General features: G+C 35.5%; 99 protein-coding genes and 3 tRNA genes (2 of these 102 running past the window's edge). 77 read left to right on the plus strand and 25 right to left on the minus strand.

The annotated features are described in order from the left end of the window. The 4 genes in view from ACECE_RS0201300 to ACECE_RS0201315 are tightly spaced (at most 2 nt apart) and all read left to right on the plus strand, a layout consistent with a single transcriptional unit that may run on beyond the window. A protein-coding gene (locus ACECE_RS0201300) for a metal ABC transporter substrate-binding protein (protein ID WP_010243467.1) crosses the window boundary here: on the plus strand, positions 1 to 808 show its 3' portion. 170 nt of this gene lie to the left of the window's left edge; 808 of the gene's 978 nt are visible here — the last part of the coding sequence; its start codon lies beyond the left edge, outside the window; it ends in the stop codon at positions 806 to 808. Continuing rightward, the gene (locus ACECE_RS0201305; RefSeq protein ID WP_010243469.1) at positions 808 to 1,515 is read left to right on the plus strand and encodes a metal ABC transporter ATP-binding protein; all 708 of its coding nucleotides are present in this window, start codon (positions 808 to 810) and stop codon (positions 1,513 to 1,515) included. Before ACECE_RS0201300 ends, ACECE_RS0201305 begins: the two co-directional genes overlap by 1 nt. Next, on the plus strand, positions 1,508 to 2,344 hold the full coding sequence (locus ACECE_RS0201310; RefSeq protein ID WP_010243471.1) for a metal ABC transporter permease: 837 nt from the start codon (positions 1,508 to 1,510) through the stop codon (positions 2,342 to 2,344). Before ACECE_RS0201305 ends, ACECE_RS0201310 begins: the two co-directional genes overlap by 8 nt. A 2-nt stretch (positions 2,345 to 2,346) precedes the next feature. Next, entirely contained in the window at positions 2,347 to 2,859 is a 513-nt protein-coding gene (locus tag ACECE_RS0201315) for a TIGR03943 family putative permease subunit (protein WP_010243474.1), read from the plus strand. Between the two features lie 178 nt (positions 2,860 to 3,037). On the opposite strand, the gene ACECE_RS0201320 is transcribed toward ACECE_RS0201315, so the two are convergent. The 3 genes from ACECE_RS0201320 to ACECE_RS0201330 form a co-directional block, all read right to left on the minus strand. Beyond that, positions 3,038 to 3,122, minus strand: a tRNA-Tyr gene (locus tag ACECE_RS0201320). 9 nt (positions 3,123 to 3,131) lie between these two features. After that, a tRNA-Phe gene (locus tag ACECE_RS0201325) sits at positions 3,132 to 3,207 on the minus strand. Positions 3,208 to 3,222: 15 nt separating this feature from the next. After that, a tRNA-Ile gene (locus tag ACECE_RS0201330) sits at positions 3,223 to 3,299 on the minus strand. A gap of 319 nt (positions 3,300 to 3,618) precedes the next feature. Here ACECE_RS0201330 and ACECE_RS0201335 point away from each other — a divergent pair. From ACECE_RS0201335 to ACECE_RS0201350, 4 genes are all read left to right on the plus strand, one after another. Then, positions 3,619 to 4,644 carry a M42 family metallopeptidase gene (locus ACECE_RS0201335; RefSeq protein ID WP_010243476.1) on the plus strand — a complete coding sequence of 342 codons (1,026 nt, stop codon included), beginning with the start codon at positions 3,619 to 3,621 and terminating at the stop codon, positions 4,642 to 4,644. Positions 4,645 to 4,711: 67 nt separating this feature from the next. Next, positions 4,712 to 5,755 (plus strand): M42 family metallopeptidase, encoded by a 1,044-nt coding sequence (locus ACECE_RS0201340; RefSeq protein WP_010243478.1) that lies wholly within the window; start codon positions 4,712 to 4,714, stop codon positions 5,753 to 5,755. A gap of 101 nt (positions 5,756 to 5,856) precedes the next feature. Beyond that, positions 5,857 to 6,834 carry a M42 family metallopeptidase gene (locus ACECE_RS0201345; protein ID WP_010243480.1) on the plus strand — a complete coding sequence of 326 codons (978 nt, stop codon included), beginning with the start codon at positions 5,857 to 5,859 and terminating at the stop codon, positions 6,832 to 6,834. A gap of 107 nt (positions 6,835 to 6,941) precedes the next feature. Further along, positions 6,942 to 7,940 carry a M15 family metallopeptidase gene (locus ACECE_RS0201350; protein WP_010243482.1) on the plus strand — a complete coding sequence of 333 codons (999 nt, stop codon included), beginning with the start codon at positions 6,942 to 6,944 and terminating at the stop codon, positions 7,938 to 7,940. 10 nt (positions 7,941 to 7,950) lie between these two features. Here the strand turns inward: ACECE_RS0201350 and ACECE_RS0201355 are convergent, their stop codons facing one another. Beyond that, positions 7,951 to 8,742: a YdcF family protein gene (locus tag ACECE_RS0201355; RefSeq protein ID WP_010243484.1), complete on the minus strand. Its 792-nt coding sequence runs from the start codon at positions 8,740 to 8,742 to the stop codon at positions 7,951 to 7,953. A gap of 213 nt (positions 8,743 to 8,955) precedes the next feature. Here ACECE_RS0201355 and ACECE_RS0201360 point away from each other — a divergent pair, with 213 nt between their 5' ends. The 3 genes from ACECE_RS0201360 (at position 8,956) to ACECE_RS0201370 (ending at position 15,157) form a co-directional block, all read left to right on the plus strand. Beyond that, the gene (locus ACECE_RS0201360) at positions 8,956 to 10,581 is read left to right on the plus strand and encodes an MBL fold metallo-hydrolase RNA specificity domain-containing protein (RefSeq protein ID WP_010243486.1); all 1,626 of its coding nucleotides are present in this window, start codon (positions 8,956 to 8,958) and stop codon (positions 10,579 to 10,581) included. Between the two features lie 37 nt (positions 10,582 to 10,618). Further along, the gene (locus ACECE_RS0201365; RefSeq protein ID WP_010243488.1) at positions 10,619 to 12,760 is read left to right on the plus strand and encodes a methyl-accepting chemotaxis protein; all 2,142 of its coding nucleotides are present in this window, start codon (positions 10,619 to 10,621) and stop codon (positions 12,758 to 12,760) included. Positions 12,761 to 13,048: 288 nt separating this feature from the next. Next, positions 13,049 to 15,157: a methyl-accepting chemotaxis protein gene (locus ACECE_RS0201370; RefSeq protein ID WP_010243490.1), complete on the plus strand. Its 2,109-nt coding sequence runs from the start codon at positions 13,049 to 13,051 to the stop codon at positions 15,155 to 15,157. A 498-nt stretch (positions 15,158 to 15,655) separates the two neighbouring features. Here ACECE_RS0201370 and ACECE_RS0201375 read toward each other — a convergent pair whose 3' ends face one another. Then, entirely contained in the window at positions 15,656 to 17,089 is a 1,434-nt protein-coding gene (locus tag ACECE_RS0201375; protein WP_010243494.1) for an ISNCY family transposase, read from the minus strand. A 162-nt stretch (positions 17,090 to 17,251) separates the two neighbouring features. On the opposite strand from ACECE_RS0201375, the gene iorA reads away from it, so the two are divergent. The 5 genes from iorA to ACECE_RS0201400 all read left to right on the plus strand — a co-directional run bounded on the left by iorA (position 17,252) and on the right by ACECE_RS0201400 (position 22,996). Next, complete coding sequence (gene iorA, locus ACECE_RS0201380) at positions 17,252 to 18,988, plus strand: indolepyruvate ferredoxin oxidoreductase subunit alpha (protein WP_010243497.1); 1,737 nt, start codon at positions 17,252 to 17,254, stop codon at positions 18,986 to 18,988. A gap of 3 nt (positions 18,989 to 18,991) precedes the next feature. After that, positions 18,992 to 19,561 (plus strand): indolepyruvate oxidoreductase subunit beta, encoded by a 570-nt coding sequence (locus tag ACECE_RS0201385; RefSeq protein ID WP_010243498.1) that lies wholly within the window; start codon positions 18,992 to 18,994, stop codon positions 19,559 to 19,561. 124 nt (positions 19,562 to 19,685) lie between these two features. Next, positions 19,686 to 20,990 (plus strand): phenylacetate--CoA ligase family protein, encoded by a 1,305-nt coding sequence (locus tag ACECE_RS0201390; RefSeq protein WP_010243499.1) that lies wholly within the window; start codon positions 19,686 to 19,688, stop codon positions 20,988 to 20,990. A 72-nt stretch (positions 20,991 to 21,062) separates the two neighbouring features. Beyond that, positions 21,063 to 21,494, plus strand: a complete 432-nt coding sequence (locus ACECE_RS0201395) for an ACT domain-containing protein (protein ID WP_010243500.1) — start codon at positions 21,063 to 21,065, stop codon at positions 21,492 to 21,494. A 209-nt stretch (positions 21,495 to 21,703) separates the two neighbouring features. Then, positions 21,704 to 22,996: a replication-associated recombination protein A gene (locus tag ACECE_RS0201400; protein WP_026073657.1), complete on the plus strand. Its 1,293-nt coding sequence runs from the start codon at positions 21,704 to 21,706 to the stop codon at positions 22,994 to 22,996. A gap of 147 nt (positions 22,997 to 23,143) precedes the next feature. Here the strand turns inward: ACECE_RS0201400 and ACECE_RS0201405 are convergent, their stop codons facing one another. Then, a complete protein-coding gene (locus ACECE_RS0201405; protein WP_010243502.1) occupies positions 23,144 to 23,434 on the minus strand; it encodes a hypothetical protein in 291 nt (96 codons plus the stop codon). A gap of 313 nt (positions 23,435 to 23,747) precedes the next feature. Here ACECE_RS0201405 and ACECE_RS0201410 point away from each other — a divergent pair, with 313 nt between their 5' ends. Beyond that, positions 23,748 to 24,608 carry a phosphoribosyltransferase gene (locus tag ACECE_RS0201410; RefSeq protein ID WP_010243503.1) on the plus strand — a complete coding sequence of 287 codons (861 nt, stop codon included), beginning with the start codon at positions 23,748 to 23,750 and terminating at the stop codon, positions 24,606 to 24,608. A 122-nt stretch (positions 24,609 to 24,730) separates the two neighbouring features. On the opposite strand, the gene ACECE_RS28920 is transcribed toward ACECE_RS0201410, so the two are convergent. Then, entirely contained in the window at positions 24,731 to 28,831 is a 4,101-nt protein-coding gene (locus ACECE_RS28920) for a S8 family peptidase (RefSeq protein ID WP_010243504.1), read from the minus strand. Positions 28,832 to 29,264: 433 nt separating this feature from the next. Between ACECE_RS28920 and ACECE_RS31595 the strand changes: the two genes are divergently transcribed. Continuing rightward, positions 29,265 to 31,283 (plus strand): dockerin type I domain-containing protein, encoded by a 2,019-nt coding sequence (locus tag ACECE_RS31595; protein WP_010243505.1) that lies wholly within the window; start codon positions 29,265 to 29,267, stop codon positions 31,281 to 31,283. A gap of 280 nt (positions 31,284 to 31,563) precedes the next feature. On the opposite strand, the gene ACECE_RS0201425 is transcribed toward ACECE_RS31595, so the two are convergent. Next, entirely contained in the window at positions 31,564 to 34,401 is a 2,838-nt protein-coding gene (locus ACECE_RS0201425) for a DUF4982 domain-containing protein (protein WP_010243506.1), read from the minus strand. Positions 34,402 to 34,668: 267 nt separating this feature from the next. Here ACECE_RS0201425 and ACECE_RS0201430 point away from each other — a divergent pair, with 267 nt between their 5' ends. From ACECE_RS0201430 to hfq, 10 genes are all read left to right on the plus strand, one after another. Continuing rightward, entirely contained in the window at positions 34,669 to 36,354 is a 1,686-nt protein-coding gene (locus ACECE_RS0201430; RefSeq protein WP_010243507.1) for a glycoside hydrolase, read from the plus strand. Beyond that, the gene (locus tag ACECE_RS32050) at positions 36,344 to 36,475 is read left to right on the plus strand and encodes a hypothetical protein (protein WP_268870997.1); all 132 of its coding nucleotides are present in this window, start codon (positions 36,344 to 36,346) and stop codon (positions 36,473 to 36,475) included. The genes ACECE_RS0201430 and ACECE_RS32050 overlap by 11 nt, the downstream gene beginning before the upstream one ends. Before the next feature lie 340 nt (positions 36,476 to 36,815). After that, a complete protein-coding gene (miaB, locus tag ACECE_RS0201440; RefSeq protein WP_010243508.1) occupies positions 36,816 to 38,249 on the plus strand; it encodes a tRNA (N6-isopentenyl adenosine(37)-C2)-methylthiotransferase MiaB in 1,434 nt (477 codons plus the stop codon). A gap of 51 nt (positions 38,250 to 38,300) precedes the next feature. Continuing rightward, on the plus strand, positions 38,301 to 39,662 hold the full coding sequence (locus ACECE_RS0201445; protein WP_010243509.1) for a stalk domain-containing protein: 1,362 nt from the start codon (positions 38,301 to 38,303) through the stop codon (positions 39,660 to 39,662). Positions 39,663 to 39,855: 193 nt separating this feature from the next. Continuing rightward, on the plus strand, positions 39,856 to 43,533 hold the full coding sequence (locus ACECE_RS0201450; protein ID WP_010243511.1) for a diguanylate cyclase: 3,678 nt from the start codon (positions 39,856 to 39,858) through the stop codon (positions 43,531 to 43,533). A gap of 246 nt (positions 43,534 to 43,779) precedes the next feature. Further along, complete coding sequence (locus tag ACECE_RS0201455) at positions 43,780 to 44,166, plus strand: YlbF family regulator (RefSeq protein WP_010243513.1); 387 nt, start codon at positions 43,780 to 43,782, stop codon at positions 44,164 to 44,166. A 74-nt stretch (positions 44,167 to 44,240) separates the two neighbouring features. Then, positions 44,241 to 46,859, plus strand: coding sequence for a DNA mismatch repair protein MutS (gene mutS, locus ACECE_RS0201460; protein ID WP_010243515.1), 2,619 nt, complete (start codon positions 44,241 to 44,243; stop codon positions 46,857 to 46,859). A 59-nt stretch (positions 46,860 to 46,918) separates the two neighbouring features. Beyond that, positions 46,919 to 49,096, plus strand: coding sequence for a DNA mismatch repair endonuclease MutL (gene mutL, locus ACECE_RS0201465; protein WP_010243517.1), 2,178 nt, complete (start codon positions 46,919 to 46,921; stop codon positions 49,094 to 49,096). A gap of 44 nt (positions 49,097 to 49,140) precedes the next feature. Continuing rightward, positions 49,141 to 50,082, plus strand: coding sequence for a tRNA (adenosine(37)-N6)-dimethylallyltransferase MiaA (miaA, locus tag ACECE_RS0201470; protein ID WP_010243519.1), 942 nt, complete (start codon positions 49,141 to 49,143; stop codon positions 50,080 to 50,082). 98 nt (positions 50,083 to 50,180) lie between these two features. Further along, the gene (gene hfq, locus ACECE_RS0201475) at positions 50,181 to 50,423 is read left to right on the plus strand and encodes an RNA chaperone Hfq (protein ID WP_010243520.1); all 243 of its coding nucleotides are present in this window, start codon (positions 50,181 to 50,183) and stop codon (positions 50,421 to 50,423) included. Between the two features lie 213 nt (positions 50,424 to 50,636). On the opposite strand, the gene lexA is transcribed toward hfq, so the two are convergent. Continuing rightward, the gene (lexA, locus tag ACECE_RS0201480) at positions 50,637 to 51,272 is read right to left on the minus strand and encodes a transcriptional repressor LexA (protein ID WP_010243521.1); all 636 of its coding nucleotides are present in this window, start codon (positions 51,270 to 51,272) and stop codon (positions 50,637 to 50,639) included. A 186-nt stretch (positions 51,273 to 51,458) separates the two neighbouring features. Here lexA and ACECE_RS0201485 point away from each other — a divergent pair, with 186 nt between their 5' ends. From ACECE_RS0201485 to ACECE_RS0201630, 29 genes are all read left to right on the plus strand, one after another. After that, positions 51,459 to 51,743 carry a LysM peptidoglycan-binding domain-containing protein gene (locus ACECE_RS0201485; RefSeq protein ID WP_010243522.1) on the plus strand — a complete coding sequence of 95 codons (285 nt, stop codon included), beginning with the start codon at positions 51,459 to 51,461 and terminating at the stop codon, positions 51,741 to 51,743. Positions 51,744 to 52,390: 647 nt separating this feature from the next. Beyond that, positions 52,391 to 53,809 carry a dockerin type I domain-containing protein gene (locus ACECE_RS32245; RefSeq protein ID WP_010243523.1) on the plus strand — a complete coding sequence of 473 codons (1,419 nt, stop codon included), beginning with the start codon at positions 52,391 to 52,393 and terminating at the stop codon, positions 53,807 to 53,809. Between the two features lie 57 nt (positions 53,810 to 53,866). Then, positions 53,867 to 54,853, plus strand: coding sequence for an SGNH/GDSL hydrolase family protein (locus ACECE_RS32250; protein WP_010243524.1), 987 nt, complete (start codon positions 53,867 to 53,869; stop codon positions 54,851 to 54,853). Between the two features lie 397 nt (positions 54,854 to 55,250). Continuing rightward, entirely contained in the window at positions 55,251 to 55,925 is a 675-nt protein-coding gene (locus ACECE_RS0201500) for a TadE/TadG family type IV pilus assembly protein (RefSeq protein WP_010243525.1), read from the plus strand. A gap of 58 nt (positions 55,926 to 55,983) precedes the next feature. Further along, positions 55,984 to 59,169: a DUF5702 domain-containing protein gene (locus ACECE_RS0201505; protein ID WP_010243526.1), complete on the plus strand. Its 3,186-nt coding sequence runs from the start codon at positions 55,984 to 55,986 to the stop codon at positions 59,167 to 59,169. A gap of 13 nt (positions 59,170 to 59,182) precedes the next feature. Next, on the plus strand, positions 59,183 to 60,409 hold the full coding sequence (locus ACECE_RS0201510) for a TadE/TadG family type IV pilus assembly protein (protein ID WP_010243528.1): 1,227 nt from the start codon (positions 59,183 to 59,185) through the stop codon (positions 60,407 to 60,409). Between the two features lie 57 nt (positions 60,410 to 60,466). After that, on the plus strand, positions 60,467 to 60,979 hold the full coding sequence (locus tag ACECE_RS0201515) for a hypothetical protein (protein WP_010243530.1): 513 nt from the start codon (positions 60,467 to 60,469) through the stop codon (positions 60,977 to 60,979). Between the two features lie 24 nt (positions 60,980 to 61,003). Continuing rightward, the gene (locus ACECE_RS0201520) at positions 61,004 to 61,525 is read left to right on the plus strand and encodes a PaaI family thioesterase (protein WP_010243532.1); all 522 of its coding nucleotides are present in this window, start codon (positions 61,004 to 61,006) and stop codon (positions 61,523 to 61,525) included. A 225-nt stretch (positions 61,526 to 61,750) separates the two neighbouring features. After that, entirely contained in the window at positions 61,751 to 62,332 is a 582-nt protein-coding gene (locus ACECE_RS0201525; protein WP_010243534.1) for an RNA polymerase sigma factor, read from the plus strand. 3 nt (positions 62,333 to 62,335) lie between these two features. Further along, positions 62,336 to 62,758 carry an anti-sigma factor family protein gene (locus ACECE_RS0201530; RefSeq protein WP_010243535.1) on the plus strand — a complete coding sequence of 141 codons (423 nt, stop codon included), beginning with the start codon at positions 62,336 to 62,338 and terminating at the stop codon, positions 62,756 to 62,758. Positions 62,759 to 62,761: 3 nt separating this feature from the next. Continuing rightward, complete coding sequence (locus tag ACECE_RS0201535; RefSeq protein WP_010243536.1) at positions 62,762 to 63,427, plus strand: DUF2953 domain-containing protein; 666 nt, start codon at positions 62,762 to 62,764, stop codon at positions 63,425 to 63,427. Beyond that, complete coding sequence (locus ACECE_RS0201540) at positions 63,417 to 63,812, plus strand: GerW family sporulation protein (RefSeq protein ID WP_010243537.1); 396 nt, start codon at positions 63,417 to 63,419, stop codon at positions 63,810 to 63,812. The genes ACECE_RS0201535 and ACECE_RS0201540 overlap by 11 nt, the downstream gene beginning before the upstream one ends. A gap of 137 nt (positions 63,813 to 63,949) precedes the next feature. Further along, positions 63,950 to 64,525: a TFIIB-type zinc ribbon-containing protein gene (locus tag ACECE_RS0201545; RefSeq protein WP_010243538.1), complete on the plus strand. Its 576-nt coding sequence runs from the start codon at positions 63,950 to 63,952 to the stop codon at positions 64,523 to 64,525. 48 nt (positions 64,526 to 64,573) lie between these two features. Then, complete coding sequence (locus ACECE_RS0201550) at positions 64,574 to 65,176, plus strand: LysE family translocator (RefSeq protein WP_010243539.1); 603 nt, start codon at positions 64,574 to 64,576, stop codon at positions 65,174 to 65,176. Positions 65,177 to 65,252: 76 nt separating this feature from the next. Then, positions 65,253 to 65,606 carry a YlxM family DNA-binding protein gene (gene ylxM / locus ACECE_RS0201555; protein ID WP_010243540.1) on the plus strand — a complete coding sequence of 118 codons (354 nt, stop codon included), beginning with the start codon at positions 65,253 to 65,255 and terminating at the stop codon, positions 65,604 to 65,606. Positions 65,607 to 65,630: 24 nt separating this feature from the next. Then, positions 65,631 to 66,983, plus strand: a complete 1,353-nt coding sequence (gene ffh / locus ACECE_RS0201560; RefSeq protein WP_010243542.1) for a signal recognition particle protein — start codon at positions 65,631 to 65,633, stop codon at positions 66,981 to 66,983. Between the two features lie 36 nt (positions 66,984 to 67,019). Next, positions 67,020 to 67,265 (plus strand): 30S ribosomal protein S16, encoded by a 246-nt coding sequence (rpsP, locus tag ACECE_RS0201565; protein WP_010243544.1) that lies wholly within the window; start codon positions 67,020 to 67,022, stop codon positions 67,263 to 67,265. A gap of 60 nt (positions 67,266 to 67,325) precedes the next feature. Further along, entirely contained in the window at positions 67,326 to 67,556 is a 231-nt protein-coding gene (locus tag ACECE_RS0201570) for a KH domain-containing protein (RefSeq protein ID WP_010243546.1), read from the plus strand. Between the two features lie 186 nt (positions 67,557 to 67,742). Then, positions 67,743 to 68,267: a ribosome maturation factor RimM gene (gene rimM, locus ACECE_RS0201575; protein ID WP_010243547.1), complete on the plus strand. Its 525-nt coding sequence runs from the start codon at positions 67,743 to 67,745 to the stop codon at positions 68,265 to 68,267. Next, positions 68,257 to 69,009 carry a tRNA (guanosine(37)-N1)-methyltransferase TrmD gene (gene trmD / locus ACECE_RS0201580; protein WP_010243548.1) on the plus strand — a complete coding sequence of 251 codons (753 nt, stop codon included), beginning with the start codon at positions 68,257 to 68,259 and terminating at the stop codon, positions 69,007 to 69,009. Before rimM ends, trmD begins: the two co-directional genes overlap by 11 nt. 155 nt (positions 69,010 to 69,164) lie before the next feature. Next, positions 69,165 to 69,698, plus strand: coding sequence for a peptidylprolyl isomerase (locus ACECE_RS0201585; protein ID WP_010243549.1), 534 nt, complete (start codon positions 69,165 to 69,167; stop codon positions 69,696 to 69,698). A 266-nt stretch (positions 69,699 to 69,964) separates the two neighbouring features. Further along, positions 69,965 to 72,565 carry an InlB B-repeat-containing protein gene (locus ACECE_RS0201590; RefSeq protein WP_010243550.1) on the plus strand — a complete coding sequence of 867 codons (2,601 nt, stop codon included), beginning with the start codon at positions 69,965 to 69,967 and terminating at the stop codon, positions 72,563 to 72,565. A 306-nt stretch (positions 72,566 to 72,871) separates the two neighbouring features. After that, positions 72,872 to 73,576 (plus strand): hypothetical protein, encoded by a 705-nt coding sequence (locus ACECE_RS0201600; protein ID WP_010243551.1) that lies wholly within the window; start codon positions 72,872 to 72,874, stop codon positions 73,574 to 73,576. Positions 73,577 to 73,595: 19 nt separating this feature from the next. After that, positions 73,596 to 73,862 carry a PqqD family protein gene (locus ACECE_RS0201605; RefSeq protein WP_026073658.1) on the plus strand — a complete coding sequence of 89 codons (267 nt, stop codon included), beginning with the start codon at positions 73,596 to 73,598 and terminating at the stop codon, positions 73,860 to 73,862. After that, on the plus strand, positions 73,859 to 74,320 hold the full coding sequence (locus ACECE_RS0201610; RefSeq protein WP_010243554.1) for a S24/S26 family peptidase: 462 nt from the start codon (positions 73,859 to 73,861) through the stop codon (positions 74,318 to 74,320). Before ACECE_RS0201605 ends, ACECE_RS0201610 begins: the two co-directional genes overlap by 4 nt. Next, positions 74,317 to 75,978, plus strand: a complete 1,662-nt coding sequence (locus ACECE_RS0201615) for an ABC transporter ATP-binding protein (protein ID WP_010243556.1) — start codon at positions 74,317 to 74,319, stop codon at positions 75,976 to 75,978. Before ACECE_RS0201610 ends, ACECE_RS0201615 begins: the two co-directional genes overlap by 4 nt. A gap of 3 nt (positions 75,979 to 75,981) precedes the next feature. Further along, on the plus strand, positions 75,982 to 77,181 hold the full coding sequence (locus tag ACECE_RS0201620; RefSeq protein WP_010243557.1) for a nucleotidyltransferase domain-containing protein: 1,200 nt from the start codon (positions 75,982 to 75,984) through the stop codon (positions 77,179 to 77,181). A gap of 319 nt (positions 77,182 to 77,500) precedes the next feature. Continuing rightward, positions 77,501 to 77,971: a MarR family winged helix-turn-helix transcriptional regulator gene (locus ACECE_RS0201625; protein WP_010243559.1), complete on the plus strand. Its 471-nt coding sequence runs from the start codon at positions 77,501 to 77,503 to the stop codon at positions 77,969 to 77,971. 11 nt (positions 77,972 to 77,982) lie between these two features. Next, on the plus strand, positions 77,983 to 80,670 hold the full coding sequence (locus ACECE_RS0201630) for a YhgE/Pip domain-containing protein (RefSeq protein ID WP_162862449.1): 2,688 nt from the start codon (positions 77,983 to 77,985) through the stop codon (positions 80,668 to 80,670). Positions 80,671 to 80,784: 114 nt separating this feature from the next. Here ACECE_RS0201630 and tnpC read toward each other — a convergent pair whose 3' ends face one another. The 3 genes from tnpC to tnpA form a co-directional block, all read right to left on the minus strand. Next, positions 80,785 to 82,083 carry an IS66 family transposase gene (gene tnpC / locus ACECE_RS26270; RefSeq protein ID WP_456048986.1) on the minus strand — a complete coding sequence of 433 codons (1,299 nt, stop codon included), beginning with the start codon at positions 82,081 to 82,083 and terminating at the stop codon, positions 80,785 to 80,787. Positions 82,084 to 82,547: 464 nt separating this feature from the next. Next, on the minus strand, positions 82,548 to 82,922 hold the full coding sequence (gene tnpB / locus ACECE_RS0201640) for an IS66 family insertion sequence element accessory protein TnpB (RefSeq protein WP_010243264.1): 375 nt from the start codon (positions 82,920 to 82,922) through the stop codon (positions 82,548 to 82,550). Beyond that, complete coding sequence (tnpA, locus tag ACECE_RS26275) at positions 82,916 to 83,236, minus strand: IS66 family insertion sequence element accessory protein TnpA (protein ID WP_010243567.1); 321 nt, start codon at positions 83,234 to 83,236, stop codon at positions 82,916 to 82,918. Before tnpA ends, tnpB begins: the two co-directional genes overlap by 7 nt. 238 nt (positions 83,237 to 83,474) lie before the next feature. Between tnpA and ACECE_RS0201650 the strand changes: the two genes are divergently transcribed. Continuing rightward, entirely contained in the window at positions 83,475 to 84,311 is an 837-nt protein-coding gene (locus tag ACECE_RS0201650; protein ID WP_010243569.1) for a polysaccharide deacetylase family protein, read from the plus strand. A 131-nt stretch (positions 84,312 to 84,442) separates the two neighbouring features. Next, positions 84,443 to 84,808, plus strand: a complete 366-nt coding sequence (locus ACECE_RS0201655; RefSeq protein WP_010243571.1) for a hypothetical protein — start codon at positions 84,443 to 84,445, stop codon at positions 84,806 to 84,808. 155 nt (positions 84,809 to 84,963) lie between these two features. Here ACECE_RS0201655 and ACECE_RS0201660 read toward each other — a convergent pair whose 3' ends face one another. The 5 genes from ACECE_RS0201660 to ACECE_RS0201680 all read right to left on the minus strand — a co-directional run bounded on the left by ACECE_RS0201660 (position 84,964) and on the right by ACECE_RS0201680 (position 89,147). Beyond that, complete coding sequence (locus tag ACECE_RS0201660; RefSeq protein WP_010243573.1) at positions 84,964 to 86,646, minus strand: AMP-binding protein; 1,683 nt, start codon at positions 86,644 to 86,646, stop codon at positions 84,964 to 84,966. Positions 86,647 to 86,660: 14 nt separating this feature from the next. Further along, a complete protein-coding gene (locus tag ACECE_RS0201665) occupies positions 86,661 to 87,209 on the minus strand; it encodes a helix-turn-helix domain-containing protein (RefSeq protein ID WP_010243575.1) in 549 nt (182 codons plus the stop codon). 150 nt (positions 87,210 to 87,359) lie between these two features. Then, the gene (locus ACECE_RS0201670) at positions 87,360 to 87,551 is read right to left on the minus strand and encodes a CooT family nickel-binding protein (protein ID WP_010243577.1); all 192 of its coding nucleotides are present in this window, start codon (positions 87,549 to 87,551) and stop codon (positions 87,360 to 87,362) included. 4 nt (positions 87,552 to 87,555) lie between these two features. After that, entirely contained in the window at positions 87,556 to 87,966 is a 411-nt protein-coding gene (locus ACECE_RS0201675; RefSeq protein ID WP_010243579.1) for a DUF3842 family protein, read from the minus strand. A 119-nt stretch (positions 87,967 to 88,085) separates the two neighbouring features. Further along, positions 88,086 to 89,147, minus strand: coding sequence for an energy-coupling factor ABC transporter permease (locus tag ACECE_RS0201680; protein ID WP_010243581.1), 1,062 nt, complete (start codon positions 89,145 to 89,147; stop codon positions 88,086 to 88,088). A gap of 310 nt (positions 89,148 to 89,457) precedes the next feature. On the opposite strand from ACECE_RS0201680, the gene ACECE_RS0201685 reads away from it, so the two are divergent. From ACECE_RS0201685 to ACECE_RS0201725, 9 genes are all read left to right on the plus strand, one after another. Then, positions 89,458 to 90,183 (plus strand): hypothetical protein, encoded by a 726-nt coding sequence (locus ACECE_RS0201685; protein ID WP_010243583.1) that lies wholly within the window; start codon positions 89,458 to 89,460, stop codon positions 90,181 to 90,183. A gap of 84 nt (positions 90,184 to 90,267) precedes the next feature. Continuing rightward, on the plus strand, positions 90,268 to 92,907 hold the full coding sequence (locus ACECE_RS0201690) for a CBS domain-containing protein (protein ID WP_010243585.1): 2,640 nt from the start codon (positions 90,268 to 90,270) through the stop codon (positions 92,905 to 92,907). Continuing rightward, the gene (locus tag ACECE_RS0201695) at positions 92,904 to 93,563 is read left to right on the plus strand and encodes a site-2 protease family protein (protein ID WP_010243587.1); all 660 of its coding nucleotides are present in this window, start codon (positions 92,904 to 92,906) and stop codon (positions 93,561 to 93,563) included. The genes ACECE_RS0201690 and ACECE_RS0201695 overlap by 4 nt, the downstream gene beginning before the upstream one ends. Before the next feature lie 101 nt (positions 93,564 to 93,664). Further along, positions 93,665 to 94,654, plus strand: a complete 990-nt coding sequence (gene trpS, locus ACECE_RS0201700) for a tryptophan--tRNA ligase (protein WP_026073659.1) — start codon at positions 93,665 to 93,667, stop codon at positions 94,652 to 94,654. A gap of 62 nt (positions 94,655 to 94,716) precedes the next feature. Then, entirely contained in the window at positions 94,717 to 95,505 is a 789-nt protein-coding gene (locus tag ACECE_RS0201705) for a segregation and condensation protein A (protein WP_010243589.1), read from the plus strand. Positions 95,506 to 95,592: 87 nt separating this feature from the next. Beyond that, the gene (gene scpB / locus ACECE_RS0201710) at positions 95,593 to 96,216 is read left to right on the plus strand and encodes an SMC-Scp complex subunit ScpB (protein ID WP_010243590.1); all 624 of its coding nucleotides are present in this window, start codon (positions 95,593 to 95,595) and stop codon (positions 96,214 to 96,216) included. Between the two features lie 95 nt (positions 96,217 to 96,311). Next, a complete protein-coding gene (locus ACECE_RS0201715; protein ID WP_010243591.1) occupies positions 96,312 to 96,977 on the plus strand; it encodes a DUF2953 domain-containing protein in 666 nt (221 codons plus the stop codon). A 50-nt stretch (positions 96,978 to 97,027) separates the two neighbouring features. Continuing rightward, entirely contained in the window at positions 97,028 to 97,513 is a 486-nt protein-coding gene (gene ytfJ / locus ACECE_RS0201720) for a GerW family sporulation protein (protein ID WP_010243592.1), read from the plus strand. A gap of 203 nt (positions 97,514 to 97,716) precedes the next feature. Then, positions 97,717 to 98,430, plus strand: a complete 714-nt coding sequence (locus tag ACECE_RS0201725; RefSeq protein WP_026073660.1) for a pseudouridine synthase — start codon at positions 97,717 to 97,719, stop codon at positions 98,428 to 98,430. A gap of 120 nt (positions 98,431 to 98,550) precedes the next feature. Here ACECE_RS0201725 and ACECE_RS29955 read toward each other — a convergent pair whose 3' ends face one another. Then, positions 98,551 to 98,727 (minus strand): DUF1540 domain-containing protein, encoded by a 177-nt coding sequence (locus ACECE_RS29955; RefSeq protein WP_162862450.1) that lies wholly within the window; start codon positions 98,725 to 98,727, stop codon positions 98,551 to 98,553. A 178-nt stretch (positions 98,728 to 98,905) separates the two neighbouring features. Between ACECE_RS29955 and speE the strand changes: the two genes are divergently transcribed. From speE to ACECE_RS0201745, 4 genes are read left to right on the plus strand one after another with little or no spacing between them, the layout of a single operon-like run. Beyond that, a complete protein-coding gene (gene speE / locus ACECE_RS0201735) occupies positions 98,906 to 99,733 on the plus strand; it encodes a polyamine aminopropyltransferase (protein ID WP_010243594.1) in 828 nt (275 codons plus the stop codon). A gap of 27 nt (positions 99,734 to 99,760) precedes the next feature. Further along, positions 99,761 to 100,630, plus strand: coding sequence for an agmatinase (gene speB, locus ACECE_RS0201740; RefSeq protein ID WP_010243595.1), 870 nt, complete (start codon positions 99,761 to 99,763; stop codon positions 100,628 to 100,630). Further along, on the plus strand, positions 100,623 to 100,775 hold the full coding sequence (locus ACECE_RS32500) for a hypothetical protein (protein WP_162862451.1): 153 nt from the start codon (positions 100,623 to 100,625) through the stop codon (positions 100,773 to 100,775). The genes speB and ACECE_RS32500 overlap by 8 nt, the downstream gene beginning before the upstream one ends. Positions 100,776 to 100,788: 13 nt before the next feature. Next, positions 100,789 to 101,358, plus strand: a complete 570-nt coding sequence (locus tag ACECE_RS0201745; protein WP_010243596.1) for a tRNA (mnm(5)s(2)U34)-methyltransferase — start codon at positions 100,789 to 100,791, stop codon at positions 101,356 to 101,358. 60 nt (positions 101,359 to 101,418) lie between these two features. Here the strand turns inward: ACECE_RS0201745 and ACECE_RS0201750 are convergent, their stop codons facing one another. Continuing rightward, positions 101,419 to 102,153 (minus strand): PilZ domain-containing protein, encoded by a 735-nt coding sequence (locus ACECE_RS0201750; RefSeq protein WP_010243598.1) that lies wholly within the window; start codon positions 102,151 to 102,153, stop codon positions 101,419 to 101,421. Between the two features lie 308 nt (positions 102,154 to 102,461). On the opposite strand from ACECE_RS0201750, the gene ACECE_RS0201755 reads away from it, so the two are divergent. From ACECE_RS0201755 to ACECE_RS0201770, 4 genes are read left to right on the plus strand one after another with little or no spacing between them, the layout of a single operon-like run. Further along, positions 102,462 to 104,012 carry an acyl-CoA carboxylase subunit beta gene (locus ACECE_RS0201755; RefSeq protein WP_010243600.1) on the plus strand — a complete coding sequence of 517 codons (1,551 nt, stop codon included), beginning with the start codon at positions 102,462 to 102,464 and terminating at the stop codon, positions 104,010 to 104,012. A gap of 14 nt (positions 104,013 to 104,026) precedes the next feature. Then, entirely contained in the window at positions 104,027 to 104,197 is a 171-nt protein-coding gene (locus tag ACECE_RS0201760) for a hypothetical protein (RefSeq protein WP_010243602.1), read from the plus strand. 13 nt (positions 104,198 to 104,210) lie between these two features. Further along, on the plus strand, positions 104,211 to 104,612 hold the full coding sequence (locus ACECE_RS0201765) for a biotin/lipoyl-containing protein (protein WP_010243604.1): 402 nt from the start codon (positions 104,211 to 104,213) through the stop codon (positions 104,610 to 104,612). 47 nt (positions 104,613 to 104,659) lie between these two features. Continuing rightward, complete coding sequence (locus ACECE_RS0201770; protein WP_010243606.1) at positions 104,660 to 106,057, plus strand: oxaloacetate decarboxylase subunit alpha; 1,398 nt, start codon at positions 104,660 to 104,662, stop codon at positions 106,055 to 106,057. Between the two features lie 152 nt (positions 106,058 to 106,209). On the opposite strand, the gene ACECE_RS0201775 is transcribed toward ACECE_RS0201770, so the two are convergent. From ACECE_RS0201775 to ACECE_RS0201805, 6 genes are all read right to left on the minus strand, one after another. Continuing rightward, positions 106,210 to 106,857, minus strand: a complete 648-nt coding sequence (locus ACECE_RS0201775; RefSeq protein WP_010243607.1) for a hypothetical protein — start codon at positions 106,855 to 106,857, stop codon at positions 106,210 to 106,212. A 113-nt stretch (positions 106,858 to 106,970) separates the two neighbouring features. After that, positions 106,971 to 107,735: a hypothetical protein gene (locus ACECE_RS0201780; protein ID WP_010243608.1), complete on the minus strand. Its 765-nt coding sequence runs from the start codon at positions 107,733 to 107,735 to the stop codon at positions 106,971 to 106,973. A 259-nt stretch (positions 107,736 to 107,994) separates the two neighbouring features. Then, complete coding sequence (locus tag ACECE_RS0201785; protein WP_010243609.1) at positions 107,995 to 109,275, minus strand: methyl-accepting chemotaxis protein; 1,281 nt, start codon at positions 109,273 to 109,275, stop codon at positions 107,995 to 107,997. Between the two features lie 32 nt (positions 109,276 to 109,307). Next, the gene (locus ACECE_RS0201790; RefSeq protein ID WP_010243610.1) at positions 109,308 to 109,517 is read right to left on the minus strand and encodes a hypothetical protein; all 210 of its coding nucleotides are present in this window, start codon (positions 109,515 to 109,517) and stop codon (positions 109,308 to 109,310) included. Positions 109,518 to 109,732: 215 nt separating this feature from the next. Continuing rightward, positions 109,733 to 111,526, minus strand: coding sequence for an ABC transporter ATP-binding protein (locus ACECE_RS0201800; protein WP_010243611.1), 1,794 nt, complete (start codon positions 111,524 to 111,526; stop codon positions 109,733 to 109,735). After that, positions 111,527 to 113,263 carry an ABC transporter ATP-binding protein gene (locus tag ACECE_RS0201805; RefSeq protein ID WP_010243612.1) on the minus strand — a complete coding sequence of 579 codons (1,737 nt, stop codon included), beginning with the start codon at positions 113,261 to 113,263 and terminating at the stop codon, positions 111,527 to 111,529. Positions 113,264 to 113,767: 504 nt separating this feature from the next. Here ACECE_RS0201805 and ACECE_RS26280 point away from each other — a divergent pair. Beyond that, positions 113,768 to 115,343 carry the beginning of a S8 family serine peptidase gene (locus tag ACECE_RS26280; protein ID WP_010243614.1) on the plus strand. Its footprint extends 12,863 nt past the window's final position, so only the first 1,576 of its 14,439 coding nucleotides appear in the window; the start codon lies at positions 113,768 to 113,770; the stop codon falls past the right edge of the window.

The raw sequence follows: 115,343 nt of genomic DNA on the forward strand, positions 1-115,343 counted from the left end.
AAACTTGTCCATGTTGGTAAGTCCTGGCACATCAGTACATTCGTTTGAGCCATCCCCTGCGGATATAATAAAAGTAAAAAATGCTGACGTATTTATCTATATAGGCGGTGAAAGTGATGCCTGGATAGATAATATTTTAAAATCAATAGATATATCAAAAAAGAAAATCATACGTTTGATAGATTATGTAAATACAGTAGAAGAACAAACTGTGGAAGGTATGGAACCTGAAAAGGATGAGTCTGAAAGTGAGGGACATGATAAAAAAGAAGAGCATGAATATGATGAACATATTTGGACGTCACCGAAGAATGCCATAAAATTGATTGGAGCGATTTCAGAATGTTTATGTGAAAAGGATAAAACAAACGCTGGATTTTACCGTCAAAATGCCCAAAATTATATTGATGGAATTAAAAAAGTTGATGAGGATATTGCTTCGATTGTAAAGAATTCATCAAATAAGCTAATTGTAGTTGCTGATAAATTTCCGTTTCGCTATTTTGTGGATGAATACGGTCTTAAATATTGTGCAGCATTCGGCGGATGCAGTGACCAAACAGATGCAAGTGCTTCAACTATCGCATATATGGTAGATACAGTGAAGAAAAACAAAATCCCTTATGTATACTATGTGGAACTCAGCAATCAGAATGTAGCCAAATCAATATGTGAACAAACAGACTCAAAAATGCTTCTTCTTCATTCTTGCCATAATGTTTCAAGAGAAGATTTTGATTCAGGAGTGACATACCTTTCTCTAATGAAACAAAATGCTGAGAATTTGAGAAAGGGGCTTGGTAAGTGATGAGTATCATTTCTTGTAAGGGAATATCAATTAAATATGATGGAGGTTTTGCTGTAAAGGATGTAAGCTTTGAATTAATGCAGGGAGACTATCTTTATATTGTTGGAGAAAACGGCTCGGGCAAAAGTACTTTAATGAAAGGCATTCTAGGTCTATTGAAACCTGCCAATGGTCAGATTATATTTAACGGATTAAAACAAAAGGAAATAGGCTATCTGCCTCAACAAACAGTTGTTCAAAAAGATTTTCCTGCAAGTGTATATGAGGTAGTACTTTCAGGTTGTTTAAATCGGCATGGATTTATGCCATTTTATTCAAAAAAAGATAGAGAAAATGCTAAAAATAATATAAAACATCTTGGGATTGAAGCATTTAAAAAGAAGTCTTACCGTGATTTATCTGGCGGGCAACAACAGCGCGTGCTTTTAGCACGCGCTCTGTGCGCTACCGATAAGCTGTTAATGTTGGATGAACCGGTTTCAGGTCTTGATCCCGTTGTGTCTTCGGAAATGTATTCCTTGCTTTATAAGTTAAATCATGAACACGGTATAACAATCATTATGATATCTCATGATATACAGAGTGCTGTCCAATACGGCAATAAGATTTTACACATGCAAACATCACCCTTGTTTTTTGGTTCCACAATGGAATATATGAATACCAATATAGGTATTAGAATGATGGGAGGTGTAGAAAATGCTTAATTTATTGCAAGAGCTTTTTTCTTATCCCTTTATTATAAGAGCTTTAGTGGTAGGTATTCTCGTTTCTTTATGTGCATCCTTGCTTGGAGTAAGTCTTGTTCTAAAGCGTTATTCTATGATTGGTGATGGACTCTCCCATGTTGGATTTGGAACTTTGGCAATAGCAATGTCATTGAATCTTGCACCTCTACAGGTTTCAATACCTTTGGTCATTCTTGCGGCATTTTTACTGCTTAGGTTAAGCGAAAATAGCAAAATTAAAGGTGATGCAGCCATAGCGCTTATTTCAAGCAGTTCTCTTGCAATAGGTGTTATTACCATATCATTAACCACAGGAATGAACGCTGATGTATGTAACTATATGTTCGGAAGTATACTTACAATGAGTAAAGGAGATCTTTACCTTAGCGTAACTGTATCAGTTGTAGTACTGATTTTATATGTACTTTTCTATAATAAAATATTTGCAGTTACATTTGATGAAAGCTTTGCAAAAGCCACTGGCACAAAAACAGGTTTATATAACATGCTTATTGCATTTCTTACTGCATTGATAATTGTAGTAGGAATGAGAATGATGGGAGCATTACTTATATCCAGCCTTATTATTTTCCCTTCTTTAACATCTATGAGGGTATTTAAAAGTTTTAAGAGCGTTGTAATCAGTTCAACTATACTATCGGTTACTTGTTTCTTTATTGGTTTAGTCGCTTCTTTTCAGTTTTCAACTCCTGCAGGTGCAAGCGTTGTAGTAGTAAACCTCGGAGCATTCTGTATGTTTTTTATTGCTGGACTGGTTCAAAAAAAGTTTAATATAAATGGAGGTTAATAATGAAAAAAATATTTATTTTTACGTTATTCATTTTAATTATATTTCTTGCCGGATGTAACAAGAAACCATTGTTAAGTGAACCTGGTACAACATCTATAGCCGAAGAGCAGACAGATAAATCAGCAGTGGTTTCAACACCAGAAGATCAAACAAATAGCAGTGGAAATATTGTTAAAATAAGTGAAAGGTTCTTTATTCAACAGTGCAATGATATATATACCAATCTCAATGATTATAAAGGTAAGACCATTCAGTTAGAGGGCATGTATGATTCATATACTGACGAGGAAACAGGTAAAACTCGTCATGCGGTGATTCGAAAAAGTCCTGGCTGCTGTGGAAATGATGGTGTTGTGGGATTTGAATTTTCCTATGACGGGCAAATGCCTAAGCTCAATGAATGGATTAAGGTAACTGGAACATTGGAGGTTGAAGAATCCGAAGATATCATATTACACCTTTCAAAACTTGAAGTTTTAGAAATACGTGGCAAAGAATTTGTGACAAATTAACTTAGAACAATAGAGAAAAGTGGTATTATGTAGGTTCATCTATACCTTTTTACTAAAACCTGCAAAATATAATTTAACATCAACATACACATTATGTAAATCTTTTCGTAATTCCAACAATTTAATCAACTAAATTGATAAAATTAAAAGAGCTAGACAGATTAGTCTAACTCTTTTTTGGTGGGAGGAGATGGATTCGAACCATCGAAGTCAGAGACAACAGATTTACAGTCTGCCCCCTTTGGCCGCTCGGGAACCCTCCCATATTTAATTGGTGCCCAGAGCCGGAATCGAACCAGCGACACGAGGATTTTCAGTCCTCTGCTCTACCGACTGAGCTATCTGGGCGTCTTACAAGTGTTTTGGTGGGCCTTCAGGGACTCGAACCCCGGACCAACCGGTTATGAGCCGGTTGCTCTAACCAACTGAGCTAAAGGCCCTTGCAAAGACGACAAGTGATAGTATAATGTAAAAGTTATGTTTAGTCAAGAGTATTTTTTAGAAAATTTAAAATAATTTTAGTTTTAGTCTACTGATTCAAGCCATTTATTTGCATATTTATAGAGCGGTATTATATAATTAAATAATACTTTTACAAGTACGTTGTTTCTGGAAGCCAATATATCTTGTTGTAATTAATACTAAGTTTTGGTAAGTTATATATTGTTGGATCAGGCTTTCAAAAAAGTTTGCTAAAAAGCATATTTTTTGAACAATACTATTAAGTAGAGAAATAAGTCAAAATTTACGAGGTGAAAAATGGACCATATAAGCGTTTTGAAAGACCTTAGCGCATTTACCGGTGTATCGGGCAGAGAGGAAGGCATATCTAAATATATTGCAGAGTTATTTAAGAACTACTGCGATAGTGTAGAGATAGATAAATTTTATAATGTCAGTGGTTATAAAAAAGGTTCAGCTGAAGCTGGGAAAAAGATTATGATCATGGCTCACCATGATGAGATCGGTCTGATGGTTAAAAGTATTGATGAAAATGGTTTTATAAAATTCACCAGTATCGGTGGAGTAGACAGTAAAATACTTCTTGCACAGGAGGTAGTGGTGCATGGAAGTGAGGACATTTATGGAGTTATTGGAGCAAAGCCGCCTCATCTTCTTAAACCGGAAGAGACAAAAAAGGCAGCAAAAATGGACGATCTGTATATTGACACAGGCTTTAACAAGGAGAGTATTTCAAAACTGGTTTCAATCGGAGATATTATAACTTTAAAAACATATCCATTTGAATTAAAGGGGAACAAGCTAAGTTCAAAATGCCTGGATAACAGGGCGGGAGTAGGTGTATTGCTTGATATTATGGATCGGCTTTCAAAGCTTAAGCATAATGATGATATAATTTTTGTTGCAACTTCACAGGAGGAATTAGGATTAAGCGGTGCAAAGATTGCTGCCTATAATATAAATCCTGATCTTGCAATTGTCATTGATGCTTGTCATGGGGAAATTCCGGATGCATCAAAGGATGAAACATATCCTTTGGGTAAGGGGCCGGCTATTGCAATTGGGCCAAATCTGCACAGACAAAATACAAAAAAAATAATTGATTTGGCAAAGGAAGAAAATATACCATACCAGATTGATGTGGAACCGGGAAACACAGGAACAGAAGCTTGGGCAACTCAGGTATCCAGGTCTGGAATTCCTACGTTACTGGTTTCCATTCCGTTAAAGTATATGCATACGACAATAGAGACCATACATATCAACGATATTAAAAATGCCGGGAAGCTGGTTTCAAGGTTTGTTTCAGATAGTGCTCTGTAATGCAATCAGTAATGATAAGAAGCACTGGATTTGTTTTTACTACTACTGTTGAAATGGAGGAAGTAAGGTGTATATAAAAGAACTTACGGAATTAAATGGGGTTTCGGGCAATGAGGATGAAGTCAGGGAATATATTAAACTGCATATAAAAGAATTTGCTGATGAGATTAATGTCGACTCAATGGGAAACGTGATTGCATTTAAGAAAGGAAAAAACAGCAAATACAAGGTGATGCTTTCTGCTCATATGGATGAAGTTGGGTTTATGGTTACGGGGTTTGGCGAGAATGGTGTGCTGAAATTTGCTACTGTTGGAGGAATTGATGAAAGAATACTTCCTGGGAAAAGGGTATTGGTCGGAGATAAAAATATACCGGGAGTAATAGGATCAAAACCTATTCACATGCAGGAGCGGGATGAAAGAAGCATTAATATAAAGCAAAAAAAGATGTATATAGATATTGGCACGGACAAAAAGGATGAATCCGAGAAGCTGGTTTCACTGGGTGATTATGTGTCATTTTACAGTCCGTTTACCGAATTCGGAGAAGGTCTTGTAAAGGCAAAAGCATTGGATGACAGGGTTGGATGTGCAATATTGCTTGAAGCACTTAAAGAAAGATATGAATTTGACCTGTATGCATGCTTTACAGTACAGGAAGAGGTGGGACTAAGAGGATCCCAGGTGGCAGCCTTCACTGTCAATCCTGACCTTGCACTTGTGGTAGAGGGGACTACATGTTCTGATGTACCCGGGGTGGACAAATACGAATATTCCACAATCCATGGGGATGGCGCGGCTCTTACTATAATGGACCGTACATCATACCCAAACAAGAACCTTGTTAATTATATTTATGAGCTTGCAAAGAAAAATCAAATACCTGTACAATTCAAGCAGACTACATCGGGTGGTAATGATGCGGGAAAAATACAGTTGAGTCAGGCAGGGGTGGTAACAGCGTCTATATCGGTTCCGTGCAGGTATATTCATTCACCTGTATCCGTTATGAGCAAAAAAGACTTTGAGAGCTGTAAGAATATTGTAATGGCAGTTTTAAGTGACCTGGGAAGGAATCAGGACTTGATTTCGTCTTTTGCTGTAAAATGAAATAGGTAAAATCCGGTGAAGCTAAATGCCCCAGAGATTTTGATTAAATACGAAAAGTTTTAATTAAAGATGAAGAGGATATAAAACAGGAGGAATCGTTTATGTTTGATTTGATAAAAAGGTTGACAGACTCTTTTGGCGTTTCAGGAAATGAAGAGGGAATAAGAGAGGCTATCATTAATGAGATTAAGAATGATATTCAGGTAATAAATGTGGATGCGCTGGGAAATCTCTTTGCAATTAAAAGAGGAAAAGGAAAAAAGATAATGGTTGCCGCACACATGGATGAGATAGGTGTTATGGCTACATATATAGATGAAAACGGTTTTATAAGGTTTTCAAATGTAGGCGGAGTTTCACAGTTTGTTTCGGTTGGTCAGAAGGTGAGATTTAAAAACGGGACGATAGGTGCGGTATTTTACGAAGATAAGCTGGAAGATATGAAAAGCCTCAAACTCTCAAAGATGTATATAGACATTGGCGCAAAGGATAAGAAGGAAGCTGAGAAATCTGTTAGAATCGGAGATGTTGCCTGCTTTGTAGGTGACGCTGTAAGGCAGGGAAATATGGTTATTTCAAAAGCTATAGACGACAGGAGCGGTTGTGCTGTTTTAATCAAGGCAATAAAGGATTTGCCTGAGACAGATAATGAAATATACTTTGTATTTACAGTGCAGGAGGAACTGGGATTAAGAGGTGCAAAGACTGCAGCATACCAATTAAACCCGGACTTTGCTATTGCACTTGATGTTACAGCTACCGGGGATACACCAGAGGCAAATCTTATGGAAGTAAAGTGCGGAAATGGTCCTGCGATAAAGATAAAGGACAGATCTGTTATATGCCATCCTGAAGTAAAAAAACTTTTGGAAGAGTCAGCTAATAGAATTAATGTTCCATATCAGTTTGAAGTTCTTGAATTTGGAGGCAGTGATCCTGGAGCTATACACATATCCGGAGGGGGAATTCCAACAGGTGCAATTTCAATTCCATGCAGATATCTTCATAGTCCTGTTGAAGCTGCAAGTTTGCAGGATATTGAAAATGCAGCAAAACTTTTAGTTGAAGCTATAAAATAGAATTAACCTGAATAAATATAATAATATAATATTCTTTTTGAAAGTGTTTACAATCAAGTGGGGATGAGCGTGGTTCCAAGATTTTGTTAAATATGGGGGTATATAGAGTGAGAAGACTTACCTTTATGATTTTTATATTGCTTATACTTTCAGGCTGTGTTAGCAATAACAGAACTAATGAAAGTGAGTTTAAGCCCATTGAAGATACCCGTGAAAATATACCTATAAGCTCTGGAGAAGAAAGTGAAGCAGGCCATGATATGCAAGTTCCCCAAATGGATACATATGAGATAACAATGAGAAGGGATTTGTTATGCCTAATGATGGCCTATCCGGAGTTTATTTCTGGTATTGAAAGAGGAAGCAACGATGAAGTATATGTAGTAATGAAATCAGGGCAAAAGATTTTGTACGATGACAAAAAGCAGAAAACGTACGATCAAAAGTTTGTTAATGCAGACTTGCAGGATACTATGGAACTGCTTTACCCACTGTCGGATATTTCGAAATTGATGGAAGAAAACTGTGACCCCGGCAGAATTAGGTCATATACATTTCTGAAGGAAGTATACGGCGGATCTAGACAACAAATAGAGAAAAGTTTAAAAGGTGTCAGAATAGGTGGGCAGGTATGTTCGTTTAACAGGAACAACGGTGCGGCTGAAGGACTTGAAAAGGCTGCTAAAGAAATTATCGTATTGGCGGAAGACAGAAACAATATATACTCAAGTGTTTTTCCTGTAAACGGAACCTACAACTACCGGGTTATTGCAGGTACAGGACAATTAAGTCCGCATGCTTTTGGGATAGCTATTGACTTTAAAAGTGATAAAAGGGATTACTGGAAATGGGCAAATAGGGAGCTTGGACAGCAGAGACTAAATGAGTACCCAAGAGAAGTTGTCAGCGCCATGGAAGAAAAAAATTTCATTTGGGGTGGTAAGTGGGCGCACTTTGACATATTGCATTTTGAGTACAGACCTGAACTCATTATTAAAGCCCGAAATTATGTTAAAGAGTTTGAAACGGGAGAAGCATGGTATTATGGTTTTCCTTTAGAGGGTGCCGATGTAAAAAGCTATATTGAAATTATAGATAAAATTTGACGGCACCCATTTATAATCTTAGCATTATGTCGACTATAAGAGATTTAAATACTGCAAAATATTCTCTGATTACGCAATTCGGAAAGACGCCTATCCATGTTTTTGAAGGTATTCCGTATGGCGTAAATCCGTTGAAGGATGCTAGGATTTTCGATCTTAGCATATGAAAATCACTTGTGATTACCATTACCTTATAATTACTTTTTCCGGTTTGTTTCTCAAGTATTTGTTTGGTGTATTTAAAATTTTCCATTGTGCTTGTTGCTTCTGATTCTACTATGATTTTATCTTCAGGGATATTGTTCTGAAGAAGGTAATTACACATGGCTTCACCTTCAGAAATAGTTTCGCCAAAGCCTTTTCCACCTGTTACAACTACTTTTAAATCAGGATGTTCTTTTAGAAACTCTATGCCTTTGTCCAATCTGAATTGTAAAGTCTTACTCAATTCACCTCCTTTTACTCCTCCGCCAAGAATAATTACATAATCAACATCAGTATAGTTGTCAGCCCTAACAGTAGCAAATATCAGCCCTTCGATCAAAATGAATGAAATTATAAATGCTGATATACCAATTTTTATTGATCTTCTTAAAAATATGTTTTGTATTTTGGATATACTGAATTTACCCTTTAATTTAAGCAAACTATAGATAGTAAGAACAGTGCCAGCCAATAGCGTAAAAATTAAACCAAAATTGATGACAGAGCCTATTGCTAATAATATAACAACATCAAGTACTCCAAAAATGCCTATAATCAGGCAAAGGTATGTTATTGCTTTATCGAAAAAATGCCTCATAAATACGACTCCCTTAAATATTTAAAGTTAAAAAACTCCTTATACATTATAACTCATATATGTCGTTATGAAAGTAAAATAAAGAATATTTAATAGAAATTTAATTATATTAAAATCTACTTAATAAATGAACAGGCTGGAGGAGATAAAAAAGGAATTATAATTTTTTTGTCGAATTAATTATTTAATTTAGAGAAATGTGGGGTGCTTAATATGAAAATAACATTTTTAGGGGCTGCAAAAACAGTCACAGGTTCATGTTACCTGGTTGAAACCCAAAGTACAAAATTTTTGGTTGACTGCGGCTTATTTCAAGGTCATGTAAAAGAAGATGCACTTAATGCCGAAGATTTTCCGATCAATCCGTCGGAATTGGATTATATATTCCTTACACATGCTCATATTGACCATAGTGGAAGAATTCCTAAAATATACATCGAAGGTTTTAAAGGAGAAATATATGCAACAAAGGCAACTGCTGAATTGTGTGCTATAATGCTTCCTGACTGCGGGCATATACAGGAATTTGAAAACGAATGGCAGAACAAAAAGAGATTGAGAGCAGGTAAGCCTCCAGTTGAGCCAATTTATACATACCAGGATGCTCTGGACTGTATTAGCCTTTTCAAAAAAGTAAACTATGGAGAAGCAATAAAGATAAACGATGAAATAAAAGTAAAGTTTAATGATGCAGGGCATATTTTAGGATCTGCTATTATTGAGTTCTGGATTCAGGAGAAGGGCAAGGAAACAAAAGTTGTATTTTCAGGTGACCTGGGCAACAAGGGTATGCCTATATTAAAAGATCCTTCCATTATCGAAGGTGCAGACTATCTGGTAATTGAGTCAACATATGGCAACAGATTACATAAAGATAATGGTAATAGATTTGAAGATTTTGTCGATATAATTAATGAAACTATAAATAATGGCGGAAATGTAGTAATTCCTTCCTTTTCTGTAGGCAGAACACAGGAAGTGATATATGAACTGAATAAAGAAAAAGAGAAATATGATGAAAAGTTAAAGAAATTGTTCAGCACTCCTGTTTTTGTAGACAGTCCATTGGCAATATCAGCCACGGAGGTATTTAGAAACAACCTTGATTGTTATGATGAGGAAGCACGTGAGTATATAGACAATGGAGACAACCCCTTGGACTTCCCGGGATTACAGTTTACAAGATCAGCTGAGGAATCGAGAGCTCTAAATGAGAGAACGGACAGTGCGATAATAATTTCAGCAAGCGGGATGTGTGAAGCCGGAAGGATTAAGCATCATCTCAAACATAATTTGTGGAGAAAGGAATCAACTATATTATTTGTAGGTTACCAAGCGCAGGGGACCCTTGGAAGGAAACTTGTGGATGGAGCAAAAAGGGTAAAAATCTTTGGTGAGGACATATCTGTTAATGCTCGCATAGAAATGCTTGAAGGATTCTCTGGACATGCCGATAAAAACGGATTGCTCGAATGGTTAGGCGGATTTAACAAGAAACCTTCTAAAGTTTTCATAGTACATGGTGAAGAAGAGTCAATGATTGAGTTCTCAAGTGAAATAAAAAATAAGTTTAACATAGAGACAATAATTCCTGAAAAAGGCGAGAGTTTTATAATAACTGCCGATAAGGTTCTTGAAGCCAGTGAAAAGGTTAAGTCAGCAATATCGTTTAAACGTCTTGCAGTTATTGATGTACTTGAAACCTTAAAGGAAGAAATTGATGAACTGTCAGAAGTTCTTATGAATGATTTGAAGAAGGAGAAGTCTGATGTTGAAGTAGATGAGATTAGAGCAAGGCTTAAGAATATAGAAAAATCCATAGTAGATACGTTAAGGTAGTTAATTGTGTATTAGCTCCAATAAAGGAGGAAATTGCATGCTGAAGAATATGAAGATAAGCTTTAAGATTACGGCTTTAACCGTTGTAATTATAGTGTCTTTATCAATTTCATTTTTTGTGGCTTTTAAAGTTATTCAATCTACTTTGTTGGAGCAGAACTCACAAGGAACTTATGAAGTAATAAATCAGACTGCTAATAATTTGGAGATTATACTAAAAAACGTTGACAACTTGGCAATGGAGATAAGCAGAGATGATGAAATTGGACAAAAAATGGCTGAATTGGATGCTGCAAAGGATGAAGCTGAGACTAGCAGGCATCAATCCGAAATAAAGGTTTTATTAAGCAATTATGTAGTTACAAACATAGACATTGACTGTGCTCTTATTGTTACACCTAAATATAATACGATTACTTCCGGACAGACAGCAGTGAGAGATAGTTTTGATATGGAAAAATCATCTACACTAAAAACTTATATAGATAGTGGTTCTAAATCTATGTGGTTTGATACCCATGCTCAGGATATAGATATTAATGGAAGTACAGTGCCTTTGGGTAGCAGGATAATAACACTCGGAAAAAGTGTTTATACAACAACAAGTTTAAAGAGTGTGGGAACATTGTTTCTGTTTATAAAAGAATCAACTATAGCTAATGTAGTTAAAGAAGTTAACCTCACTAATAAAGGTTTGTTTTACATTGTTGGTGATGATGGAAATCTGGTATACAATCAGAATAATTTAGAGCATGGGGGACTTTTATTAAAAGATATTAGTACACCTGAAAACAAGGCCTTTCGATATATATCTGAAAATGTATTTAACAATATTAAGCAGGAAGGTAAGGAAAATGATGAGAATGGGGAAAATCAGAATATATCTGATAAAAATATACTTACGGAATTGGTAAACGCTAAGAAATGTGTAATTACTCACGCAACAGTAGATAATATATCTAAAACACAGCTTGGGTGGACTTTTGTATCTGTAACAAATACCGAAGATATTTTTTCAAATATCAACAAAATTATACAGCAGATTGTAATTCTTAGTATAATATGCATGGTTATCGGATTATTGCTTGCATTTCTTATAACCAGAGACATTACAAAGGCATTTAAGAAATTAATGGGCAAAATGGATGAGGTTAAGAAGGGAAACCTGAATATTGAGTTTAAATTTGATAGGAAAGATGAAATAGGTTATTTGGAAAGAAGCTTTGAAAATATGGTTAAGAGTTTGAAAGAACTTGTTAACAAAGTCAGAAGTGCATCTTATATTTCTATTGACTCTTCACAGACACTTTCTGCTTCATGTGAAGAAAACTATGCCTCCATTGAAGAACTCAATTCTCTTTTACAAATGCTTACAGATGATTTTCATAAACAATCCGGTAATGTAGTTTTAGGAAAGAATGAAGTTGGTGTAATTAAAGAAAAAATTGGCAGGGCGAAAGGTAATATCGAAATTACGGATCAAATTATTATTAAATCAAAGCAGCTCAGTGATTTGAATAAAAACTCCGTATCCTTACTATATAATATGTCTGATAACATTAAAAAAGCCATGGACAATATAAGTATGGAGTTTAAAGAGCTTATTATTGCATCTTCTGAAATTGGTAAAATAACGCAGGCTATAACAAGAATTTCAGATCAGACAAAACTTTTGGCATTAAATGCTTCAATCGAATCTGCAAAAGCAGGAGTTTATGGCAAAAGCTTTGCTCTTGTAGCTGAAGAAATCAAGAAACTTTCAATACAGTCCAAGGAGTTTGTTTCTAGTATCGATTTAAAGGTAAAAAATATAGTAGGGAAAATCGAAAAAGCAGGAACTTCTGTAACATCATTAAATGGAGTTGTAAAGGAGAGCGAAAGTACTATTACAAGTGTGGTAGACAGTTTTGATAATAACCTTAGCTTCCTAAATAATATTGTCAGTCAAATAGAAAATATAAAAGAATCAATAAACTCTATTGAAACTTCAGGAAATGATATTATAACAATAATCGAGAGCATAAGTGGAAGTATAGAATTGGACATAGATTATATAGATAATATTAATACAACTACAAATGAGCAATTCAAAATGGTTGAACAACTGGTTGAAAAATCGGAAGAACTGCTTTATATTGCACATGACCTTGAAGATGTGGTAAACAGTTTTCACGTATAATTTATTCAGAAATCATTTATTAATAGACATAAAAGTTTAATTAAAGCAAAGAGATGCCTGACAATCATTCAAAAAGAAAACAGGCATTTTTGCTTTCTAAACACTATATTCATGGTGTGCTTTTGATATTACTGGCTGAAGTTTTTGGCTGCATAGATTTATATTAGGTGATTTATTCAATTCTGTTGATTCTGCTAATTCTGTTAATTATGTTAATTGACATGAGTATTTTGTCGATATAATTAGTGAAGTTCTGATTGTGAGAAATCTCTTCAAAGGAGGAACTACATGATAAAGAATTTTAAAATAAGTTTTAAGATTACTGCTTTAACTATTATAATTATAGTTTCCTTATCAATTGCATTTATAGTTGCCTTTAAAGTTATTCAAGATACATTGTTGGACGTAAACTCGAAAGGAACTTACGAAGTAGTCAATCAAACTACAAATAACCTTGAAAATGTACTTGAAGAAATAGAAGAACTTGCAGTAAAAATGAGCAAGGATGATGAAATAGCACAAAGAGCTGTGAAAATGGATGCTGCAAAAGATGTAGCAGAAGCAAATAGATATCAAGGTGAAATAAAACTTTTGTTAGATAATTATGTGAGTTCAAATATGGATATTGAGGCTGCTGTTGTCATTACACCAAAAAACAATACTGCTGCTTCAGGTCAGCAATCAGTGGCAAGCGAGCAAGTAGTGAAAGATATACCTACCATAAAAAACTTTCGGGATAGTAAGTCTAAATCTATGTGGCTTAGTACCTATTTTCAGGATATGGATCTGCCAGGAGGCAGGGCATCTGATAAGGTTATTACACTCATAAAGAGTATGTATTCATCAACAAGTTTAAACAGTATTGGAACATTGGTTTTATATATGAGAGAATCACTGATAGGTAATGAAATTAATGAAGTCAGTCTTACCAATAAAGGGGAATTTTATGTTGTAGGTGAAAGGGACAATCTTGCATATAATGTAAATGATATAGGTAATAATGCCAATATTTTAAAATTTATTAGTGAAGCTGAAACAAAAAAATTTAGATATGTTTCCGAAGATACACTTAACAAGATTAAGCAGGCAAACCAGGATGGTTCTGGTGAAAACGTATTTAGGGAAATAGTAAACGGTGAAGAGTGCGTGGTTACTTATTCAAAAATAGATAAAGTAGCAGGTACACCATTAGGATGGACAATTATATCAGTAACTAAGACTGCGGATATTTTTGAAAATATTAATAAAATAATGCGGCAGGTTATAATTCTATCTATAGTATGTATGATTATTGGGTTATTAGCAGCATTTTATATAAGCCGGGACATTACAAAGGCGTTTAAGAAATTAATGGGTAAAATGGATGAGGTTAAGAAGGGAAACCTGGATATTGAGTTCAAACTTGATAGAAAAGATGAGATTGGTTATCTGGAAAGAAGCTTTGAAAATATGGTTAGGAGCTTGAAAGAACTTATTAGCAAAATAAGAAGTGCATCTACTATTTCTATTGACTCTTCACAGACACTTTCTGCTTCATGTGAAGAAAACTATGCATCTATTGAAGAACTCAATTCCCTTTTACAAATACTAACAGAAGATTTCCATAAACAATCCGGTAATATAGTTTTAGGAAAGAATGAAGTTGGCGAAATTAAAGAAAAGATTGGCAGGACGAAAAGTAATATCGAAATTACCGACGAAATTATTATTAAATCAAGGCAGCTCAGCGATTTGAATAAAAACTCCGTATCCTTACTATACAATATGTCTGATAACATTAAAAAAGCCATGGACAATATAAGTATGGAGTTTAAAGAGCTTATTATTGCATCTTCTGAAATCGGTAAAATAACGCAGTCTATAACAAGAATTTCAGATCAGACAAAACTTTTAGCATTAAATGCCTCAATCGAATCTGCAAAAGCAGGAGTTTATGGCAAAAGCTTTGCTCTTGTAGCTGAAGAAATAAAGAAACTTTCTGTGCAATCCAAGGAGTTTGTTTCAAATATTGATATAAAGGTAAAAAATATAGTAGGAAAGATTGAAAAAGCAGGAACTTCTGTAACTTCGTTAAATGGAGTTGTAAAGGAGAGCGAAAGTACTATTACAAGTGTGGTAGACAGTTTTGATAATAACCTCAGCTTCCTAAATAATATTGTCAGTCAAATAGAAAATATAAAAGATTCAATAAACTCTATTGAAACTTCAGGAAATGATATTATAACAATAATAGAGAGCATAAGTGGAAGTATAGAATCGGACATAGATTATATAGATAATATTAATACTACTACAAGTGATCAGTTAAAAATGGTTGAACAATTAGTTAAAAAATCTGAAGAACTGAGCAGTATCGCCTATGATCTTGAAGGTGTAGTTAATAATTTCCAGATGTAAGATTTCTTTTTTCAAAACAGAAAATTTATACAAAAAAATGCCTGAAAATAGAAAGGGCATTTTTTTTAATGCCTAAGTTATATTTTTAGTATTCCTAAGGAATTTGCAAAATGTTTTTAAAAGCGATAAAATGAATAGGAACCTTGAAGCAATGAAAGCTAGGCCTATTAAGGTCAAGTAAGGCTGGAATGTGAAATTATAACCGAAGTTAAATTTTCAGCATTCCTGAGTATAATTAATAATTGACAATAGGTGCTTTATATTTGATAATATTAATAATGCATTGTTAAATACACTTATTGTTTATAAATATATAGGCATTTGCAAAATGACTTAAAAAATCAGATGTAAAAAGTTAGAAGAGATGTAAAATGGACTTTGATAACTTAAGAGGGATATATGTTAGTGATTTGACTGAAAAACCAGAACCTTGTTGATGAAATTACAGCACAAATAAGCTTATGTATAAGACATAAGTTTCAAGAGTAAGTTAGTAAATCAAGCGATTAAAGGTTTTAAACTACGTATATACTTGTGCTCATGAATTTTATCTGCAAGTATTACAGTAATTAGTTGTGTGATACCTGCGAGATATAAATCTGCTTTAATAGTTAGGTTGTCTCTTGTTTTAAGATTACCACAGGCCATAGGCTCCTTAAGGTATTGAATGTTTTTTTCTACTACAGTCCTAATTTTGTAGTCAGAAATCCATTCGTCAGAGCCTCTAATCACACCTGGATACATGCGTTTATCCATGGCAGGAGATGTGAAGGTTACACGACCGCAAGGCTTGCCATTACAGGGGTTATCACAAGAAGTAACCCATTTACCTTTAATTAGTTTTGCCTGTGGGCACCGCCATTTGAATCTTTCGATTCTTCCTTCTTCTCGGCTCCAGCCATTTGGTTTCATTGGTACAGAAGAATCTTTAGAGCAAAGTGGCCAACCATCATCATTGTATTTAATAGGCGGAAGATTAGGGTTTGAATTTCTGGAATTCAAAGGTATTAGAGCCCTTTGAAACTTGAGTTCATCTAAGAGCAATGTGTAGGTATCGCACGTATCAAAAATAGAATCACCAAGGAAAGTGCTTGGTTTAAAATCCGGGTGAAGAGTAAAGAAGTCTGCAAATACTGGTTTAAGGGATTTGGAATCACTAATAGATTTATCTTCGTCTGGAGAATCCGATTTTTTCTCAATGTGCATTTCAGGATGTTTCTTTTTGAAGTCACTATCCAAAAAGGCAATATGTCTTGGAATGCCGAGGCCGTTGGTGATAATGCCAAACTTGTAGACATAGCAGAAGTAGCCGTTTATGTAGAGTTGCTTGATTTCTTTGTTTGCAGAGGCTGAAGAAGGCATAAGGCTATAAGCCATTTTATATACATCGACATCAGGCTTGTCCTTGTAGAAAGCCTTGAGTTTTTTTATGATAGAATTTATGAACTTTGGGTTATTCTCAGTTACAAAGGTTTCAATACCTGAAGTATCATAAGCGATAGTGGATGCAAGAGTAGTGTTAATTTCCTGGCAAATAGGTTCTGTAATATCTACAAGGTGGTTAAAGAAGTTTTCCAGGTAAATAACGAAATCTTGTTTGAACCGTGTAAACTGAGAGTTATGAGGGACGTCTGGAAGGCCACAGAATTCACGGGCTTCATGGCATAAATTAAGAAAAATAATGAGTAGCGAAACTGTAGGAATGCCAAGAATTTTCTGCAGAACTAATGCTGAAAGCATTGAAGAGAGTGAATATTTACGGTCTCTCCCTAGAGTTTTGTGGTAAGACCAATAAAAATCCTGTGGTATAAGCGAAGATAAATCAAGATGTTGTGAGAGTAGCTTAAGAAATTTTGGCTTATTATTTTGAAAAACATCTTTACATTCTTCGAATGTGTCAGCAAAAGAAATTTGTTTATAAAGTTTTACCATTTGTTTTCCCCTTCTCTTGTTTAAAATTGGATTAGATACCTATATTTTACTAGAAGCAGAGGGGGAAAACAATAAAAATATCAATTTGAAATGCAGTAAATTCAAGCGTTATAGCATTTCGCAAATAACTAGTTTATAAATATAGTAATGGGGGATATGTTAATGAAGAAACTAATGCTTGGTAATGAGGCTGTCGCCAGAGGAGCTTTTGAAGCCGGTGTAACTGTTGCTGCTGCTTATCCTGGCACACCAAGTACGGAAATAACAGAGAATATAGCAAAATACGATGAAATTTATTCTGAATGGTCACCTAATGAAAAAGTTGCTCTTGAAGTGGCAGTTGGAGCATCTATTGCAGGTGCTAGATCAATATGTTCAATGAAGCATGTAGGACTTAATGTTGCAGCCGATCCTTTGTTTACGGTGTCTTATACGGGAGTCAATGGCGGACTTGTAATAATGGTTGCGGATGATCCAGGTATGCACAGTTCACAGAATGAACAGGACAGTAGGTTTTATGCCAGGGGATCAAAAGTTCCAATGCTTGAGCCTTCAGATAGTCAGGAGTGTAAGGATTTTGTAAAGAAAGCATTTGAAATAAGTGAAAAGTTTGACACTCCGGTTATTGTAAGATTATCTACAAGGGTAGCTCATTCTCAGAGTGTTGTTGAAATATGTGACAGGGGCGACTTCAAGCTCAAGGAATATGTAAAAAACCCTGGAAAATATGTCATGATGCCTGCAATGGCAAAGAAGAGACATGTTGAAGTTGAAAAGAGAATGGCTGAGTTAAGAGAGTTTTCAAATGATAGTGAAGTTAATAAAATTGAATGGGGAAATAAGGATATAGGAGTAATAACCAGTGGTATTGCATATCAGTATGCAAGAGAAGCTTTCGGAGATGTATCTTATCTAAAGCTTGGTATGGTTCATCCTCTTCCGGACAAATTAATTAAAGAATTTGCAAGCCAGGTTAATACGCTTTATGTAATTGAAGAGCTTGAGCCTTTTATAGAAGATTATGTTAAGACGCTTGGCATAAAACCAATAGGAAAAGATATTCTGCCCAAAATGGGTGAGTACAGTGCAAGTCTTTTAGGAGAAAAGGTATTTGGTAAAAAATTAGAACCAGTAGTTGTCAGTAATGAAGAAATACCTGTAAGACCTCCTGTTATGTGTCCTGGATGTCCTCACCGTGGAATGTATTATGTGCTGAAAAAGTTAAAACTGACAGTCAGTGGTGATATTGGTTGTTATACTCTTGGGGCTCTTCCACCAACGCAGAGCATGGATACATGTGTGTGTATGGGGGCCAGTATTGGTGCAGCACATGGTATGGCAAAGGCAAGAGGAGTTGAGTTTGGGAAGAAAACAGTTGCTATTTTAGGTGACTCTACATTTATCCACTCTGGTATAACAGGGCTGATTGATGTAGTATATAACAAGGGAAATTCCACAGTTATTATACTTGATAACTCAATTACAGGTATGACTGGTCATCAGCATAATCCTACAACAGGTTTTACAATCAAGGGAGAGCCGGCAAAGCAGGTAGACCTTGAAAAATTATGTAATGCAATAGGTATAGATAGAGTAAGGATTGCAGATCCGTTTAATATAAAAGAGTTTGAAAAGGTAGTTAAGGAAGAAGTAGAGGCTGAGGAACCGTCGGTTATTATATCGCAAAGACCGTGTGCGCTTCTAAAGCATGTTAAGTTTGAAGGAACACTCAGGATAAACAACGACAAGTGCAAAAAGTGTAAAGTTTGTATGTCAGTTGGATGCCCTGCTATAGTGGACAAAGGTGATCATATAGAGGTAAATGAGGCATTATGTGTGGGCTGTACTCTATGCACCAAGGTGTGTAATTTCGATGCTTTTGAAAAGGCTGGTGAATAAATTATGGAAAAGCTTAATATAATGATAGTAGGAGTAGGTGGACAGGGTACGCTATTGGCAAGCAGAGTTCTTGGAAACGTAGCAATGAAAATGAACCACGATGTTAAAGTTTCTGAAGTTCATGGTATGTCTCAGCGTGGAGGAAGTGTTGTTACCTATGTTAAGATGGGAAAAAAGGTGTATTCACCGATAATCGAGAAGGGTGAAGCTGACATTATTATAGCATTTGAGAGATTGGAAGCTCTAAGGTGGATAGATTATTTAAAACAGGATGGGACACTTATATTAAACGATCAGAGAATTGATCCCATGCCTGTAATAACAGGTAACGCAAAGTATCCTGAAAGTATAGTAGAAAAAATCAAATACAATTTCAAAAATGTTATGGCAATAGATGCTCTCGAAATTGCAAAGCAATGCGGAAATATTAAGGCTGTAAATACTGTTTTGCTTGGACTCTTAGCTAAGTCGACAGCAATAGATAAACAAATTTGGATTGAATCATTGAAGGAAAATGTTCCATCGAAAGCTGTAGAGGTCAATCTAAAAGCTTTTGAAGCGGGATATATGTAATTGAATGTGGCGTAAATATTAAAAAAACTTTTGGGGCTTAATGCCCCTAACATTTTGAAACGGGTATTTTTTCGCAGTTAAGGCTGCGTTGAGAAATTTTTAAAATAACAGGGGGTAGAGAAGTATGCAGTACTGGAATCCCACATTTGAATGTATGTCAAGGGAAGAAATGACGAAAGTTCAGACAGAGAGGCTTATTAATACCGTTAAAAGGGTTTATCACAATGTCCCTTTTTACAGGGAAAAGATGCAGAAGAAAGGTTTAGAGCCTGGAGATATAAAATCTATAGATGATCTGAAAAATTTACCTTTTACCTATAAGCAGGATTTAAGGGATAACTATCCTTACGGACTATTTGCTGCTCCTCTTAGTGAAATTGTGAGGATCCATGCATCATCAGGAACTACTGGCAAACAGACAGTTGTAGGTTACACAAGAAAAGATCTTGATACATGGGCTGAAGTAATGGCTAGAACTTTTACTTGTGCCGGAGCAAATAAGGAATCCATTATTCAGGTTGCATATGGATACGGACTGTTTACAGGAGGATTAGGTGCTCACTATGGAGCTGAAAGAGTTGGAGCATCTGTTATTCCTATATCGGGTGGTAACACAAAGAGACAGCTGCAGTTGATGAAGGATTTTGGCACAACTATTCTTGCATGTACTCCATCCTATGCTCTTTTTATGGCGGAAGAAATGGAAGAGATGGGTTTGAATAAGGAAGAATTAAAGTTAAAAGCTGGTGTATTTGGTGCAGAACCATGGACTGAGAACATGAGAAAAGAGATAGAAGACAGGCTTGGGATTATGGCAATAGATATTTATGGACTGAGTGAAATTATTGGACCCGGAGTTGCAACTGAATGCCACTTAAGGCGTGGAATGCATATAGCAGAGGACCATTTTATTCCTGAAATAATTGATCCTGTGACACAAGAAGTACTTCCTTATGGAACTAAGGGTGAACTTGTATTTACCACAGTGACAAAAGAAGGTTTACCGCTGATAAGATACAGAACTAGAGATATATCTACTCTGAACTATGAGAAATGTGAATGTGGCAGAACATCTGTAAGAATGTCCAAGGTGTCGGGCAGAACTGACGACATGCTTATAATAAGGGGAGTAAATGTATTCCCATCACAGATCGAAAGTGTACTTCTTGAAATAGCTGAAGTTGCACCGCATTATCTTCTTATAGTAGATAGAATTGAGAATCTTGATATTCTTGAAGTTTGGGTTGAAATGAATCAAAATATGTTCTCTGATGAAGTAAAAAGAGTAGAAGAAGTTGAACGCAAAATTAGAAAAGAATTAGATAGTGCAATTGGTATCAATGCAAAAGTAAAATTGGTAGAGCCAAAGACAATAGAAAGAAGTGAAGGAAAGGCAAAACGTGTTATTGATAAACGTAAACTGGTATAAGATTGCGTGTTTTTAAACTGATACTTATTATGAGTTTTAATTGGCAGTACCTAATAAAAGGAGGGGATAGTAATGCTTATAAAACAAATATCTGTATTCCTTGAAAACAAATCTGGAAGATTGGCTGAAGTAACACAGGTTTTAGGGCAAAACAATATTGACATCAGTGCATTGTCGATAGCTGATACAACTGATTTTGGTATTTTGAGGCTTATTGTCAATAACCCTGATAAGGCTGAAAAAGTACTAAAGGATAATGAGTTTACTGTAAGCTCCACAAATGTAATTGCTATAGCAGTGGAAGATAAGCCAGGAGGGCTCTCAAAAGCTTTAAGCCTATTAGATAAGCAGGCTATAGGAATAGAATACATGTATGCCTTTGTTGGGAAAACTTCTGATGAGGCTATGGTTATAATTAGGGTTGATGAGACAGACAAGGCAATAGATGCATTAGTTAAAAGCGGTATTAAGGTATTATCTTCGGAAAGTGTATATAAATTGTAAGATGAGAGTGCATTTTTAACACTCGAATATTTATATTTTGTGATGTAAAAGACTGTGTTAAAAAGCCTTGTGAAATTATTTTTTCATGAGGCTTTTTTGGAATTTGAGAAATTTGTAGAGCAAAAGTTCAATAATGAGATAGAGCTAAATGTCCTCCGAGATTATTGTGAGGATTTTACAAATATATTTTTGTGATAGGGAATGGTTTTATGGATATAAAGAAGGAGCCTTTGGCGTATAGAATGAGGCCGAAAACATTAGAAGAATTTTTTGGTCAGGAGGATATTGTTGGAAGCGGTAAGCTTTTATACAGGATGATTAAAGCTGACAGGATTACATCTGTTATCTTATATGGTCCTCCAGGCACGGGTAAAACATCTCTGGCAAGAATTATTGCAAATACAACGAAGGCTAATTTTGAAAAGTTAAACGCTGTTACAGCTGGAGTTTCAGATATAAAGAGGATTGTAGCAGATACAAGAAACCAGATTCTAAACCCAAGTCAGAAGACTGTACTTTTTGTTGATGAGATACACAGATTTAATAAAGCTCAACAGGATGCATTGTTGCCTTATGTGGAGGACGGTACAATAATTCTAGTTGGAGCTACAACAGAAAATCCTTACTTTGAGGTCAATAAGGCTCTTATATCCAGGTCTTCTGTATTTATGCTAAAACCTTTGGGAATGGGAGCAATAATTTCAATAGTCAAAAATGCACTTCATGACAAGGAAAGAGGCCTTGGTAGTTATGATATCAATATTGATGACGAAACTCTTAATTTTGTTGCCGAATTTTGCAACGGCGATGCCAGAATAGCTTTAAATGCAATTGAACTTGCAGTTTTGACTTCAACAATGGATAGGGACGGGAAAATATTTATTGACATAAAAACTGTTGAAGAATGTATGCAAAAGAGGGTATTGAAGTTTGATAAAACTGGGGAAGGGCATTATGATAATATAAGTGCATTTATTAAGTCAATGAGGGGAAGTGACCCGGATGCAGTGGTTCTTTACCTTGCCAGAGCACTTTATGCAGGGGAAGATCCTATGTTTTTGGCTAGAAGGATAATGATATGCGCTTCTGAAGATGTTGGTACTGCAAACCCTACTGCACTTCAGGTAGCTGTAGCTGCTGCGCAAGCTATACATATGGTAGGAATGCCAGAGGCGAGAATAATTCTTTCTCATGCTGCAATAACCGTAGCTACAAGTCCTAAATCAAATTCGTGCTATACTGCAATCAATAAAGCACTTAGTGATGTAGAAAGTAAAAACACAGGTGAAGTACCTATGCACCTTAGAAATGCAGTAACATCAGGAATGGGAAACTTAGGTTATGGGAAAGGATACAAGTATGCACATGATTTTCCGGGCAATATCGTAGAACAGGAATATCTTCCTAATGAAATGAAAGGTACAATTTACTATAATCCTACTTCAAACGGGTATGAGGTCAAAATAAAAGAGTGGCTTGATAAGAGAAGAAGTAAGTCATAAATTGTAAGTGTTGCTACGTTATGTAAATGTTTGTTAAATAAAAACTCCGGCACATCTCGGAGTTTTTGCTTCTTTTACTTCGTTCGATGGAGGCATAATAGAAAAAGCTATGGTATAATACCATAGCTTTAATAAACTATAAAATAGTTAATCAACTACAGAGATTTTATTGTCCTTAGCAAATTTGATAACTTCTCTCTTATATTGATCGAAGTAGTCCCAATCCATAATTTTAGTCAGTATTATAGATTGCTTGCTGTCTTTGAGTACGAATTCGATTTTCTCCGAAGTTTTCTTTGTAAAAAGCTTCTTTTCGGTATGATAGCCAAGTTTGATTTTCTCAATTTCGTTGTAGCATAAAACTTTTGGCTTACCGCTTTTATCAATGATAGTAAGTGAAGTCCATTCTCTGTCACAAGATACGAGCCTCGTTTTCATTTAAACCACTTCCTCTCCCGATCTAAAAACAAATAAAATAGTTCCAGTAGGTATTTATATATATATTTATGTAGGTGACTTATGTTGGAATAAATTGTATGAAAATTAGTACTTTCTATACATTATATCAAAACTATAAAATAGTTAAAGTGGTTTATGATGGTTTTTGAAAATAATTATTGCACTTTCTAAATAATCTAGTATATTATTAGTAATAGTAATATACTAATACCTTAATTATACCATAATAATGAATAGAAAGAAATAATAAATATATTATTAGTAATTACTTAAGAAAAGGGAGGAACTATTGATGAATATAAATTCAGATAATCTTGTTAAATGGCTTTTTGAAACTAACGCTATAAGGGTATGCCCGCAAAATAAGCCATTTTGGTACACGTCAGGCACTATTGGACCTTATTTTATTAATACTCATTTCCTTTATGGAAGTGAAGAGAAGGCCAACAAACTTTTAAAACTTATTGATGCAGAAAAAGAAAACATCTTCAGCTGTCCAATAAAAGTTCTTGATGAGACACTACAAAATTATGAAAGTGATAAAATATACAGGGCTTTAATTGACCAGATGACAGACTATATCAAATCTAATATAAATATAGATGAGGTGGATTTTATTTCGGGTGGAGAAAGAAGAGATTGGTTTTTTTCTCTTGTCATAGCGAAGCTGCTTAATAAGCCTCATATAACGATATATAAGGATATGACATCAGTGATTTCACAAGATGGAAAAGTGGAGGAAGTCAATAACCTTAATGGAAAAAATGTTCTTCATATTGCAGACCTTATAACAGAAGCTTCAAGTTATGAAAGGGCATGGATTCCTGCAATTTCTAATAAGGGCGGAAATATAAAATGGAGTGTAGTTGTGGTTGACAGAAAGCAGGGAGGAGAAAAAGTATTAAGCAACTATAATGTAAAGTCATTTGCTATGGTAGGGATAGATGTAAACCTGTTTACAAGGGTTTTACATATGGGCATGATAAGTGACAAGCAATTCGAGATGATTGATGAATACATGAAAAATCCAAAAGACTCAATGGCAAGGTTCTTGAAGGAAAATCCAGATTTCATTGAGCAGGCATTAAATTCTGATGATAAAACAAAAGAGCGGGCTAAGCTTATGTTGGAAAAAAACATATACGAGTTATAGGATAATGAGTGTAAGGAATAGTTGAAATATTTCTTCATAAATTGATAAAAAAGATCTCAATGAAAGTTGTCTTTCATTGAGATCTAATATTATACTTAAATAAATTTTAAAACTAAAACATTTTATTTAACTTTAAAAGAAGTTTCAGCAGACTGATTTCCATCAGCGTCTATATCTATAGTCATTTCCAACTTGTAATCTCCACTTTCTGCCCATTCAGGGTTAAGCTTAATTTGTGCTTGTGTATAGAAATTAGGAGATTTTTCAGAGTATATAACATCGCCGAATGAATCCGTGATAGACATTAATGGTGCTCTCAAATCGTAATATGGTACTTCTACATAATCACTTTTATCCAAATCATATACTTTAAGTTGACCATTGTCTTTTCTTAACGCTAAATGTCCTTTTGAAGCTTTAAGATTCTCGGAGAAGTATTCCCATAAACTGCTACCATAGATATTAACAACTCTGTTTCCATATTTGTCAGCTATAACATTTGTAGTCTTTAATGTTTCACCAGCTTTATAGATTGATTTACTTGGAGTTAGTGTTATACTGAAGTCTGTTCCAAAGTTCAAACAAGTAGTAGCACCTGAGAAATCCTTTTGTGTAGTCATCTGGTAGCTATATGTGTTTTCATACTCAGTTTTATCAATCATGGTATCTAAAGTGTATATGCCTTTTGATACTTTAACAGATCCACCCTTTGGCACAATGAGTGTTCCAGCAAAACCTGTTTTTGGATCACTGATAGTACCATAGATGTATGGCAATTCTGAATTTTTATCAAGACTTACTTCAGTAAGGTTAGCAGAATTAAATTCTATTGTCTGTGCAGTATTGGTTTTAAGGCCTACTGCTACATTTTTATTAAATAGAATACGTTCTGAGTAGTAAGTTTCTGGATTGAAGATATCTGTTCCAAAGTTGTATGTACCCTTTGTAAGATAAGCATCATTCATTACTACTCCTATATCCGCATAACCGATAAGATATTGATAAGCTTGTGTAGAAGTAGGTATTGTAAAATAGTAATAACATGGTTGATCAAGTACATTTCCTGTTTCATCTTTTGAAGCAAATTTAATATTTTGTAATGTACTTGCTGCTAAAGTATAATTTGCTGGAGATTTACCATCTTTGATATATACTACAGGTTTATTGTCAGCTGTACCTGATGTAACAATAAATTTATAATTTCCTTTAGGCAATGCAATAAACAGTTCACCGTTTAATAGTTCGCCGCCATTTGAACTGAAGGATTCGCCTGTTGTAGTATTAATTGCTTCTACAAAAGCATTAGTTGCTTTTATTTTACCAGGAAGTTCAAGAGTGAATTTAACTGCATTATTCTTGATTACTCTGTCTACACTAAAAGCTGTTTCTGCTTCAATCAAGTAAGGAAGTTCTACAGATAACTTCAACTTATAGCTTCCTGTAACTAAATTCTGAGGTAATGAGAAGTATAACCAATCAAGGTTGTATTGGCCTTCAGTTATTAATACATTGTTTTTACTGTCAAGGAGTTGCAAGGATGCAGGGGATTTATACTCAATTACTACTGGTTCTTCAGGGATTACAGGCTCTGAAGGATCTTCCATTGCTTTGAATGCAGTATCTGCAGCCTTAAATGCAACCTTGTTGGCACCAGTTTTATATTTGAGTATGTTTTTGCTGGTTAAATATGCAAATGGATCATCGTAAATATAATCCATATACATAAGTCTGTTGCCCTGGCTATCAGTCACAGAAGCGTTTATGTTAGGAGTTTCTCCAGGAACAAATTTAGTTTTGTCCAATCCGATTTTTCCAGTAAAGGTTCCTCCAACAGTAATTGTGTTTTCGCTGTTAGCTTCCAAGTCAACAGTATTGCCTTGGATACCCATATATGCCTTTTGTGCATCTTTTTGGCCATATATATCATAGCTATATGAGTAAGTACCAGGTGTTAAATACATATCAGGTACATTCTTAATATCTTCGAACATAAACCCATTAAGGAAATTTGAGTCCGTTTGACCAACTGAAATAATTGCTTCATTTGGCACAAAACCATGGATGTCTTTATAGGTTAAATCAACCTTTGAAAGGTCTTCAACATCACTATCCATAGGTACATAAAAGTTTCCAGAATCAATTTCAACATCTTTAGTACTAATCATGTATATAGGTTCTTCTGATGATATAGCTTGTTTTTCGTCATCAATGTTTAATCCAATTGCTTCAAAGGAATATGTTCCTGGATTGAGGTATGCATCAAATGAACCATCTGATGTAACCTGAGGGAAATAGAATGGAAAAGTTTGGTTTGAACCCGGCAATTTATAGTACGCATTACAATACTGGAAATCACTGCTTATTCCTGTATCAACAGTAACAGGAAGAAGATCCTTTCCATCTAATTCAACTATGCCTGGTGCAGTAGCTTCTCCTACAAGTGAAGCATATGCTAATTCTTCACCGCCATTATCAAAAGCGTAGTTTGCAATAATAACATAGTCGTTTCCATTTGGCGCAGATGCTCCTGGAATTACTGCAACCCCAGTTTTAGATGTCGATCCAGAATAAACATAGTTATAATAGGTTTCACCATTTTGAGTATATTTATTCCAAACTTCAATATAACCACCGCTAACAGGTACTCCGTCTTGTGTTAATTTTACTCTGAGACCTGTATAAACATTGTTTCTGATGTTAAAATTCATTTCTTTTGAATAGGTTTGATTTTCATTATCATATGCAGTTACTTTAAGTGTATGATTACCATCAGTAAAATTATATGTATCGAGTTCAAAGTTGGTAAACATATTGTTGGAATCATTGTATACAGAACTAACAACAGTATCATCAACGGATAACTCTGTAGTAACAACTTTTTCCGGATAGGTGAATCTTGTCTGTATTTCTAAAAGGTCGAATACAGTCGAATTATCGGAAAGATTCATTATATCCAATCTAGGAGTGATTTCAGTTGTGTTAAGTGCTTTGTTTAAATCTAGAAGACCGTAGCCAAACTTTTCGTCTTTTCCAGCTGCACCCAAATCTTGAGCAGAGTCAGTAAGATACTGTTCAACTTCGATAAGGGAAAGTGATGGATTTTTAGAAATCAAGAGAGCACAGGCAGAAGCTACGAATGGTGTAGCCATTGATGTTCCGTCATAGAATTCATATGTATTATTTGGCAGTGTACTTAGAACGTTTACACCCGGTGCAGCAAGTTCAACGGTAGAACCGTAATTTGAGAAGTATGCAGGATTGTTCTCGATATCTGTAGCAGCTACAGTTATTACCCCAGGTATAGATGCTGGAGAAAAGTCTGCTGCATCCATCGCACTATTTCCAGCAGCTGCAACAACTGCTACGTTTTTTGAAAAAGCGTAATTACATGCTTCAGTAAGAACCGGGCTATCACCATAACCACCAAGACTCATGTTGATTACTCTTGCGCCATTATCAGCAGCGTAATTAATTGCTTGTGCAATAGTAAAGTCATCCCCAGATCCAGCTTCTAAAACTCTCAAAGGCATTATCTTTACAGGTGCTTTTCCAGCGGTTCCTGCAACTCCAATTCCATTATCTGTAGAAGCTGCAATTATTCCTGCTACATGGCTAGCGTGTTCTTCATCTACTGGTCCTGGTGAAGGGTCGTTATCCATATCTACGAAATCATAACCTGCAGTTACTCTATCTTTTAGGTCTTCGTGCATCGAATCAAGTCCTGTATCAATAACCGCTACTACTACTTCATTTAAAGATGAAGTATCGCCAAGTGTAGCCCAAGCTTCCGGTGCATTAATATTTTTAAGACCCCATTGCTCTTCGTATCTTGGATCATTTGGAGCATCTTCAGGAAAATCCAACGCTTTTCTGATATAATTTGGAGCAACATATTCAACGCTGCTGTTTTGCTCAAAAGCTTCTATCTTTTCTGAAAGTTTACTTTCATCAACTTGTACAAGTGCCAAACCACTCTTGTCAGACTTTAAGATCTTACCATTATTTCTGATTATATTACTCTTATTTGCTTTAAGAGTAGCATTATTTTTATACTTTACAATCAGCTGTCCTGGTTTCCTGGGATTGGTTGAATTCATGCTAATTGCTTTATCGAATCTTTTGTTGTTATGCGCTGCTGTTGTACTATTAGCTAATACGTTAAAAGATAGAGCTGAAGTTAACACGCAGGCAATCGTTACTGCTGATATTGCTTTTTTTAACATAGTAATACCCCCTTGTAATTTGATAATGTTTTTTGTTGCAATAACCCGGAAAATAAAATCATATCGATGCCTCAAAAATGCTTGAAGCTTAGGTTTACAACAGTGTTTAGAACACTATTGAAACTAAATTGAAACAGACCACCCCCAGTGATGATATTTACAAATGCTACCAATAGTTCTAATTAATATTACAGCATTAAAATTAGTTTTTCAATAGATTTTTGTCAAAGTTTATAAATTTGTAATAATTAAAATCATAATATGTAGAATGTGGTAGTTTGGCTGGTTTTAGCTGTTTTGCGGAAAATTGAGTTTGTATTTAGAGTTATGGACAAATAAATTCAATATGGTAAAATTAAACTACATCTTAAAATAGAATAATAATGTATTATCAATATTTTATTAGTGGTTGGTTATAATCCGGAGGGGAGAAATGATTGTGAGAAGAGAATTTAAAGTTTGCAGTATTATTTGTCATTTAATATCTGTCGGATGTTTAATGATGGTATTAATGTTCGGTCAGACAGTGTATGCAGGGGATAATGTAGTTTGGGAAAAAAATATGGACATCAGCTTGAATAGGCTGACTGAAATTACATATGGCAAGGGTGTATATATTGTTGTGGATAGTGATGGAGGTATAAGAACATCTACAGATGCAATCAATTGGACAGCAAGAAATCCGGGTGTAAATGCAGGCCTTTACAGTATAGCATGCAATAAAGAGCTATTTGTAGCCGGAGGTATAAACGGTACAATAATTACATCAACAGATGGTATTGAGTGGAAAAGTATAGAACTTGGAGAGATAGAAAAGAAGTATACAATTAGTAAAATTATATGGGATGGAAAGCAGTTTGTAGCTATAGGGGGACAAAATGTATATGGAATTATTATGACTTCACCGGATGGAATTACATGGACAACAAGGATTTCTGAAACGGTGGAGGGATTTAACAGCATAATTTATAATGGAGATATTTATGCAGTTGTCGGTATTGGTGGTAATATTTATACATCAGCTGATGCGATTAGTTGGACAAAAGTACAGAGCGGACTGAATAAGGCTTTAAGTGATATTGCATGGAACGGCGAAAAGTTTGTAGCAGTAAATTTTAAGGGGAATATATTTACATCTGTTGACGGAACACAGTGGACTGTAAATTCAATTGAAAATGCGACTTTTCTTCGCATCATATGGGATGGAAAGCAATTTGTAACATCCTGTATAGATGGAGAGATGTATACATCAACTGATGGAGTGTCATGGACAAAGAATATGATAGGCGAGAATATAAGTTATTGTGATTTTATTTATCATGGTGGACGATATATAGGAATTGATGGTGAAAAAGTATTGAGTTCGGAAGATCTTTTGAACTGGACAATCAACTGCACATTTGGTATAGATGAGAACTTAAGCAGCATAGCGTATAATGGTAAGATATTCGTCATAGCTGGATATGGGAAAGTACTGACTTCCACTGATGGAGAAAATTGGACTTTCAGAGAGACGCTTAGGAAGGAGAGTCCTGTTGATATAGTTTGGGATGGAAAACGTTTTGTGGCTGTTGAAAGTTCTGGAGGTATTATGGTATCTTACGACGGGGAAAATTGGATAGCAGTGCAGTCACCGACATCGACATGTTTTTCAAAAATTGTGGCGAATGAAGAATTATTAATAGCGATTGATACTTCAAGATCAGTATATCGGTCTACAGATGGACTTGAATGGGAATTTGCAGGTAAGATAATTGAGGATAATGATGTTCGTATTAATGATATTTTTTGGGATGGAAGCCGTTTTGTTTTAGTGGGGGCTAAATGTAATTGGGAAGATTATTATTGGGGGTTAGATACTCCCAAAGGAGTATTTGCTACATCTTTAGATGGAACTGAATGGACATTAAATACTTTTGACGATATTCACGGATTTAGTAGTGTTGTATATAACGGAAAAAAATACATTGCTTCGAATGAAAACATTTATGAGCTTACAGATTTGAATACATTGACAATTTTTAAGTCTATAAACCTAAAATCTTACAGCGTATTACTATGGAATAATGATAGGTTATTTGGAATATCAAACGGAAGCGGAAAAGAATCGCTGTTTGCATCAGAAGATGGTAAAACATGGACACCTGTAGCTGCAAGTTATGGTACTCATTTATACGAGTTAGCATTTTATGGTGACAGGTATTTCGCTTTGGGGACTTCAGGAACACTGCTTACAGGAAAAATTGAAGAGTCTGAATACCTAGCGGGTGATATTAATAATGACAAAAATGTAAACAGTATAGATTTTGCATTGTTGAGAAAGTATTTACTGGGAAAGACTTATGAGGTAAATTTAAATAATGCAGATATTAATAAGGATGAAAAAGTAAATTCGTTGGATTTTGCAATCTTAAGAAAGATCTTGCTGGGATATGGAGATAATAAGCAATAGCAAAAGCCAATAGGCGTGGCGTGATAATTATGGATGATTCCGGAAATGGACTTAATGACTTTAATTTACTATTTATTAGATTAAATGAAAAACTGGTAGGGGAGAGCCTCCTACCAGTTTTTATGTGTATCAATTTCTTACTTATCATAAAGAATTCAACCTTTTTCCAAAGATAATCAATTTACTAAAAATTTTATTTGAAGTAAATTTGTAGTATGAATTTGTGAATCATACACTTGATACACTTCGTGCTAGCTGTGACATGTAGTATATAGATTAACTATCTGTCTAATGCAGGAGATATTCCGTCCACAACAGATATTGGCTTTGAAGATACACTGACAGTATCTGATGTCAGTCCGTTGCGTGTTGCTGTTAATGTAATTGTACCTGGTGTTAATGTTGAACGGATGAAAACACGGTTGATTCCGCATTCAGTTGATAAATAGGTTTTGTTTACTGAACCAACTGTATCAGCATTAACACCGCCACGCCAGATACCAGGGCCTGTCATTGTAAAGTCTATTCTACTCTCATCAGTTGGGCAGCGATTACCATTTGCATCTACAACTTCAACATCATACATTACAACGTCAGCACCATTTGCCTGCAAACCATTCGGACCAACTGTCGGTGTGAGTTTTATTTTTGCAGGTGCCCCGGCGGTTGACATTTCGTACTGTGCCACTTGTTTTCCGGAGTTATCGTAACCAACTGCTTTGATTGTCCCCGCTGCCCACTTAACATTAGGGAAACTGAATAGATATCTATCAGCAGGTTTGGATGATTTGCCTATCGAAGTTCCGTTTACAAACAACTCAACACTTGCAGTATTTGACACAACATACATGGTTTTTGTTGTTCCGGAAGGATAATTCCAGTGGCCTACTATATGGATATCCGGTTGTGGGTTTCCGCATACGCGGTGTGCATAGTATAATTGCTTAGGTAAACGTACAGAATCAACTTTTCCGCTTACATGGCATACCGTACTATCCTGCTGACGGCCGTGTGCATTGGAGTCAGCAAAGTATATGGAAGCATAACCTGAGAAACGTGAATGCTCAGAGTCCTTGTTTTTGATATTATAGGTATTAAGCCAGATATTGAGTCTGTTAACGGCGTTTGGAATAATAGTTTCCGAATCCCAGTTCCATGTATCGTTGGCACCCTTTTTAAATCCGTAATGTGGTGGAGAATACTTATCCCAAATGCCACGCAACGCCTCGTCACGAAAATCCTCACATTCGATAATCGGACCTTTATCACGGTAAGGAAGGGCATACCCACGATGTGTATCAGTATTGCTTGTATAATTAGGATGTGCGGGATCAAAGCCTACCATTGTACCAAACCAATCCGAATACTGGATTCCATCTTGGTCGGTCAAATTACGGACACCTATACCACGCCATCCTGAAGGATCCCACTGCTTTTTGATATCATACATTTCTTTCATTTGATCAGCCGGTATACCAAAGTTTCCGTTTTCCCACATAATAACACTTGGATTATTCCTTAAGTAGATCATGGAAGCACGCATTACATTCTTTCTTTGTTGCCATTGTACACCTATTACATTTTTTTCTTTATCACCAGCAGGAACAACATCAATAATTCCAGCCCTGTCATGTGCCTTCACATCTACATCTTGAGGTGAAATATGCATCCATCTGATGTAGTTGCTGTTGCTGCCTTTTATTAAATTAGCGTCATATTCATGCATCCAATCAGGTACAGCCTGACCAAGTGCTGCCCAGTCATTACTTGCACGCTGTGCATATCCTAAAAGGAACACAAACCTACCATTGATATACACGCCTCCAGTACCTGTACCACCTCTGAATTCAACCTTTCTGAAACCTGTTGTAGTTGTTCGGCTGTTTACCGCAACTCCATCTACAATCAGATTGGTTACTACATTATAAAGGTTTGGTGTTTGATCACTCCATAGCTTTGCGTTGGTCATTTGTCCCTTAGCCTTGATTATCGTGGTTTGGCCATTAGCTATTGTAGTTGCTGTACTTCTGAAGGTTGTGGCCACTGTACCGTTGGTATCCATTACCTTTGTTTCTAAAATGACAGACTTGGAACTATCGGATTCGTTACGGACTTCTGATTCAACATTGACCGTGAGATCTCCTTGTGAAGGTGAGAGGTTTGTAAAATCAGATGGATATATGTATATTCCGCTTGTTTTCAAGTTGTTATATAGCGGATAAGTTTGGTATAAATTACCTGGCATATGCAGCCATACATGTCCTATAAGTCCGCCGTAATTAGGATTGAAAGCTTTTCCCTGCCATTGAAAACCAACTCCGGTACTAGACTCTACATAATTATTACTATTGTCTACTCTTACAGCCAAAACGTTCTCAGTATCCCCGAAATTCACTTTACCGGTAAGATCTATACCACATGCTGTAACGCCATCATCATAAACGCCAACTTCTTTTCCGTTTATATAGAAACGTGCTCCTTGTCTTATCCTCTCGAATTCTATAATTATCTTGTTTGACGAGTATTTTGATGGTATTTTGAAATGCTTTCTATACCAAGCGGGTCCGGTATACGAACCTGTATTACCACTTGAGTGACTAATGAGCTTGGTATAAGAATCTACGTCATTATATGTATGCGGAGTACTTACGGTTGACCAACTATTGTCTGCAAATGATGCTGCCTGGGCACCTGACACATCCTGCCTTATGAACTTCCATCCCGGATCCAGACTGTAAGTCGACGCAGACATATCTGTTGCTGGATTAGTAACAGACGGATTAGTTGCTGTTGGAGTTGCTATAGGCATTTTATCCGCAGGGAATTCGGTAATAATCCCCAAAAGGAAACTTCTCATTAATGCAAAATCAATTGCATTAACTTGTTCATCAGCATTAACATCTGCTGCTACCGAGCCGTTTGAAACAGGAAATTCCGGAATAATCCCCAAAAGAAAACTCCTCATTAGTGCGAAATCAATTGAATTGAAACTGCCATCTCCATTGAGATCACCATACTTCAATGAAGTTGTTTGGTTGCTTTTGGCTGAATAGCTAAAATTTGAAGAGAGGTTTAGTATAATGCAAAATGCAACCAAGAAGCCAAAAACTCTTTTCATAGTCAATATTCCCCCTTTTTAAAATTTTTGAATAATATAGGCTATATATATTACCTTCAATGTATTTACTTTAGGGGTAGACATTCATGAATTTTTTATACCGATTGCAAATTTTAAAATATAAAAACAACTGAGATACCCCAAAAACTATTTTAATTAGTGTATTAATATTATGTATTCATTTTATAAGTTTGGGGGGATAGATTTAAAAAGCATAAATGTCAGTATTTAAAGTATTATAAATTAATTTTTAAAGGGGAAATATTTATGAATAGTTTAAGAAAGTTTTCATTATTAGTTGCTGCTCTTTTTCTATCAGCATTAATTTTTCAAAATTCAGTAAAAACTTATGCTGCAAAAACTGTTACTATTGACCCTAATGCAACTTACCAAACTATGGAGGGTTGGGGCTCAAGCATATGCTGGTGGGGAAATCAGATTGGCAGTTGGTCTGCCGATAATAGGAACAAATTGATTGAGAAGATTGTCAGTCCGACTGATGGGCTTGGATATAATGTATTCAGGTACAATATTGGAGGCGGTGAAAATCCCGGACACAATCACATGAGGGCTTATGGCGAAATGGAAGGATATCAGGATGCAAATGGTAGTTGGAACTGGAATGCTGATGCTACTCAACGATCTGTACTTAGTAGGTTAGTAGAAAGAGGAAAATATTATGGATCGGATATGATACTTGAAGCATTTTCTAATTCTCCTCCATACTGGATGACGAAAAGTGGTTGTGCTTCCGGGAATACTGATGGTTCAAATAACCTGAAAGATGATTATTATGATGATTTTGCCAATTACCTAACTGAGGTTGTAAAACACTTCAGGGATACATGGGGTATTACGTTTAGAACACTGGAACCTGTAAATGAGCCCAATGTATCTTGGTGGAAAGCTAATGGCGGACAGGAGGGCTGCTCCTTTTCATATGCTAATCAACAGAAAATTATAAAAGAAGTTGGTGCAAAATTGAAAGCAAAAGGGTTGAGCGGTACAACAGTTAGTGCTGCCGATGAAAACAGTATTGACACGGGTTTATCAGGGCTTCAGACTTTTGATGCAACTACTTTGTCATATATGTCCCAGGCAAATGTACATTCTTATAACGGTTCTAAAAGAACCCAATATAGAGATCTGGCAAAATCCAAAGGACTTAGAATCTGGCAGTCTGAATCCGGTCCATTGAGTTTCGACGGAAATATGGCTGATTCATGTATCATGCTGTCAAAACGTATTGTTACAGACTTGAAAGAATTGGAATGCGTAGCATGGTTGGACTGGCAGATAATAGATGGAGGCAATTGGGGAAGCCTGTATGTAGATAATTCTGCCCAAACGTTTACTCTTACAGAAAAGTTCTATATGCATTCAAATTATAGCAGGTTTATCAGACCGGGTTATAAAATTATAGGTACCAATAATGAAAAAACGATTGCGGCAATAAGCCCGGATAAAAAGAAACTTGTTATTGTAGCTACTAACGATAATAAATCCTCAAGTGACAGCTTTGCATTTGATCTTTCCAGGTTTGGGGGTGTAAACAGTTCAGTTGAAGTCTACAGAACATCTTCGAGCCTTAGTTTGGCAAAAAGTAATATAACAGCGTCGAATAAGACTATTTCAGATACTTTGCCGGCTTATTCAATAAATACATATGTTATATCACTTGATGATGGTACTGTGCCTAAGCCAACTTTCACACCGAACTCAACACCTAATTATAAATACGGTGATTTAAATGGGGATGGAGCGGTAAATTCCATAGACTTTGCAATATTAAGACAATACCTTCTGGGAATTATTACAGCGTTTCCAGTTTTAAATGGTTCTATAGTTGCGGATGTTAATCTGGATGGAGCTGTAAATTCTATAGACTTTGCAGTATTCAGGCAATATCTGTTAGGTATGATTCCGGAACTTCCTTTTAAAAATGGCAGATGAAAAGGTAACACTGTGTAAAGCAGTAAAAATTGCACAGCTTATATATGAAGATACAGAATTGGTTGAATTTTATCTGGGAGACGGGATGAAAGCGGCTCCAGTTCCAGATATAACTTATTGATAATAAGCATATTTATAAAACAATACCGAAAACATAGAAGAATTGGAATGTTAATTTGTAAAATCTCGGAGATATTTAGTAATAAATGTTTCTGGGATTTTTATTTAGCCTCTTGGAGTGAAATGAAAAAGGCAAAAACGGAGTGACTCGATGTCCCGAAGTTTTTATTTGAGAAACTTGCATGTAAATTTCCTTAAATTAGTTGGTTCTAAATCATCTTTAATCTGCAGTAGGTATTTAACCTTATAATTTTGTGTTATAATATGGACATAATAAGCAATATCAGAAGTTATATTTTCAGTATTTCAAACTATGTTAACACAAATACGGAGGAATTGAATTGAGTAAAGTAGAAAGAAAAAATATACAGGTTTCTCAGGAAGAGATAGCAAGGCAGCATCAGTTTATAGAAGAGATAAAGCAACTAAACTATCAGAAAGAGATGCAGACAGAACGGAAAAAACGCTTCTATCTTGCGACTTTTGGTTGTCAGATGAATGAGCATGACTCTGAAAAATTGGCAGGTATGCTTGGTGAGATGGGATATTCCGAATGTGAGGATATGGATGAAAGTGACCTGATAATTTTTAATACATGCTGTGTAAGAGAAAATGCCGAGCTAAAGGTTTATGGGCATTTGGGGGCTATGAAGCATTTGAAAGAAAAGAATCCAGATATGATAATTGCCATGTGTGGCTGTATGATGCAGCAGCCTGAGGTGGTTGAACATATAAAAAAAGTTTATAGACAAGTAGATCTGATATTTGGTACACATAATTTGTACAAGTTCCCGGAACTACTGTTCAGCGCTATCAATTCCAATAAAACTGTTATTGATATTATGGATTCCATTGGCTTAATAGCTGAAGAAATGCCGATAGAGAGAAAGGATGAAGTAAAAGCCTGGGTCACAGTAATGTACGGCTGCAATAATTTCTGTTCCTATTGTATAGTACCCTATGTAAGGGGAAGAGAGAGAAGCAGGTATATTGAGAATATTGTCGATGAGGTAAGGATGTTAGGACGTCAGGGGTTAAAGGAGATAACACTACTTGGGCAGAATGTCAACTCCTACGGCAAAGACCTTGGCAATGATACAACCTTTGCAAAATTGCTTGGTGAACTCAATGAAGTTGAAGGTATTGAGAGAATCAGATTCATGACTTCGCACCCGAAGGATTTGTCCGATGAACTGATTTTTGCAATGAGAGACTTAAATAAGGTTTGTGAGCATCTGCATTTGCCTTTTCAATCTGGAAGTACCAGAATACTAAAAGAAATGAATAGAAAATATTCAAAAGAAGATTATCTTAACTTACTTGAAAAAGTAAAGATAAATATTCCGGGCATTTCTTTAACTTCAGATATAATTGTGGGCTTTCCCGGTGAGACTGAGGAGGATTTTCAGGATACGTTGGACGTGGTGGAAAAAGGGCGTTTTGACCAGATATATTCATTCTTGTACTCAAAAAGGACAGGTACACCAGCAGCAAAAAGTGTGGATCAGGTACCTGAGGAAGTTAAGAAAGAAAGGTTTCAGAGACTAATGGAGGTTCAAAACAGGATAAGTAACGAGATAAATCATGAATATTTGGACAAGGAGATAGAAGTTCTTGTTGAGGGAGAAAGCAAAACTAACGATAAAATATATACAGGGAGAACTCGAGAAAATAAGATAGTCAACTTTGATGGAAACAGTGAAATGATTGGAAAACTTGTTAGGGTAAAAATAGATACTGTTAAGACTTGGTCTTTGGAAGGAAAAGTACTTTGACTTTCAAGGCTGTAGAGAACTGAAATAAACAATCATTGGGGTGAAATGTTTATGAAAAGAATAATATTTGTGTTCTTGCTGACAGTTTTGGTTCTTTGTAATATTTTGCCTGTAAGTGTTCTTAGTTCAAACAATAATGGCAGTATCCTTGTTTTGGTTGATGGAAAGAGCGTTAACTTTGATGTTGAGCCCATGATAATCAATGGCCGTGTAATCGTTCCGTTAAGGGCTATATTTGAAGCTCTCGGTGCAGATGTGGAGTGGGATGATAAGACAAAAACTGTAATTGCTACACAAGAGGCTAAAGTTATTTCTCTAAAGGTAGGAAGTACAACGGCATATATAAATAATGAGAGCATGGAACTTGATGTACCTGCAGTCGTTTATAACGGCAGGACGTTGGTCCCTGTGAGGTTTATTTCTGAAAGCTTTGGATATGATGTAGAATGGAAGGATTCATCGAGAACTGTTACAATTAACTGCACTTCCCAAAATACCATACCAAATTCTACTGTTGCTCCAACTTTGACAAACACTCCAACTTCGATCAAACTTGCAAGTAGCTTTAATGGAAATGTAAATGAGTTAATGGGACTGTCATGTAATGATATAACCGGCATATTTGGACAGCCTGACCGGATTGATTTGAGCAAATATGGGTTCGACTGGTATATATATAACAGCGATTATAACAAATACATTCAAATTGGTGTAAGAGATGAAGTTGTCGTTGGAGTATATACAAATTCTACATATTTTAGTGCATGGGGAAGTATAAAGGTTCTAGCCGATAAAAATTCTGTGAATAGTATATTGGGAACACCTTTAACTTATATCAAAAAAGGCAACGTACGTTATATAACTGACGATTCTGGTGAAGAGGAGATTTTTGAAGTCGATGAAGAGTACTTTGCCACTATATTCTATGATACACAAAATAGCAATAAGGTGTCAGCAGTATTACTTGTTGACAGGAAAGAAGAAATGGCTTTAAACGGGTACTATGGTATACCGAGCGAAAAGCTGAGGCAAAGCTATGAAAGGGAAATATTTGACCTAGCCAATTCAGTTAGGACAAGGCTTGGAAAGAAAATTTTCAAGTGGGATGATAAGGCTGCAAGTGTAGCAAGAATGCATAGTGAAGATATGGCGTTAAATAATTATTTTTCTCATACAAACCTTGAAGGTAAAAGCCCATTTGATAGGATGGATGATGCTGGACTCAACTATTATATTGCTTCAGAAAATATAGCAATGGGACAAATGAGCGGCATATATGCCCATGAATCATGGATGAATTCATCAGGGCACAGATCCAATATTTTAGGGGATTGTGAAAAGCTTGGTGTAGGTGTTTATATTGGGAGTGGAAATAATATATTTTACACACAGAACTTTTATTCCGGATATTAAGGGCTTGTTTTATGGATTGGCATTTTGATTTTGAAAACTTATCAGGCTTTTATGTTGAAAAGATCATAAATACTTAATATATTTATTCCGATATATATTGAGTAGTATGATCTTTTTGCTATTTAATAATCTGGCATTGTATAGTTTCAGCATTTCTTGATTTTTCAAAATACTTTGATTGGATGGATTATATATGCGGGAAAAAAGATTTAGGTTAGGCTTTTTTGCAGTTGTAGCTGATCGGTTTCAGTCTGATTTACTCTCAGGCGTAGTTAATGCAGCGATAAAGCATGATGTTGATATAATACGTTTTTCTCAGGAATGGGAGTATTCTTTTTATAAATTGGAAAATTCATTCGAAATATTTACATACATTGCTAATAAATACGACCTTGATGGCATTTTGTGTTTAGGCTGGATTGTAAACCCTGAAAAGTTAAGGTCAGTAATGGTGAAAAATAAAGAAATACCAATAATTGATCTTGGTTCAGCAAATAAAGATTTTACTTGTGTTTTTCAGAACGGAGAAATATATATTAAAGAACTGACTGAACATCTGGTGGATTATCATAAATATAAGAATATTGTTTATATTTGTCCTATTTCAGATGATACAAGGGTTGATGTTTTTATTGATGAAATGAAACGCCGTGGACTTTATAATAGCGATTATATAATAACTAGAGAAGATATTAACTTAAATACATGGGATATACAAGATAGGGTTTTGAAAATTGAAGATATCATTTTCAATCAAAAAAATCTAAAGATCGATGCTATTATATCACTGTATTCAGATGAAGCAATATTATTGCATGAAATGCTTATGAAGAGAAAAATCCGTGTTCCTGAGGATATTGCACTCGTTGCATGGGAAGAGAGTGATACTTGTAGAAATCATATGCCTCCGATAACAACAGTATATTTCCCGTTTTATGAAATGGGGTATATCGGTTGTGAGGTTTTAGTGAATTTATTAAACGGTAATGAGGTTGAACATTATAATTCACTTCAAAGTAAAATATTTTATAGAAGGTCTTGCGGATGTAATTATTCGGCTTTTAAAAAGATAACGGATGATGTTGTTGAAGTAAAAAACAGTTTACTATTAATTAACGATGAAATCCGGCATGAAATTATTAGTTTACTCAGTTCAGAATTAATAATTTTGAAAGGAAACGAACTCTTTGAACAGTTTGAAAAATCCATAAAACTGAATAATTCGGATTACTTTTGCATTTGGTTTGAAGGATATATTAAGGATGGATGTTTTTCAGTTGAACAATTAGAAATGATTCAGGAAGATATAATGACGTTGAGAAGGCACACTATGCCATATCTAATCAGCGATAATAAATTGAATCTTATATCTGGCAATATGTGGGCAAAGATTCAGATAATTATTAATAGTTGGATTGAAAGAACAGTGAAGCTGCAGGAAAAAAATCAAAATGCGTTTGTTGCCGAGTGGGTAAGAGATATTGGTTTTGAACTGATTACATCCTTTAATCTTGAGAAAGTTGTAAAAATATTGGATGACAATCTTGGAAAATTAAAAATAACAAATTGCTTTATGTACAGATTAAAAAAGATGAGTGAGGAAGAATATTGTCAAACATCTTTATACCAATTTGTTGATGGAAAACCAAATTTAATTGTTCATAATACTGAATATGATTTTTGTGCTGAGGATTTTGAAAAAGAAGAACAAATTAAGTATGATATAGAAAAAATGTTTGAAGGAAATAGACATACATATCTTTGTCATATATTGCATGTAAGGAATGAATTAATAGGATGCGCCTTTTATGAATACGGGGTTAAAGATGATAGGATTTATTCATCTTTAACAGTACAATTGTCTGCTGCACTAAAAAGTGCAGATGTGCTTGAAAAACTTGAAATGTCAAATGAAGAGTTGTCAAAATTAGATACTTTAAAAAATGATTTTATCGCCAATGTTACGCATGATTTCAGGTCACCGTTGATGATTATTTTAAATAATGCCGATATTGCATTAAAATATGACAGTGTTGATGAAGCTACTAAAAAAAGATATTCAGTTATATATGAATCTGCTCTCATGTTAAGGGCAACAACTGATAGAATGCTCGATCTTGTAAAATTAGATGCACAAGGATTGAAGATTAATGCAAAGAAAACAAAGATAACTAATTTTATAGAAAATATATCTGATTTTTATAAATCTGCATTATTAATTTCAAATATAAGTATCGTGAAAAAAATTAATATCAAAAATGAATTCATTTATACTGATTTAGTCGTATTAGAAGAAGTGTTGAATAATATTATTTCAAATGCAATTAAATTTGTAGATCCATTAAAGGGGGAAATTTACATAGAATTAGAGGAGAGTGAAAATTCTGTCAGAATTATTATTGGTGACAATGGTATTGGAATACCAAAAGACAAACTCGAAGTAATATTTGGCAGGTTTGAACAGATAGAAGCAGGGATGAACAGTAGATATAAAGGAACCGGTATAGGTCTTGCATTTTCAAAGCAGCTAATACAATATCTTAAGGGGAAAATTTGGGCAGAATCAAATGGAGTTGGTTATGGATCAAGGTTTATAATTGAATTGCCTAAAGGCGAAGATGTATTCTATGCTGATGGATCGGACAATTGCAGCAATTATGAACTAAGCACATTTGATTTTAAAAATTTACTTCAAATTGAACTAAAAAATAAGAGTGTAGATAATGAAATTGAAGTACATTTTAAAGAACTAAATAAGGATAATGAATTTGATTATAAAAAAGCAATTATTTTAGTAGTTGATGATAACAAACAAATTAGGGAAATTGTATGTGAATATTTAAATAATAATGGATATAGTAATTGGATAACAGCTGGAGATGGAGTACAGGGAATTGAGGCTGCCTATCATTATCGCCCGGACCTGATATTGTGTGATTATAATATGCCAAATATGAGAGGAGACCAGTTACAAGATGAACTGTTAAGTAACCCGGATTTTTCAAGAACCCCCTTTGTTTTTCTTACAGCTTTAGCAGATCGGAAAGTAATATTGGATAGAAAGAGAAAGGGTGCTCTGGACTATTTAAATAAACCAGTTAATGAAGCTGATCTGATTCTTTCAATTGATATACACTTGCGACAATATATGGAACTAAAATCGACATTATATTTGGCAACTACTGATGAATTAACAGGAATCAATAACAAGAGAAATTTGAATAGATTATTTATATCTCAATTTTCTACCAGGAAATTAAGAGAGATATCAATTATATTTTTTGATTTGGATTTCTTTAAATCAGTAAATGATACATATGGACATCAAGCTGGTGATTGTGTATTAAGAGAAATGGGAAAAATATTAAGAGATACACTCAGACCATATGATATTTTTGGACGTTATGGTGGTGAAGAGTTTTTGATAGCTTTACCCGAAACATCTGAAGAAAATGCAATTGCTGTAGCAAAAAAACTTAAGAAAAAGATTGAAGAGTGTGAAATCATATATAATGACATTACAATTAAAATTACTGCGAGCTTTGGTATTGTTTCCTTAATCAAAAATGAACAGTATGTTTGTAAAGAAATTTGTGCTGCTAATTTAAAGAGTATATTTGAGGTTGATCCTAAAGAAGTGAAGAATTGGGATCACGTAGAAGAAAAAAAATTGCAGATTCCTGCTCTTCTGATATCAATGGCAGATATGGCATTGTATGAAGCTAAAAGTACAAGATGTAATAAGTGCGGATATTCATCAGTAAAAAAATCTGATTTCCATAATAATACATGCGTGCAATGTGGAAGTGATGAGTTGGAATATGGAAGAAACACATATGTTGTATTTGATGACTCTTTAGTTAAAGGTTAATTATATGATATTAAAAAATAAGATTTTTCTTTTTAGATATTGGACAAAAATTAATTAGGTTTGTAATCTATATCTTAAATAAATACCGTGAATTAAGGGTACGAGATATGGCGATACTGATTATATTATTTTCAAAGTGCAAATCTTGTGATACAATAGATTATTATTGAGGATAATTTTTTAGAGAGATTTATAAAATTCTTATTTTAATATCGGGAGTAAAATAAGAACTCAAGGAGGGAAAGTATGGATATTATATCAAAGGCTAAGGAACTTGGAAACTTAATAGGTTCTTCAGAAGAAATGACAAGTTATAAAAGATGGGAAGAAAATTTGGCAAGAGACCACAAAGCAAGAGTAATACTAAAGGAGTACCAGGAAGTACAGAGTGAAATGGTAATGGCGGTTCATGGAAACTCCGAAAAAGATATACTCGATGGGCTAAAACAGAAACTTTTAGAAAAGTATGATGAAGTAAATGAGTGTGATATAGCAAGAAACTATATTGAAGCAAAAGAAAAACTTGATATACTTATTAAAAAGGTAAATGACGTTCTTGTATACTCCATAACAGGAGAACAGTCATGTTCTTCACATAGCTGCAGTTCATGCGGCGGAGGGTGCAGCAAGTAAGGAATAAGTGAAATAGTAGCGGAAGTTATATTTTCATCATTCCCAATAATCAAAGTACGTGAGGTATGATAAAAATGGCAACATTGACACCTATGATGCAGCAGTATCTGGATATTAAGGGGCAGTATAAGGACTGTATCCTTTTTTTCAGACTGGGAGACTTTTATGAAATGTTTTTCAGCGACGCAGAGACTGCTTCGAAAGAGCTTGAAATAACGTTAACAGGTAAAGATTGTGGTTTGGATGAAAGGGCACCTATGTGTGGAGTGCCTTTTCATTCTGCCGATTCCTATATATGCAGGCTAATTAATAAAGGATACAAGGTGGCAATTTGTGAGCAGATTGAAGATCCTGCAATGGCCAAAGGTATTGTTAAGAGAGATGTTATAAGGGTTGTAACACCAGGTACTGTTACCGATTCAGCTATGCTAGATGACAAAAAAAACAACTATCTTATGTCTTTATACAAGCATAAAACCTATTTTGGCATAGCTTTTGTAGATATTACTACAGGGGATTTTACGTCAACATCTATTGCACTTGGAAATACAGAAAGCAAGCTTATGGATGAAATTGCCAGGTTTGCACCATCTGAGATGGTAGTAAACAGTGAGTTCCTGTCGGATGAAAATTTGGTTAAGACTTTAAAAAAGAGATTTAATCTATATATTTCAACTATTGAAGATAAATATTTTGAGATAGGATATTCTAAGGAAAAGCTAAAATCTTATTTTAGCGATCATGAGATATGCGAAAATGAGTTTGATATTTATATAAATGCATCAGGGGCTTTGTTAGAATACATTGAACAAACCCAGAAGGTCAACCTTGACCATATACAAAGCTTTAACAAATACAGAATTGAAGAGTATATGGTTTTAGATGTTGCTACAAGAAGAAATCTTGAGCTTACAGAGACCATGAGAGAGAAGAACAGAAAGGGCTCGCTTCTTTGGGTTTTAGACAGGACTATGACCTCCATGGGAGGAAGAACTTTAAGAAAATGGATAGAGCAGCCGCTTATAAATATTTATGATATAAGGGACAGGCATCTTGCTGTAAACGAGTTTAAGGACAAGTTTATGGTCAGAATGGAAGTTAGGGAACTGCTCAAAAGAGTTTATGATATGGAAAGGCTCATGGGCAAGATTGTATTGGGCAGCGCAAATTGCCGTGATCTAGTTTCTTTAAAAAACTCCATAGGTCAGATACCTTACATTAAAGAGCTTTTAAAAGATTTAAACGAAAGTCTCAACAAGGAAAGCAACAGAAATATCGATGCTCTTGCAGATATTTTCGAAATTATTGATAAAGCGATATGTGATGAGCCGCCTGTTTCTGTAAAAGAAGGCGGAATTATAAAAGAAGGCTATAATGAAGAGGTGGACAAGCTAAAAAGGGCATCAGTAGATGGTAAGACCTGGCTTGTTGAACTTGAAAATTCCGAGAGGGAAAAGACCGGTATTAAGAATCTTAAAGTAGGTTTTAACAAAGTATTTGGATACTACCTTGAGGTGACTAAATCTTATTTTTCTCTTGTACCTCCGAATTATATCAGAAAGCAGACTCTTGCTAATTGCGAAAGATTTATAACCGAGGAACTTAAAGTGATTGAAGATACGGTTCTAGGTGCAGAAGACAAACTGGTTGAGCTTGAATACCAGATATTTGTCGAAGTCAGAAACAAGGTTGCAGGAGAGATAACCAGAATAAAAAGAACTGCAAAGGCATTGGCACAGGTGGATGTTATCTGTTCATTAGCAGAGGTGGCAGACCGTGAGTCTTACACCATGCCGGAGATAAATAACGAGGATGTAATTCACATAACTGACGGAAGGCATCCTGTAGTTGAGAAGATGATCGACCAGGGCGAATTCGTACCAAATGATACTTACCTCAACATGAGTGAGGATCAGATTGCAATAATAACCGGACCTAATATGGCAGGAAAGTCTACTTATATGCGTCAGGTGGCATTGATTGTGCTGATGGCTCAAATAGGAAGCTTTGTGCCTGCCAAAAGTGCTGTTATAGGTATTGCCGACAGGATATTTACAAGGGTTGGAGCATCGGATGACCTTGCTGCCGGGCAAAGTACATTCATGGTTGAGATGAGCGAAGTGGCAAATATTCTTAGCAATGCAACATCGAGAAGTATTTTGATACTCGATGAGATTGGAAGAGGTACAAGCACTTATGACGGCCTTAGTATTGCGTGGTCAGTAATTGAACACATAAGCGACAGAAAAAGGATAGGAGCAAGAACGCTCTTTGCTACTCACTATCATGAACTTACAGAACTTGAGGGAAGTATAGATGGAGTTAAGAACTACTGTATTTCGGTTGAAGAAAAAGGCGAGGATATCATCTTCCTGAGAAAGATAATCAGGGGAGGGGCCGATAATAGCTACGGTATACAGGTTGCACGTCTTGCAGGAGTACCGGTGCCTGTTATAAATAGGGCAAAGGAAATATTAAAGGAACTTGAAGATGCAGATATAAATAAGATGGAAGTGCGCTTAAAAAGAGCAAAGAAGCCTATTGAAGGTCAGATAGATGTTTTCTCCTTCAACACACAACAGATAAACAGTGATGAAGTGTTAAATGAGTTAAAAAACATTGATGTAAGTACTCTTACACCGCTTGATGCTTTAAATGTGTTATATAACCTGCAAAAGAAGGCAAATAGTTAAGTAATAACCTAAAGTATTAACTTGGACTTTTCACATAATTGGATTGGATGGTTTTTGATATGGGCAAAATCGTTATACTTGATGAAAATACATCAAATCAAATAGCGGCAGGGGAAGTTGTCGAAAGACCGGCATCGGTTGTAAAGGAACTTGTGGAAAATTCCATTGATGCGGGTAGTTCGAATATTTCCATTGAGATAAATAACGGAGGAGTTTCGCTTATAAAGGTTGTAGACAACGGGAACGGTATTGATGAAGATGACGTTGAAATTGCTTTTGAAAGGCATTCTACAAGCAAAATAAGAAGGGCAGACGACTTGGAGTCAATTTCTACTTTGGGTTTTAGGGGAGAAGCACTTGCAAGTATAGCGTCAGTTTCACTAGTAGAGCTCACTTCAAGGATAAAGGATAGGCAATACGGAAAATATATAAAGATACAGGGCGGAATAATAAAAGAAGTAAGGCAAACAGGGTGTCCTGTTGGAACTACGTTTATAGTTCGGGACCTATTTTATAATACCCCTGCAAGATTTAAATTTCTTAAGAAAGATACCACTGAAGCCGGCTATATATCAGATATGGTAAACCGTATAGCTTTAGGCAATCAACAGATATCAATGAAGCTCATTAATAACAGGAACAGTGTTATACACACTCCAGGAAATAATGATCTTTTAAGTGCTATTTTCAGTATATATGGTAAAGAGACTGCAAAAGAAGTGCTTGAAGTCAAGTATCAGGATGAGAAAATTGAAATTTACGGTTATGTAGGGAAGCCTGAAATTGCAAGAGCGAATAGAAATTATCAATCAATCTATATAAACGGAAGGTATGTAAAAAATAAGACGATATCCTCTGCAATTGATGAGGCGTATAAGACCTACCTTCTAAAAAACAAGTTTGCTTTTGTTGTGCTGCACATAAGGATTAATCCGTTATTTGTTGATGTGAATGTACACCCAACCAAGATGGAAGTCCGTTTTTCAGATGAACCGGCAATATTTAAGGCTGTGTACCATGCTGTGAACAATGCTCTCCTTAGCAAATCACTTATTAGAAATGTTGAGATGAAAGAAAATCCAAAAAATTTCTTTAAGTTCGAAGAAAACAATTTTTCTGCAAAAGGCTTTGTACAGGAGGGTTTGAATGTAAAGCCCGTTCTTTACGAAGATGGATTTACGAAAGCTGTACCACAAAGCGAAGTCAAATTTCCAATCAATGATTTGGAAAATAAAAATATAGATACTAATTTTTCTTCTGCAACGGCCGATAATAAAGGAGTAGCGTTTAGTCAAGATATAAAAGTTAAGACTAATGAAGAGTTAAATAAGGAAGCTGAGAATGATATTAATGAAGCAGCTAAGAACGTGGTTAATCATGAAACTAAGAATATAGTAAGGGAAGAGATTAATCAGGTACATGTTAAGCCCAATAACGAAGTAATTAATACGAAAGCTTTTGTTAATGCAGTTGAAGAAGGGGATACAAAGGCAATAAAAGAAGAAAATAAAGAAGGGTTTATTGAAGAACGCAAAGAAAGAGTTTTAGAGGAAGCGATTGAAGAACCGAAAATAGAAAGCCAAGAAGAAAAGCCAGACGAAGATGAAAAAAGAGAACCGATAAATGCTGATGATAGGGCAAAGGAAGCAAACCAACTGCAGGCTGCCAAAATCATTGGTCAGGCTTTTTCAACATATATACTGCTGCAAGACGGTGACAACCTGATTCTTATAGATCAACATGCAGCTCATGAGAGGATTATGTTTGAAGCCTTAAAGAAAAAGTATAAAAGAAATGAAAGTTTGGCTCAATATTTGCTTTCATCAGTTGTAATTGAACTTACCAATCAAGAAGTAAAAATAATTGAAGAAAACAGGGAAAAATTAAATAGACTAGGGTTTGCATTCGAAAATTTCGGAAATAATTCAATTATACTCAGGTCAATACCTGTAGCATTAGCGGACAATGCCAGTGTAAAAGAGACGTTTTTGGATATACTGGATTTTTTGATGTCAGATAAAAGAAAAGAGAATATTTTAATTGAAGAAGAAGCATTATACAGGGTAGCATGTAAGTCTGCCGTCAAAGCAAACAAAAGACTTGATGATATTGAAATTAAAAAAATAATTAAAGACTTAAGTAATATTGAAAATCCGTACACCTGCCCGCATGGTAGGCCTACGCTAATTAAAATAACCAAATACGAGTTTGAGAAGATGTTTAAGAGAATTGTTTGATTTATATGAATAATTAAGGAATAGCTTCATTTAGGAGGGTAAAATTGAATAATGTAATTGTCATTATGGGGCCGACAGCTTCTGGGAAGACTAAATTGTCAATAGAACTTGCAAAAGATATTAACGGTGAAATAGTGTCAGCGGATTCCATGCAGATTTACAAATATATGGATGTGGGCACTGCAAAGCCGGATGAAGAAGAAAAACAGGGAATTAGGCATTATCTTATAGATGAAGTAACTCCTGATGAAGAGTTTAGTGTTGCAAGGTTTCAACAACTTGCTATACAATATATTGATGATATATTAAACAGTGGTAAGATACCTATTGTTTCAGGTGGGACAGGATTATATATTGATTCTCTTATATATAACATTGAGTTTGGTGATACTATTTGTGACTGGGAGCTTCGGGAAAATTTAAAAAGGGAAGCTTTAGAAAAGGGCAACGAGTATTTACATAACAAGCTTAAAGAAATTGATCCCGAGGCTGCAAAAAAGATTCATATGAATAATGTTAAAAGGGTAATACGGGCTATTGAGGTATATACTTATACTCAGAAACCCATATCCTTGCATCAGGAGGAATCTAGAAAGAATCCTCCGAAATATAATTTTATAACCTTTGGCTTAACTATGAACAGAGAGAAGCTATATGACAGGATAAACCAAAGGGTAGATCTGATGATGGAAAAGGGGTTGGTTGAAGAAGTCACAAAACTCATAGAAATGGGGTACGACAAAAGTACCATTGCGATGCAAGGTCTAGGTTATAAGGAGATTTTATCTTATTTAAGAGGGGAGATAACATTAGATGAAGCGGTTTATGTGTTGAAAAGAGATACAAGACATTACGCTAAGAGACAGCTTACCTGGTTTAACAGGATGAAAGATGTTAACTGGATCAATATGGATCAATTTGGTAGTATGTACGAAATATTAAAAAATATTAAAGATGTTATTGCAACGTCTGGAATTATCTTGTAGAATATAAGTTAAAGTAATTAAAATACCGATTTTGTATTTAAGAGTTGTTTATATAAAATGAAAGAGAGAAAAATATGTCTATTAGAGGAGGATTACCCGTGAACAAGAATAATATCAACTTGCAGGATGTTTTTCTAAATCAAGTTAGAAAAGAGCATATCGCTGTTACAATTTATCTTACAAACGGATTTCAGTTAAAGGGAATGGTAAAAGGTTTTGATAATTTTACTGTAGTATTAGATAGTGAAGGAAGACAGCAATTGATTTATAAGCATGCTATATCAACTATAAGTCCTATGAAAATAGTAAATTTGATTTTTAATGATCCAAGAAATGAGTAATTTGGAATGACTGTAAGTTAGGATTAATCTACATATTTCAGCTGTAGTGCATTAAGCCTAACAGTTAGTATTAAGTATATTATTGTATAATCAAGAATAAGCTATGGTTAAATAACCATAGCTTATTTAGCTTTTTAAGAACTTAAGCTCCAATAAGTTTCGTTAATCATTTTTGGATTAATGAAACTTATTGGAGCTTAATATACACATTTTTTATAGTCTTCTGAAAACTCCAATTACCTTTCCTAAAATAGAAAGATTATCTCTTACTATTATAGGCTCAAGATACTTGTTTTCCGGCTGAAGCCTGACATAACCGTTTTCTTTGTAAAATGTTTTTACGGTAGCTTCATCACCTATAAGTGCAACGACGATATCGCCGTTTGTAGCTGTGGACTGCTGTTTTACGAGTATAAAGTCTTTGTCAAAGATTCCGGCCTCAATCATACTTTCTCCCTGAACTCTTAACATGAAGGCAGTTGAACCCTGAACAAAATCTAAAGGCAGAGGGAATGTATCTTCTATGTTTTCCACTGCAAGAATAGGCTGGCCTGCTGTGACTTTTCCAATGATAGGTACATCAACCATTTCTCTTCTGGAATAAACTTCTTTCGATTTTTTTTCATCGGCATCATTTCTTACAATTTTAAGAGCTCTAGGTTTTGTGGCATCTTTTTGGATAAGGCCTTCTTTTTCTAATTTTTCAAGATAGCTGTGAACTGTAGAAGTAGACTTAAATCCAACTGCTGCGCATATTTCACGTACAGAAGGAGGGTATCCTTTTAGTTTGACCTGTTCGTTTAAAAAGTCGAGAATTTTTTGCTGCTTCTCATCATTCTTTTTCTGCATTTATTTCACCTCATATAAGTATTTGGCGTGATGCCAACAAAAATCAATTTAACCTAAGAGTATTATAACACTATATATTCAAGAAATCAAACTTATGTTCGATATTTTTTTGTAACTATATTGACAACGAACAGTTGTTCTAATATAATACTATTAAAGAACATAAGTTCGTTTGGAGGGTTGGATATGAAAAAGAGGTATGTACTTAAAAATAAAGCAAGATTCTACATATTTATTACAGGTTTAGTCATGAGTATGCTTTTAGTATTTTCTGCTACAAAAGCTTACGGATATAAGGAGCCTGAGTTTGAAGTAATAACCATAAAAAGTGGAGATACTTTGTGGGATATAGCGAAAAAGTATAATAAAAAAGGTGACATAAGAGAATATATTTATGATCTTAAAAAGATAAACGATCTTAATGATTGTAGCATTATGACAGGCAGTGAGCTAAAAGTTATAGTTGAGTAATTATATTGCATCCCTAAAGCCTCAGACATACGAGATTTGGAAGAAGAAAAGTTTTAAGAATGATATCAGCAAACGTGAAAATATGAAATATAATGTAGAAAAAGATTAATATACTTGCCATAATGGAAAACAATTAAAAATGAAAAAGAGAGATAATATTTAAAATAATACGCAAGTTTTAGGAACTATTTTATCTTTTTATAAGTAAAGGGAGTATCGCTCACTACTTTTAAGTAGTTTTGCGACACTCCCTTTTATTTAAGTAATTTGCAAAGCAAATGTCCTAAAACTAAGCAGATTAAATGGCCCCGAGATTTTATTATGCTTTCATAGTTTAAAAAACATCAACTTTCTAAAATTATAGTTCTTTCCTTAATCCCAACAAATATTCTACTCAACATAATTATATATATGGTATTAATGTTATTTCTATATAACAAGTTTTTTTAATAACTTTGCAGATTTGTACCCCACAAACAATTTTTATGAGACGCATATACTGGTTAATATGATTAATCTGAATAATCCACATTATAAATTTTAGAATTTATAACTTATTTAAGTGAATTTAAGATTTTATACATCTATGCTAAAAAACTGAAAGACTAACGAAAAAAATATATATTTATTAATAGGAGGAAAATGAAATGCGAAAAAAGAATCTAAAAAAAATTCTAAAAACATTAACTGCTGTATTTGCTATTTCACTTATTCTTAGTAATACAGCAAAAGTATATGTCAATGGAGCAACAACTAATTACAAATTTGATTTTGGTGGTGGCTCTGTCGAATCCGGTTATACTGGTGTTAGTGCATCTACAGCTTACAACAAAACTCTAGGCTATGGTTTCAATACACCATCAAACATGAAAAATGTCACAGCATCCGGTAGTGGTGCATTAAGTGATGCCGTTCAATTCGTTAAATATGGGATAAAAAGTACTAACACCTTTAATGTTGATCTTCCCAACGGCTTATACGAAGTTAAAGTAACCTTGGGAAACACCTCAAGAGCAAGTGTAGCAGCAGAAGGTGTATTTCAGATAATTAACATGACCGGAAATAATGCTGTAGACAAATTTCAAATTCCTATAACAGACGGACAGTTAAATATACTTGTAACTGAGGGTAAGGCAGGAACAGCATTTACACTTAGTGCACTTGAAATAACAAAGCTTTCTGATAATCCTGTTACAAACAAAACTCTATGGATTGGTGGAGACTCTACAACTTGCAATTACTATCCATTAGATACAAGTACGCAAGCCGGATGGGGACAGTTAATGCCAAAGTATGTTGATAAAAACGTTTACCAAGTACGCAATATGGCAGCAAGCGGTCAGTGTGCAAGAGGTTTTCGTGACGATGGACAATTTGAAGCAATAATGAAATATATCAAACCCGGTGATATATTCATACTGGAGTTCGGTATCAATGATACTGCTGCAAAAAACAATACAACAGAAGCACAATATAAAGAAATAATGACTGATATGGTCAAGCAGGTCAAAGCTATAGGAGCAACAATGGTTTTGCTTACTCCACAGGGAAGATCAACGGACTTTAGCGGAGATGTACATTCTTCTGTCAACAGATGGTATAGAAAAACTACAATCGCGGTTGCAAATGAACAGAGCGTTAGGCTGTGTGATTTGAATGTCTTAAGCTCAAAATATTTTACATCTATAGGAAGAGAAGCAACCCTTGCACTTTTTATGTCGGGAGATGCTGTACATCCTAACCGTTCTGGTGCTACAGAACTTGCAAAACTTGTGTACAATGACCTAAAAGATCTCTTCACTTCTACAGCCACCCCCACAGTTAAGCCAACTGTTACTCCTGTTGTTACATCCACCCCAGGTGTTATTTATGGTGACGTTAATGAGAGTGGCAATGTAGATTCTATAGATTTTGCATTAGTTAGAAAGTACATTTTGGGCATGGATAATTCTATCTCTATTATAAATGGAGATGTCAATGGAGACGGTAGTATAAACTCAATAGATTTTGCACTTATAAGGCAATTTATCCTTGGAATTATATCAAAGTTTCCAATAGGCAATTAAACAAATATACGTTTATATATTATATTAACAAATTTACATTCATAAGGGGGAATAGATATGATAAAAAAACAATCTTTGGCAATCATGTTTACACTGATATTAATGTTGAGCTGTTTACTTTCAACCGTAAACGGACTCGCATACGTTACTGGTGATGTCAATGGTGATGGCAGTTTTAATTCTTTGGACTTCGGTCAATTTAAAATGTATTTGCTAGGTTCATCATTACCTTATCCTGATGCTGGAGATGTAAACAGTGATGGAGTAAAAAACTCTATTGACTTTGGTTATATGCGACAGTATCTTCTCGGTATTATACCTTCTTTTCCGGTTAATCAAACACCAACACCTGCTACAACACCAACACCTGTTACATCAGCTTACCCAACTTCTGCAGGTGTACCTACAGTATATTTAGCTAGTGATTCCACTGTCCAGACTTACAACTCTTCGTATTACCCGCAAGCAGGTTGGGGACAAATGATAAGCAATTATTTTACTTCAGATGTTAAGTTTGTCAATAAAGCCATTGGTGGTAGAAGTTCTAAGAGTTTTGTAGTTGAGGGGAGGCTGGATGAAATCCTCAAAGTAATTAAAAAAGGTGATTATTTATTTGTTCAATTCGGCCATAACGATGCAACTGTCAGCAAACCTGAACGCTATGCTGCTCCATATACTACTTATAAGGAATATCTGGCAAAGTATATTGACGGGGCACGTGAAAAAGGTGCTATACCTGTATTAATTACACCTGTTGCACGTCTTAACTATAAAAACAGTACATATAAAAATGATTTCCCTGATTATTGTACAGCTATGAAGCAGGTAGCTGATGAAAAGGATTGTGCGATCATAGATCTTATGACAAAGACTTTAGACTATTATGCAACGCTTGACTATAATACAGTCTACAAGTTTTATATGGTATCTTCAAATGGAACAGACTATACGCACTTCACTGAAACAGGTGCTAAAGAAGTTGCAAAAATAGTATCTCAAGGTGTCAAAGAGATTAATGTACCTATTTCAAAATACGTTAAATAAAATCCAATTAGTAAATTTAATAAGCAAATATCATTACTAAATTCAATAAAAGATCAGGGTCATGCGGTATGCATCCTGATCTTTTATTAAATGTTGAAAGGAAATTTAAAATCTCGGTATCAATGCTCCCGAGGTTTTTATTTTTTGTATACAAAAATTATTAAAAAATATCGAACTATTGGAAAAAGTATGATATAATTTTATATAGTGACACAAATGTTGTGTTGTTTTTCTAAAAAAAGCTTCTTTATTATAATCATACGTTTATATCTTAAGTTTCAGTTTGCAAGGTTTATAAAAGCCTTTTCAAGAAATAATAGTTCATAGTTTTAAAAATTAAGTTATTATTTATTGCAGCTGCTGTGTTTTGCGATATTTTTCGTGAGGTTGTGATAGAATGTGTAATTTAAGAACTAACAAAGGTAGTATGACGGTAGAAGCATCTTTGATTTTTCCACTCATTTTTCTAATTATAATCGGATTGATCTATATAACTATTTTTCTCTATGAGCAGGCTTATGTTAAGTCTCTGGCAGATCGTGCTGCGGAACGGGGAGCTGCTATCTGGAAGAACCCTAAAAGTGACATGTATATAGGGCTGGTTAAACTTGAAGATTTTGAGGAAAATGATCCATATTGGAGACTTGATGATGATAATAAAGGTCCTAAGGAGGATAAGATTGAGACATATATAGAAAATTCGCTTAAAAAATATAGTATTCTTTACAATAGAGATGCAAAAGGTTATATGAATGGTGCTGATATAACAGTTAGGGCAGAAGTTAAAAATTACGTAGTATATAAGAAGCTGTCGGTGATTGTTAAAAAGAAATTTGACCTTCCTATAGGAAATGCCCTTAGTATTTTTGGCATAGATAATACTGTTGAAATATCTGCAAAGTCTGAGGCATTAATAAATGAACCTGCGGAGTTTATAAGGAGCACTGATTTTGCTATTGATGTTGGAAAGCGTGTGGATGATGCAACCGGTAATCGTTTTGAAAAAATCAAGGATAAAGTAATAAGCTTCCGTAGAGGCATAGAGGATAAATTTTCCTCTGACTCAAAATGAGGATAATAATAATATAGAATACTGTATTAACCCATTAAGCAAAAATAGAGGTGCCTTTATGAATTTATTTAAGAAGAATGAAGGAGCTATAACTGTATATTTAGCAATTATACTTTCAGTAATGCTGATTTTGACAGGAGTACTGGTAGATGGCGCCAGAGCGAGAACTGCAGAGGCACAGGTTCAAAGTACTACTGAAGCAGCAGCAAATTCACTGCTTGCCAATTATAACAATATACTAAAAGAATGGTTTGGTTTGATGTCTTTATCAGAAAATAATTCTGATGTGCTGGAAGAGGAACTTATGTATTATTTGAATAGAAACCTTATGACTGAGCTTGGTGCGGAAAAGGCAAACTTAAGTGATGAGTCGTGGAATTATGTAAAGAAATTTCTGGGTTCAGATAATAAATATAATGATGTTAATTTTATTGATATGTATGATTATCGGATTGAGGAAGTAAGCGCATGTCCTATGTATAACTTGTCTGAAAGTGCAGTTTTAAGGTCTCAGATAGTGGAATATATGAAATATAGGGCTCCCGAAGCGTTAGGAGAAGAATTTTTAGAGAAGATTAATGTTTTGAAGAGTTTTAAAAAACAGTCGGAAGCATTATCTTCAAAGCTTGAGATCGACCGTAGCTTAAACGAAATTAAGAAAGAGCTGGAAAAGCTGTCTAACGATATTGAAAAAGTAAACTTGTATGATGCAAAAGTGCTTGAGGACAAGCTTAAAAAAGTATGTGAAAAAACTACTGAAAAAGTACTTTTGGAAAAAGAATGTGAGTATTTAAAGGAACAGAAAAAGAATGCAGAAGAAGAATTGAATAATTACAAAAAGTCTGAAAGCTACAAAAAGGAGTTAAAAAGCCTATCTGATCAACTTGCTGCTGCGGCTGATCAAAGTGAAAGGGAGGCTATTTTAGCAGAAATTGGAAATCTGTGCAAATCCTATGAGGACGTAATAAAAACTGCTAAGGAAGCCTATGATAGGGCATGTGATAATTATTCATCCTGTGAAGATGAAGCAAAAGAATTGATAAAAGATTTAAATAAATACATTGATGAGTATTATGGCTATAGCGAAACTGCACTAGCTCATGCAAATAAGGTTATGGGGTTGTCTACTGACATTCTAAAACAGATTGAAGATATGGAATTACAGCTCAAAGGAGATACAAGTGACTTTGCAGAGAAAATGAAGCAGGAAATTTCAAAAATAAAAAAACAGGTATCAAAAGAAAGTATGGAAGATCTTATAGAGAAATTTAAAACTAACTTAAATTGTCTAGGGGATAAAGCAGATGAGAAAAAAGGAATATTAGGGAAAGGTTTAAAATATCGTTTAGCTGCTGTTAAGCTAAAAGAAATCGATAAAGATACCGGGAAGCTTACAGGTTTTAGTAAAGACGACAAAACAAAGATATCTGATTATATACTCAAAGATATTGTAAACATAAATGATTTACTTAAGAATTACGTTCAAAAGTATAAAAAGATAAGCTCCAGCGAGTTTAAAATAGAAAAAACAGTAAAAAGTAGTAAGAAAATTGAGGATCCTCGTAAAGCTTCAAATGATTTGGTTAAGAGTTCGGATAATCCGTTAAAAGAACTTGAAGCTTCAAAGGAACATGAGGATTTTGATGAAAAATTAAAAGGTTTACCATCTGGTGGAGCAAAAATAAGCAGTGAGGGTATTTTGAAGGCGTTTCTCGGTAATGACTATGACTTTGTTGCAGGTGCAATAAAGAGTAAGGAAAAATCAAATGAAGATGAATTGAAGAAGTCTGACGCTGGTAATGTTGTTAACTCCATGAATTTTACCGATGAGGATAATAAATCTCCTAGTGAAGGCTTTGGGCTGATTTCAGAACTTATAGGCGTTCTTGAACAGGGACTTGAAGGCTTGAGGGATGAAATGTATGTAGGTGAGTATGCTTTAGGAACGTTTAATAATTACTTATCCACTAAGACGCTTAAGTCTACAGAGGGCAATACAATAAACCAGGTTGACTTGAGGGGAAGAGAAAGAGGAGAACGCAAACCGTATTTATATTTTGAAAACGAGATTGAGTATATATTAGGTGGCACATCTGATGATAATTTGAATGTATATAACGTGATGGCTAAAATCCTGCTTATCAGGTTTGTTTTAAATACAATATATATTTATACAGATGGTGAAAAGTCAAAGGAAGCTTATTTGGCAGCAACGGCTATTGCAGGCTGGACAGGATTTGGAGTTCCAATTGTTCAGACACTTATAATGTTGAGTTGGTCAATGGCTGAATCTGTACTAGATGTGAAATTCCTGATGAGCGGAAAGTCTGTAGCGATATTTAAGACAAGTGATACCTGGGTTTTAGGTGCTGCAGGGGGACTATCAAAAATTAAGGACGAGATACAGGACACTGTGGTAGGCGGTGTTAAAAAATACGCCCAAAAAGCTGTTGACTATGGAACAGACAAGGCTGAGGATATTGCAGATGCTGCAACCCAAAATGTTTACGACACTATAAACACAAAAGTTGAGAATGTAGTTGAAAAGTTTTTTGCACCGGTAGAGGAAGCATTAAACGGTACGGACAAAGCTATAAGGAATAACTATGCAGAAATCACCGGCAGCCTTGAAAATGAATTGGCAGGTCTTGAAAATGAAGATATGAGCTATGTGGTTAAAGAAATATACAAGCTTGCAGAAGAAGAATACAGAAAAGTAAAAGTTGATATGGAAAATCAATTGACCAGGCCCATTGACGAAGCAAAGGAAAGAATTGAGAAAACAAAGCAAACAATAAAAAGTAATATTGCTACAAAGCTTACGGATTTGAAAAAAAGTATAAAAGGTAAAATATCTGAGGCTGCTAAAAGTGGTAAAGAAGGAATAAACAAATATATTGATTCCTTTGGCAGCAAATCCGCAGGAACAGCTGGTAACAGTTATAAAAATATTAAAGCCAGTATCCTATCGTTAAATTATGAAGGATACCTTAGAGTGCTTCTAATGATGATGCTTAGCAGGGAGGAGAAAATTACCCGGATTCAAGACCTTATTCAACTTCAGATGACAAAAATGACGGGAAACAATGACTTCAAACTTTCGGATTGCAATACCTATGTAGGAGTAAAGGTAAATGTTTCTATGAAATACTTTTTTATGACACAGCCATTTGTTAAAAATGAACTGAAAACAGAAGATTATAAAAGGCATATATTAAGTGTGAAAATACTTAAGGGATATTAAGGTGAGGTTTCGCATGGTTAATAAGATGTTTAAACGGACAAAAGAATGTAATGGGTCACTGACTGTTGAAGCAGCTGTAATAATGCCGTTTTTTATATGCTTTATTTTGAGCTTTGCCTTTTTCATTAAAATAGTTTACACACAAAGCGTTGTTCAACATGCCATAAATGAGACTGCAAATGAGCTTTCTGTGTATAGTTATCTATACTCGGTATCAGGAGCTCAAAAGTCTCATGATGATGCAAAATCTTATCTGGAGGAAAATAGCAAGAGTGCGCAGAGTCAAATTAACGATACTATTGATGCAATTGGTTCTCTGGAGGATACGAAGGATAGTTTGGAGGGTACGTCAGATGATGTGCAAAACGGGAATATAGAAGAGTTATCGGGTGATATAAAAGAGATTAAAGAGCTTTCGCAAAAAAATATTGCTGACGCTAAGAAGTTAAAAGAGATGCTTCAAAACGCAATAAAAAATCCCAAGCAGGAAATAATCAGTTTTGCCTCCCTTTTGGCTCAAGGTGCTTTTGAAGATGTAAAGGGTGCATTAGTGTCACCGGTTATAAAAATTATGTGCAGGAAGCACTTTGCGACAGATAGCCTTGGCGCAGACAGTCGGCTTAAAAGTCTTGGCATTGTGGAAGGATTGGATGGCCTTGATTTTAGTGAGACGAAAATACTTTATGATAATGAAAATATTGATATAATTGTAAGATACAAAATTGAGACAAGCTTGCCTATCAATTTTTTGCCAGATCTTTATTTTATACAAAGGGCTAACGTACATGCATGGCTTGATGGGGACGGTAAAACGCCTGGTGATAGCGAAAAAGACAAGGATACTTCCAATGTATGGGAGATGTCGGTTCGTGACAGGACAAAGAAAATTTTTGAGTTAGAAGGGAAAGACACACCTGATGAGGTTTCCATAATAAAGTACAATGCTGGAGATATAATTGACGTGACGAGTATTAACTTAAGCGAGAAAAGCTATATTGAAACCGCTGGAGTAAAATCCAGAATAAATGCAAGCATAAAGAAACTCAAAGAGTTTAATAGCAATAAATATGGCGAGATAAAGTCGCGAACGTTAATTGTAATTCTTCCTGAAAAGTCCCTCGAAACAAGGGAGGATGTTAAAAAGCTTCTATCAGATGATTGCATTAAATATGCCAAAGAAATGGGCGTAATTCTAAAATATAAGGAAGCCTATGGAACATTGCCAAAAACTAGTGTATAATGTCTGTGAGCTTTGTTAGAAAAGCGAACAAAATAATATTTGATGGAGGATTAATGTATGAAGAGCTTTAAAAATGTATTATCAAAAGCAATTTTTATGTTGCTTTTAGCAGGAATAATAATGTTTAGCGTTACCGGATGTTCCAACGGAAATGGTAAAAAGAGTGAAACGGATAGTAAAGCATCCAGTCAACCGACCAGTCAGGTTAGCAGTAAACCTGATAATGTAGCAGGTGGAAAAGATAGTTATACATTAAAAGATGTGGATACCGAGAGTGCATTGAAACTTGCATCAGGCCTATTGCTTGGGCTTGCAGATGCCAGCATTATTCCAACCGAGCAGCCAACGGTTGTTGTTGTAAAGCCTGGAGAAAAGAGTTGTACTATCGGATCATGTGATATTCTGCAAAAAGTAAAATTAACTGAAGTACCAGCAATTAAAGTCTTAGATTCAAAAAATGCTGCATGGCGTATAACATTTACCTTTAAGCCTGAAATTACAATTGAAGTTATTGATGATGCTGTTAATCCTCAGAAGGCGATAAAATTATATCCGGATGAAAAACAGTAAAATATACTACCGAGGTAGGAGAGAATGAAATATAAGGTTACTAAAAAGCAGCAGAACAGCAGACTGTGTCTGGTTTGCGGATTAAAGAATGATTTTGGGTTAAAAACGTCTTTCTATGAACTTGAAAATGGCGAATTGGTTGCAGTGTTTAAAACACTTGAAGAACATCAGAGTTACCCCGGAAGGCTTCATGGCGGAATTGCAGGAGCTGTTCTTGACGAGACAATAGGCAGAGCTATAATGATAAATCAGGAGAATATATGGGGTGTGACTGTTGAACTAAATGTAAAGTATAAAAAACCAATTCCTCTAAATGAAGAATTGCGGGCAGTAGGAAGAATTATAAAGGACTCAAAAAGGATATTTGAGGGTACAGGTGAAATATTGCTTCCTACTGGAGAAGTTGCTGCTATAGCACATGGAACATATATGAAAATGCCAATTGAAAAAATAGCAGATTTTAATGAAGACCACGAAGAGTGGAAGACTCTATTAACTGATAGTGATCCTGAAGAAATAGAATTACCGGATAACATTGGGAAATAGTGATTTGTTAAAGTATTTGATAAGATACTATATAAGAGAGATAGAGTTTCTAAAAATTAAAGGTTTTATTAATATTATAAATCTCAAAAGGTCCATATTTAAGTATGTGGATCTTCTTTTATTAAATTTCTTCAAAAAAATTTTAAAAAACCAAAACTTTTTTGATTTTAAGGTGTATATATAAATAAATGCAGCTTAAGTTTTATATGAAGGGCGGTTAACCTATTGGATGTCCCGGATCAAAAAATAATAAAATTATGTAAAAAGAATAAGCGGGAAGGGTTCGATCTTCTATTTAAAAAATATGAGAGATACATATATACCATTTGCTACAGCTACACTTACTCACAACAAGACGCCCTTGACCTGGTTCAGGAGATTTTCCTCAGGATTTACAGGAATTTTGAACGGGTTGATGAGAAAAAGCCGATTTCACCCTGGATAAAGAGAATTGCAGTGAATGTCTGCATTAACTTTAAGAGGGATAACAAAAACAAGGTATCGGAATTATCAATTCATTCAAGTACTGATGAGGGTGAGAACACTCTTGAAGAGACGGTTTCTGACGGTTGCTTCACAGAAGATGAAGTTGTTTACCTTGATACAAAGAAGGTTTTGGAAGAGTCAATCATGGAACTTCCAAAAGAGGTCAAAATGGCTGTTTTACTACGGCATATCAAAGGGCTTAGCTATAACGAGATTTCAGAACTTATGGAATGCCCTGTAGGTACGATTAAGACTTACATATTCAGAGGTAAAAAACTATTGAAGGATAGTCTTGTAAGAAAAGGCGTATGGGAGGTGTAGAAGATGGAATGCAAATTTGACATCGATTTGATTCAAGAGTATGTAGAAGGAACCATTGAACCGCTTGAAAAGATATTTGTTGAGGAACACCTTAAAGTTTGCAGAAAATGCAGGAAAGAACTAAATCAATTCAAGCTTCTCCAATATGAACTCGAAAATCTGGAGGAACCTGAAGAAGTTCCTGTAGAACTGGAAAATGTGAGAGATATGGTATTGGACAATATTTTTGATGCTCCAAGCCAATACAGTGTAAAGGATTTTATAAAACAACGAAAAAATTCTATGGTTTTGGCATCAGAGTTTGTAGATTATCTTCCCGGTAAAAGTATTGTTGAAAAGGGACTTAAGGCTACCAGTTCAATAATTGGGACAGCATCTAAGAAAGGTGCTAAATATGGACTTAAACTAATTCAAGCGAGGACATAGAAGATGATAATACTTGAAATTCTGGGATATATGTTGATAGCGTTATTTGTTTTACTGGCATTAATTTTAATTTTGCCCATTGAGTTTAAAGTTTATGGGCAAAAGTATGAAAAGATCTTTTTTAAAGCGAGCCTTATATGGTTTATGGGTGCTCTTGGGTTTCATTTTATGAAAGAATACTCGCAAGAGGCTGCAATATATGTTCGTATATTTGGTTTTAAAAAGAAAATTGATGGCAGTAAATTTGCTAAGAAGGACAATAAAAAGGAAAAGAAAGATGAAAAGAAAAAAGAAAAGAAAAAAGAAAAAGGTAAATCAAGAAATTACCTGGAATCAAATTTTATAAGATGTGCACTGGAATGTCTGAAAAAGGTGTTAAATCACATTAAACCTAAAAAGTTTGTAATTGAAGGTAAGGTTGGATTTGAAGATCCTTATGTTACAGGTTTGCTGTGTACAGTTCTAAACCTACTATATGCTGAGCTTAAAAAGGCGAATATCAATGTAAGAACTGTATTTGATGATGAAATTTATGAAGGAAAGTGCCTAATTCAGGGAAGGGTGGTATTGGCTTATCTGGCTTACATAGCTCTAAGGCTATACTTCTCAAGACCTGTTAGTATAAATAAAAAACAAAAATTCAAGGAGGTTAAATCATATGGCAACTGATGCAAAATTTAATGTAGATGAAAGTGTTGGTGTATTATTTGAAAAGTTGGAAAAATTCCTGACTTCTAAAACAGTTATAGGTGAGCCTATTAAAATTGGAGAGGCGACATTAATACCATTTATTACTACCAGCTTTGGACTTGGAGCAGGTGGCGGCGATGGAACTGATTCGAAAGGTGCCGTTGGAGTTGGTGGAGGTTCAGGTATTGGAGCAAAGATTGCACCAACCGCTGTACTTGTTATAAAGGGAGATCAGATTGAAATGATTCCTATTAAGAAAACAGCAGGTTTTGAAAAGTTGATTGACATGGTACCTGATATAGTATCAAAGGTTAATTGCTGCAAGAAAGATGACGAAAAGGGAAAAGAAAAAGACGAGGAATAATTTTAGGAATTGCTATTGAAAGGGCCACAATGTAGTGAGGTTGTGGCTCTTTGCTTTTATGTAAAATACAATGGAAGGAGTAGAGGGGATATGATATAATATGGAAAAGCTTTAGGAATAATAGGGGAGGATTTTATATGAAATGTCCAGTGTGCAGAACTATCAGTCTTGATGAAAAAACAAATGAAAGCGGGTTGAAAGTATACTCATGTAGTGAGTGTAAGGGGATTTGGGTGAGGTTCGACGATTATGTCAATTGGAAGAGTAAAGAAGAAAACGAGCATTTATTTGAGGCGGGTGTATCAAATGTAGCTGGTAATGAAGCAAATGATTATATGCCTGAGTATGACTCCAAGAAAGCGAATTTATGTCCCGATTGTGGTAGAATACTTATAAAATACAGGGTTTCTAGCGATATTATTTTCAATGTTGACCATTGCGGCTGCTGCAATGGAGTATGGCTGGATAAGAATGAATGGGCTGTTTTGGTGGAAAATAAACTCCACAAGAAAATGAATGATTTCTTTACAGCTCCATGGCAAAACAGATTAAAGGAAGAAATGACTAAAAGCAGATTTGCTGAGTTATATAAGAAAAAGTTTGGGGAAGAAAGTTACAATAAGTTGAAAGAAATTAAAGAATGGATGAATGAAAGTGAGCTGAAAAACGAAATGTTGGCATATTTGACAGATGATGATCCATACAAAATATAGTTACGATGTTTTTGTTTAGTAAAATTAGTACATAATTTGGAGATAAATATGATATTAAAGGGTTTCAAATTTGGAATGCTATTGCAGCTTGCTATAGGGCCTGTTTGCTTTTATATTTTTGATACTGGAAGCAAGAAGGGTTTTTTAGCTGCGGAGTCAAGTGTGTTGGCAGTAGCAATTGTAGATGCTTTTTTTATTTTGTTAGCAATATTGGGGATTACTGCTTTTTTAAAGAATGACAAAATAAATAGTTTGTTCAAAATTTTGGGTAGTGCAATTTTGGCGTTTTTTGGCATAAAAACTATTATGGGAAGCATTTCTGTTTCGCCAGGCAACTATGTTGGAACACTTTACAACCCCTTTGTAGTCGGCTTGATGCTTACAATTTCAAATCCTTTAACAATTTTGTTTTGGGCAGGTGTTTTTACTTCAAAAATAACTGAAGACAAATTCGAAAAGAAAAGTCTGTTTTTGTTTGGATTAGGCGCAGTACTTTCTACAATAGTGTTTTTATCAGGTGTTGGGGCAATAGGCAGCATTGCAGCCAGTTTTTTGCCACCTGTAATAATAAGTATACTAAATGCAATTGTAGGAATAGTGTTTTTGTATTTTGCAATAAAACTGTTGGTAAAGAAAAAAGAACAATCATAAATTAAAAAAAGCCTTGACTTATATATTAATTTAGAATAAAATTGGGTGTAAAGTAATTTGCTTTACAGGTGCAAATATGGATAATATATATGAGATATCCCTTTTGTTGGATTTTTATGGGCAGTTGCTCTCAAAGAAGCAGTATGAAATATTGGATTTACATTTTAATAATGATTATTCTCTTGGAGAGATTGCAGAACACTTCAACATAAGCAGACAGGGCATTTTTGATAATATAAAAAGAGGAAAAGCGGCCCTTATGGATATGGAAGAAAAGCTGGGTCTTGTCAGTAAGTTTACACAGCAGAAAGCAAAGGCTGAAAACATACTGGAGTATTTGAAAAATATAAATAGACAAAATATGAATAAAGTTGATATAGAGTATTTAAAAAAGATAGAAGATGGTATAATTGAAATAATCGAGAGTTGATATAAAAGATGAGGTGTCTAAAATATGGTGTTTGAAGGGCTTTCAAATAAGCTTCAAGAAACCATTAAGAAGCTTAAAGGAAAAGGCAGAGTTAATGAAAAAGACGTTAAGGAAATGATGCGTGAAATAAAGCTTGCCCTTTTAGAAGCTGACGTAAACTTTAAGGTTGTTAAAGACTTTATAGCCAAGGTTTCTGAAAGAGCAGTAGGGCAGGATGTTTTAGAAAGCCTTACTCCGGGACAGCAGATTATAAAAATTGTGCATGAAGAACTCATTAATCTGATGGGGCCTGGGCAAAGCAAAGTAGTATTCGCACCAAAACCTCCGACTGTTTATATGATGGTAGGTCTTCAGGGATCCGGTAAGACTACGACTTCCGGTAAACTTGCAAATCTTCTTAGGAAGCAGGGTAAAAACCCACTTTTGGTTGCATGTGACGTTTATAGGCCTGCAGCTATCAAACAGTTGCAAGTTGTTGGAGGACAGCTAGGTGTTGACGTGTTTTCGATGGGAGACCAGACAAATCCTGTTGATATCGCAAAAGCAGCGGTAGAGCATGCGAAAATAAAACAGTACGATTTGGTTATAATTGATACAGCAGGTCGATTACACATAGATGAAAAGTTGATGGACGAGTTAAAGAACATCAAGGATACTGTAAGACCCCATGAAATATTGCTGGTAGTTGATTCAATGACAGGTCAGGATGCAGTGAATGTATCTGAAACCTTCAATGAGAAGCTTGGGGTTGATGGTGTTATTCTGACCAAGCTTGATGGAGATACAAGAGGTGGAGCGGCATTATCAGTTAAAACTGTCACAGGAAAGCCTATAAAGTTTATAGGTATGGGTGAAAAACTCAGTGATTTAGAACCGTTCTTCCCTGATAGAATGGCATCAAGGATTCTTGGAATGGGTGACGTTTTAAGCTTAATTGAAAAGGCGCAGGAAGCTTTTGATGAAAAAGCAGCACTGGAAATGGAAAGGAAAATGCGTACACAACAGTTTACGCTTGAAGATTTTCTTGACCAGATGCAGCAGATTAAGAAGATGGGGCCTTTAAACAAGATTGTGGGTATGTTGCCGGGAGTTAATGCCGATGCTCTTAAAGAAATTAACTCAGCAGACAGCGATAAGGAGCTTGGCCGATTTGAAGCTATAATAAGGTCAATGACGAAAAAGGAAAGAAATGATCCTTCGATAATAAACGGCAGCAGGAGAAAAAGAATTGCAGCCGGTAGTGGTACTACAGTACAGGATGTTAACAAGGTTTTAAAGAGCTTTGAAGAGATGAGAAAAATGATGAAGATGATGTCAGATATGGGTAAACACGGTAAGAAAGGATTTGGAAATAAATTCAAATTACCGTTTAGATAATAAAGAAGTAAAATAATGTCAGGAGGTGAAAAATAAATGGCAGTTAAAATAAGATTAAAAAGAATGGGTGCTAAGAAAAGCCCGTTTTATAGAGTAGTTGTTGCTGATTCAAGATATCCTCGTGATGGAAGATTCATTGAAGAGATTGGTACTTATAATCCGCTCACTGATCCAAGTTCGATAAATATCGATTCTGAAAAGGCACAAAAATGGCTTAAGAATGGTGCTCAGCCTACAGATACTGTAAAAACCTTATTAAAGAAGGTTGGAGCTATCCAGTAAAAACTGTTTTTTATTTTGAAATGACAAAATAAAGGGTAAAATAGCGGGAGGTATGATATTATGAAAGAACTTCTCGAAACAATTGCCAAAGCCTTGGTTGATTACCCGGACGATGTTTTTGTAAATGAAGTTGAAGGCGAAAAGTCAATGATTCTTGAGCTGAAAGTTTCAAAGGACGATATGGGTAAGGTTATTGGAAAACAAGGTAGAATTGCAAAGGCTATAAGGACAGTTGTGAAGGCAGCAGCAATAAAAGAAAATAAAAGAGTATCTGTAGAAATACTACAATAGTAAATGTGGGCAGGAGATATACTCTTGTCCACATTTTTATTCCGCCTCTTTCTAAATGAAGTGAAAAAGGCAAAAACATAGGAACTCGATGCTCTGGAGTTTTATTAAAGAATTTTCGAATTGATTTGTGGGAATAAGTGAAATAATATAAGTAAGACTAATTTACTTAAATGGCGGTGTTAAATAATGTTACAGTATTTTGAAATCGGCAAAGTTGTAAATACGCATGGCGTAAAAGGTGAAATTAAAGTAGTACCTTTAACTGATGATCCAAACAGATTTAATAAATTAAAGTCTGCATTCATAGCTTCAGAAATATCTGAAAATATGCAAAAATATAATTTTGAAGGCATTAAGTTTCATAAAAACTTTGTCTTACTTAAGCTAAAAGGCATCGACGATCCAAATGAAGCAGAAAAGCTTAAGGACAAGTTTATAATAATAGACAGGGAAGATGCTGTAAAATTACCTGAAGGCTCTTTCTTTGTATGTGATTTGATTAATTGTGAAGTATATGATGAAAAGGAAAATAAACTTGGAGTTTTAATTGATATACTTCAAACTGGAAGTAATGATGTTTACGTTGTTCGTGATGAAAATAAGAAGGAAATCCTTGTACCTGCTTTGAAATCAGTAGTTAAGGAAGTTTCCATTGAAGATAAAAAAATTATAGTTGAGTTACCACAAGGGTTGATTGACGATGAAGTTTGATATTTTAACACTATTTCCCGAAGTAATTGATGCTGTATTAAAAGAGAGTATTATTGGAAGAGCTCAGGAAAACGGCATAATTGAGATTAATGCTGTTAATATAAGAGATTATTCTAAGAATAAGCACAAGAAGGCTGATGATTACCCCTACGGAGGCGGAGGGGGCATGATAATGACTGCTCAGCCTATTTATGATGCTTATCTTTCAGTTGTAAAAGATGTCGAACACAAACCAAAAGTTATATACTTAAGCCCTCAAGGCAGAGTCCTGACTCAAGAAGTTGTAAAGGAACTGTCAAAGGAAAATCATATTGTTTTATTGTGCGGGCATTATGAGGGAATTGATGAAAGAATAATTGAAGAAATTGTTGATGAGGAAATATCCATTGGTGATTATGTACTTACGGGTGGGGAACTGCCTGCAATGGTACTTATAGATTCTGTAAGCAGATTGATACCCGGGGTATTGTCAAGTGAAGATTCATATTCCCAGGAATCACATTATGAAGGACTGTTGGAGTATCCGCAGTACACAAGACCTGTGGAGTTTAATAACCGTGAGGTACCTGATATACTACTGTCAGGACATCATGCCAACATAACCAGATGGAGAAGAAAAGAGGCCATTAAGCGTACATATTTAAAGAGACCGGATTTGTTTGCAAGGTTTGAATCCGGAAAAGATGATAAAAAGCTTATAGGTGAGGTGTTAAAAGAGCTGGAAGATAAGAAAAAGAACTAAGATGCAGGAATGTAATTCTTAAGGCAGCGCAAATTCTGGATTGCATAGTGGAAAGAGAATTGAAGAATGTGTAATGATTGAGAGTTTACGTGGTATAATATTAACATTATGCCTACGATAATGAATAATTTTTTAGAAATAAGGAGGATACATAAATGGAAAACACAGAAGTTAAAAATCCGGTAGTTACAATCGAGATGGAGAATGGAGGAACAATTAAGGCTGAGTTGTACCCGGACATAGCTCCTAACACTGTTAAAAGCTTTATTTCCCTAATTAATAAAGGTTTTTACAATGGAATTATATTTCACAGGGTTATACCTGGTTTTATGATACAGGGTGGTGACCCTGAAGGAATTGGTATAGGTGGTCCCGGATATTCAATCAGAGGTGAATTCAACTCCAATGGTTTCAAAAATGACCTTAAACATAGCAGGGGAGTTCTGTCTATGGCAAGATCACGTGAGAGAAATTCTGCAGGATCTCAGTTTTTTATTATGGTAAAGGATTCTTCGCACTTAGATGGAGAGTACGCAGCATTTGGGAAGGTTATTGAGGGAATGGAAGTGGCTGATAAGATAGTTGCAGCAAAAAGAGACAGATCTGATAAACCTTTGGAGCCACAAAAAATGAAAAATGTAACCGTTGAGCTCTTCGGAAAAGAATACGGTGAGCCGGAAGTTATGTAATATTAAAAGGAAGTTGCACAAGAATGCAGCTTCTTTTTTTAATTCGATTTTGGGAAATATAATATACTGTATTTATAATAGAATTAAAGAATTTTGCTGTAAAGGTTGGTGACTTTCTTTGTTGGGGGAAAATATTACGGTTTTTAGATAAAAAAATAATAAAAATGAAAATAACATGTACAAAATATTGTAAATTTATTATATAATATAAAATGGAAAAATGATGAGATTGGTTGTGAAAATTTACCAATGGGAGGGATGTACAGGTGAGGACAAATGTAAGAAAACTAATGGTATATGTAATGCTAGTGGTTTTGATGGCAGGAATTATGTCGCAGAGTATTTTTGCAGCAACACAATTTGATTCCAATACTGGGATAAACGGTTTGGATGCAGCGGGTAATAGTAGCGTAACAACTAATGATGGGTGGGAAGCTATTGGAAGTGAAGGTTTTTCACAAGGTGCGGCTGACTACACATCAATTGCATTAGACACTAACAATACTCCGTATGTTGCATATGTGGATGCTAGAAATGGTGGTAAAGTTACAGTTAAGAAGTATACGGATAATGTATGGCAAACTGTTGGTACTGAAGGTTTTTCAGAGAAAAAGGCAATAGACACATCAATTGCTATAGATAAAAATAATATACCTTATGTTGTGTATATTGAGGGACCAAACGGTAAAATTGTTGTAAAAAAGTTCGTAGATAATAAATGGACGACTTTAGCATTTTGTGTTGGTTTTGGTGATGATGTATCTATGGCTATAGATAGTAAAGGTACGCCTTATGTTGCATATACTTATTCTACAAAAAACAGTTTACTTTCTTGTGAGTATAGAAACGGTGTGATAGTAAGTAAGTATGTAAAGGATAAATGGAAAATTGAATTAAATCGTGGTTCTTCTGAAAAGAAAGATTATTTTAGCTGTCCAGCTTTGACTTTTGATACTTATAATACTCCTTATGTAGCATATAGCAATAATGGGCTTAATGTAATGAAAGTTTCAACTTTCGGAAATGGTTATAATGAGGGTTTGAAAAAAGGCATTACGAAATTTATAACAATGGCAACAGACAATAAACGAAATTTGTATGTTGCATGTCAGGGAGTCAGCGGAAAAGCTGTAGTAAGGAAGTATACAAATGGAGCTGGAATAGAATTGAGTGATAGCTGGGAAATTTCAGAAGGTAAGGCCGAGTATACCTCAATAGCTATAGATAGCAATGGTATACCTTATGTTGCGTTTACAGATAAAAAAGATGGCTGTAAGGGTGTAGTAAAGAAGTATGAAGCTGGCGAATGGCTTGCATTGGGAAATGAAGGATTCTCAAAGGGCGAAGCGAAATTTTCATCAATTGCCCTGGATGGAAACGGCGTACCTTATGTTGCTTATCAGGATGGTAGTATCAGCAAAAAGGCTACAGTTAGCACATTTGCCAAGGAATTTGAAGTAACTTTCGATTCAAATGAGGGGACAGCTGTAGACGCCCAATATATTGTTTATAATGGTAAAGCTCAGATACCAACACCGCCTCAAAAAGAAGGGTATATATTTGAAAACTGGTACTCGGATGAGGCTTTGACAGAAGTATTTGATTTTAATACACCAATAACCACTGACATAACTCTTTATGCAAAATGGACACTAATAACAGGATTGAAAGTAGAAGTTATAGCTGAAAATGGAACGATACAGGGTATACAGGAAAGCTACTCATATGGAGAAACTGCTGAATTAACAGCTATACCTGCTGAGAATTATAAGTTTGATGGCTGGTATGATGCATCCGGCAATAAAGTAAGCAGTGATGTTGTGTTAAGTTTCACAGTAACTGATAATATTACATATACTGCAAAATTTGTTGCGCTTCCAACAGCTGAGCTAACAATATCAATTGAGGGTAATGGAAGTGTTGAGGGTTGGGATAGCGGCAGCAAAAAGAGCTTTGTACTAGGACGTACAATTCCTTTAAAAGCAATCGCCAATGAAGGTTCGTCATTTCTATATTGGAAGGATAGCAGTCGTGTATTATCAACAGCCTCAGAGTTTAATTATGAGATAGGCTGCAATGAAACTTTAACAGCAGTATTTTTTGAAAATGAAAAAATTATTGTAACTTTCAAAAACAGCAATGGAGAAATCATTAAAACTGTTTATTTAACAGATGGTGATGATGTTATTTTCCCTGAAGCACCAGCAATGCTTGGATACAAGTTTATTGGCTGGGATAAAACTGCTGATGAAATTAAGGCGGCTACAGAGGATATAGAAGTTACAGCATTATTTGAAAAGATTGAAGAGACAGTAACTGTAGCAGTTTATGGTGGAACTGGTTCCGGAGAATTTAATATAAAGGATTATGTTACTGTAGTAGCTAATGATCCTGAGCCTGGTCAAAAGTTTTCACATTGGATGGATGAGCAGGGGAACACTCTTTGTTATGAAACAGAGTACAGTTTCTATGCCTTAAGAGATGTAGTACTTACAGCTGTATTTGTGCCTGATACCGATGCAATAGAAGAAAAAGCGAGTATAGCTATAACAAGTGTAACAAAGACCGATGATAAAATATCTTTTGTTGCGGAAAGAATAGTTCCTGAGGGGAATACAATAATTTCCCATGGTATAATTGTTACTAATAATTCATCAACAGGTGCATCGGAAGCAGATTTTATAATCGGAGGAACAGATGTCTTGAAGGCAACTGCTAAAACAAAGGGATTGATTGGAAATTTCATCTTAAACAAAATAGCTGCTTTAAATGAAACCTGGTATGCTAGAGGGTTTGTAATATATGAGGACAGCGAAGAAAATGTATTTACAATATACAGCAGTATAGTACAAGAGACTATGAATTAAGGAGGGAGAAAAATGAAAAACAAAAAGCACTATGAGGCACCGGAGATCGAAATCCAGCAGTTTGAGGTAGAAGATATTATTGCTTCAAGTGGATTAATACCTGATTCAGATGAAATTACTATGTAGTTTAAGGCATAAAAAGCATTGGGGCTTTTTAAAGCCTGCTTGCTTTTATAAGATTTTATTGTGTGAAATTGGTCTGTCTAAAATCAAGAGAGCATTCAGCTCTCTTGATTTTAGTGCGTTTTTTAAACACTCTCTACAATGGGTCAGGAGGATCTTTTCAAAAAAATCAAGAGGTTATTTATGAATACATACAAAATAGCAGAACTTAAGCTAAACATGAAAGTAAAGGGTAAACTGCTAAAAAGACAGTCTGATGAATATCTTTCAGATAAAAGTACTTCAGCAGATATTACAATAGATATATGTGAGGATTTTTTTAAAGCAAAGCAAAGGGAAATGCCGCATCTATCAATTGACGAGTGCGAATATATTTGGACTGGCAGTGAGTTTTATCATAAACTTTTAGATTTTAACGGTTTTATGCTTCACGCATCTGCTGTAGCAATCGAAAATAAAGCCTATCTGTTTTCAGCTAAAAGCGGAACCGGAAAATCCACGCATACGGAACTATGGCAAAAGTACTTCGGGGAGGACAAAGCAGTTATTATCAATGATGATAAACCTGCAATAAGATTTATAGACAATAAGTTTTATGTTTATGGTACTCCCTGGAGCGGGAAAACGGATAAAAATCTTAATATCAAAGTACCCTTAAAAAGTATTATCTTTATTGAGAGAGCAGAAACAAACTGGATTAACCAAATTGATAGCAGACAGGCAATAAAACTGATTTTAGATCAGACGCTGCGTCCAAAGCAAATAGAAAAAATGGACAAACTATTTAGTTTGCTTGATAAATTATTGAAAACAGTACCTATTTACAAAATGGGTTGCAATATAAGTGAGGATGCAGTAAAGTTTGCATATGATGCAATCGGGAAATAAAAAGATAAGGAGAAAACTTATGAAAATATCGAAAGAATTTGCCCTGAGAGAAATCGCAGGAAATTATATTGTAATACCTTTTGGTGAAAAAACAGTAAATTTTAAATCAATGATTACGTTGAATGAAACCGGTGCTTTCCTATGGAAACAGCTTGAAGAGGAAAAAACTTTTAATGAACTTCAAGATGCAATGCTTGAGGAATATGATGTTGACAGTGAAACAGCAAATTTGGATATTGGAAAGTTTGTTGAGAAACTTAAATCAGCGGGTATTCTGCAACTATGAACATTAAGAAAGTGAGTACAACGCTAGATGAGGTATCACCTATTATTCTGGCAACGCTCGATGAAAATATTGACGTAAAACTGACAGTCACAGGCAGCAGTATGTATCCATTATTGATAAACAAAAGAGATAGCGTAATACTAACAAAGTGTGATGAAGTAAGCTTGAAAAAAGGTGATATTCCACTATATAAACGTAATAACGGCAAGTATGTTTTGCATAGAATTGTCAGGGTCAATGAAAATAGCTATGATTTATGTGGTGATAATCAATACATAATCGAGAGGAACTTGCCTAAGAAAAATATTATTGCAGTAGTAAAGGCTTTTGAACGCAATGGAAAGTTTTATAGCTGTGATAATATTTTATATAATTTATATTGGCGTATCAGAATATTTACAATTCCTTTTCGTAGGTTATTGCAAAGAAGCAGGGGCAGGATAAGGAGAATAAAATGAGAAAGAAACTTGATTCCTGGCTGTGGATATACGGGTATTCCAAAAAACATATCTTAAAAGTGGTTTCGTTAACATTTATTAGTGCACTGATCGCACTGACCTTTATTGGATTGGCATTACTGTCTAAAGAGGTTATTGATATTGCCACAGGAAAGCAAAAAGGAGAAATCTTATTTTATTTTGTTTTATTTATTGTGCTAATTGCTTTTCAGGCAGGTTTAAATATTGTGAGCAGTAATATTCGTGTGAGAGCAAGTGGCAAAATTGAAATGAATATAAAAGAAGGCGTATTCAATTCACTGGTAGAGAAAGAATTGACAGAGCTGAATAAATACCATTCCGGTGAATATATTAATAGATTAACAAGCGATATTGGAATTGTTGTAGAGGGTGTTGTGTCAATATTGCCACAGGCCGTTTCTATGGTAGTAAAGCTTGTTGCTGGGCTTGCAGTTCTCGTTTTTATAGATCCTGTGTATACATTACTATTAATTGTTTGCGGTATTATAGTTTTTGTAATCAGCTGGTTTTACCGGAAAAAGTTTAAAGCTTTACATAAAGAGGTACAACAAACCGATGGAAAAACACGCTCTTTTATGCAGGAATGTGTTGAAAACCTTGTAGTTATTAAGTCATTTACCTCTGAAAAGCCAATAATGAGCAGGCTAAAAGCTTTGCAAAACGATAATTACAGATCAAAAATCAAGCGCAATACAGTCACTAATTTGGCAAGCACAGGGGTTTATGTGCTGTTTACAAGCAGTTATTATTTTACTTTGGTGTGGGGTGTTATGCAGGTTGGGGCCGGTACAATGACCTTTGGTTCATTAACTGCATTTTTGCAGGTATTTGAGCAGGTAAAAACACCTTTTAAAAATATTTCGGGAATTATTCCGCAATATTTTTCCATGATAGCCTCAGTGGAACGTTTGCAGGAGATAGAAAATCTTAAGAACGAAGTGAGCACTAAGAATGCTGAGGATATAAAAGATATCTATGAAAAAATGGAATTTATTAAATTTGATAAAATAAGTTTTACATATAGCGAAGAGCCGATTTTAGTGGATGCTTCTGCAATTATTCAGAAAGGTGAATTGCTTGCAGTTGTAGGCAGTTCGGGTGCAGGAAAAAGTACGCTTATAAAGTTGCTTTTAGGCCTGATAGCAGTAAACGACGGCCAAATTTATTTGAAGACAAAGGAAACAAAATATAATATTGATGCAGGCTTGAGAAAATTGTTTTCATATGTACCACAGGGAAACATGATCCTGTCAGGAACAATAAGGGAAAACATAACTTTTTTCAATGATGGGATTAGTGAACAAGAGGTTATCAACGCTGCGCAAACAGCATGTGTTATGGAGTTTGTTTCCGAACTGCCAGAGGGTCTGGATACATTAATAGGTGAACGGGGAATTGGACTTTCGGAAGGGCAGATTCAACGTATAGCTATCGCAAGGGCGCTTACTTCCAAAGCGCCTATATTATTGCTGGATGAGGCAACATCAGCACTTGACAGCGTTACAGAAAGAGAATTATTAAGTAATTTAAGAAATATTAAAAACAAAACATGCATCTTTATATCACACAGAGAGGCGACAATAGCGGATTGTGACAGGGTAATAAAAATTGAAAACTGCAAGATGTGCGGAGGATAAAACATGGACAAAAATAGCCAATATTTTATAGCATTATTAAATGCTTTTTTAAAGGATACGATGCCAGCAAAACCGATTGATGTTGACTGGGGTAAAGTGTATGATTTGGCGAGCATGCATTCTTTGAGCGGTGCGGTTTATTTACCTATTCAAAAGTTGGAGAACACTGACAAGCCTGAACTGTCAATATTGAATAAATTCAAATCGGACTTTTTTTATGCAACGCTTAGATATGAGGAACAAGAAAAGGTCTATCAAAAAATAGCAAAAAAGCTTAGTGATGATAGGATTGAGCACTTATTCTTTAAAGGTGTTGTAATAAGGGAATACTATCCTGTAAAACAGATGCGTACACTTGGTGATATTGATTTTCTTTTGCATAAAAAGGATCAGGAGGCTTTTAAGAAATTTATGACCCGAATGGGCTTTAAAAACACATCATCAGAGCAACACGAAAAGTATGAAAAGGGAAAGATAATTATAGAAGCCCATGATAAATTAATAAGTAATAAAATTAATTCAAAGGTTGACTATTCTGCGTACTTCGAAAATGCCTGGGATTATGCAATTGCTAAAGAGAATGGATATACCTATGAGTTGAATATGGAATACCATTTGGTGTTTTTGTTAACTCACTTGGCAAAACACTTTTATGAACTTGGTGCTGGAGTGAGAATGATTCTTGATATTGCAGTGATTTTACAAAAATTCGGTGATGTGCTGAATTTTTCTTTCATTTGGAAGGAGTTAAAGGAAATTAAACTGGATATATTTGCGCAAAATGTATTTGTATTATGTGACAGATGGTTTCAGGTTAAAAATACTGGTACAGCACTAGAGGTGGATGAGTTTGCCTTTAACGTTATGACAAATTATATTTTGGATGGAGGAACATTTGGGTTTTGCAATAATCAAGCTATTAGAATAATAAAAAGGGAATATGTAAAAGTGGATAACCACAAGCTCCCCAAATTCAGGACTTTTTGGCGTAAAATATTTTTGGATTTTGATGAGATGAGTTCAAAATATCCTATTCTTGGGAAGTTGCCTTTTCTGTTACCGTTTGCAAGCGTTCATAGATGGTTTAAGTGTATTATAAAAAAACGCAGCAGAACAATAAAAATATTAAAGACACTTCTTACATTTACATGGTTGGATGAGGTGGAGAAATCTACTGATATGATGAAAAAAATAGGTCTTTAATTATTATAAATAATGGAGAGTACTAGGCTAAGTTTAGTCGGCCGATTAACTAGGTAGCTTTTATCAGGGAAATTACTAAAATTCGATATTCGTAAACGAGAATTAAGAAGATAAACAGATTAAAAGGATAAAAATTAAAGCATTATTAAAATAAATTTAGTTACTTATATAAAATAAAAATTTATAGTCCTATACAAAACTATTTTGGTATTAACAATTTGTTTGAAAAGGAGTATATTTGAAAATAAGATATCTTGATTATCAAGATATCTTATTTTCAAATATACTTAGAATCAAGACAAGATAAGGAGGTGAAAATTTGCAGGATGACATTAAGGCTGAAGTCCTTTTGGTAGGCCACTATTTTAAAGAGCTGATAGATAAGTATAATAGGATGCAAACGAAAAAAAGGTTATATAAGGACATAAAAGACCTGACGATTATTGATATCAAGACTATCATAGTCATTGGCAAGGATATGAGAAGCATGTCAGAGGTAGCGTCAAGTCTGGATGTAACATCAGGTACATCGACAGTTGCAATTGACAGGCTTATTGCCAAGGGTTATGTAGAAAGAATAAGAGATCTTGAGGATAGGCGTCAGGTGTTTGTAAAGCTATCAGCAGATGGAGTGAAGGTTTACGAAACAGCGGAAGAAGTTAAAAACGAAGTTATTGAAAGGGTATTTGGAGTGCTTTCTCCTGAAGAAAGAAAAGTGACAATTGATATATTTAAGAAAATTAATAATCAATTTAGCGAACTATTTCCAGAGGAAAATTGCAAAAAGTAAAGGTGATCGATATGGATAAAACTAAATATAAGGAGCTTGCCGAATCTCGTAAAACCAAGTCAAGATTTGCAATGTTCAAGATTATCAAAGATGACTTGAAATTCTTCAAGAATAATACATTAAAGATGGTAGGAATTATTGTAATATGCTTTATACCTTTATTGTATAGCTGTTTATATCTGGATGCCTTTTGGAACCCATATGGAAATTTGGATAAGTTACCAATTGCTGTAGTCAATATGGATAAGGGCAGTTTAAAGGATGGAGATTCCGTTAACTTTGGAAATGAAGTAATTGAAAGTTTGAAGGATAACAAAAGCCTTAAATGGGTATTTACAAATTATGATGATGCCCAGTATGGTGTAAAAAAAGATAAGTACTATTCAATGGTAGTAATACCTGAAAACTTTTCAAAGACTGTCACTGATTCAGTTAATGGTAATATGAAACAGGCATCAATTACTTATATACCAAATGAAAAGAAAAACTATCTGGCATCTCAGATATCTTCAAGGGTTATGCTAGAGCTTAAAGAAAAGGTTGCAAGCAGTATTTCCGATAACGGTACAAAAGTTTTAGTTGAAAGCTTGTATGATGCAAAAGACGGATTTAAGAAAGCATATGATGGGAGTGCCGAATTAAATGATGGTGCAGGCAAGCTATATGACGGCGCCAAGAAATTAGACAGCACTATGGATGAACTTATTAGTGGAGCTGATTTGTTGAAGGATGGTTCCGGCAAGCTGTTAGATGGATTGAAAGAATTTCAGAATCAATCTAATGATGGCAAGAGTAAGCTCATATCCGGTGCAAAGGATTTGTCAACAGGTACAGGCAAAGCTTATGATGGAATAAAGGTATACGATGAGAAAATTTCAAAAGGTGAGAACGAGTTAGCCGATGGCGCAAAAAAATTGTCAGATGGTCTTGATACATTTGCAAACGGTCTTGACGAATATGACAGTAAAATAAAAGACGGAACAATACAATTGACAGATGCAACAGGCCAGTTATCGGATGGGTTAACAAAATTAACAGATGGGATTAGTCAGTTTCAAAGTGGACTTGTGACATACGATAATAAGATTTCAGCAGCAGAAAGTCAAATAGCGCAAGGGGCTGATACGCTTTGCCTCAATTTAAGCAAGTTAAATTCAAAGCTGTCATCAAGTGTTAATAAAGATGATGTTACAGCCCTTGTAGCAGGGACACAGAAAGCTTCTAGCGCTGTTAAAACTGCAAATAGTACAATTGCAGATATGAATGCTCTCAAGCAGAAAATTCTCACTGACACTAATTTGGGTCAGAGTGATAAGACTGCTATACTCACAGCGCTTGGAACAATTCAAGCTTTAAACAGTGAAACCAGTGGCTTACCTAAAATTGCAGAAGGTACCTCAAAGTTGGCTTCAATTACTGATGTGGTGGATGCAGTAGGGTCTCTTAGTAGTGGTGCAGCACAATTGTCCAGCGGTATATCAAATGCGAATAAACAAAGCTCAGCAGGACGGCAGAGTTTGATTACAGAAGGAATAAAACCTCTTTCTGATGGGGCAAATGATATTAAGAACGGTGCAGACCAATTAGATAAGGGTATGAATGAATTTCAGGTACAGAGTGAAACAGGACGCAATGCACTTATAAACGGAACAAGAAATTTAAATGAAGGTAGCAAAGAACTGTATAATGGGATTTCACAATTTAAGGCTCAAGGCAGTCAGGCACGTAAAACAATATTGGATGGTGTAGATAAATTATACTTGGGGACGGGTACATTCTTAAATGGTTTATGTGAATTTGACACCAAAACTGCAGATGGTGTTAAAAAGCTTGCAGATGGTGCAAACAGCATTTATGACGGCGAATGTAAAGCTGCTGATGGTGTTAGAAGAATTAAGAATGAGGGTACTACAGAGCTCAAGGATGGAACAAGTAAACTATATGAAGGTACAACTACCCTTAGCAATGGGCTTAAGGATGGATATGAAGAAATGGACAGCGGGCTTAAGACAACTCCAGAAGAAATGGCTGGTTTCCTTTCTGACCCGGTAGCACTTGAAAGAAAGCCTATGTATGAGTTGCCTAATTATGGAACTGGTTTTACTCCGTACTTTTTACCGCTTTCATTGTGGGTAGGAGCGCTTCTGATGTTTTTGATGGTACCAATGGAAGTAAATAAGAAATATAAGAACTCACCAGTATCAATTGTATTCGGAAAGTATGGACTGATGTTGACTGTTGGAACACTGCAGGCTATTATTTCATGCCTTGTAGTACTTTTCGGATTGAAGCTGCAGGTGCAAAGTATACCGTTATTTATAGGGTTTAATATACTAACTTCCGCAGCATTTATCGCGATTATTCAGTGCCTGGTCTATATATTCGGTGAAGATGTTGGAAGATTCTTTGGCTTGGTATTGCTGATGCTTCAGTTGACATCTTGCGGCGGAACATTTCCAATGGAACTGGTACCGAAATTCTTTAATTCATTACATGCATGGCTGCCAATGACTTATGCAATATCCGGTTTAAGAGAGATTATATCGGGGGCAGACTACAGTGTATTGAACAAAGATATTATGATATTAAGTGCACTTATGGTTGTTTTCTTAGTAATATCGATATGGCTGAAATCTAGAGTTGAGAAAATTAAAAATAAGATTTTAAGATTTAGGGTTGCCAGTGAAGATGTTGCATAAGTAAAAAAGTACAAATAGGTGGACGGCTTGATTAAACTTCAAGTCGTCTTTTTTGTAAGTGCTTCAAAAGATGACGTCTAGCTATATCACGATCATTGCGATAAGCTAATGGTGTCATTTTTTGAAGCACTTTTTATGTTTATGATTCAGCCTGCATTCTTCCGGTAAATCCTTTGACCAAGGCAGGTACTTGTCCAGAAGTTCTGGGTGGTTTTTAAAATCTGTATTAGGCATTGCTTCAAGGATATATTTTAGATACTCATACACATCCAAAATATTTGCTTTAGCAGATTCCACCAATGTATAAAGGATCGCATTAGCAGTTGCTCCCTTTGGAGTGTCAGCAAAAAGCCAGGCTCTTCTTGCTACGGCATATGGTTTGATATTTGCCTCGCAAAGATTGTTGGAGATGGGAAGCCTTCCGTCTTCTAGAAATGTTTCAAGATACTTTTTTTGATTCTTAGCATAATTTAGAGCTTTTGTCAGGTTCTCATTTGTAGTAGAAATTGCAGAGGTCTCTTCAACCCATGACCAAAAGGCATCAAGAATGGCACGTGACGCCTCCTGACGCTTCTCTTTCTTTTCGTCATATGACAGTTCCTTTATCTCATCTTCCAGTTTGAAGAGAAGATTGATGAATTCCCTTCCTTCAGCTCCTTTGGAACCCGAGATCTCTTTTCCTTTATTGTCCAGCGGAATACTTTCTATGAAATAGCGTCGACAATGAGCCCAACAAAGATTTCTTTTAATGTTCTCCGCTTTCTCATAAGCACTATACGCATCCGTGGTTAGATATCCATGAAACCCTTGTAATAGTTGCTTTGCAACATCACCGCTTCGGCTTCTGGAATAGTGGAAGAAAGCTGCCTTGATCTCTTCACAAGCTGCACTTCGCATGACCCACATGAAAGAATCACTGCTAGCTTGTTTGCCTTCTTCCTTATTACACTGGATTCTTGTTTCATCCATGTGAAGGACTTCGCATTTTAAAAGCTCCTCATGAATCCGGTTGTAAATCGGAGCCAGCCATTCTTCACTACACCGAATCGTCCAGTTTGCCATATTAGATCTTGGTAGCACCATACCTATACGGTACCAATCGTTCTCTTGACGGTTGAAAGGAATCCCCATTGCAAACTTCTGATACATGACTTGTGCCACAAGGGATGCAGTTGCTATGGAGTGTGGCAGAACTGAAGTTGGAACCGCAGCTTTCTGGAAATGGTCTTTGGGATTTTCGCTACCTTCATTTCCACAGTTGGTACACTTAGCAACTTCCTGGAGAACCTGTACTACTTTCAGTTTTGACGGAATAAATTCCACTTCTGTGCGTACAAGCTTTTTACCAATGACTTTCAGTTCTGCTCCGCACTCGGAACAGTTTTCTTCCGGAGGAATGATATATTCCTCCACCTCTTTCGGAATATTTACAAGCATTTCAACTCTGACACCAGGCTGTCTGGCAGTTCTTTGGTGGCTTGGAACGGTTATTTTTTTCTGTTCCTTAAATAATTCCGCTGCCAGTTCCTGCGTTGTTTCAAACAGATTTATTTGTTCGCCTGTCTGTCTGGTAATCTCAGAAGGGCTACCAAATAGTTCTTGCGAGCGTGCAGGAGAGCCTGAATCATGTTCTCAAGCTGGATATTTGTTTTTGAATGATCTTATCTTTTGCTTCAAGTTCCTGCTTTTGTTTTTCAACTAAAGCCCGAAGCATTTCCAGTTCTTCATGTTCTGTCAATGGTATACACGTCCTTTTTTATCTGGTTTAAGTATACCACTTTTTAATGCCTTTTTCTATATTTTAGGAGATATTAATGGGCAAAAAAATGCTGATTTTATGCGGGTTTTTAGCCGTTTTTTCGGCATATTCACCAACCCTAATAACAGGTTTTTTCGGCACTCATTTCAACAGAATAATGTGCCTTTTTCTGTTCTATATTAAGTCCCTGAAAGAGCCATTCCATCTGCTGTAATGTAATCTCTTTTACTTCCGACGGGCTCTTGGGCCATTGAAACTTCATTCCTTCCAAAAGCTTCTTGCTGGCAAGGATAAACCCATTTTTATCATATCTCAAAACTTTAATAGCTGTTTTTCTTTTATTGCAGAAGATGAAAGCGCAGCTGTCTGAAAATGGATCGAGTTTAAACTGTAGATTCACAATCGCCACCAATCCATCAATCTGCTTCCGAAAATCTGTGGAATTACAGGCTATGTAGATATGTTCAGCTCCCTGGGTAAATCCGCCTAACATATTGAACGCAGTGCTTTTAACACTGTTGCTAGCAACTGAAGATCAGTCTTTTCGTGTATATCCAATACAAAATTGTCATACCGTATTGTGATGGAAGCAGAACCCGGATGCCTTATCACTTCTTCTGGAATTTTCATTTCTGCCCAGCATATATCTGTTGCTGAGTTCTTTTGCTTATTGAGTCTTGTAAGCCAATATTTGTAGGTTGACAATTTTATATTATTTTTTTCACACCATTGCCTAGCAGATAAGCCACTGGCTTTACAATCTAAAATTGTCTGCTTCCATATTGTCTCGGATTTTCTTTGTGCCATTTTAAAATGCCTCCTGACTTCATGAGTTTTATATCAGAAAGCATAACAGAAGTAGTTGTTAATTACACTACGGTATGTTTTGAAGCACTTACGTCTTTTTTAATGTTTTAAGATCTATAGATCCAGTATTTATATTGCAATGGAAAAAGAATAATTAGTTTGGTATAATGATTTTGGTGTTATTTGGGTCAAATAAGGCTAGAATGTGAAATATAATTTAAATAGGAGCTAAGGAACTATGGCAAGCATGTTTTTAAGATTTCCAGGAGGAAGAAAAAAATCACTTACATTAAGTTATGATGATGGTGTTGAGCAGGATATGCAGCTTGTTGAAATTATGAATAAGCATGGATTGAAAGGAACATTTAATATAAACAGTGGTTTATATGCTGCCGAAGGTACGGTTTATCCAGGAGGGCAGTCTCACCGCAGAATGACAGAAAAGCAAGTCACAGAAACTTTTAAGAATTCGGGACATGAGGTTGCGGTACACTCATTAACACATCCATTTCTTGAACAATTGCCTATAAACATGGTTGTAAATGAAATAATAAAAGACAGAGAGAATCTCGAAAAGCAATTTGGTACAATTGTTCGTGGAATGGCATATCCTTATGGCACAATGAATGATAGTGTTATTGCAGCGCTAAAGTTTTGTGGTATTGTGTACTCAAGAACTGTTTTTTCAACAAATGATTTTAGAATTCCTAATGATTGGATGCAGTTAACTGCAACATGCCATCACAATTCACCTGAACTTCAAAAACTTGCAAAAAAGTTCGCAGAAGATAACGTAACAAGGACACCATATCTGTTCTACTTATGGGGGCACAGCTATGAACTTGAAGACAACAGCAATTGGAATGTTATTGAGGATTTTGCAAGGTATGTAGGCAATAGAGATGATATTTGGTATGCAACCAACATAGAAATTTATGATTATATAGAGGCATATAATAGATTAGTATTTAGTGTTGATGGCAAACGAGTTAAAAATCCATCCAATATGAAAATCTGGTTTGAGTATTCTGGTAAGATTATTGAAATAGAAGCAGGTGCAATGATGGAAATTTAAGATAATGCCCATGCTTGGCAGATTATATGGATGCTTTGTTAATGAAAAGATATAAGTTGTAATGGGTTTAGTTATGGCAAACTTCAATTATAAATGATCATTGGACAATTTTTAATGCTGGAGGTAGAAATATGCTGAAAAGAAAATGGTTTAAGTTTCTATTAGTGAGTTTTATCTGTTTGACAATTATTAAATTATTTACTGCAAAAGTCGGTTTATTGGGAGATCCCACAGAGCAACTAGTTATCAAACCGTACCCAACAATATTTAATGAGTATTATATGAAAGGCGAGGAGAATGAGGCTAATATTTTGAAATACAAGGGAACCTGGTATTTTGAAGGAAAGTATTACACCATTACTGGAGATGAAGCGGGTTTCAACGGAGAAAAAGTATATGATTTTATGATGCATGTCTGGTGGATGTTAGGGGCAGGAATTATTTTGGTAATGGTGAGCGATAATATAAACAAGAGAAGACAGTATAAATTAGCCTGATCTATGACTACTGCTGGATATAACAATTGAAAATTAAATGAAAAGAGAATACATCGGTTTTTTCAACAAGTTAAGAGAGCATTCTTATGTCCTTAACTTGTTGATTTTTATAAACCAATTTGGCGTAATGGCTAAAATATGCCATTTGCAACGAATTATTCCGTTTTGTTGAATTTATCTGAATCCTCACGGCGAATCTGTGCACGTTTGATTTTACCGCTTATGGTCTTAGGAAGTTCATCTACAAATTCCAGGACTCTAGGATACTTATAAGGAGCAGTAACATGTTTAACATAATCCTGAATTTCTTTCTTTAAAGCATCGGATGCAGTATATCCTTTTGCAAGTACAACTGTAGCCTTAATGACTGTTCCGCGAACCTCATCAGGAACTCCGGTTACAGCGCATTCTACAACTGCAGGATGCTCAATAAGTGCACTTTCTACCTCAAAAGGACTGATTCTATAGCCTGAAGCTTTGATAACATCATCATTTCTTCCCACAAACCACAAGAATCCGTGCTCATCCCGGTATACCATATCACCGGTGTGATATATATCGTTGTACCAAACCCTGTCTGTTGACTCTTTATCTCTGTAGTATCCGCAAAAGAGTCCGGCAGGTTTGTTTGAATCAGCTTCTCTTATAACCAGTTCACCTTCTACACCGGCAGAACATGAGCAATCATTTTCATCAACTACATCAATCTTAAAGGCCGGATTTGGTTTTCCCATAGCACCGGGATAAATATCAAGCCATTCAAAGTTTGCAACAAGTACGGTTGTTTCCGTTTGGCCGAACCCATTTAAAATGCTCAGGCCGGTCTTACTCTGAAATTTCTTGAAGACTTCGGGGTTAAGCGGTTCGCCGGCAGTTGAACAATGTACAAGGGAAGAAAGGTCATATTTTTCAATTTCGTGCTGAAGAATAAACCTATATATGGTTGGTGGTGCGCAAAATGTAGAAATTTTATATTTCTCTATTTTTTCAAGAAGGGTGCTAGGTTCAAACTTGTCCATATCATATACAAAGTGAACAGCTCCACAGATCCACTGCCCGTAAATTTTTCCCCAGCCAAATTTAGCCCAGCCGGAATCGGAAACCGTCAGGTGAAGTCCTCCGTCAACCACACGCTGCCAGTACTTTGCTGTTACGATGTGGCCAAGGGGATATGTAAAACTGTGAATAGCCATCTTGGGCATGCTGGTAGTTCCCGAAGTAAAGTAAATAATCATGGGATCATCATTTGTAGTATCGGCATTGCCGGTTGGTCTTGTCCATTCTTCACTTGAAAGCTCTATGCTTTTATCAAAATCTGTCCAGCCTTCTTTTTGCCCTCCGACCAGGAACAGCATTTCAACTGTAGGAGATTTTTCTCTTGCTGCTTCTACCTGATGGATTACTTCCGGCAGGTTAAATGCAATAACAGCCTTGATTGAAGCGGCGTTACACCTATAAGCAATGTCTTTTTCCGTCAGCTGATGTGTAGATGGAATATAAGTTGCTCCAATTTTCGCCAATGCAAGAATCACAAAATAGAATTCGAAACGTCTCCTAAGAATAAGCATCACTCGGTCTCCTTTACGAATTCCGGCGCTGCTCAACATATTTGCTGTTTTATCGGACCATCTTTTCATTTCACTAAAAGTAAAGGTCCGTTCATTTTCATTGTCATCACACCACACTAGTGCTGGTCTTGAAGGTTCAAGACGTGCATATTCATCTACGATATCGTAGGCAAAATTGAAGTTTTCAGGTACAATGATTTTATAATTTTCACAAAAGTCCTCGTAGGACTCAAACTCCGATTTAGCAATATACTTATAATCCAGAGTCATTCTTTTCACACCCTTTACAAAAGTATAACTGTAAGAAATTTAGCCGGTTTATTATCGATAGAAAGCATTCTATGTGGAATCATAGAATTGAAATATAGTGTGTCTCCCGGTTCTAATATGTATTCTTCCGTGCCAATAATTACTTTCATCTTACCTTCAAGACAGTAATTAAACTCTTGCCCTTTATGAGAAACCAACTCAGGATCCTTTTCGGCTTCCAAAGTAACAAGTAATGGTTCGATCTTTCTGTTTGCATACTTATATGCCAGACTTTGAAAATCATACTGATCGTACCGTTCGACTTTTAAACCTTCGCCTTTTTTTAAATAACATACATCGTGGAGCTTTGGAGAAACCCCGGTTAGAACCTCAGTTAAGTCTACACAGTAAAAGTCTGCAATTTCATATAAAATGCTTATTGGAATATCATCTTCACCATTCTCATATTTTTGAAAATCCGCAAAAGATAACCCTAATTTTTGAGCAGCTTCCTTTTCAGATATCCCTGAAAGCAATCTTAAACCTTTGATTCTAGCTGCAATATCCCTTACTTTTTCATTCATAGGAGCACGTTCCTTTCTGACGAAATATGAAAATCAGCACTAAAATCCATTTAGGAATGCTGAAATTACTGCTGAAGTTATATTTCAGCAATTCATTAACTTAAACGTTGTTTGAATTATATCATATTTAAAAAAAATTTCGAAGAAAATTTAAAATTCTTCGATAATAATTTTATGATCGACAAGAGCCATCTCTTTAATTTTCCCTTTTATAGTTTTTCTTTCACAGAATACATTTTCGAGTTCAATTATGCCGTCTCTGGGTAGGATCTTGTCTACAGACTCTAGAACAAGCTCTTCATCGCCATCTTTATTAATTATATATACATTTGCTTCACACATATTATCACCCCATATATTCTTTTAATAATATTATAGCACTATCAACCTGATGCGGAAATGGCTCATTTTTAACACCTGCAATTTGAATATTGCATTTATTCATTGGTATCAGTATTTTTTTTGCAGGACTTTCTGCAATTGCTTTAGCTATTGCTGGAGTTAGTTCCCCGAGCATTGAATTTGCAGCAATTATGCCTATCGGACCCATAATCACATCTACTCTTGTTGAATTATAAATTATTGCATTTTCTCCGGATGCACCTTCATTAGCACCTGCTTTAAGCATTAGAGCTGTAGCTAAGGCATTGGTTCCAAGTGCAAGTATTTCCAAATTATGCCCGTACTCTAACCTCAATTTTTCTACTATAGTTTTTCCCATACCTCCGCCTTGACCATCTATAACTGCAATGCGCATATTTAGCCCCCTAACCAAATCATTATATTACTTATTATATTATATTCCATTCGATTTTTGCAAAAAATTTGGAGATACAAAAAAGTATCTCCAAAATTCTAAACTGTCCCTTACTTATGTTAAGCAGATGCTCGATTTTTCCGTCTTTTTATAAAAATAATGATTATTCCGGTCGATGCTATTAGTGCTAGTGTCAATATGCCTCCAACAATACCAGAAACGCTGGTTCCTGCATTCATGGCAGGCCATGCCTCTTCATTTGATCCAATGGTCTTTTCGGATGTTTCTTCTGACTTTTCATCCGTTTTAAATCCGTAATCAGGTAAAAATGCTGTTTTTTCCTGTATTTCAGATATTATTTTATGAATTTTATCGGATGATTCAAGTTCCTCTGTACCGACAGTCTTTTCTATAGACCATTCCAAACCATCGGGATTTGCTGAAGCAAACCAGGAAAGAGCTCCACCAACTATAATAACAGCAGCTGCAAGTCCTATCAAAAGCTTTTTAGTGGATATGTTTCCATGTGATTTACCAATAGCAGCATTTTCGATAATTTCAGGTCTTGCTTTCCATACAAACGTCACAACTGTTGCTGTCGCAAATCCTTCAACCACTCCTATTGCAAGATGGATAGGCTGCATCATCAGTAGAAATGCTCCAAAATGCAATTCAGTCTTTCCGGATAAAAGAGTTTCAAGTACAACGCTAAAAGATCCAATTTGAAGTCCAACTATTGCAGATACCATAGATGCTGCAAAAATTTTCTTTGAATTAGTGGTTTTTCTTGTAAAACATTTATATATTAATGGATACGCAATAAAGCACGTATAGAAGCCTAGATTAAACAAGTTACAACCATAAGCGAGTAAACCTCCATCTCCAAAAAACAGTGCCTGAATTAATAGAACAGATGCCATTGTCAGAAATCCTGCATGCGAACCAAGCAATATTGCAAGAAGCAAACCTCCGCCAAGATGTCCGCTCGAACCTGTTCCAGGTATGGTAAAGTTAATCATTTGAGACACAAAAACAAAAGCTCCCATTACCCCCATTAAAGGAATTTTCTTTTCATCAAGGTCATAACGGATCTTCTTAATTGAGTAAGCTGCAACTCCAACAGCAGCGGCCAGCATAGTTCCACCAACAACAGGTGATATCAAGGCATCGGCCATATGCATTAAAATCATCTCCTTAGAAAATAATAAACCCAAAAAAGAGCTCCTTCTAAAGCCGCTTTTCTGGGTTCGTCCCAAAGTTTAATTATAAAACAATAATATTAATATAAAAGCCTTCATAGCTTTAATTTCTAAAGGTCAATATATCACAGCATGCTTGTTAAGTCAATAGAAGTAATGACACAATTTGACACAATTAAACCTACCGATGACAAATGATTATAAGGGAAATATGTGACAATCTGGAATGGATTTTGTTCAACTCTATTGGATGATATGATACAATTAATATTATTTTAACGAGGTGATACATATGAATAAACTTAATAAAATGATATCGGTTAATATTATAACAGTTTTATTTATACTTTTATTTTCCTGTGTTTGTTTTGGCAATTCTGCAGGACCTCCATCAATATTGATAATAGTGTCAAATGCACCGGATAACTTTGAAATAGGCATTGGTTCAGGAACCGGATATTCTAAAGCTAAAATTGTAGATAAGGGTGTTGAATCATATTACATATTTTATCCAAGAGAACTGAGCACTATAGCTAATCATACATTAAAAATTAAAAATGATGATGAGACTTTTGAAATACCTATAGATAAACCGCTTAAGTCTTATAACAATGTCTTTACACTTGACTTGAAAAATAAGACCCTTTATCCAGGAAAACTATTATCGAGATCAATCTTATTAGTGGGATTACGTATAATGTTAACACTCATAATAGAGGGAATTATATTTTATTTAATGGGCTTCAGGCGTAAAAAGTCATGGGTTGCTTTTTTGGTAATAAATATTGTCACGCAAGGGGCTTTGAATATTTTGCTTAATTGTTTTTCTCCATTAGCCAGTTATACAATAATGCTTTCACTTATACTTGGCGAATTTTTGGTGTTTTTTTCTGAATCAATAGCATTCCCGATTTTTGTGAAAGAACACTCACAATTGAGAAAAGTTGCATTTGTTTGGTTTGCAAATAGTATTAGTCTGGTAGCAGGCGGATATATTATATTGAACCTGCCTGTGTAAAGAGTACTTTGAATAGAGTACATTTTCACAAAGTGATATAATAGTGTATTATTAAGCAATGATTATAACTGTGGAGAGAAATTAATGGAGATAATTATAGGACATAACAATACTGATTTTGACTGTCTTGCATCAATGATTGCGGCTAGAAAGTTGTATCCTGAGGCGCAATTGGTTCTTCCGGGTAATATCGGCAGAGAGGTACGAGAATTTATAAATATGTACATGGATGTTTTCAACTTTATTGAGTCGGGTGATGTTGAATGTGAAAAGCTCACCAGGATAATAATTGTTGACACCCATTCGACAGCTAGAATTGGTAAGTTTAAAGAATACGTTGCAAAACCGGGGATTGAAGTTATTATTTACGATCACCACATATTGTGTGAGGATGAAATTTCTTCTGCAGCCATGAAAATTGAAGAGGTTGGGGCAAATACAACTATTCTTATAGAAGAGCTGATGGAAAAAGGAATTGATATATCTCCTGTAGAGGCGACAATTCTTGCACTGGGAATTTATGTGGATACAAATTCACTGATCTTTTCTGGTACTACTTCAAGGGATGCGCATGCTCTTGGATATTTACTTGAAAAGGAGGCCAATCTTTCGGTTATTGAGAGTCTGATTATAAACCGCCTGTCGACAGGGCAGCGGGAATTGTCGCAACTGCTTAATAAGAATATTGTAATTGATTGTGTTAATGGATTTGAAGTCGGGTTTTCGTTGGTTGAGATGGAGGAATATGTTGATGATGCCGCATATCTTACCAGAAAGATATTGGAGGAACGGGATTTGGATGCCCTGTTTTCCATTATGAGGATGGGGCACAAAACTTATATAATCGGAAGAAGCATCACAGAAGAGATTGATTTGAGCATAATAATGAAATTAATCGGAGGCGGCGGTCACAAAGGTGCAGGTTCGGCAAAATCTGACGAAAGGGATCTGCAAAAAATAAGCTCAAATATAAAGGCAGTGCTTAGGGAAAATGTAAGACCAATTATTATGGCCAAGGATATAATGAGTTCGCCTGTAAAAACCGTGCCGGAAGATACAACTATAGATGAGGCTTACGATATTATGATAAAGTTTGGACACTCCGGGATGCCTGTAGTTAGCGGGAATAAGATTGCAGGAATTATTTCAAGGCGGGATATAGACAAGGCAAGGGTTCACGGATATGGACAATCTCCAGTTAAAGGGTATATGTCAAAAAAGGTAGTTACCATAGACTTTAAAGAGCCGATAAAAGAGGTACGGGAATTGTTTGCAGAACATGACATTGGAAGGCTTCCTGTTCTAAAAGATAATGAAATGATAGGTATAGTAACGCGTACCGATGTAATAAGAACCCTTTACGGAGGAAAGTATCAAAAGAGACATAAACCGGGAAGCGAAGGAAGCGAGATAGGAAAGGAATATACCAGTGAAAATCTTTCTTACAAGTTAGATGAACTGCCGCCGAATGTAAGGGAAGTTTTGGCACTTGCAGGCAAAGTTGCCGATTTGGAGGGCTTCAGCATTTATGTGGTCGGGGGCTTTGTAAGAGATCTGATACTTGGTGTTGAAAACCTTGATATAGATATTGTTGTTGAAGGTGATGCAATAGCTTTTGCCAGAAAGTTTGCAGAGACTTCAAAAGCAGTTCTGACAGAGTATGAAAAGTTTCAGACTGCTTACGCAGTACTTGCTGAAGATTTAAAAATTGATATAGTAACTGCCAGAAAGGAATATTATGAATTCCCGGGAGCGCTTCCTAGCGTAGAAAGAGGATCTATAAAAGACGATCTTTTCAGAAGGGATTTTACCATCAACTGTATTGCTATGAAGTTAAATGGCAGAGAGTTCGGAAAGATTGTTGACTTTTATGGGGGCAGAAGGGATCTATACGATGGCATTATAAGAATATTGTACAATTTCAGTTTTATTGAAGATCCGACTAGAATTCTAAGGGCTGTCAGGTTTGAACAGAGATATGGTTTTAAGATGGATGAAAAAACTGAAGAATTTGCAATAGATGCTATAAACTCTGATGTTTTGGACAAGTTAAGCAGAGAGCGAATTAATTCTGAATTCTTTTATATGCTCAAGGAAAAAAATACGGTTATAATGCTTGAGAGGATGCAGGAACTGGGATTGCTCGAAAAAATTTATCCGGAAATAATGCTCTCTGATAGGCTTAAAATGCTAATGGAAAAATCGGATAAGCATTATGATGAGTTTTATAACAGCTTGATTAATAAGAAAAATATTGATAAAATTCTTGTATATCTTTTAGTGTTGTATTCAGATGTTTGTATGGAAAATGTTCCGGTTTTGTCAGACAGATTCAGACTTTCAAAAGAATATAGGGATGAAATACTTCGGTTCGCAAAGGTAAGAGACTTGAAGCTTCATGAAATTTTAAACGGAGGGGAGCCTTCAAATTATGAGATTTACTGCATGTTTAAGGGGTTAGCATTAGAAAGCCTATATATGCTAAGTCTTATGTTTGATGATATGTTAAAAGGTGCTGTTCTTTTGTATGCCAATAATTTAAGTAATATAAAGACTAAAATAACAGGAAGAGATTTACAGGAACTTGGAATAAGTCCCGGTCCACAGATTAAAAAAATTCTGGAAATAGTGCTTAAAGAGAAAATTAATGGTAAAATATTTACTCGTAGTGAAGAAATAGATTATGTTAAGATAAATCTTTTAGATGAGGAGAAAGAGAAATGATAAATTACTTGCCAGGCCAACCTTTGATGCTTGTGATATCAATTTTAATGTTTGTAATGTCCATTACGTTACATGAGTTTTCGCATGGCTTTTCAGCATACCTTTTAGGAGATCCGACTGCCAAAAATCAGGGCAGGCTCACGCTAAACCCAATAAAACACATGGACCCTTTAGGTACAATAATGATCCTATTTACATCTTTTGGTTGGGCTAAACCTGTGCAAGTAAATGCCACAAACTTCGAAGACCGTAAAAAGGGAATGATGATAACAAGTCTTGCAGGACCTTTATCCAATCTGCTTTTGAGCTTTGTTTTCGCATTTCCATATGTTTATTTTGCAACAAAAGGTTATTATAACAGCAATGTTGTAATGAATATTTTGTATAAAGTTTTCCAGGTTGGATTTAGTATGAATATCACTCTTGGGATATTTAATATGCTTCCTGTATCACCTCTTGACGGTTCTAAGATACTTTACGGTTTTTTACCTTCAAGGCATTATTATAAGATGTTGGAATATGAAAATTATATAACAATAGGCTTTGTAATTCTTATGTTTACCGGTATACTTGGAAGAATTCTAAATTTAATTATTTCTCCGGTTGCAACTGGTATATTATATTTAGTTTCAACTATTCTTGGGTTATTTATGTAAGCTTTTGGGTATTTTCAAAATTAATTAGACTTTATAATAAAAAAAAGATATAATCTATAAATGCACTAAGTGATTATCAACAACAGGAGAGTGAATTAGTGGTGAAAAAAGGTACAATATTAAGTGGCATGAGACCTACAGGAGCATTACATTTGGGGAATTATTTCGGTGCTCTGGAGAATTGGGTGAAATTACAGGACGATTATGATTGCTTCTTTTTTGTTGCTGATTGGCATGCCTTGACTACTGGATATGAGGATACTTCGGAAATTAAGAATAATATAAATGATTTGGTTGTAGATTGGATAAGTGCAGGACTTGACCCGGAGAAGTGTACAATATTTTTGCAGTCAAAGGTAAAGGAGCACGCGGAGCTTCACTTGCTGTTTTCAATGACTACTCCGCTTTCATGGCTTTTACGCTGCCCAACGTATAAGGACCAGTTAAATCAGCTAAAGGACAAGAATATTACAACTTATGGCTTTTTGGGTTATCCAAACTTGCAGGCAGCGGATATCCTTGTCTACAAAGCAGGGTTTGTGCCGGTTGGTGAGGATCAATTGCCGCATCTTGAATTAACAAGAGAGATTGCAAGGCGTTTCAATTTCTTTTATGGAGAGGTTTTCCCAGAGCCACAGCCAATATTGACCAAGGCGAAGGTACTGCCTGGCACAGATGGAAGAAAGATGAGCAAGAGCTATGGAAACACGATAGCACTTTCAGATAGTCCTGAGGTTGTAAGGAAAAAGGTAAGTACAATGGTTACCGACCCTGCAAGAATTAAAAAGGACGATCCCGGGCACCCTGAAGTTTGTACTGTGTTTTCGTTCCACAAGGTCTTCAATGAAGGTGAAATACCTGTGATTGAAGAACAGTGCAGAGGCGGAAAAATCGGTTGCGTTCAGTGCAAGAGGAATCTTGCCGATAAAATGGCTTCGTACCTTGAGCCTATATATGAAAGAAGACAGAAGATACTTGAAAGACCTGAGATTGTAAAGGAAGTACTTCACGAAGGAAACAAAAGAGCAGAGGCAGCTGCAAAGAAAACAATGGAAGATGTAAGAAGCGCAATGAAGATTGACTTTATGTAATAAAATCTTCATAGGAGTTTTATTGTGGTTTCTACTATCCTTTTAGAGTGGTGGTGGATTTTTTGGAAAGTGTATTATCAAAAGCATGTACAATAAAAATTCAAAATTTCGAAGGACCGTTTGATTTGCTATTCCACCTGATTGAAAAGAATCAGGTGGATATATATGATATCCCAATTAATGATATAACAGATCAATACATGGACTATCTTTTTCAGATGCAGGAAATGGATTTGGAAGTAGCAAGTGAGTTCCTACTTATGGCAGCTACACTTCTTCATATTAAATCAAAACTTCTGCTGCCAAGTATCAAGCAAAACAAGGAAGATGAGGTTGACCCAAGAGAAGAACTTATTTTAAAACTTGTTGAGTACAAAAAGTACAAACAGTTTTCTGAAGTATTAAAGGTAAGGGAAAAAGAATGGGAAAAGGTATGTTACAGGCAGCCCGAGGAAATCGACATAAAAAAATCGGATGAGCCTATAGAACTTTCCTATGATGAGCTTAAAAGAGTATATGTGAATCTCATTGAGCGCAATGAGAGAAAAATGAACAGGAATACTGGAAAGATGACCCAAATACTTCAGATTGAGAAAGTATCTCTTAAAAGTAAGATAAGGGAAGTAATAAGAACTCTTATAAATAAGACATGCTTTAGGTTTTCCGACCTGTTTTCAATGGCTACCAAGTCCAAGCTTGAAGTTGTAACTGGCTTTTTGGCAATACTGGAACTGGCAAAGCTCAAAAAGGTTTCAATTATACAAAATTCTCAGTTTGCTGAGATTGTGGTACAAAGAACGGATGAAAACCTTGAGGATTTTGATGAGGAAAAGATTGCTGCTGAAAGTTAATTTGTAAATTACTGGTGCTATGCAAAAGTCATAGCTGAAAGGTTTTAAAAGTAAAAAAGCACTGTTGTATGTGGAGGAAAAGCTCACATGGATTTAAAAAAACTTGAAGGAATAATAGAGGGTCTTCTTTTTGCATCCGGCGACAGAATATCTTTGGAAAAAATATGTGAGATAGCAGGCGTTGATAAAAAAGCTGCCAAGCTTGTAATTAATAACATGGTCGTTAATTATAACAATAACCCCTCAAGGGGTATTGCCATCAGGGAGATAAGCAATGGCTATCAGTTGTGTTCAAAGCCTGAATTATACGATTATGTGAAAGTTTTATTTGAGCCAAAACAAAAGAGCGGCCTCTCTCAGGCAGCATTTGAGACATTATCGATTATAGCTTATAACAGACCTATTACAAAAGCTAAGATAGAGCAGATTAGAGGAGTTAATTCCGATAGTGCTGTCACAAAACTTATAGAAAAGAACCTTGTTAAGGAAGCCGGAAGGTTGGATGCGCCCGGTAAACCTATATTATACGAGACAACTGAAGAATTTTTCAGGAGCTTTGGTTACAAATCAGACAGTGATCTGCCGATATTTGAAATGAATGAGATTCCTGAGATGATAGAATTTGGTGAGGACGGAAATAACGAGACAACTGATACAACTAACACAACTGACACAACTGACACAAGTACAGATGAAAGTCAAAGTGAATAACACAGTTAATATTTAGTATTACATGTAAAAAATACACACTAGTGTGTATTTTTTTTGTTTATTAGGAAAAAATATCTAATAAGAGGTGTGGTATTGTGTTATTTGCTATCATAACGGTTATATTGGTCTTAGTATTTTTAATAATTTGTTTTATAAAGGTTAATGTAGTTATAGAGTATAACAGGCAAGGCGTTAACGACAATTTTGTGGTGTCTTTTTTTGTACTGAAGGGACTTATTAAGTATAAATTTGAAATTCCAAAAGTTGGTGCAGGCAAAAAAGGTATCTGGTTTAGAAAAGTAAAAGAAAAAGGAAAAAAGGAAAAGGATGTATCAAAGAAAACGGGGAAAATGGGGTATCGCCAAATAAGACGGAAGTTTGAAGAATTCCGGAATTTCAATAAAAAATATGATGTATTGCTGGGAAAGGTATATAAATACTTAAGATGCAGACTGAACATTAACAAAATTGACATTAATATTACTATTGGTGCAGATAATGCCCATCATACGGCAGTCTTATTGGGATTATGCTGGTCTGCTGTAGGGTTATTGGTTTCCTTTCTACATAACAAATTAAACCTTATGGAAAAGACGGTAAATATAAAACCTGATTATATGGGAAAAAAGCTAAAAGTTGATTTATTTTGTATATTGAGTGTGAGAATTGGACATATTATAATCGTTGGTTTAATAGCATTAACCCACATTATAGGAAGTAAATTTGGCTTTGCAGAAGTGAGAAGAAGTGTAGCAGGGTGATAAGATATTTTTTCATAAGAAATTCTAAATAAATATAGGTGGTGGTAATTTTGGCAGAACATCCTATTGAGGGACTGATGACAACAGCAATGGAAAGCATCAAGGATATGGTTGATGTAAATACCATAGTAGGCGATGCTGTGCAGGCTCCGGACGGTACAATAATAATTCCTATTTCAAAGGTTAGCTTTGGGTTTGCTGCAGGCGGAGGAGAGTATAGTTCGTGCTGCAAAGTGATTACGGAAAGTGATGATGGCAAGGAAAAAGAAGTCCAAACTGAAGGCAACGGTAAACATCCTTTCGCTGGTGGTAGTGGTGCAGGGGTAAGTATAAATCCTGTAGCGTTTATGGTAGTAGGACAGGGACAAATAAAACTGTTGCCTGTAAATGTAAACTCATCGGTTGAAAAGATACTTGACCTTATTCCTGAATTAATGGAAAAGGCAAACGATACGTTTAAAAAGAAGATAAAAGTAAAAAAGGATTTTAAGGCAGGAGACAAAAGCGGCAAATGCGAAAGTGATGAAGAAGAGTAAATAAGCAAGTTAAAGGTCAGGCAGGCTGTTCGCATACGCTACACTGCTAGCCTATGCAGCTGAGGTAGGAAACTAAAAATCCTGCCTTTTAATTTTGTCAATTTTTATTGCTTAAGAAAATTTACGCGTTATTCGTAGAAATTTATAACGATATAAAGTATAATAGTCAAGTTAAGTAATGATAGAGGCTGGGGCTAAAATTTATGGAAATGACAAGATTGCAGAAGTATATAGCGGATTGCGGTGTTGCTTCAAGGCGAAAGGCAGAGGAATTAATACAGCAGGGAAGCGTAAAGGTAAACGGCATTGTTGTAAGTGAGATGGGTATTAAGGTAAGCAGCAGTGACCGCGTTGAGGTGAATGGCAGTGTGATAAAGCCTGAAAGCAAAAAGGTATACATATTGTTAAACAAACCTTCAGGGTATGTGACTACTGTAAAAGACCAGTTTAGGAGGCCAACCGTAATTGATCTTTTAAAGGGTGTAGACGAAAGGGTTTTTCCGGTTGGAAGGCTTGATTATGAGACTACAGGGCTTTTGGTTCTTACAAACGATGGTGATTTTACTCATAAAATGACTCACCCAAGACACGAAATAGAGAAGACATATCAGGCAACTATTGCAGGGACGCCAACAAAGGACGAGATCCATAGTTTTGAAAGCGGACTGGAAATTGAAGACTATGTTACTTCTCCTGCGAAGTTAAAGATAATAAGTACTAAAGAACGTACATGTGTTATTGAGGTAACAATACACGAAGGAAGAAACAGGCAGGTTAGAAAAATGTGTGAGGCTATAGGACATCCTGTGTTGGCGCTAAAAAGGATTTCGTTAGGGAAAGTTACATTAGGCAATTTGCCTGAGGGAAGCTGGCGCGAATTAACCCGTGATGAAGTGAATTCACTTAGGAATAGCTAAAATATTATTTCGGATTGTGAAGTTATATTTTTTGTATTCCTTGTTAAGCCTCAATAAAATGATTCGATAAATTAGGAAGGATCAGGGGGAGTATCCCCTGATCCAGTAACTAAAGCGTTCTTACTTCTTCTCCTTGCCGGAGCTGTAACTTGCACAAAGAGTCTCATCGTATGGGGCACCACTGTCTGACTTAGCTGCTGCACTTACCTGTACTGCATCTAGAGTACATAAGTTTTGACTGGTCTCATTAAACGTACAACTGCCTACTGAGCACATGATTCTTTGACAATCAGCCATATAGCAACCCCTCCAAAGTTTATTTTTGTGCAAGGTTATTATATGCATTATGAGTGCTTATATATCAAGCAAATTTTTCTTTGACAAATCAATATTTCCAATTTACAATATAAGTTATTGCAATTGATGGACACTAATATTTAACGATATAAATCAAATATTTTAAGGAGTGACTATAATGGATTTATGGTATACTGAATTTCAGACACCTAACGTTGGCATTACATGTAAAACAAAAAAGACTTACCATACTGAAAAGACTGAGTTTCAGGATCTTGCACTGATAGAAACAGAACAGTTCGGAAGAATGCTTGTTTTAGACGGAACAGTACAGACAACTATCGGAGACGAGTTTGTATATCATGAAATGATTACCCATGTACCGCTTTTTACACACAAAAACCCTAAAAAGGTGCTTGTAATCGGTGGTGGAGACGGTGGCGCAATAAGAGAAATAATTAAGCACCCTTCTGTTGAAAAGGCAGTACTTTGTGAAATAGACGGCCGTGTAATTGAAGTTTCAAAGGAATACCTTCCTGAAATAAGCTGTGCTCTGAGTGACAAAAGGGTAGAAGTATTGGTTGCCGACGGTATAAAATATGTTCAGGATAACAAAAATGAGTTTGACGTTATAATGGTTGACTCAACAGATCCTGTAGGACCTGCTGTAGGACTGTTTGCTGTTGATTTTTACAAGGCGATATATGATGCACTTAAAGAAGACGGAATATTTGTTGCTCAAACTGAATCACCATTTTTCCACAAGGATCTGATTAAAAACGTATACAAGGATATAAGCTCATTATTCCCAATAACAAAGCTTTATACTTGTGCAATACCTACATATCCAAGTGGATTCTGGAGCTTTACAATGGGTTCAAAGAAATATGACCCGCTTGAAACTGATATAACAAAGATACCTGAGTTGGATACAAAGTATTACTGCCCTGAGTTGCATAAAGCAGTGTTTGCTTTGCCGAAGTTTGCAAGAGATCTGGTGAAATAATAAGCCCTGAAAGAGGTATAGATAGATATGAGTTTGAAAAATGGAAATTTGACATTATCGACAAGGTTTATGGGCAGCACGGAAAGCTATGAGGAAGCAGATGTTGTTATGGTCGGAGTTCCCATGGATTTTACGTGCAGCTTCAGACCGGGCACAAGATTTGGTCCTCAGAAGATCAGGGAAGTGTCTATAGGTATTGAAGAGTACAGTATTTATATGGATAAGAGCCTTGAAGACTTTGGATATTTTGATTCGGGAGATTTGGATCTTCCCATTGGAAATGTTGAAAAAAGTCTTGATATGATAGGTCAGGCAGCAAAAGAGATTATAGAGGATAACAAATTACCGCTGTTTATAGGTGGTGAGCACCTTATAAGCGTGCCTGTTATAAAAGAGGTATACAAAAAATACGGGGACGAGCTTATAGTAATCCACTTTGATGCCCACGCGGATTTAAGGGAAGGATATCTTGGATGTCCTAATTCTCATGCTTCTGCGATAAGAAGGCTGGTTGATTTCATGCCTGGCAAAAACATTTACCAATTTGGTATAAGGTCCGGCACTAAGGAAGAATTTGAATATGCCAGGGCAAATACCAATATGTATACAATTGAAGTGCTTGAGCCGCTTAAGAAGTTAGTTGATAAATTTAAAGGCAAGCCTGTTTATTTTACTCTTGATATTGATGTTGTAGATCCTGCATATGCCAACGGAACAGGTACTCCTGAACCGGGCGGTATATCCTCAAAGGAACTTTTGCAGTCGCTAAACGTTATCAAGGACTTAAATATTGTAGGTTTTGACCTTGTTGAAGTTTCACCTCACTATGATCAGTCGGACAGGACTGCACTTCTGGCTGCAAAGGTGATAAGGGATATGATTGTGATAGTTGGATAATTTATTAGGAAGGTTAAGCTATTATGGCTTAACCTTTAGGTTTTTGCCTCTTTCGAACGAAGTGAAAGAGGCAAATTTATTTGAGGAGCTTGCAAAGCAAATGCCGAAAATACATTGGGACTTAGAGTCTAGGGATTTTGACTAGTTAGGAGAACGGAATGCCGAAAATAGGGAATTCTTTAACACAATCACATAAGTATATTGAGCATTTTGTTGAGGAAGGAGATACAGTAATTGACGCTACAGCAGGCAACGGCAGTGATACAGTGTTTCTTGCAAAGCTTGTTGGAGAAAGCGGGCATGTATATTCTTTTGATGTACAGCAAATTGCACTTGATAGAACAGCTGAAAAGCTGGATAGTTTGGACTTGAGAGATAGGGTAGACCTCATAAATGATGGGCATGAAAACCTTGATAATTACGTAAAAAGCAAGGTAAAAGCAGTGATGTTCAATCTTGGCTATTTGCCTCGCGGAGACCATAATATCGGAACCAGGGCCAAAACTACGATCACAGCAATTCAAAAGAGTATGGAACTGCTTGTAGTCGGCGGCATAATCAGTATTGTGGTGTACCACGGTGGTGACAGTGGATTTGATGAGAAAATTCAAGTTATAGAGTATCTGGGAAAATTAGAGCCGAAGAAGTATGTAGTAATGAAGACGGAGTTTATAAATCAGGAAAACTGCCCACCTATATTGGTGTGTATTGAGAAGATTTCTGAATAGGAAATATTATTTGGCTTGAGCACTGTTTTTTTTATTGAACTACAAGAATTTTGCTTCGACTTAACCTACTGTCGAAGCAAAAACATAAAATACAATAAAAAAGATAAGTAAAGCTGTAATTGTATATACCGTGTATTTAAGTCTGTTAAAGATTTTCCATTCGTGCTCGATATGTTTTTTTTGATTTATCAGATATGCTATAAGTTCATTTAGCGTAATATTGTTGGAATTATCTATGTTGGACATTTGAAGTCCATAGGAGTATGCGTGGTTTTTTAGGTCTTTTCTCCTTACTACATTTGCTTGAAAATTCAGTTCCACTTCCGATGAAATAAATGACTTTATCGTTACAACTGAGTTTTCTTCTATAGGCTCATTTGAAAATATCATACATCCGTTGAGGCTTATGTCCATTAGCTTTCCTGCAAATTGATCACCGGTTTGTGTAACAAGCAGACATTCATAATTAACATTAAAACGTTCATATTTTCTATTGTTTGCAAAGTTTAGTACTTTGTCTATTTGGATGGTAATAGCTTGCTTTCTTATAGATATTACTTTGCTTAAAACACTTCCGCAAAAAAGGATCTCATTATTCTGATCCATGGATTTTATGGTAATCTTACTACCTTCAACGAGGTATTCCTTAAAGTATCTTGCAGGCAAAAAAATCTCAGCCACCCTCTTATCGAGATTTACATAAGTAATTATTCCGTGAATCCATTTTTGATCGTCATTAATTGAGACTCTGCAAAATATGGTATTGCTTTTAGGATCAGTTGAGTGTTTAGCCAATTAAACCACATCCTTTTTAAATGGAATTTGGTTATTATAAAGATCGGCAAAATCTCTCGAAAACTAGATAGGAATTTTTAAAAGTAAATTTTTAAAAGGTATTTTGGGAATAATAGTATATTGCTATACACTTTAATAAAAGTTGTTAATTTCTGTATCAACTTTTAAGGAAAATATTGCATTATGTTAAAAAGTGAGGTATAATTAGTACCAGGTAATAATATCATATAATAAAGAATTGTATTGAATAATCAGAAGTTTATAAAATTGCAATATTCAACAAATAAGCTTAAAGAGGTGGGAAACAGATGGAGAGAGTTGACAAATTAAGTCTTCTCCACGCAAAAAAAGCTGAAGTTGAGCAAGGTGGAGGAGCCGACAAGATCGCAAAGCAGCATGAAGCTGGTAAAATGACTGCAAGGGAAAGAATCAACGAGTTATTTGATGAAAATAGCTTTGTAGAAGTTGATGCTTTTGTCGAGACAAGAAGTATAGACTTTGATATGCAAAAGAAAAAGATACCGGGTGATGGTGTCGTGACTGGATACGGATCAGTTAACGGACGTCTGGTATTTGTTTCATCACAAGACTTCACTGTAATAGGTGGTTCTCTGGGTGAAATGCATGCAAAGAAGATCACAAAAGTAATGGACATGGCTATGAAGATGGGTGCACCGTTTATTAGCATCAATGACTCAGGCGGAGCAAGAATTGAAGAGGGTATTGACTCTCTTTGCGGATTCGGGGAAATTTTCTACAGAAATACCCTGGCATCAGGTGTAATTCCTCAAATTTCAGTAATAATGGGCCCATGTGCCGGAGGCGCTGTTTATTCTCCAGCTATTACTGATTTTATTTTTATGGTTGAAAAAACAAGCCAGATGTTTATTACTGGTCCTCAGGTTATTAAGACTGTAACAGGGGAAGACGTTTCCTTTGAAAAACTCGGTGGAGCAGGAACTCATAACGCTGTCAGTGGTGTTGCTCATTTCCAGAGTGCAAGCGAGAAGGATTGTATTGAAGATATCAAGAGACTTATAGGATTCCTTCCTGAAAATAACCTTACAGATGTTCCTGTATATGCAAGTCAGGATGAACTCAACAGAATATGCGACAGCTTGAATGAAATTATTCCTGAAGGTTCAAACAAGCCATATGACATGATGGACGTTATTACTACTATTGTAGATAATGGCGAATTCCTTGAAATTCAAAAGCATTTTGCACAGAATATAATTATCGGCTTTGGAAGAATGAACGGAGGCACTATTGGAATAGTTGCCAACCAGCCTAAATACGCTGCCGGAGTTTTGGATGTTAACGCATCTGACAAAGCTGCAAGATTTATACGTTTTTGCGATGCCTTCAACATTCCATTGGTTTCCTTTACTGATGTACCGGGTTATCTGCCTGGAGTAGGTCAGGAACACAACGGTGTTATAAGGCATGGTGCAAAGCTTCTTTATGCTTTCTCTGAAGCAACAGTGCCAAAAATTAATGTAATAGTAAGAAAAGCTTATGGTGGTGCTTATATTGCCATGAATAGCAAACACCTAGGTGCAGATCAGGTATTTGCATGGCCTACAGCAGAAATCGCTGTTATGGGACCGGATGGTGCTGCAAATATCATCTTCAGAAAAGAAATTTCCAAGGCTGAGGATCCTGTTCAGACAAGAAATGATTTAATTCAAGAGTACAGGGACAAATTCTCAAATCCTTATGTAGCAGCAGCAAGAGGTTATGTTGATGATGTTATCGAGCCTGCTTCAACAAGGATCAGAATAATAAGTGCTCTCGAAATGCTTGCAAGCAAAAGGGAAAACAGACCTGCCAAAAAGCATGGAAATATTCCTTTATAATTGGAGGTTTATATATGGAAGAAATCATAAATGATGAAATAGTTTCTGCTATAATGGCAGCAATAGCGTTGATGGAATCAAAGCCCGGATACAGTCTGGTTGTTAAATCGTTTAGAAGAGTGCCTCAGATAGCTCCGGTATGGTCAGCAACGGGAAGATATGAACGTTTGAACAGTAAAATCTAAAGGAGGATTAAACATGAAAAAGTTTTTAATAAAGGTTAACGGAAATCAATATGAAGTTGAAGTTGAAGAAGTAAGAGATGGAAGTGTAGCTGCCGAACCTGCTGCATACAGTGCTCCGGCACCTAAAGCGGCTCCAGCACCTGCAGCTCCTGCAGCAGCGCCTTCTCCAGCACCTAAAAAGGATAATGCAGTTCCAGCAGGTGCAGCTACAATTACAGCTCCAATGCCTGGTACAATTCTTGGTGTGAAAGTAAATAGCGGGGATGCTGTTAAGAAGGGACAGGTATTGTTGATTCTTGAAGCTATGAAGATGGAAAATGAAATAGTAGCTCCAAACGACGGAACAGTAGCTTCTGTTAATGTATCAAAGGGTTCTTCCGTAAATGCTGGAGATGTTTTATTGTCACTAAAATAATTAGTGCAGCAAATGTAGTAATAATAGCTTAAAGGAGGTAAAGAAAAGTGGCTAAAGTTAAAATTACCGAAACCGTTCTTAGGGACGCGCATCAATCACTAATAGCGACAAGAATGAAAATTGATGATATGATCCCTATTTTAGAGAAGTTGGATGATATAGGATACAATTCGTTGGAAGCATGGGGCGGAGCTACGTTTGACTCCTGCTTGAGGTTCTTGAATGAAGATCCATGGGAAAGACTCAGAACAATTAAAAAGCATTGTAAAAAAACAAAACTGCAGATGCTTCTAAGAGGGCAAAACCTTTTAGGCTACAAGCACTATGCGGATGATGTTGTTGAATACTTTGTCCAAAAAGCTGTTGCAAACGGAATGGACATAATCAGAATATTTGATGCCTTAAATGACCCAAGAAATATCGAGACAGCTATAAAGGCATGTAAAAAGGAAGGCGGCCACGCTCAGGCTACAGTATGTTATACAATCAGCCCTGTTCACAGCCTTGACCTTTTTGTCAAGGATGCAAAGCAGTTGGTTGAAATGGGAGCGGACTCAATCTGTATAAAGGACATGGCAGGTTTGTTGGTGCCATATACAGCTTATGATCTTGTTAAAGCTATGAAAGAGAACGTTAAGGTTCCTATTCAGCTTCATACACACTACACAAGCGGTGTTGCTTCAATGACTTATATCAAGGCGATTGAAGCAGGTTGTGATATAGTTGACTGTGCTATTTCACCAATGGCAATGGGTACTTCACAACCACCAACTGAGCCACTTGTTGCAACATTAAAGGATACACCTTACGACACTGGTTTGGACCTTGAAAAGTTGAGTGAAATCGCAGACTACTTCAGACCTTTAAAAGAAAGCTACATTGCAAGTGGCCTTTTAGATGTAAAGGTTATGGGAGTAGATGTAAATACACTTATTTATCAGGTTCCTGGCGGTATGCTTTCAAACCTTGTTTCACAGCTCAAGCAGTCCAACGCTGTTGATAAATATGAGGAAGTGCTCAAGGAAGTGCCAAGAGTTAGGCAAGACTTCGGATATCCTCCATTGGTAACTCCTACAAGCCAGATAGTTGGAACTCAGGCTGTATTGAATGTAGTAACAGGCGAAAGATACAAGATGGTGCCAAAAGAGTCAAAAGCTCTTGTAAAAGGTGAATACGGTAAGACTCCAGCACCTGTTAATCCGGAGATTCAGAAGCAGATTCTTAAAGATGAAAAGCCAATTACAGCAAGACCTGCTGACTTTATTGAGCCGGAATTACAGTCCATTAAGGATCAGATGAAAGAATACTTAGAGCAGGATGAAGATATATTGTCCTATGCACTATTCCCACAGGTTGCGGAGAAATTCTTCCAATACCGTAAGGCGCAAAAGTACAAGATTGAGCCTGAAATGGTGGATTATGAAAACAGGGTACATCCTGTATAATATATTATGATATAAAAAGGAATCTGGCGAAATGTTTACCAGATTCCTTTTTAATGTATGTAAGGGTTTTATTTATATAGTTATGGATACAAAATTTTTGATATAATTGATGACAACAAAATGTTTGCCTTCGCTATTATATTAGGTTGGTATTAAGTTAGTTGGCATTTTTCGTGCAGATAAATATATTGATCTCTGTTGCTTGTGAAGTTTAAAACACTTGTTTTACTGCCTTTCTTTATCCTTTTACCACATTTAAGGCAGAAAATGTTTGATTGTTTCATAATATCATGTGAAAGCTCGGGTATTATATTTTCGTATTTGGACCAGCTTTTCCAACCTGTCTTGCATATGCCTATTCTATTGTCGAAATCAGCATAAACCCACCTCAAAAGTTTGTGAAAATGAAAGGGATACTTTGTATACTGGATATATGCTTCCGGGACGCCCAATCTGACAGTGTAGAGCATATAGTTTTTTTCAACAACATCTTGTATACGGCCGCAAATTTGAGTACTGTACCAGCAAAAGCCCTGGTTGTCAAGCCACTTGCGGAGCTTCTCAAACATGTAGCCTCTACATATCTCAATAGTCTCTGTTTTATGTACGTTCATTGCCTTAAAGGCATTGGCAACAATATTTACAACTTCGTCAAGATAGTATTTATTCTTAAAGTTTTCTTTGTTGTATAATTCAACAGGGATAATATCAAAGAAGTATTCATTTGTCTCAGGACGGTATACCCCAATACAAGTACCGCCTACAAAACTGCCGCTCCCTGCATCATCAATCTGTATCATCAAGTTATCTCCATACGTTTTTTTGTTGCGACAATTATAGTATATGTAAAAAGATAAAAAATAAACTTTACCATTGTTTTTACATTTCTGGAGCATCAATAATTTATTATTTTCTAACTTTCTGGTAGGGAAGTTGACTTGTTTGTATCTAACTTGTAACCACTAAAAGCCAGCATAAATATCGCAGGAGCATATAAAATCCAGATGAAGCTAGATGCCAGATCCTTTAAAAAACCTTTGTTGAGTATCATTAAAAGTCCTACAAGTATGTCACTAAAGAAAAACAAGGCCATTCCTATGCTTATTAGTAAAGTGTTTTTCCGCGGAAATAACTCCAGTATATGACTTGCAACTCCTGTCCAGAATGAGGTGCTCAAAAACAACCCATATACGAAAAATATATACAAAAATGTACTCAATTTGAGTATTGGATAAAATATGAAACATATTATCATAGTATATAAAAGAAAAATTCCTATTGCGCATAATATAAGTTTCATTTTCGTAGAAGAATTCTCCATAGAGGATAATTTTGTCTTCATCCCCTGACTGTTCCTTATACTAAAAATTATCTGAAACACCAAAAAGAACCCTATTCCACCATATGTGATAGATAATAAAAAACATATTTCAGCACAGCTTATTGCTATAAAACCCAATTTCAAAAGGAGGGAATCCTTTTTTGAAAGGGCATCTTTGCCGGCTAATAGTGCAACAAGGACAGCACAAGCTGCATCAATTCTTTTTATAAGGTTAGAGGGATAGTTGCTTTCCCTAAAGCCCAATAGTTTTGAAAAATCCAAATACATATACCATATAGCTACTACTGAAGCAATAATAATAATCCATCTTAAAATATTTTTTTTATTCTTTGACATTTTGGTCCCCATTCAAGTTATAAAATTACATAAATAGTTTATGTTAAATTTTACTTTAAAGCAATATTTTCTGAATAATTGTTATTGTTCATTTCAAAAATTTAATAATTAAAAAGGAGAAGACTATTAAAACCATGAATGAAATAAAGCCGGGATACAAGAACCCCAGCTTTACTATTGTATATGTCATCATTTTTTGCTTATTATAAAAACAACTGAAACAAATAGAATAAGATATTACGATCAACTGCATAGGAAATTAAATATTATCGCCGTTTGTACTCAATTTTAGAAGATCGTCTGCAATATTATTAATTACGGCAAATGAAGCCGATATCTGCTGCATTACTGATGCCTGGGTTGATGTATCTGATGCAATTGATCTTATTTCATTGAGTGACTTGGATGTGATTGATTTTGTATTGGAAATAACTTCAGCAATTTCATGTCCGTATTTTGAAGTTTGGTTACTATATTGAGCGATTTTTTGAACTTCCTGATTGGAAACTTCCTGTAAGCTTTTCAATTTTTCAAAAGATTCACCTGCATTTTTAACCAAATCAATTCCCGACTTAATGGTTGTGTAGCTTTGGTCTATAGAAAATACCGCCTTTTCGGTGTCGTTTTGTATCTGATTTATGATATTTGAAATATCTTTTGCTGCATTTGCAGATTGTTCTGCAAGCTTCCTGATTTCATCAGAAACTACTGCAAAGCCTTTACCATGTTCACCGGCTCTTGCTGATTCTATTGCGGCGTTTAGCGCAAGAAGGTTGGTTTGTTCTGTGATATTTGTAATGATTTCAATAATCCTTCCGATTTCTTTGGATCGTTCGCCTAAATTATTAATAATATCCTTGTTTTGTACAGTGGACAATTCAATTTTCTCCATATTACTTATGGCATTGCAAATTATCTTTTCACTCTCTTCTGCTGCTGTAGAAGTATTCTGAGATATTTCGGACAACTTCTGAGATTGGGATGAAATTGACTCAAGAGTATCTGATATATTTTCAACAGTGGTATTCGTACTTTCAATATATTGTAAATTCTTTTCGCAGCCTAGAGAAGCACTGTCAGCATTGTGGTAAATATTTTCATTTGAAGCTGTAGTTTGCTCTATTGCCAATGAAAGTTGTTTTACAGAAGTCGCAAGTGTTTTTGAGGCATTTTGAGAACTGCTCATCACATCTTTCAGTTTGTTAAATAATAAAGATTGTTCTTCCGAGTCCGACAAACCTTCAAGAAGAATTCTTGTTCTCTTAGTGAGCCAGATGAAGATTACGGAAAGAATAGAAAGCTCAATAATATATCCCGCTGTAAAAGCAATGTAAAAGCCAAATGGATTTTCAGAATAGAGAGGATTTGATGGGATTCTAAAATAATTTGTAATAACTACATTTATAATTTCTAGAATTAGAGCTGTTATTGTAAGTTTTTTGTCAAAATAGAGGCAACTTAATGCAATAGGAAACAGAAATATCATATAAATACCTATCTGATAGTTTAGATTAAGTATACCTACAACAACTGCAGCCATGGTAATTGTATAGTATTTTAGCAGTGTACTGCTTACACCGATTTTTTTAGCACGAAAGGGGATAAAGCACCAACCATGCCGATTGAACAGAAAATATAAAGTCTTGTCATATCAAAACTAAAAACTTTTAACCATCCAAGAATAATCAAAGCTGGAAAAGCTAAATTTGCCCATAACATAATATTAGTTGTAGTGTTATTAGCTTTTTGTTCATTATTAGTTATGAAAGCTTTCTGTTTCATTTGTAATACCTCCCGTAAAAAAAGACAATTTTATTTGAATCATTATCACGAAGTAACTATTTATATATCGGTAATTTTAGTATATTTATTACTTGTAATTATTAACTTGTTTTTTTTACTTATAGGAGAAGAGACAAACAAGGGAATAGGAATAAAAAAATATAGTTTTTTTGTTCCAATTCCCTTGTTCATAGAGGTCCCAACTATCTCTAAAATCATATAGCATCTTTATCATTAAGAAATTTAAACTGTGAAATATAAAAACTGTAGTACTTTCCTTCATGACGGATAAGTTCTTCATGAGTACCGCTTTCTGCTATTCCGCCGTCTTCTACAACCATTATCCGATCGGCATTACGTATTGTCGAAAGTCTGTGGGCGATAACAAAAGATGTTCTTCCATGAAGCAGGTTGCTTATTCCTTGTTGAACAAGCTTTTCGGTATGGGTGTCAATACTTGCGGTTGCCTCGTCAAGTATCAGTATGCGTGGATTTGCAAGCAGTGTCCTTGCAAAAGCGATCAATTGCCTTTGACCTGCTGAAAGCCTTGTTCCACGCTCATTGACATCGGTATCGTAACCTTTTTCAAACTTCATTATGAATTCATGGGCAGATACTGCTTTAGCTGCAGCAATTACTTCCTCATCAGTAGCATCTAATTTACCATAGCGTATATTCTCCTTAATTGTAGTAGAGAAAAGGAATGTATCCTGCGGCATAAGGCCAATTTGTGACCTTAGACTTTCAAGCTTTGCATTGTTTATGTTTAAACCGTCTATCAATACTTCACCAACAGATACTTCATAAAATCTGCTTATAAGGTTTACTATTGTTGTTTTTCCTGCACCAGTCGACCCGACTAATGCTATAGTTTGGCCGGCTTTTACGTCAAAACTTACGTCTTTTAAAATTTGCTGGTCTTCGTCATACCCGAAAGTAACATTTTTGAAAGAGACATTACCTTTAATTGCAGGCATTTCAAATGACTCCGGCTTGTCTTTAATATCAGGCTCGATATCAAGTATTTCAAAAATCCTCTCTGCACCTGACATATTAGTCACCAACTGGTTGTAGAAATTGCTGATGTTCATTATCGGCTGCCAGAACATAGAAATATAACTTGTAAAAGCTATCAAAAGCCCTGGAGTAATTAAATCTTGCTCAATAAGACCGGCACCAAACCAAAATACCAGAATGGTTCCGACTCCCCAGGACATCTCAACTGTTGGCCAAAAGCAATCATTCATACGTATTGCTCTAACAAACGAAATTCTCCATTCTCCAAGTAATTTAAGGAAGGTAGACGATGTTTCCTCTTCCGCCGCAAAACTTTGAACAACCCTAATGCCAGAAAAATCCTCGTGAGTAAAGCCATTAAGATTTGAGGACTTTTTCCTGTGTATTTGCCACCTTCTTCTTGATGAGGTTGAAACAAAAAACATTACAATTATCATGAAAGGCAATGTTGCAAGTGCAACCAGGCCAAGCTTGTAATTCATTAGCATCATTATTACAACTACTGCCGTTATTTTTATGATTTCCGGAATCAGACTTGTAACACTATTCGTAAAGAAATCGTTCAGAGAATTGACATCTCCAATAATGCGTGCAAGTATTTTCCCGGTTGGACGGTTATCAAAAAATGAGAACGACAGCTTCTGAATATGGGAATACAACTGCTGGCGGATTGTTAAAAGAATCTTGTTTGATACTATTCCCATAGTTAATATCCTTAAACGGGAGCATACCATTGCAATTCCATTTAAAGCAACCATCACTCCACCAAGTATCATGAGATTCTTCCAGTCTCCGTTTTTAATGAATCTGTCTATTCCAATTTTCAAAAAGTACGGATTAAATAATTCAACTGCAATTACAAAGCCCATTAGCAGCAATGTTTTTGTAACCGGTCCCCCGTAAGGTTTTAAATATAGCAAAAGCCTTTTTATTATGTTAATGTTCAGGCTTTCTTTTAAAGCTTCATCATGTTTAGAATTATTAATTGGCAATTATATCACCTCTTCTTCCAATACTTCCACATAATCACGATATTGCTCGCAATATGTTTCATAGTAACGCCCGCGCTGATTCATAAGTTCCTTGTGATTTCCTCGCTCTACAATTCTTCCATTTTCAAAATACAGTATTTCATCTGCATTTTTAACGGCTGAAACCCTATGAGCGATAATAAATTTTGTTATTCCCTTCCGTTGTTCCATAGCTTTTTCTATAGCGTATTCGGTTTCCATATCCAAAGCCGATGTAGAATCGTCCATAATCAATACTTTAGGATTTCTCACCAATGCTCTGGCAATTGAAATACGCTGTTTTTGTCCACCGGAAAGTCCGATACCACGTTCTCCAATTATAGTGTCATATCCTTTTGGCATTTGTGAAACGAATTCATCCACCATAGAATCCCGGCATGCGGACTTATAATCCTCATCAGAGATACCATCTGCTCCAAACCGTATATTTTCATCAATTGTGTCAGAGAAAAGGAAGGTTTCCTGCATAACCACCGAGATATTTTTTCTTAAAACGGACAAATCCATTTCTTTAACATCTATTCCATCAAAACATACCTTTCCTGATGTGCAGTCATAATATCTTCCAATCAGATTTACAAGTGAACTTTTCCCGGCACCTGTAATCCCCATAATAGCTATGGTTTTACCCGGTTCGGCAACAATATTTATATCTTTTAGCACAGTAGTTCCTGCAAAATCAAAACTTACATTTTCAAACAGTATATGACCCTTTATTTCTTCAGGTACCTTTGGATTATCACAATTTTTTATGGAAGGTACCTCATTAAAAATTTTATCAATCTTCTTTACTGAGGCAATACACTGTGCAATTATGTTTGTAAGCCAGCCCATCATACGCATTGGCCATATCAGCATATAGATATAATTACTGAAGGCAACCAAAGTTCCAAGTGTCATTTCGCCTTTGATTACAAAATATCCGCCAAAACTTATGACAAGCACCAATACAAGGTTTGCGAGAAATTCAATCGCAGGGTTGTGTTTCGCAAATATTTTTACCTGCTCCAAGTTTATCTTATAATTTTCCTCGTTCTGGTTTAAAAATTTCTGAATTTCATGCTTTTCACGGCCAAAAGCCTTAACAACTCTCACACCCGATATGTTTTGTTGTGCAGTAGAGTTTAGGACGGCCCTTTGATCACTTATTTGCTCGTAGGTTTTTCCAACTTTACGCTCAAGATTGAATACTACAATCTCGATAACCGGCATTACTATCAGACTGATAAGCGCAAGTTTCCAGTTTATCGTAAAAAGTACGACCGATGCGATAATAAAATAAACGCATTGTTCCATAAACAGCATTATTCCAAAACAGATAGCATTCATAATATTTTCGGCATCTTCCTTTATACGGGACATCAATTCGCCTGTATTATTTTCATCAAAAAATGAAAAGGACATCTTCTGTATGTGGTCAAACAAGTTTTTTCTCAGGTTTAAAATAACTTTTGAACCTGCAAGGTCAAATCCATATTCCTTTGTGTAACCAAGTATGGCACGCCCGATAGTTATACCTGCAAGGAATATTAATGCTGTTTTGAGATAATCCATATCTTTATTAAGTACTGTCCTGTCAATGATTTTTCCTACAAAATAGGGATTGAACATATCTAGTATGATCGAAGTCAGAAGCGCCATAATCCCAATAAAATAAGGCAGCCACTGCTTTCTTATCAGTGCAAAAAGTCTTTTCAAACAAATTCCTCCTCGTACATGAGTCATTACCTTATTGTTAAGCCTTCTCTAAAATGTAGTAAACGCAAAATAGGCCGTGGTATAAACTCCGCGCCCTTTTAATATAAATAAAGGTCGCGGCGATAACCACGACCTTCTCATTTTACAAAGTAAAATTTCAGAAGTTACTGCTGAGTAAGGCAGGGTTATCAGAAATGTTAAAATTATAGGAACTAAAAATAGAATATGCATTATGTTTCATTATCCTGCCTCCTTTTTCAAAAATTTTGTGTACCCATCTATTAATGTTAATGCAAATACCAGAATTAGTCAAGGTGTTTTTTTGTATTATAAATTGCCAAGGATATATAATTTTTAAAAGTGACATAAAACAAATGTCGCTTTTTATGTTTACAGAAGTACAAACTTTTGGTAGAATTTTTTACTAGAAAGATTTTTTTATATTATATGTTTTACATAATAATACAGAAATAGAAAAATAGAATTATAGGGGGAGAAAAGAAAATGTTTAAAAGCAAAAGAATGATTTCTTCAATCATTTCTGGTGTTCTTGCCGTTCAAATTCTGACTTCAACTGTGTTTAATCCCAGTGGATTGGGCAATGTAGAGGCGGCAAAAGGACAGAGTGTTAAGGGCAGTTCATCTACTGTTTCTGAGTCAGTGTATAGTACAACAGATGCAGGTGCTATGAAAAATGAGGCTGTCATAGCGGGCGATAAATTCAATGGTAAACGAATTATTGTCAAGTATAAAGATTCTGCTAAAGCTAAAAGTAATATCTCAAATGTAGAAAAATCAGTAGGCAAGAAACTTAAGAAGCTGAAAAAGGAAAAAGAGCTGAATTCCGGTAAATTGCATGTTTATAAGATTGATGAAACAGACGATATGCAAGGTACAATTGAGAAATTTAAAAAGAATGAGAACGTAGAATATGTTCAGGAAGACTTCAAGTTGACTAGCTTTGATATTCCAACAGACACCAGATTTAATGAGCAGTGGCACCTGTATAATAACGGACAGGATGTATATGGGCAAACAGGTACCAGTGGCGTAGATATAAATGCCTTGAAGGCATGGACAAAGACGAAAGGTTCGGAAGAAGTAGTAGTTGGTGTTATCGATTCGGGAGTGGATGTATCACATGAAGATTTGGCGCCAAATATATACATAAATAAAGGTGAAATTCCAAATGACGGATTAGATAATGATGGCAATAACATTATTGATGATTATTCCGGGTATGATTTCTATAATGACGACTGCACAGTATATGATTCTGCTTCAGACCAACATGGAACACATGTTGCAGGTATTTTAGGGGCTGCTGATAATGGAGCGGGAATATGTGGAGTAGCTACAAAGATCAAGGTACTTCCGGTAAAATTTATTGAAGGAAATTCGGGTTTTACCAGTGACGCGATTGAGGCAATAAACTACTGTAAAACTATGAATGTTGACGCTGTGAATATCTCATGGGGTTCAACGGCATATAACCAGGCTCTTAAAGACGCAATGGAAGAGAGCGGATTACTATTTATTACGGCTGCGGGCAACTGTGGAGTGAGTACCTCTGCAGTACCAATATATCCAGCTTGTTTTGATTTACCCAATATTTTATCCGTTGCTGCTGTGGATAATAGTGGAAATCTTGCGTCTTTTTCCAGTTACGGAAGTGATGTAGATGTAGCGGCACCTGGACTCAATATTTTGAGTACGCTTCCAAATAACCAATATGGTACACTTAGCGGTACATCAATGGCATGTCCTACTGTAACAGGAATTGCGGCGCTTCTAAAAAGCTATGAACCTGATATTACAGTTGATGAAATAATAAACAGGATAAAGAGCAATGTTGTTAAATCGTATAAGTTGGAAGGAAAAGTAGCAACAGGTGGTAGAGTGGATGCAAATGCAGTACTGGATGATATTGTACCACAGGCCGAAGTTGGTAATTTTGTACCTAATACACCTTACACAATAAACAATAATGAGAATAAAGATATTGAAGACATAATTAACGAATCACAGAATAATTCAGCAGGTGAAAGTGACAAAATAGTAAAGCCTTTAGTAGTTGAAA

Origin of the sequence: Acetivibrio cellulolyticus CD2, from assembly GCF_000179595.2 — a bacterium.
In the GTDB taxonomy this organism is placed as follows: Bacteria; Bacillota; Clostridia; order Acetivibrionales; family Acetivibrionaceae; genus Acetivibrio; species Acetivibrio cellulolyticus.

Excerpts from the sequence above, each read along its gene's own strand:
- ACECE_RS0201305 (WP_010243469.1), top strand. The coding sequence starts at position 808 with ATGAGTATCATTTCTTGTAAGGGAATATCAATTAAATATGATGGAGGT.
- ACECE_RS0201310 (WP_010243471.1), top strand. The coding sequence starts at position 1,508 with ATGCTTAATTTATTGCAAGAGCTTTTTTCTTATCCCTTTATTATAAGA.
- ACECE_RS0201315 (WP_010243474.1), top strand. The coding sequence starts at position 2,347 with ATGAAAAAAATATTTATTTTTACGTTATTCATTTTAATTATATTTCTT.
- ACECE_RS0201335 (WP_010243476.1), top strand. The coding sequence starts at position 3,619 with ATGGACCATATAAGCGTTTTGAAAGACCTTAGCGCATTTACCGGTGTA.
- ACECE_RS0201345 (WP_010243480.1), top strand. The coding sequence starts at position 5,857 with ATGTTTGATTTGATAAAAAGGTTGACAGACTCTTTTGGCGTTTCAGGA.
- ACECE_RS0201355 (WP_010243484.1), bottom strand. The coding sequence starts at position 8,742 with ATGAGGCATTTTTTCGATAAAGCAATAACATACCTTTGCCTGATTATA.
- ACECE_RS0201360 (WP_010243486.1), top strand. The coding sequence starts at position 8,956 with ATGAAAATAACATTTTTAGGGGCTGCAAAAACAGTCACAGGTTCATGT.
- ACECE_RS0201365 (WP_010243488.1), top strand. The coding sequence starts at position 10,619 with ATGCTGAAGAATATGAAGATAAGCTTTAAGATTACGGCTTTAACCGTT.
- ACECE_RS0201370 (WP_010243490.1), top strand. The coding sequence starts at position 13,049 with ATGATAAAGAATTTTAAAATAAGTTTTAAGATTACTGCTTTAACTATT.
- ACECE_RS0201375 (WP_010243494.1), bottom strand. The coding sequence starts at position 17,089 with ATGGTAAAACTTTATAAACAAATTTCTTTTGCTGACACATTCGAAGAA.
- iorA (WP_010243497.1), top strand. The coding sequence starts at position 17,252 with ATGAAGAAACTAATGCTTGGTAATGAGGCTGTCGCCAGAGGAGCTTTT.
- ACECE_RS0201385 (WP_010243498.1), top strand. The coding sequence starts at position 18,992 with ATGGAAAAGCTTAATATAATGATAGTAGGAGTAGGTGGACAGGGTACG.
- ACECE_RS0201390 (WP_010243499.1), top strand. The coding sequence starts at position 19,686 with ATGCAGTACTGGAATCCCACATTTGAATGTATGTCAAGGGAAGAAATG.
- ACECE_RS0201395 (WP_010243500.1), top strand. The coding sequence starts at position 21,063 with ATGCTTATAAAACAAATATCTGTATTCCTTGAAAACAAATCTGGAAGA.
- ACECE_RS0201400 (WP_026073657.1), top strand. The coding sequence starts at position 21,704 with ATGGATATAAAGAAGGAGCCTTTGGCGTATAGAATGAGGCCGAAAACA.
- ACECE_RS0201405 (WP_010243502.1), bottom strand. The coding sequence starts at position 23,434 with ATGAAAACGAGGCTCGTATCTTGTGACAGAGAATGGACTTCACTTACT.
- ACECE_RS0201410 (WP_010243503.1), top strand. The coding sequence starts at position 23,748 with ATGAATATAAATTCAGATAATCTTGTTAAATGGCTTTTTGAAACTAAC.
- ACECE_RS28920 (WP_010243504.1), bottom strand. The coding sequence starts at position 28,831 with ATGTTAAAAAAAGCAATATCAGCAGTAACGATTGCCTGCGTGTTAACT.
- ACECE_RS31595 (WP_010243505.1), top strand. The coding sequence starts at position 29,265 with ATGATTGTGAGAAGAGAATTTAAAGTTTGCAGTATTATTTGTCATTTA.
- ACECE_RS0201425 (WP_010243506.1), bottom strand. The coding sequence starts at position 34,401 with ATGAAAAGAGTTTTTGGCTTCTTGGTTGCATTTTGCATTATACTAAAC.
- ACECE_RS0201430 (WP_010243507.1), top strand. The coding sequence starts at position 34,669 with ATGAATAGTTTAAGAAAGTTTTCATTATTAGTTGCTGCTCTTTTTCTA.
- ACECE_RS32050 (WP_268870997.1), top strand. The coding sequence starts at position 36,344 with ATGGCAGATGAAAAGGTAACACTGTGTAAAGCAGTAAAAATTGCACAG.
- ACECE_RS0201445 (WP_010243509.1), top strand. The coding sequence starts at position 38,301 with ATGAAAAGAATAATATTTGTGTTCTTGCTGACAGTTTTGGTTCTTTGT.
- ACECE_RS0201450 (WP_010243511.1), top strand. The coding sequence starts at position 39,856 with ATGCGGGAAAAAAGATTTAGGTTAGGCTTTTTTGCAGTTGTAGCTGAT.
- ACECE_RS0201455 (WP_010243513.1), top strand. The coding sequence starts at position 43,780 with ATGGATATTATATCAAAGGCTAAGGAACTTGGAAACTTAATAGGTTCT.
- mutS (WP_010243515.1), top strand. The coding sequence starts at position 44,241 with ATGGCAACATTGACACCTATGATGCAGCAGTATCTGGATATTAAGGGG.
- mutL (WP_010243517.1), top strand. The coding sequence starts at position 46,919 with ATGGGCAAAATCGTTATACTTGATGAAAATACATCAAATCAAATAGCG.
- lexA (WP_010243521.1), bottom strand. The coding sequence starts at position 51,272 with ATGCAGAAAAAGAATGATGAGAAGCAGCAAAAAATTCTCGACTTTTTA.
- ACECE_RS0201485 (WP_010243522.1), top strand. The coding sequence starts at position 51,459 with ATGAAAAAGAGGTATGTACTTAAAAATAAAGCAAGATTCTACATATTT.
- ACECE_RS32245 (WP_010243523.1), top strand. The coding sequence starts at position 52,391 with ATGCGAAAAAAGAATCTAAAAAAAATTCTAAAAACATTAACTGCTGTA.
- ACECE_RS32250 (WP_010243524.1), top strand. The coding sequence starts at position 53,867 with ATGATAAAAAAACAATCTTTGGCAATCATGTTTACACTGATATTAATG.
- ACECE_RS0201500 (WP_010243525.1), top strand. The coding sequence starts at position 55,251 with ATGTGTAATTTAAGAACTAACAAAGGTAGTATGACGGTAGAAGCATCT.
- ACECE_RS0201505 (WP_010243526.1), top strand. The coding sequence starts at position 55,984 with ATGAATTTATTTAAGAAGAATGAAGGAGCTATAACTGTATATTTAGCA.
- ACECE_RS0201510 (WP_010243528.1), top strand. The coding sequence starts at position 59,183 with ATGGTTAATAAGATGTTTAAACGGACAAAAGAATGTAATGGGTCACTG.
- ACECE_RS0201515 (WP_010243530.1), top strand. The coding sequence starts at position 60,467 with ATGAAGAGCTTTAAAAATGTATTATCAAAAGCAATTTTTATGTTGCTT.
- ACECE_RS0201520 (WP_010243532.1), top strand. The coding sequence starts at position 61,004 with ATGAAATATAAGGTTACTAAAAAGCAGCAGAACAGCAGACTGTGTCTG.
- ACECE_RS0201530 (WP_010243535.1), top strand. The coding sequence starts at position 62,336 with ATGGAATGCAAATTTGACATCGATTTGATTCAAGAGTATGTAGAAGGA.
- ACECE_RS0201535 (WP_010243536.1), top strand. The coding sequence starts at position 62,762 with ATGATAATACTTGAAATTCTGGGATATATGTTGATAGCGTTATTTGTT.
- ACECE_RS0201540 (WP_010243537.1), top strand. The coding sequence starts at position 63,417 with ATGGCAACTGATGCAAAATTTAATGTAGATGAAAGTGTTGGTGTATTA.
- ACECE_RS0201545 (WP_010243538.1), top strand. The coding sequence starts at position 63,950 with ATGAAATGTCCAGTGTGCAGAACTATCAGTCTTGATGAAAAAACAAAT.
- ACECE_RS0201550 (WP_010243539.1), top strand. The coding sequence starts at position 64,574 with ATGATATTAAAGGGTTTCAAATTTGGAATGCTATTGCAGCTTGCTATA.
- ylxM (WP_010243540.1), top strand. The coding sequence starts at position 65,253 with ATGGATAATATATATGAGATATCCCTTTTGTTGGATTTTTATGGGCAG.
- ffh (WP_010243542.1), top strand. The coding sequence starts at position 65,631 with ATGGTGTTTGAAGGGCTTTCAAATAAGCTTCAAGAAACCATTAAGAAG.
- rpsP (WP_010243544.1), top strand. The coding sequence starts at position 67,020 with ATGGCAGTTAAAATAAGATTAAAAAGAATGGGTGCTAAGAAAAGCCCG.
- ACECE_RS0201570 (WP_010243546.1), top strand. The coding sequence starts at position 67,326 with ATGAAAGAACTTCTCGAAACAATTGCCAAAGCCTTGGTTGATTACCCG.
- rimM (WP_010243547.1), top strand. The coding sequence starts at position 67,743 with ATGTTACAGTATTTTGAAATCGGCAAAGTTGTAAATACGCATGGCGTA.
- trmD (WP_010243548.1), top strand. The coding sequence starts at position 68,257 with ATGAAGTTTGATATTTTAACACTATTTCCCGAAGTAATTGATGCTGTA.
- ACECE_RS0201585 (WP_010243549.1), top strand. The coding sequence starts at position 69,165 with ATGGAAAACACAGAAGTTAAAAATCCGGTAGTTACAATCGAGATGGAG.
- ACECE_RS0201600 (WP_010243551.1), top strand. The coding sequence starts at position 72,872 with ATGAATACATACAAAATAGCAGAACTTAAGCTAAACATGAAAGTAAAG.
- ACECE_RS0201605 (WP_026073658.1), top strand. The coding sequence starts at position 73,596 with ATGAAAATATCGAAAGAATTTGCCCTGAGAGAAATCGCAGGAAATTAT.
- ACECE_RS0201610 (WP_010243554.1), top strand. The coding sequence starts at position 73,859 with ATGAACATTAAGAAAGTGAGTACAACGCTAGATGAGGTATCACCTATT.
- ACECE_RS0201615 (WP_010243556.1), top strand. The coding sequence starts at position 74,317 with ATGAGAAAGAAACTTGATTCCTGGCTGTGGATATACGGGTATTCCAAA.
- ACECE_RS0201620 (WP_010243557.1), top strand. The coding sequence starts at position 75,982 with ATGGACAAAAATAGCCAATATTTTATAGCATTATTAAATGCTTTTTTA.
- ACECE_RS0201630 (WP_162862449.1), top strand. The coding sequence starts at position 77,983 with ATGGATAAAACTAAATATAAGGAGCTTGCCGAATCTCGTAAAACCAAG.
- tnpB (WP_010243264.1), bottom strand. The coding sequence starts at position 82,922 with ATGTTAGGCGGATTTACCCAGGGAGCTGAACATATCTACATAGCCTGT.
- tnpA (WP_010243567.1), bottom strand. The coding sequence starts at position 83,236 with ATGGCACAAAGAAAATCCGAGACAATATGGAAGCAGACAATTTTAGAT.
- ACECE_RS0201650 (WP_010243569.1), top strand. The coding sequence starts at position 83,475 with ATGGCAAGCATGTTTTTAAGATTTCCAGGAGGAAGAAAAAAATCACTT.
- ACECE_RS0201655 (WP_010243571.1), top strand. The coding sequence starts at position 84,443 with ATGCTGAAAAGAAAATGGTTTAAGTTTCTATTAGTGAGTTTTATCTGT.
- ACECE_RS0201660 (WP_010243573.1), bottom strand. The coding sequence starts at position 86,646 with ATGACTCTGGATTATAAGTATATTGCTAAATCGGAGTTTGAGTCCTAC.
- ACECE_RS0201665 (WP_010243575.1), bottom strand. The coding sequence starts at position 87,209 with ATGAATGAAAAAGTAAGGGATATTGCAGCTAGAATCAAAGGTTTAAGA.
- ACECE_RS0201670 (WP_010243577.1), bottom strand. The coding sequence starts at position 87,551 with ATGTGTGAAGCAAATGTATATATAATTAATAAAGATGGCGATGAAGAG.
- ACECE_RS0201675 (WP_010243579.1), bottom strand. The coding sequence starts at position 87,966 with ATGCGCATTGCAGTTATAGATGGTCAAGGCGGAGGTATGGGAAAAACT.
- ACECE_RS0201680 (WP_010243581.1), bottom strand. The coding sequence starts at position 89,147 with ATGCATATGGCCGATGCCTTGATATCACCTGTTGTTGGTGGAACTATG.
- ACECE_RS0201685 (WP_010243583.1), top strand. The coding sequence starts at position 89,458 with ATGAATAAACTTAATAAAATGATATCGGTTAATATTATAACAGTTTTA.
- ACECE_RS0201690 (WP_010243585.1), top strand. The coding sequence starts at position 90,268 with ATGGAGATAATTATAGGACATAACAATACTGATTTTGACTGTCTTGCA.
- ACECE_RS0201695 (WP_010243587.1), top strand. The coding sequence starts at position 92,904 with ATGATAAATTACTTGCCAGGCCAACCTTTGATGCTTGTGATATCAATT.
- scpB (WP_010243590.1), top strand. The coding sequence starts at position 95,593 with ATGGATTTAAAAAAACTTGAAGGAATAATAGAGGGTCTTCTTTTTGCA.
- ACECE_RS0201725 (WP_026073660.1), top strand. The coding sequence starts at position 97,717 with ATGGAAATGACAAGATTGCAGAAGTATATAGCGGATTGCGGTGTTGCT.
- ACECE_RS29955 (WP_162862450.1), bottom strand. The coding sequence starts at position 98,727 with ATGGCTGATTGTCAAAGAATCATGTGCTCAGTAGGCAGTTGTACGTTT.
- speE (WP_010243594.1), top strand. The coding sequence starts at position 98,906 with ATGGATTTATGGTATACTGAATTTCAGACACCTAACGTTGGCATTACA.
- speB (WP_010243595.1), top strand. The coding sequence starts at position 99,761 with ATGAGTTTGAAAAATGGAAATTTGACATTATCGACAAGGTTTATGGGC.
- ACECE_RS0201745 (WP_010243596.1), top strand. The coding sequence starts at position 100,789 with ATGCCGAAAATAGGGAATTCTTTAACACAATCACATAAGTATATTGAG.
- ACECE_RS0201755 (WP_010243600.1), top strand. The coding sequence starts at position 102,462 with ATGGAGAGAGTTGACAAATTAAGTCTTCTCCACGCAAAAAAAGCTGAA.
- ACECE_RS0201760 (WP_010243602.1), top strand. The coding sequence starts at position 104,027 with ATGGAAGAAATCATAAATGATGAAATAGTTTCTGCTATAATGGCAGCA.
- ACECE_RS0201765 (WP_010243604.1), top strand. The coding sequence starts at position 104,211 with ATGAAAAAGTTTTTAATAAAGGTTAACGGAAATCAATATGAAGTTGAA.
- ACECE_RS0201775 (WP_010243607.1), bottom strand. The coding sequence starts at position 106,857 with ATGATACAGATTGATGATGCAGGGAGCGGCAGTTTTGTAGGCGGTACT.
- ACECE_RS0201780 (WP_010243608.1), bottom strand. The coding sequence starts at position 107,735 with ATGTCAAAGAATAAAAAAAATATTTTAAGATGGATTATTATTATTGCT.
- ACECE_RS0201785 (WP_010243609.1), bottom strand. The coding sequence starts at position 109,275 with ATGGCTGCAGTTGTTGTAGGTATACTTAATCTAAACTATCAGATAGGT.
- ACECE_RS0201790 (WP_010243610.1), bottom strand. The coding sequence starts at position 109,517 with ATGAAACAGAAAGCTTTCATAACTAATAATGAACAAAAAGCTAATAAC.